The sequence below is a fragment of the Actinomadura sp. SCN-SB genome, assembly GCF_043906805.1.
In the GTDB taxonomy this organism is placed as follows: Bacteria; Actinomycetota; Actinomycetes; order Streptosporangiales; family Streptosporangiaceae; genus Spirillospora.
The window spans coordinates 1-114,945 of the sequence record NZ_JBIMPP010000020.1; the positions used below are offsets into that span (position 1 = coordinate 1).

The 114,945-nt window shown below is 72.9% G+C and carries 97 protein-coding genes and 1 pseudogene (1 of these 98 only partly in view); 32 read left to right on the forward strand and 66 right to left on the reverse strand.

Annotation, left to right across the window (positions count from 1 at the left end; translation table 11 throughout):
* The 6 genes from ACGWYJ_RS15475 to ACGWYJ_RS15500 all read right to left on the reverse strand — a co-directional run.
* On the reverse strand, nt 1–842 hold an 842-nt coding region (locus tag ACGWYJ_RS15475; RefSeq protein WP_395106662.1), incomplete at its 3' end, for an electron transfer flavoprotein subunit alpha/FixB family protein.
* A gap of 22 nt (nt 843–864) precedes the next feature.
* On the reverse strand, nt 865–1,644 hold the full coding sequence (locus tag ACGWYJ_RS15480) for an electron transfer flavoprotein subunit beta/FixA family protein (protein WP_395106663.1): 780 nt from the start codon (nt 1,642–1,644) through the stop codon (nt 865–867).
* 248 nt (nt 1,645–1,892) lie between these two features.
* Entirely contained in the window at nt 1,893–3,863 is a 1,971-nt protein-coding gene (locus ACGWYJ_RS15485; protein ID WP_395106664.1) for a serine/threonine-protein kinase, read from the reverse strand.
* 32 nt (nt 3,864–3,895) lie between these two features.
* Complete coding sequence (locus tag ACGWYJ_RS15490) at nt 3,896–4,750, reverse strand: serine/threonine-protein kinase (protein ID WP_395106665.1); 855 nt, start codon at nt 4,748–4,750, stop codon at nt 3,896–3,898.
* A gap of 57 nt (nt 4,751–4,807) precedes the next feature.
* Nucleotides 4,808–5,575, reverse strand: coding sequence for an SDR family NAD(P)-dependent oxidoreductase (locus ACGWYJ_RS15495; RefSeq protein WP_395106666.1), 768 nt, complete (start codon nt 5,573–5,575; stop codon nt 4,808–4,810).
* A 107-nt stretch (nt 5,576–5,682) separates the two neighbouring features.
* The gene (locus tag ACGWYJ_RS15500; RefSeq protein ID WP_395106667.1) at nt 5,683–6,462 is read right to left on the reverse strand and encodes an enoyl-CoA hydratase/isomerase family protein; all 780 of its coding nucleotides are present in this window, start codon (nt 6,460–6,462) and stop codon (nt 5,683–5,685) included.
* A 155-nt stretch (nt 6,463–6,617) separates the two neighbouring features.
* On the opposite strand from ACGWYJ_RS15500, the gene ACGWYJ_RS15505 reads away from it, so the two are divergent.
* From ACGWYJ_RS15505 to ACGWYJ_RS15520, 4 genes are all read left to right on the forward strand, one after another.
* Nucleotides 6,618–9,608 carry an SNF2-related protein gene (locus ACGWYJ_RS15505; protein ID WP_395106668.1) on the forward strand — a complete coding sequence of 997 codons (2,991 nt, stop codon included), beginning with the start codon at nt 6,618–6,620 and terminating at the stop codon, nt 9,606–9,608.
* A gap of 43 nt (nt 9,609–9,651) precedes the next feature.
* Nucleotides 9,652–10,470 (forward strand): SWIM zinc finger family protein, encoded by an 819-nt coding sequence (locus ACGWYJ_RS15510; RefSeq protein ID WP_395106669.1) that lies wholly within the window; start codon nt 9,652–9,654, stop codon nt 10,468–10,470.
* A gap of 127 nt (nt 10,471–10,597) precedes the next feature.
* Nucleotides 10,598–10,846, forward strand: coding sequence for a helix-turn-helix transcriptional regulator (locus tag ACGWYJ_RS15515; protein ID WP_395106670.1), 249 nt, complete (start codon nt 10,598–10,600; stop codon nt 10,844–10,846).
* A gap of 31 nt (nt 10,847–10,877) precedes the next feature.
* Nucleotides 10,878–11,456, forward strand: a complete 579-nt coding sequence (locus ACGWYJ_RS15520; protein ID WP_395106671.1) for a hypothetical protein — start codon at nt 10,878–10,880, stop codon at nt 11,454–11,456.
* A gap of 3 nt (nt 11,457–11,459) precedes the next feature.
* Here the strand turns inward: ACGWYJ_RS15520 and glgP are convergent, their stop codons facing one another.
* Both glgP and ACGWYJ_RS15530 read right to left on the reverse strand, forming a co-directional pair.
* Nucleotides 11,460–14,132, reverse strand: coding sequence for an alpha-glucan family phosphorylase (gene glgP, locus ACGWYJ_RS15525; RefSeq protein ID WP_395106672.1), 2,673 nt, complete (start codon nt 14,130–14,132; stop codon nt 11,460–11,462).
* Nucleotides 14,071–14,661 carry a hypothetical protein gene (locus ACGWYJ_RS15530; protein WP_395106673.1) on the reverse strand — a complete coding sequence of 197 codons (591 nt, stop codon included), beginning with the start codon at nt 14,659–14,661 and terminating at the stop codon, nt 14,071–14,073. Before ACGWYJ_RS15530 ends, glgP begins: the two co-directional genes overlap by 62 nt.
* A gap of 412 nt (nt 14,662–15,073) precedes the next feature.
* Between ACGWYJ_RS15530 and ACGWYJ_RS15535 the strand changes: the two genes are divergently transcribed.
* From ACGWYJ_RS15535 to ACGWYJ_RS15545, 3 genes are all read left to right on the forward strand, one after another.
* Nucleotides 15,074–17,101 carry an alpha-1,4-glucan--maltose-1-phosphate maltosyltransferase gene (locus tag ACGWYJ_RS15535; RefSeq protein ID WP_395106674.1) on the forward strand — a complete coding sequence of 676 codons (2,028 nt, stop codon included), beginning with the start codon at nt 15,074–15,076 and terminating at the stop codon, nt 17,099–17,101.
* A gap of 103 nt (nt 17,102–17,204) precedes the next feature.
* The gene (treS, locus tag ACGWYJ_RS15540) at nt 17,205–18,980 is read left to right on the forward strand and encodes a maltose alpha-D-glucosyltransferase (protein ID WP_395106754.1); all 1,776 of its coding nucleotides are present in this window, start codon (nt 17,205–17,207) and stop codon (nt 18,978–18,980) included.
* Between the two features lie 12 nt (nt 18,981–18,992).
* Complete coding sequence (locus ACGWYJ_RS15545; RefSeq protein ID WP_395106675.1) at nt 18,993–20,558, forward strand: phosphotransferase; 1,566 nt, start codon at nt 18,993–18,995, stop codon at nt 20,556–20,558.
* Between the two features lie 9 nt (nt 20,559–20,567).
* Here ACGWYJ_RS15545 and ACGWYJ_RS15550 read toward each other — a convergent pair whose 3' ends face one another.
* Nucleotides 20,568–21,335 carry a GntR family transcriptional regulator gene (locus ACGWYJ_RS15550; protein ID WP_395106676.1) on the reverse strand — a complete coding sequence of 256 codons (768 nt, stop codon included), beginning with the start codon at nt 21,333–21,335 and terminating at the stop codon, nt 20,568–20,570.
* Between the two features lie 202 nt (nt 21,336–21,537).
* Between ACGWYJ_RS15550 and ACGWYJ_RS15555 the strand changes: the two genes are divergently transcribed.
* Together ACGWYJ_RS15555 and glgB are read left to right on the forward strand one after the other, a co-directional pair.
* Complete coding sequence (locus ACGWYJ_RS15555; protein WP_395106677.1) at nt 21,538–21,756, forward strand: hypothetical protein; 219 nt, start codon at nt 21,538–21,540, stop codon at nt 21,754–21,756.
* A 213-nt stretch (nt 21,757–21,969) separates the two neighbouring features.
* On the forward strand, nt 21,970–24,228 hold the full coding sequence (gene glgB, locus ACGWYJ_RS15560) for a 1,4-alpha-glucan branching protein GlgB (protein ID WP_395106678.1): 2,259 nt from the start codon (nt 21,970–21,972) through the stop codon (nt 24,226–24,228).
* Here the strand turns inward: glgB and ACGWYJ_RS15565 are convergent.
* Complete coding sequence (locus ACGWYJ_RS15565; RefSeq protein WP_395106679.1) at nt 24,225–25,085, reverse strand: NUDIX domain-containing protein; 861 nt, start codon at nt 25,083–25,085, stop codon at nt 24,225–24,227. The genes glgB and ACGWYJ_RS15565 overlap by 4 nt on opposite strands.
* A 36-nt stretch (nt 25,086–25,121) precedes the next feature.
* Between ACGWYJ_RS15565 and sppA the strand changes: the two genes are divergently transcribed.
* Nucleotides 25,122–26,825 (forward strand): signal peptide peptidase SppA, encoded by a 1,704-nt coding sequence (sppA, locus tag ACGWYJ_RS15570; protein WP_395106680.1) that lies wholly within the window; start codon nt 25,122–25,124, stop codon nt 26,823–26,825.
* A 47-nt stretch (nt 26,826–26,872) separates the two neighbouring features.
* Nucleotides 26,873–27,310 (forward strand): flavin reductase family protein, encoded by a 438-nt coding sequence (locus ACGWYJ_RS15575; protein ID WP_395106681.1) that lies wholly within the window; start codon nt 26,873–26,875, stop codon nt 27,308–27,310.
* On the opposite strand, the gene hutI is transcribed toward ACGWYJ_RS15575, so the two are convergent.
* The 6 genes from hutI to hutH all read right to left on the reverse strand — a co-directional run bounded on the left by hutI (nt 27,297) and on the right by hutH (nt 35,278).
* Nucleotides 27,297–28,463 (reverse strand): imidazolonepropionase, encoded by a 1,167-nt coding sequence (gene hutI, locus ACGWYJ_RS15580; RefSeq protein ID WP_395106682.1) that lies wholly within the window; start codon nt 28,461–28,463, stop codon nt 27,297–27,299. The genes ACGWYJ_RS15575 and hutI overlap by 14 nt on opposite strands.
* Nucleotides 28,464–28,484: 21 nt before the next feature.
* Nucleotides 28,485–29,393 carry a hypothetical protein gene (locus ACGWYJ_RS15585; RefSeq protein WP_395106683.1) on the reverse strand — a complete coding sequence of 303 codons (909 nt, stop codon included), beginning with the start codon at nt 29,391–29,393 and terminating at the stop codon, nt 28,485–28,487.
* Between the two features lie 81 nt (nt 29,394–29,474).
* Nucleotides 29,475–30,854 (reverse strand): formimidoylglutamate deiminase, encoded by a 1,380-nt coding sequence (locus tag ACGWYJ_RS15590; RefSeq protein ID WP_395106684.1) that lies wholly within the window; start codon nt 30,852–30,854, stop codon nt 29,475–29,477.
* A 10-nt stretch (nt 30,855–30,864) separates the two neighbouring features.
* Nucleotides 30,865–32,067 carry an allantoate amidohydrolase gene (locus tag ACGWYJ_RS15595; protein ID WP_395106685.1) on the reverse strand — a complete coding sequence of 401 codons (1,203 nt, stop codon included), beginning with the start codon at nt 32,065–32,067 and terminating at the stop codon, nt 30,865–30,867.
* Nucleotides 32,064–33,722 (reverse strand): urocanate hydratase, encoded by a 1,659-nt coding sequence (gene hutU, locus ACGWYJ_RS15600; protein WP_395106686.1) that lies wholly within the window; start codon nt 33,720–33,722, stop codon nt 32,064–32,066. Before hutU ends, ACGWYJ_RS15595 begins: the two co-directional genes overlap by 4 nt.
* Before the next feature lie 11 nt (nt 33,723–33,733).
* Nucleotides 33,734–35,278: a histidine ammonia-lyase gene (gene hutH / locus ACGWYJ_RS15605; protein WP_395106687.1), complete on the reverse strand. Its 1,545-nt coding sequence runs from the start codon at nt 35,276–35,278 to the stop codon at nt 33,734–33,736.
* Nucleotides 35,279–35,369: 91 nt separating this feature from the next.
* Here hutH and ACGWYJ_RS15610 point away from each other — a divergent pair, with 91 nt between their 5' ends.
* Entirely contained in the window at nt 35,370–36,134 is a 765-nt protein-coding gene (locus tag ACGWYJ_RS15610) for an IclR family transcriptional regulator (RefSeq protein ID WP_395106688.1), read from the forward strand.
* On the opposite strand, the gene ACGWYJ_RS15615 is transcribed toward ACGWYJ_RS15610, so the two are convergent.
* The 5 genes and pseudogenes from ACGWYJ_RS15615 to ACGWYJ_RS15635 all read right to left on the reverse strand — a co-directional run.
* Nucleotides 36,128–37,081 carry a hypothetical protein gene (locus tag ACGWYJ_RS15615; RefSeq protein ID WP_395106689.1) on the reverse strand — a complete coding sequence of 318 codons (954 nt, stop codon included), beginning with the start codon at nt 37,079–37,081 and terminating at the stop codon, nt 36,128–36,130. The two genes, ACGWYJ_RS15610 and ACGWYJ_RS15615, sit on opposite strands and share 7 nt — an antisense overlap.
* A gap of 187 nt (nt 37,082–37,268) precedes the next feature.
* Nucleotides 37,269–38,177 (reverse strand): ABC transporter substrate-binding protein, encoded by a 909-nt coding sequence (locus tag ACGWYJ_RS15620; protein WP_395106690.1) that lies wholly within the window; start codon nt 38,175–38,177, stop codon nt 37,269–37,271.
* Between the two features lie 62 nt (nt 38,178–38,239).
* Nucleotides 38,240–38,935 carry an ABC transporter permease gene (locus ACGWYJ_RS15625; protein ID WP_395106691.1) on the reverse strand — a complete coding sequence of 232 codons (696 nt, stop codon included), beginning with the start codon at nt 38,933–38,935 and terminating at the stop codon, nt 38,240–38,242.
* A complete protein-coding gene (locus tag ACGWYJ_RS15630; protein ID WP_395106692.1) occupies nt 38,932–39,693 on the reverse strand; it encodes an ABC transporter permease in 762 nt (253 codons plus the stop codon). The genes ACGWYJ_RS15625 and ACGWYJ_RS15630 overlap by 4 nt, the downstream gene beginning before the upstream one ends.
* Before the next feature lie 26 nt (nt 39,694–39,719).
* A pseudogene (locus ACGWYJ_RS15635) lies at nt 39,720–40,562 on the reverse strand (ABC transporter ATP-binding protein); the annotation flags it as partial.
* A gap of 232 nt (nt 40,563–40,794) precedes the next feature.
* Here ACGWYJ_RS15635 and ACGWYJ_RS15640 point away from each other — a divergent pair.
* Nucleotides 40,795–42,255 carry an aromatic amino acid ammonia-lyase gene (locus tag ACGWYJ_RS15640; RefSeq protein WP_395106693.1) on the forward strand — a complete coding sequence of 487 codons (1,461 nt, stop codon included), beginning with the start codon at nt 40,795–40,797 and terminating at the stop codon, nt 42,253–42,255.
* On the opposite strand, the gene ACGWYJ_RS15645 is transcribed toward ACGWYJ_RS15640, so the two are convergent.
* From ACGWYJ_RS15645 to ACGWYJ_RS15655, 3 genes are all read right to left on the reverse strand, one after another.
* Nucleotides 42,252–43,223 (reverse strand): LacI family DNA-binding transcriptional regulator, encoded by a 972-nt coding sequence (locus ACGWYJ_RS15645; RefSeq protein WP_395106694.1) that lies wholly within the window; start codon nt 43,221–43,223, stop codon nt 42,252–42,254. The genes ACGWYJ_RS15640 and ACGWYJ_RS15645 overlap by 4 nt on opposite strands.
* Before the next feature lie 210 nt (nt 43,224–43,433).
* Nucleotides 43,434–44,408, reverse strand: coding sequence for a hypothetical protein (locus tag ACGWYJ_RS15650; RefSeq protein ID WP_395106695.1), 975 nt, complete (start codon nt 44,406–44,408; stop codon nt 43,434–43,436).
* Nucleotides 44,409–44,531: 123 nt separating this feature from the next.
* Entirely contained in the window at nt 44,532–45,671 is a 1,140-nt protein-coding gene (locus ACGWYJ_RS15655) for an acyltransferase family protein (RefSeq protein WP_395106696.1), read from the reverse strand.
* A gap of 182 nt (nt 45,672–45,853) precedes the next feature.
* Here ACGWYJ_RS15655 and ACGWYJ_RS15660 point away from each other — a divergent pair, with 182 nt between their 5' ends.
* A complete protein-coding gene (locus ACGWYJ_RS15660) occupies nt 45,854–46,618 on the forward strand; it encodes an SGNH/GDSL hydrolase family protein (protein WP_395106697.1) in 765 nt (254 codons plus the stop codon).
* 22 nt (nt 46,619–46,640) lie between these two features.
* Here ACGWYJ_RS15660 and egtD read toward each other — a convergent pair whose 3' ends face one another.
* Genes egtD through egtA form a run of 4 tightly spaced genes read right to left on the reverse strand, consistent with a single transcriptional unit; the run spans nt 46,641 to nt 50,963 of the window.
* On the reverse strand, nt 46,641–47,594 hold the full coding sequence (gene egtD / locus ACGWYJ_RS15665; protein ID WP_395106698.1) for an L-histidine N(alpha)-methyltransferase: 954 nt from the start codon (nt 47,592–47,594) through the stop codon (nt 46,641–46,643).
* 23 nt (nt 47,595–47,617) lie between these two features.
* Complete coding sequence (gene egtC / locus ACGWYJ_RS15670) at nt 47,618–48,418, reverse strand: ergothioneine biosynthesis protein EgtC (RefSeq protein WP_395106699.1); 801 nt, start codon at nt 48,416–48,418, stop codon at nt 47,618–47,620.
* Nucleotides 48,418–49,779 carry an ergothioneine biosynthesis protein EgtB gene (egtB, locus tag ACGWYJ_RS15675; protein ID WP_395106700.1) on the reverse strand — a complete coding sequence of 454 codons (1,362 nt, stop codon included), beginning with the start codon at nt 49,777–49,779 and terminating at the stop codon, nt 48,418–48,420. The genes egtC and egtB overlap by 1 nt, the downstream gene beginning before the upstream one ends.
* Entirely contained in the window at nt 49,776–50,963 is a 1,188-nt protein-coding gene (egtA, locus tag ACGWYJ_RS15680; protein WP_395106701.1) for an ergothioneine biosynthesis glutamate--cysteine ligase EgtA, read from the reverse strand. Before egtA ends, egtB begins: the two co-directional genes overlap by 4 nt.
* Before the next feature lie 314 nt (nt 50,964–51,277).
* On the opposite strand from egtA, the gene ACGWYJ_RS15685 reads away from it, so the two are divergent.
* Nucleotides 51,278–52,513 (forward strand): sigma factor-like helix-turn-helix DNA-binding protein, encoded by a 1,236-nt coding sequence (locus tag ACGWYJ_RS15685; protein WP_395106702.1) that lies wholly within the window; start codon nt 51,278–51,280, stop codon nt 52,511–52,513.
* A 43-nt stretch (nt 52,514–52,556) separates the two neighbouring features.
* Here the strand turns inward: ACGWYJ_RS15685 and ACGWYJ_RS15690 are convergent, their stop codons facing one another.
* A complete protein-coding gene (locus ACGWYJ_RS15690) occupies nt 52,557–52,850 on the reverse strand; it encodes a hypothetical protein (protein WP_285696134.1) in 294 nt (97 codons plus the stop codon).
* Between the two features lie 222 nt (nt 52,851–53,072).
* A complete protein-coding gene (locus ACGWYJ_RS15695) occupies nt 53,073–54,674 on the reverse strand; it encodes an MFS transporter (protein WP_395106703.1) in 1,602 nt (533 codons plus the stop codon).
* Between the two features lie 148 nt (nt 54,675–54,822).
* On the opposite strand from ACGWYJ_RS15695, the gene ACGWYJ_RS15700 reads away from it, so the two are divergent.
* Both ACGWYJ_RS15700 and ACGWYJ_RS15705 read left to right on the forward strand, forming a co-directional pair.
* Complete coding sequence (locus ACGWYJ_RS15700) at nt 54,823–55,476, forward strand: TetR family transcriptional regulator (protein WP_395106704.1); 654 nt, start codon at nt 54,823–54,825, stop codon at nt 55,474–55,476.
* Nucleotides 55,473–55,892 (forward strand): VOC family protein, encoded by a 420-nt coding sequence (locus tag ACGWYJ_RS15705; protein WP_395106705.1) that lies wholly within the window; start codon nt 55,473–55,475, stop codon nt 55,890–55,892. The genes ACGWYJ_RS15700 and ACGWYJ_RS15705 overlap by 4 nt, the downstream gene beginning before the upstream one ends.
* 19 nt (nt 55,893–55,911) lie before the next feature.
* Here ACGWYJ_RS15705 and ACGWYJ_RS15710 read toward each other — a convergent pair whose 3' ends face one another.
* From ACGWYJ_RS15710 to ACGWYJ_RS15735, 6 genes are all read right to left on the reverse strand, one after another.
* Entirely contained in the window at nt 55,912–56,496 is a 585-nt protein-coding gene (locus tag ACGWYJ_RS15710) for a Uma2 family endonuclease (RefSeq protein WP_395106706.1), read from the reverse strand.
* Between the two features lie 72 nt (nt 56,497–56,568).
* Nucleotides 56,569–57,735, reverse strand: coding sequence for a lipid-transfer protein (locus ACGWYJ_RS15715; RefSeq protein ID WP_395106707.1), 1,167 nt, complete (start codon nt 57,733–57,735; stop codon nt 56,569–56,571).
* On the reverse strand, nt 57,732–59,021 hold the full coding sequence (locus ACGWYJ_RS15720; protein WP_395106708.1) for an OB-fold domain-containing protein: 1,290 nt from the start codon (nt 59,019–59,021) through the stop codon (nt 57,732–57,734). The genes ACGWYJ_RS15715 and ACGWYJ_RS15720 overlap by 4 nt, the downstream gene beginning before the upstream one ends.
* Nucleotides 59,018–60,190: an acyl-CoA dehydrogenase family protein gene (locus ACGWYJ_RS15725; RefSeq protein WP_395106709.1), complete on the reverse strand. Its 1,173-nt coding sequence runs from the start codon at nt 60,188–60,190 to the stop codon at nt 59,018–59,020. The genes ACGWYJ_RS15720 and ACGWYJ_RS15725 overlap by 4 nt, the downstream gene beginning before the upstream one ends.
* A gap of 1 nt (nt 60,191) precedes the next feature.
* Nucleotides 60,192–61,289: an acyl-CoA dehydrogenase family protein gene (locus ACGWYJ_RS15730; protein WP_395106710.1), complete on the reverse strand. Its 1,098-nt coding sequence runs from the start codon at nt 61,287–61,289 to the stop codon at nt 60,192–60,194.
* Nucleotides 61,290–62,909: an AMP-binding protein gene (locus ACGWYJ_RS15735; protein WP_395106711.1), complete on the reverse strand. Its 1,620-nt coding sequence runs from the start codon at nt 62,907–62,909 to the stop codon at nt 61,290–61,292. It lies immediately after the preceding gene.
* 252 nt (nt 62,910–63,161) lie between these two features.
* Here ACGWYJ_RS15735 and ACGWYJ_RS15740 point away from each other — a divergent pair, with 252 nt between their 5' ends.
* The gene (locus ACGWYJ_RS15740; RefSeq protein WP_395106712.1) at nt 63,162–63,758 is read left to right on the forward strand and encodes a TetR family transcriptional regulator; all 597 of its coding nucleotides are present in this window, start codon (nt 63,162–63,164) and stop codon (nt 63,756–63,758) included.
* 168 nt (nt 63,759–63,926) lie between these two features.
* Nucleotides 63,927–64,163, forward strand: coding sequence for a DUF397 domain-containing protein (locus ACGWYJ_RS15745; RefSeq protein ID WP_395106713.1), 237 nt, complete (start codon nt 63,927–63,929; stop codon nt 64,161–64,163).
* 54 nt (nt 64,164–64,217) lie between these two features.
* Here the strand turns inward: ACGWYJ_RS15745 and alc are convergent, their stop codons facing one another.
* From alc to uraD, 8 genes are read right to left on the reverse strand one after another with little or no spacing between them, the layout of a single operon-like run.
* Nucleotides 64,218–65,255: an allantoicase gene (alc, locus tag ACGWYJ_RS15750; protein ID WP_395106714.1), complete on the reverse strand. Its 1,038-nt coding sequence runs from the start codon at nt 65,253–65,255 to the stop codon at nt 64,218–64,220.
* Complete coding sequence (gene allB, locus ACGWYJ_RS15755; RefSeq protein WP_395106715.1) at nt 65,252–66,583, reverse strand: allantoinase AllB; 1,332 nt, start codon at nt 66,581–66,583, stop codon at nt 65,252–65,254. Before allB ends, alc begins: the two co-directional genes overlap by 4 nt.
* The gene (gene pucD, locus ACGWYJ_RS15760) at nt 66,580–68,952 is read right to left on the reverse strand and encodes a xanthine dehydrogenase subunit D (RefSeq protein WP_395106716.1); all 2,373 of its coding nucleotides are present in this window, start codon (nt 68,950–68,952) and stop codon (nt 66,580–66,582) included. The genes allB and pucD overlap by 4 nt, the downstream gene beginning before the upstream one ends.
* Entirely contained in the window at nt 68,949–70,292 is a 1,344-nt protein-coding gene (locus ACGWYJ_RS15765) for an 8-oxoguanine deaminase (RefSeq protein ID WP_395106717.1), read from the reverse strand. The genes pucD and ACGWYJ_RS15765 overlap by 4 nt, the downstream gene beginning before the upstream one ends.
* Nucleotides 70,289–70,768 carry a (2Fe-2S)-binding protein gene (locus tag ACGWYJ_RS15770; protein WP_395106718.1) on the reverse strand — a complete coding sequence of 160 codons (480 nt, stop codon included), beginning with the start codon at nt 70,766–70,768 and terminating at the stop codon, nt 70,289–70,291. The genes ACGWYJ_RS15765 and ACGWYJ_RS15770 overlap by 4 nt, the downstream gene beginning before the upstream one ends.
* Nucleotides 70,768–71,637, reverse strand: a complete 870-nt coding sequence (locus tag ACGWYJ_RS15775) for an FAD binding domain-containing protein (protein ID WP_395106719.1) — start codon at nt 71,635–71,637, stop codon at nt 70,768–70,770. The genes ACGWYJ_RS15770 and ACGWYJ_RS15775 overlap by 1 nt, the downstream gene beginning before the upstream one ends.
* Nucleotides 71,638–71,650: 13 nt before the next feature.
* Complete coding sequence (gene pucL, locus ACGWYJ_RS15780) at nt 71,651–72,523, reverse strand: factor-independent urate hydroxylase (protein ID WP_395106720.1); 873 nt, start codon at nt 72,521–72,523, stop codon at nt 71,651–71,653.
* A gap of 5 nt (nt 72,524–72,528) precedes the next feature.
* Nucleotides 72,529–73,038: a 2-oxo-4-hydroxy-4-carboxy-5-ureidoimidazoline decarboxylase gene (gene uraD / locus ACGWYJ_RS15785; protein ID WP_395106721.1), complete on the reverse strand. Its 510-nt coding sequence runs from the start codon at nt 73,036–73,038 to the stop codon at nt 72,529–72,531.
* Nucleotides 73,039–73,164: 126 nt separating this feature from the next.
* On the opposite strand from uraD, the gene ACGWYJ_RS15790 reads away from it, so the two are divergent.
* Complete coding sequence (locus ACGWYJ_RS15790) at nt 73,165–74,661, forward strand: PucR family transcriptional regulator (RefSeq protein ID WP_395106722.1); 1,497 nt, start codon at nt 73,165–73,167, stop codon at nt 74,659–74,661.
* Nucleotides 74,662–74,809: 148 nt separating this feature from the next.
* Entirely contained in the window at nt 74,810–76,039 is a 1,230-nt protein-coding gene (locus tag ACGWYJ_RS15795; protein ID WP_395106723.1) for a lipase family protein, read from the forward strand.
* Between the two features lie 46 nt (nt 76,040–76,085).
* Here ACGWYJ_RS15795 and ACGWYJ_RS15800 read toward each other — a convergent pair whose 3' ends face one another.
* From ACGWYJ_RS15800 to ACGWYJ_RS15825, 6 genes are all read right to left on the reverse strand, one after another.
* A complete protein-coding gene (locus tag ACGWYJ_RS15800) occupies nt 76,086–76,880 on the reverse strand; it encodes an SDR family NAD(P)-dependent oxidoreductase (RefSeq protein ID WP_395106724.1) in 795 nt (264 codons plus the stop codon).
* Between the two features lie 66 nt (nt 76,881–76,946).
* On the reverse strand, nt 76,947–77,918 hold the full coding sequence (locus ACGWYJ_RS15805) for an NAD-dependent epimerase/dehydratase family protein (protein WP_395106725.1): 972 nt from the start codon (nt 77,916–77,918) through the stop codon (nt 76,947–76,949).
* Nucleotides 77,915–79,435, reverse strand: a complete 1,521-nt coding sequence (locus ACGWYJ_RS15810) for a class I adenylate-forming enzyme family protein (RefSeq protein ID WP_395106726.1) — start codon at nt 79,433–79,435, stop codon at nt 77,915–77,917. Before ACGWYJ_RS15810 ends, ACGWYJ_RS15805 begins: the two co-directional genes overlap by 4 nt.
* Nucleotides 79,436–79,442: 7 nt before the next feature.
* Entirely contained in the window at nt 79,443–80,597 is a 1,155-nt protein-coding gene (locus ACGWYJ_RS15815; RefSeq protein ID WP_395106727.1) for a cytochrome P450, read from the reverse strand.
* A complete protein-coding gene (locus ACGWYJ_RS15820) occupies nt 80,594–81,364 on the reverse strand; it encodes a glycosyltransferase family 2 protein (protein ID WP_395106728.1) in 771 nt (256 codons plus the stop codon). Before ACGWYJ_RS15820 ends, ACGWYJ_RS15815 begins: the two co-directional genes overlap by 4 nt.
* 11 nt (nt 81,365–81,375) lie before the next feature.
* Complete coding sequence (locus ACGWYJ_RS15825; RefSeq protein ID WP_395106729.1) at nt 81,376–82,377, reverse strand: 3-oxoacyl-ACP synthase III family protein; 1,002 nt, start codon at nt 82,375–82,377, stop codon at nt 81,376–81,378.
* A gap of 206 nt (nt 82,378–82,583) precedes the next feature.
* Between ACGWYJ_RS15825 and ACGWYJ_RS15830 the strand changes: the two genes are divergently transcribed.
* From ACGWYJ_RS15830 to ACGWYJ_RS15865, 8 genes are all read left to right on the forward strand, one after another.
* Nucleotides 82,584–83,801 carry a cytochrome P450 gene (locus ACGWYJ_RS15830; protein ID WP_395106730.1) on the forward strand — a complete coding sequence of 406 codons (1,218 nt, stop codon included), beginning with the start codon at nt 82,584–82,586 and terminating at the stop codon, nt 83,799–83,801.
* Between the two features lie 45 nt (nt 83,802–83,846).
* Nucleotides 83,847–85,007 (forward strand): steroid 3-ketoacyl-CoA thiolase, encoded by a 1,161-nt coding sequence (locus ACGWYJ_RS15835; RefSeq protein ID WP_395106731.1) that lies wholly within the window; start codon nt 83,847–83,849, stop codon nt 85,005–85,007.
* Between the two features lie 139 nt (nt 85,008–85,146).
* Nucleotides 85,147–86,094: an MBL fold metallo-hydrolase gene (locus ACGWYJ_RS15840; protein ID WP_395106732.1), complete on the forward strand. Its 948-nt coding sequence runs from the start codon at nt 85,147–85,149 to the stop codon at nt 86,092–86,094.
* A 181-nt stretch (nt 86,095–86,275) separates the two neighbouring features.
* Entirely contained in the window at nt 86,276–87,541 is a 1,266-nt protein-coding gene (locus ACGWYJ_RS15845) for a cytochrome P450 (RefSeq protein ID WP_395106733.1), read from the forward strand.
* A gap of 44 nt (nt 87,542–87,585) precedes the next feature.
* Entirely contained in the window at nt 87,586–88,872 is a 1,287-nt protein-coding gene (locus tag ACGWYJ_RS15850; protein WP_395106734.1) for a cytochrome P450, read from the forward strand.
* Between the two features lie 44 nt (nt 88,873–88,916).
* On the forward strand, nt 88,917–90,188 hold the full coding sequence (locus tag ACGWYJ_RS15855; protein WP_395106735.1) for a glycosyltransferase family 4 protein: 1,272 nt from the start codon (nt 88,917–88,919) through the stop codon (nt 90,186–90,188).
* A gap of 55 nt (nt 90,189–90,243) precedes the next feature.
* Nucleotides 90,244–91,008 (forward strand): class I SAM-dependent methyltransferase, encoded by a 765-nt coding sequence (locus ACGWYJ_RS15860; protein ID WP_395106755.1) that lies wholly within the window; start codon nt 90,244–90,246, stop codon nt 91,006–91,008.
* Complete coding sequence (locus tag ACGWYJ_RS15865; protein ID WP_395106736.1) at nt 90,998–92,104, forward strand: prenyltransferase; 1,107 nt, start codon at nt 90,998–91,000, stop codon at nt 92,102–92,104. Before ACGWYJ_RS15860 ends, ACGWYJ_RS15865 begins: the two co-directional genes overlap by 11 nt.
* Here the strand turns inward: ACGWYJ_RS15865 and ACGWYJ_RS15870 are convergent.
* On the reverse strand, nt 92,101–92,748 hold the full coding sequence (locus ACGWYJ_RS15870; protein ID WP_395106756.1) for a class I SAM-dependent methyltransferase: 648 nt from the start codon (nt 92,746–92,748) through the stop codon (nt 92,101–92,103). The genes ACGWYJ_RS15865 and ACGWYJ_RS15870 overlap by 4 nt on opposite strands.
* A gap of 331 nt (nt 92,749–93,079) precedes the next feature.
* Between ACGWYJ_RS15870 and ACGWYJ_RS15875 the strand changes: the two genes are divergently transcribed.
* The 3 genes from ACGWYJ_RS15875 to ACGWYJ_RS15885 all read left to right on the forward strand — a co-directional run bounded on the left by ACGWYJ_RS15875 (nt 93,080) and on the right by ACGWYJ_RS15885 (nt 95,866).
* Nucleotides 93,080–93,271 (forward strand): ferredoxin, encoded by a 192-nt coding sequence (locus ACGWYJ_RS15875; RefSeq protein WP_395106737.1) that lies wholly within the window; start codon nt 93,080–93,082, stop codon nt 93,269–93,271.
* 157 nt (nt 93,272–93,428) lie between these two features.
* Complete coding sequence (locus ACGWYJ_RS15880; RefSeq protein ID WP_395106738.1) at nt 93,429–95,438, forward strand: endonuclease/exonuclease/phosphatase family protein; 2,010 nt, start codon at nt 93,429–93,431, stop codon at nt 95,436–95,438.
* 281 nt (nt 95,439–95,719) lie between these two features.
* Complete coding sequence (locus tag ACGWYJ_RS15885) at nt 95,720–95,866, forward strand: hypothetical protein (protein WP_395106739.1); 147 nt, start codon at nt 95,720–95,722, stop codon at nt 95,864–95,866.
* A gap of 235 nt (nt 95,867–96,101) precedes the next feature.
* Here ACGWYJ_RS15885 and ACGWYJ_RS15890 read toward each other — a convergent pair whose 3' ends face one another.
* From ACGWYJ_RS15890 to ACGWYJ_RS15960, 15 genes are all read right to left on the reverse strand, one after another.
* Nucleotides 96,102–98,990, reverse strand: coding sequence for a hypothetical protein (locus ACGWYJ_RS15890; RefSeq protein ID WP_395106740.1), 2,889 nt, complete (start codon nt 98,988–98,990; stop codon nt 96,102–96,104).
* 130 nt (nt 98,991–99,120) lie between these two features.
* Nucleotides 99,121–99,750: a DUF1707 domain-containing protein gene (locus ACGWYJ_RS15895; RefSeq protein WP_395106741.1), complete on the reverse strand. Its 630-nt coding sequence runs from the start codon at nt 99,748–99,750 to the stop codon at nt 99,121–99,123.
* A gap of 821 nt (nt 99,751–100,571) precedes the next feature.
* Nucleotides 100,572–101,579 (reverse strand): sugar phosphate isomerase/epimerase family protein, encoded by a 1,008-nt coding sequence (locus tag ACGWYJ_RS15900; RefSeq protein WP_395106742.1) that lies wholly within the window; start codon nt 101,577–101,579, stop codon nt 100,572–100,574.
* Nucleotides 101,579–102,778: a Gfo/Idh/MocA family protein gene (locus ACGWYJ_RS15905; protein WP_395106743.1), complete on the reverse strand. Its 1,200-nt coding sequence runs from the start codon at nt 102,776–102,778 to the stop codon at nt 101,579–101,581. Before ACGWYJ_RS15905 ends, ACGWYJ_RS15900 begins: the two co-directional genes overlap by 1 nt.
* A 102-nt stretch (nt 102,779–102,880) precedes the next feature.
* The gene (locus tag ACGWYJ_RS15910; RefSeq protein WP_395106744.1) at nt 102,881–103,942 is read right to left on the reverse strand and encodes an ABC transporter substrate-binding protein; all 1,062 of its coding nucleotides are present in this window, start codon (nt 103,940–103,942) and stop codon (nt 102,881–102,883) included.
* Nucleotides 103,943–104,061: 119 nt separating this feature from the next.
* Nucleotides 104,062–105,132, reverse strand: a complete 1,071-nt coding sequence (locus ACGWYJ_RS15915; protein ID WP_395106745.1) for an ABC transporter permease — start codon at nt 105,130–105,132, stop codon at nt 104,062–104,064.
* Nucleotides 105,129–106,667, reverse strand: coding sequence for a sugar ABC transporter ATP-binding protein (locus tag ACGWYJ_RS15920; RefSeq protein ID WP_395106746.1), 1,539 nt, complete (start codon nt 106,665–106,667; stop codon nt 105,129–105,131). Before ACGWYJ_RS15920 ends, ACGWYJ_RS15915 begins: the two co-directional genes overlap by 4 nt.
* A 25-nt stretch (nt 106,668–106,692) precedes the next feature.
* Nucleotides 106,693–107,880, reverse strand: a complete 1,188-nt coding sequence (locus ACGWYJ_RS15925) for an ROK family protein (RefSeq protein ID WP_395106747.1) — start codon at nt 107,878–107,880, stop codon at nt 106,693–106,695.
* Between the two features lie 196 nt (nt 107,881–108,076).
* On the reverse strand, nt 108,077–108,685 hold the full coding sequence (locus tag ACGWYJ_RS15930) for an ATP/GTP-binding protein (protein WP_285696183.1): 609 nt from the start codon (nt 108,683–108,685) through the stop codon (nt 108,077–108,079).
* A complete protein-coding gene (locus ACGWYJ_RS15935; RefSeq protein ID WP_395106748.1) occupies nt 108,666–109,085 on the reverse strand; it encodes a DUF742 domain-containing protein in 420 nt (139 codons plus the stop codon). Before ACGWYJ_RS15935 ends, ACGWYJ_RS15930 begins: the two co-directional genes overlap by 20 nt.
* Nucleotide 109,086: 1 nt before the next feature.
* On the reverse strand, nt 109,087–109,533 hold the full coding sequence (locus ACGWYJ_RS15940) for a roadblock/LC7 domain-containing protein (protein WP_395106749.1): 447 nt from the start codon (nt 109,531–109,533) through the stop codon (nt 109,087–109,089).
* Nucleotides 109,530–112,133, reverse strand: coding sequence for a nitrate- and nitrite sensing domain-containing protein (locus ACGWYJ_RS15945; protein ID WP_395106750.1), 2,604 nt, complete (start codon nt 112,131–112,133; stop codon nt 109,530–109,532). The genes ACGWYJ_RS15940 and ACGWYJ_RS15945 overlap by 4 nt, the downstream gene beginning before the upstream one ends.
* A 155-nt stretch (nt 112,134–112,288) precedes the next feature.
* Nucleotides 112,289–112,927, reverse strand: coding sequence for an ATP/GTP-binding protein (locus ACGWYJ_RS15950; protein ID WP_395106751.1), 639 nt, complete (start codon nt 112,925–112,927; stop codon nt 112,289–112,291).
* 56 nt (nt 112,928–112,983) lie between these two features.
* On the reverse strand, nt 112,984–113,400 hold the full coding sequence (locus ACGWYJ_RS15955; protein ID WP_395106757.1) for a roadblock/LC7 domain-containing protein: 417 nt from the start codon (nt 113,398–113,400) through the stop codon (nt 112,984–112,986).
* Nucleotides 113,378–114,945, reverse strand: partial view of a nitrate- and nitrite sensing domain-containing protein gene (locus ACGWYJ_RS15960; RefSeq protein ID WP_395106752.1) — the 3' portion only. It continues 862 nt past the right edge of the window; 1,568 of the gene's 2,430 nt are visible here — the last part of the coding sequence; its start codon lies beyond the right edge, outside the window; the stop codon is at nt 113,378–113,380. The genes ACGWYJ_RS15955 and ACGWYJ_RS15960 overlap by 23 nt, the downstream gene beginning before the upstream one ends.

Consider the following 114,945-nt stretch of genomic DNA (forward strand, 5'->3'; position numbering starts at 1 on the left):
ATGGCGACGATCGTCTTGGAGGTCTGCATGCCGGCCCGGTGCTGGATCGCGCCGGAGATCCCGACCGCGATGTAGAGCTGCGGCGACACGGTCTTGCCCGTCTGGCCCACCTGGAACTGGTGCGGGTACCAGCCGGCGTCGGTCGCGGCGCGGGACGCGCCGACCGCGCCGCCGAGCGAGTCGGCCAGGGCCTCGATGATGGAGAAGTTCTCCGCGCCCCCGACCCCGCGGCCGCCGGAGACCACGATCGCGGCCTCGGTCAGGTCCGGGCGCTCGCCCTTCTCCTGCACGACCCGCTCCACGATCTTCGCGGCCCGGTCGGCGTCCGACAGCGCGACCGAGACCTGCTCCTCCGCGGGCGTCACCGGGTTGGCCTCGGGCGCCACCGAGTTCGGCCGCACCGCGATGATCGGCGTGCCGGTCGTCACCTTGGCGTGCGCGATGACGCCGCCGCCGAAGATGGAGTGCTCGGCGACGAAGCCCTCGGCGACGTCCACGACGTCGGTGAGCACGCCCGAGCCGGTCTTGACCGCGAGCCGCCCCGCGACCTCCTTGCCCTCCGGGGTGGCCGGCACGAGCACCGCGGCGGGGGACTTCTCGTTCACCAGCTTCGCCAGCAGCGTCGCCTTGGGCGCGACGACGTAGGAGGTCAGCTCCTCGTCCGCGGCCACGTACACCTTGGCGGCGCCGTGCTCGGCCAGCCTGTCCTTGGCGCCCTCGTAGCCGGGACCGACCCACACCGCCGCCGGCTCGCCCAGCCGGCCGGCCAGCGTCAGCAGCTCGAGGGTGACCTTCTTGACCTCACCGTCGACCTGGTCGACGAGCACGAGGATCTCAGCCATTGTCCGTGCTTCCCTTCCCCGCTCAGACGAACTTCTTCGACGCGAGGAACTCGGCGATCTTCACGCCGCCGTCGCCCTCGTCGGTGACGATCTGCCCCTGCTCGCGCGGCGGCGCCTCGGCGAAGTCGACCACCGCGGTCGCGGCCGCCGCCAGGCCGACCTGACCCGCGTCGATCCCCGCGTCGGCGACCGACAGCGTCTCGACCGGCTTCTTCTTGGCCGCCATGATCCCCTTGAAGGACGGGTAGCGCGGCTCGTTGATCTTCTCCACGACGCTGACCACCGCGGGCAGGCTCGCCTCGACGCGGTCGAAGCCGTAGTCGGTCTGCCGCTGGATCGTGACGGCGGTGCCGTCGATCTCGACCTTGTTGGCCAGCGACAACTGCGCGACGCCCAGCCGCTCGGCCAGCATCGCGGCCAGCACGCCGGTGCGCGCGTCGGTGGACTCCGAGCCCAGGATCACCAGGTCGAACCCGGTGCGGCCGAGCACCTGCTGGATGGCGTACGAGGTCTGCAGCGCGTCGGAGCCGCTCAGGGCGTCGTCGACGAGATGGACGGCCTTGTCGGCGCCCATCGCCAGTGCCTTGCGGATCGAGTCGGTCGCCTTGTCGGGGCCCATCGTGACGACGGTGACCTCGCCGCCGTGGGCCTCCTTGACGCGCAGCGCCTCCTCGATGGCGTACTCGTCGAGCTCGTTGATGACACCGTCCGCGGCGGCACGGTCGAGCGTGCTGTCGTCGGACTTGAGCCTGCGCGGGCTCTCGGTGTCGGGAACCTGCTTCACCAGGACGACGATGTTCATGGCCGGTGGCCGACCTCCCTGCACTCTTCGGGCCGCTTGGGGGAGCGGCGGAGGGGCGCCGCCCCGGGCGGGCCGACGCGGTACTGAGACGCGGTACTCAAGGCACCTTGGCCTCCACAGCCTGCCAAACACCCGCTCCCGCCGCCGTGACCGGGTCCCTGTTTCGGCCGTGCGGGCCAAATGTTACCCGGCGGTAGCCACCGGTCCAAACCACGCCCGGGGCACGAGCGGACCGGCGGGGGCGCGGTTCAGAAGCTCACGTACGGGATGAGGTCCCCGCCGAGCAGGTCGCGGATGTCGGACCGCAGCTCCTCCAGGTCCTGGCCCGCGCCGTCCAAGGGGGTGGTGTCGGGCGGCTGCTGCTGCGACAGCGCGACCAGCACCGCCGCGAAGATCCCGAGGACCAGGGCGGCGCCCGCCGCCGCGCCCCCGTTCGGCAGGACCGCCCCCCACACCCTGGCGAGCTGGCGGCGCGGCGCGCCACTGCCGGGCGCCAGGCACAGCAGCACGATCACCGCCATCGCCGAGTACGCGATCGCCCGCGAGGCCGACATGCCGGGGTCGGCGGCCATCAGCACCCCGAGCAGGACCAGCCCGGCCAGGCTCGCCAGCGACGCCAGCAGCAGCGTCATGAAGAACGCGCCGGGCAGGTGCAGCGGCGCCTTGAACGCCGCCGCCATCGCGTCCCCCGAACGCGGGCCGCGCCGGGTGCGCTTGCTCTCCATGCCCTTCGCGGCCTTGTCGCCCATCCGCAGCACCAGCGTGCCGATCACGGTGACGGCCACGGCCAGCAGCGGCGCTATGTTCGCGAAGCCCAGCAGCGCCACCAGGACGATGAACCCGAGCACGCGGAACCAGCCGTAGGGCTTGGAACTCGCCGCGTCACCGGGACGCTCACCCGGACGCTCGGCCGGGCGGTACTGGTCGGCGGGACGCGGCTGCGTTCCGCGCCCGTACGGGTCGTACGGCGCGGGTGCGGGCGCCGGTGCGGGCGCGGGCGCGGGGGGCGCCTGCTGCGGTGGCTGGTGCGGCTGCTGGTACGGGGCGTAGGCGCCTTGCTGCTGGTCGTACCAGCCCGTCCCGCTCTGGTACGGGCCGGGAGCCGGGGGCGGCACGGGAGGCGGCGCCGCCGGGGGCAGCAGGCCCTTGAAGTCCTTGGGCTGGGACGGCGCGGGCGCGGGGACGGGCGCGGGCGGCGGCGGGACGGGCGCCTCGGCCGCCGCGGCCGCCGGGTCGAGCCTGGTGCCGGAGGGATCGTCGTCGCGCGTCGGCACGTCCTGCGAGGACGACGGCGGCAGCGACAACGTCCGCGGAGGGTCCTGCGGTCGCGGCTCCGGCTGGGGCGTGAGCTGCGGGGACGTGCGGTCGGGCACCGTGAAGTGGTCGTCCACCCGGGTCGAGTCGGTGAGCGTCGCCTCGAAGTGGATCCTCCTGGTGAGCTGCACCAGGTTGACCGCGGTGGGCCGCTCGGCCGGGTTGCGGGCCATCGCCGAGCGCAGCACCGGCATCAGCGCCTCGGGCACCCCGTCCAGGTCCGGCGTGCCCGACATGATCTTGTAGAAGATGGACTCGAAGGTCCCCGACCCGAACGGCGGCCTGCCGGTGGCGGCGTAGGCGACCGTCCCCGCCCAGGCGTGCACGTCCGACGGCGCGCCCGCGTCCTCCCCGTCGATGATCTCCGGCGCCAGATAGCCGGGGGTGCCGATCACCATCCCGGTCGCGGTCAGCCGGGTCGCGTCCACGCCCTGCGCGATGCCGAAGTCGATGACGACCGGCTCGGTGTCCACCAGCATCACGTTGCCGGGCTTGAGGTCGCGGTGCACGATCCCGGCGCCGTGGATGGCCGACAGCGCCGAGGCCAGCCCCACCGCCAGCCGCTGCAGCGCGGACCCGTACATCGGGCCGCCCTCCTCGACGACCTCCTCCAGGGTGCGGCCCGGCACGTACTGCGTCACGATGTAGGGCCGGTCGGCGGTGACGTCGGCGTCGAGGATCTCGGCGACGTGCGGGCTGTGCACCCGGCGCATCGAGTCGACCTCGCGGGCGAGCCGGCGGCGCGCCGTGGCGTCGCCCGCGACGGCGGGCCGCAGCACCTTGATGGCCACCTTGCGGTCCTCGGGGTCGGCGCCGAGGTACACGACGCCCATCCCGCCCTCCCCAAGGGTCTCCAGGACGCGGTAGTGGCCTATACGGTCCTCGGACGTGACGGCTCCCTTCATCGTTTACGAAACCCTATCTTCGCCGGTACTGGTCACGCCGCCATCACTCCCCCGGATGACGTCGCCTCGCCCTCGGACCCTCCGCCCGGACGACCGCCCGGATCGCCGTCGGCCAGCGCGCCCGCGAACCAGCGGGCCGTGGGACGCCGGGACGGTTCGCGCCGCAACCCCAGCGGAAGCAGCGAGGCCAGCGGCTCGCCGATCCCGGCCAGGTCGGCGTCCCCACGCAGAATACGGAAGCAGACGCCGTGCAGGGAGCCCGTCCCGAACGGGGAGCGCCCGGTCGCGGCGTAGGCGATGGTGGCCGCCCACGAGAACACGTCGGAGGCGGGGGTGGCCTGCTCCCCCTCGATCAGCTCGGGGGCCAGGTAGGCCGGAGTGCCCGCCACGATGCCCGGCCGGGTGACCTGCTCGACCCCGGCCTCGTGCGCGATCCCGAAGTCGATCAGCGTCGGCCGGTCGCCGAGCACGATCACGTTCTTGGGGGCCACGTCGCGGTGCAGGACGCCCGCGTCGTGCACCGCCGCCAGCCCGAGCACCAGCCGCCGCGCCAGCCTGGACAGCCGGTCGCCCGTGTACGGGCCGTACTGCTCCACCAGCCCGCCCAGCGGCTGGCCCACCACGTACTCCATCACCACGTACGGGCGGGAGGCGTTCACCTCGCCGTCGAGGAGGCGCGCGACGTAGGGGCTGCGCACCCGGGACTGCACCGCCATCTCCCGGGCCAGCCTGCGCCGCCCGTCCGGATCGGCCTCGAACTGCGGAAGCAGCTCCTTGACGGCGACCTCACGTCCGGTGGGGTCCATCCCCAGGTGGACGACGGAGGTGGTGCCGCGGCCGATCTCGTCCAGCAGCCGATACCCGCCCAGGCGCCGATGGGTCCCCATACCACCTTTGACGCCGCCAAGGGGATTCGCGTTCTGGTCAGATCCCGGTGATATCGATCACCGGGAGCCGGCGGCCTGGTGCCACATCCGGCTCGCCGCCGCCCTGAGCAGCGGCCTGGGCAGCATCCGCAACGCCGGGAACGCCGCCTTGTACTGGGCGCCCGGCACGCACAGCGCGCGCCCGGCGGACACCGCGTCCAGCCCCGCCCGCGCGACGTCGGCGCGGCGCAGCCACATCAGGCCCGCCTCCGACTCCTCGTCGGTACGGGTGAAGCCGGGGCACAACGCCGTCACATGCACGCCCTTGCCCGCCACCTCGGCGTGCACGCTCTCGGAGAACGCCGCCACGTACGCCTTGGTCGCGCCGTAGGTGGCGCTGCCGGGCGAGGGGGCGAACGCGGCCATCGACGCCACGTTCAGCACGCCACCGCGTCCCCGCTCCACCATCGAGGGCAGCGCGGCGCGGGTGAGCCGCACCAGCGCGACCACGTTCAGCTCGATCTGGCGGAGCTGGTCGTCCAGCGCCGCCTCGGCGAACGCGCCGAACGCCCCGTACCCGGCGTTGTTGACCAGCAGCTCCACCGGGTCCTCGCGCAGCCGCCGCTCCACCTCGCCGCGTTCGACCGGGTCGGTGAGGTCGGCCGCGACCACCTCCACCGCGACCCCGTACCGCTCCACCAGCTCCCTGGCCAGCTCGTCCAGCCGGTCGGCCCGCCGGGCCACGATCACCAGGTCGGCGCCGCGGCCGGCCAGCGCCCGCGCGAAGCTCTCCCCGATGCCGCTGGAGGCGCCGGTGACCAGCGCGGTGCGGTACGCCTGTCGCATGGCGCGAGATGTTAGCGATTTCAACCACTCACCGGGGCAACGCCGTACGAATCACAGTGATCCGGTCGCGACCGGCGCGATCCCCGTGGTGGCGGTCTCCGGCGGGGTCAGCGGCCCGCGAACCTGGCCTTGCCCGGCCCTTCCTCGATGAAGCTGCGCATGCCGTTCTTCTGGTCCTCGGTGGAGAACAGGGCGGCGAACTGGGTGCGCTCGATCTCCAGGGCGGTGCCCAGATCGACCTCCCAGCCCGCGTCGATGGCCTGCTTGGCGGCGCGCAGCGCGATCGCGGGGCCGCCGACGAACCGGGCCGCCCACTCCCTCGCGGCGGCGTAGACCTCGGCGTCCGGCACCACCTTGTCGACCAGGCCGATCTCCAGGGCCTCGGACGCGGGCACGTGCCGTCCCGAGAAGACCAGGTCCTTCGCGCGGGCCGGGCCGATCAGCCGGGAGAGCCGCTGGGTGCCGCCCGCGCCCGGGATGATGCCGAGCTGGATCTCCGGCTGGCCCACCTTGGCGCCCTCGCCCGCCACCCGGAAGTCGGCGCACAGCGCGACCTCCAGGCCGCCGCCCAGCGCGTACCCGTTGACCGCGGCGATCACCGGCTTGGGGATCCCGGCCAGCGCCTTGGCGAAGTCCTGGAGCAGGCGGGAGTGCATGCCGGCCATCTCCGCGTACGACATTTCGGCCATCTCCTTGATGTCCGCGCCCGCCGCGAACACCTTCTCGCCGCCGTAGAGGATGACCGCGCTGACCTGGTCGTCCTGGGTGACCTCGCGGGACGCCTCGATCAGCTCGCGCTGCATCTGCGCGTTGAGGGCGTTCATCTTCGGCCGGTCAAGCCGGATCGTCCCGATCCCGTCCGCCACCTCGACCCGTACGAACTCCACGGCGCCCTCCACAAGTCCGCTCCGTACCCCTGCAGGCGACCACCGCTACAGGCAACCACCAGAGCCTAGCCTCCCCCTGCCCGCCGGAGGCTGTCAGACCCCACTGGTAGCTTCTGGAGCGGCCGTCTCAACAGTCCGTCCGGGGGACTCCTTTCATGCTCGTCGCGCACGCCACCTGGCATTACGGGGCGTTGTGCGTGTGGGCCGAACGCACCGGCCCCTACCGCCCCGGTGACGGATCCGAGCCGCTCCCGGCCCATCCGTTCGCGACGCGGGACTTCTCCGGCACGTCGTACGAGCCCCTTGTGAGAGGTGCGGCACGGGTCGAGCTGGCGATGACGCTCCCGACCGCGGGCGGCCGGCCGTGCCCGTCCGCCGAGCTCGGGTCACGGCCCGGCATGGGCGAGCCGGAGCTGCGCGAGTGGCGCGTGCCCGCGCTGGTCCTGGAGCCGTTCCCGGCGATGGCGCTGCTCCAGGCGGCCGAGGACGCGGGCGACGTGGTGCCCGGGTCGGACCTGCGGTTCCTGTGCCTGCTGGCGGACGAGGCCGTCCACCTCGCGGAGCGCGGGCGGGTGCTGCCGGCCCTGCTGCGCGAGGACGGCGATCTGGTCGCGCGCTGGCGCCCCGTCCTCGACGACGCGGCCCGGCTGCGGGAACTGGTGCGGGCCATGCCGTCCGCGTGCCGCGCCGCCGACGGGGGACGGCCCGCCGCCGACGTGCTGCGCGAGGCCCTGTGCGGGCTGGTCGACACGGTCGTGCGCGGCACCGTCCCGCACCCGCTGCTGCCGCCCAGGCGCGGCCGGGTCCCCGACCTGCTGCCGCTCGCCGAGCGCTGGGTGGAGGCCCTCACCGGCCCGTCCCCGGCGGTGGCGCGCGAGCCGGGCGACGATCCCGACGACCTGATCGCCGAGCTGGACGCCTGGGCCGCCGCCGCGCGCCGCCCCGGCGGCCCGCTGCGCGTCTGCTTCCGGCTGGCCGAGCCGGAGCCGGAGGAGGACGCCGAGACCTGGCGGGTCGAGTTCGCCCTCCAGGGCACCGAGGATCCGAGCCTGTACGTGCCGGCCGCGATGATGTGGGCCGGGGAGGCCGCCTCGGTCGCCGACGCCGAGGAGACCCTGCTCGCCGGGCTGGGCCGCGCGCTGCGCCTCTTCCCCGACCTCGGGCCGGCGCTGGACACACCGACCCCGTCCGAGCTGCGTCTCGACACCGCGGGCGCGTTCCGGTTCCTGCGGCAGGCGGCGCCGCTGCTGTCGGCCGCCGGGTTCGGCGTCCTGCTCCCCCAGTGGGCGGGCAAGGCCAGGCTCGGCATGAAGCTCACCACCCGCTCCCAGGACGGCGAGGGCTCCGGCGCCGCCGTCTCGTCGGGCTTCGACCTGAAGGGCATGGTCGACTTCCGCTGGGACCTGGCGATCGGCGACGACACCGTCGACGAGGCCGAACTGGAGGAGCTGGCCCGTCTCAAGACCCCGCTCGTGCGGCTGCGCGGCCGGTGGGTCGAGCTGGACGAGCGGCAGCTCCAGGCCGCGCTCGACTTCCTGCGCCGCCCGCGCCACGGCGCCATGACCGCCGCCGAGGCGATGCGCGCGGTGATCCACGCGGGCGACGAGGACCTTCCCCTCACCGAGGTGGACGCCGACGGCACCTTCGGGGACCTGCTCAGCGGCGAGTCCGACCGCCGCCTCGTCCCGATCCCGACCCCCTCGGGGGTGGAGGCGCGGCTGCGCCCGTACCAGGAGCGCGGCCTGGCCTGGCTGGCGTTCATGGACGGGCTCGGGCTGGGCGCGCTGCTGGCCGACGACATGGGGCTGGGCAAGACGCTCTCGGTCCTGTCGCTGCTCGTCCACGAGCGGCGGGACGGCGGCGAGCCCGGCCCGACGCTGGCGATCGTCCCGATGTCGCTCGTCGGGAACTGGCAGCGGGAGGCGGCGCGGTTCACGCCCAAGCTGCGCGTGTACGTCCACCACGGCACGGGCCGGCACCGCGACGACCGGCTGGTGGAGGCCGCCGGACGGGCCGACCTGGTCCTCACCACGTACGGGACGGCGGCGCGGGACGCCGAGTCCCTGGCCCGCGTCGGCTGGCGCCGGGTGGTGTGCGACGAGGCGCAGGCGCTCAAGAACAGCGGGACGCGGCAGGCCCGCGCCGTGCGGAGCATCCCGGCGCGGACGCGGATCGCGCTGACCGGGACGCCGGTGGAGAACCATCTCACCGAGCTGTGGTCGATCATGGAGTTCGCCAATCCGGGCCTGCTGGGGCCGCGGCGGGCGTTCCGCGAGCGGTTCGCCGTGCCGATCGAGCGGGAGGGCGACGAGCGGGCGGCGATGGCGCTGCGCCGGGCGACCGGGCCGTTCGTCCTGCGCCGCCTCAAGACCGATAGGTCGATCATCTCGGATCTGCCGGAGAAGCAGGAGATCAAGGTCTACTGCAACCTCACCACCGAGCAGGCGTCGCTCTACCAGGCGACGCTGGACGACATGCTCGCCCAGATCGCCGAGAGCGACGAGGGGCAGCGGCGCGGGCTGGTGCTGGCGACCATGGCCAAGCTCAAGCAGGTCTGCAACCACCCCGCCCACCTGCTGAAGGACGGGTCCCGGCTGCCCGGCCGCTCCGGCAAGCTGGAGCGGCTGGAGGAGATCTGCGCGGAGATCCTGGAGCAGGGCGAGAAGGCCCTGGTGTTCACGCAGTACGCGGAGTTCGGGACGATGCTGCGGCCCTACCTGGAGGCCCGGCTCGAACGCCCGGTGCTGTGGCTGCACGGCGGCACGTCGAGGGCCGAACGGGACGAGCTGGTGCGGCGCTTCCAGGAGGACGCCGAGCCGTCGATCTTCCTGCTGTCGCTGAAGGCGGCGGGCACCGGGCTGACGCTCACGGCCGCCAACCACGTGGTGCACGTCGACCGCTGGTGGAACCCCGCGGTCGAGGACCAGGCGACCGACCGCGCGTTCCGCATCGGGCAGACCCGCAACGTCCAGGTCCGCAAGTTCATCTGCGTCGGCACCATGGAGGAGCGGGTGGACGAGATGATCGAGCGCAAGAAGGCCCTCGCGGAGTCGATCGTCGGCACCGGCGAGGAGTGGCTCACCGAGCTGTCGGTCGCGGAACTGCGCGACGTGCTGCGGCTGTCGCCGGAGGCGGTGAGCCGATGACCCCGGGCGGATCCGGACGGCCGTCCCGCCGGGAGGCGCGCTGATGGACGGCTCCCTGTGGAGGCCGCCGATCGAGGCGGACGGCATCAAGGCGCGGACGCGGCGCGGCCCGATCGGCGCGCAATGGTGGTCGCGGCGGTTCATCGACCTGGTCGAGTCGTTCGCGGACGCGGGACGGATGGCGCGGGGACGCGCCTACGCCCGCAAGGGCCAGGTGATCGATCTGCGCGTCGAGCGGTACGAGGTGTCCGCCCGCGTGCAGGGCTCGGTCGAGGAGCCCTACGAGGTGACGCTGAACATCGAGGCGATCCCCGAGTCGGGGTGGCGCAGGGCCGAGGAGGAGCTGGCCTCGCGGGCGGTGTTCCGTGCCCGGCTGCTGGCGGGCGAGATGCCCCCGGAGATCGAGTGGGTGTTCGCCGAGCTGGGCCTGACGCTGTTCCCCGGCTCCGCGGAAGACCTCCACATGATGTGCAGCTGCCCCGACTGGGGCGACCCGTGCAAGCACGCCGCGGCCGTCCTGTACCTGCTGGCGGAGGCGTTCGACGACGACCCCTTCCTGATCCTGGCGTGGAACGGCCGCACCAAGGAACGGCTGCTGGCCGCGTTGCGGCGCAAGCCCGGCGCGGCGCCCGACCCGCTGGAGATGGAGCCCGAGCCGCTGACGGCCGCCGGTTTCTGGACGCCTCCGTCCGGCCTGGCGGGCCTGCGGAGCCGGCGTCCCGCCCCGCCCGTGCCGCCCGGCTTCGTCCTGCGCGTGGCCGCGCCTCCCCCGATCAAGGTGCGCCGCAGGCCGCTCGCGGACGTCCTCGCCCCCGCCTACGAGGCCCTCGCCGCCGAGCACCGTCCCGATCCGGAGGGCTGATCGGCGCGCGCTCGCCAGGGCCCGGCACCCTGTCATGATCCTGCGATCGCTCATCATGATGTTGCGATGGAATGTAGTACTTCTGCTATCTTCTACAGCAGTTGTACTCCAGAGAGGGGCGACGGCGGTGTCTACGGACAAGGAACTCGTCCACAACCGGATCGCCGTGCTGCGGGCCGAGCGGGGCGTGTCGCGGCGCCAGCTGGCCACCGCGCTCGGCGTCCACTACCAGACGGTGGGTTACCTGGAGCGCGGCGAGTACAGCCCGAGCCTGCACCTGGCGCTGCGGATCGCCGCCTACTTCGAGGTGCCGGTCGAGGTCGTCTTCTCGCTGACGCCCTTCCCTCGCCTCGGCGCGCCCGCGGAACGGGCGTGACATGGCGGCGGAGCACGGAGAGGAGCACGGAATGGAACCTCGCAACAAGCGCGAGGAGAGGCTGCTGAAGGCGTACGCGCAGGAGCCGCCCGCCCGCTACGCCGGCCGCGCCGGGCGGCGCCGCCTGGTGGCCGCGGGCGCCGGGCTGGTGGGGCTGCTGTGGGTGAACACGGCGGTGTCGTGGGTCCTGGCGCCCAGCACCGCCGCGATGGTCACCTGTTTCGTGATCCTCGCGATCCTGGGCACGGCCGGGGCCTGGGTCTGGTACGCGCTGGCGCTGAGCACCCGCGGCACGATCGGCCTGCCGGAACACCTGCTGGACGAACGGCAGGCCAAGGAGCGGCTGCGCGCCCACGCCGTGGCCCACAAGCTGACGCTGCTGCTGCTGTTCGTCGCCTACTTCGCCGTCACGCCGGCACTGCCGGCAGGCTCGCGGGAGGACGTCACGGATCTGGGCAGCGCCGCCCTGACGCTGCTGTTCTTCGCGCTCCTGGTCACGGTGTGGGCACTGCCGCTGCTGGCCGCCGCCTGGAGGCTGCCGGACCCGCCGCCCGCCGACGATGACGAGTACGGCGAGGACAGGGACGAGGAGCGGCCGGCCCGGGTGTAGCGCTCAGCGCAGGTCGCCGTTCGTCATGCCCACCGGGGCCGGGGGCACGGCCACCAGGCCCATTTCGGCGCGGCCCGGCAGCAGCGGGTGGCGGGGCAGGACGCGGACGCTGTAGCCGAACGCGCCACTGCGGTCCAGCGGAACCTCCCCCACGTAGCGGCGCCCGCCCCCGTCGACCGGCTCGCCGCCGGTGAGCTCCAGATAGGACGGTTCGATCAGGGAGTCGGACTCGTCCACCCGTCCGTACACCGCCTCCACCGTGACGTCCGACGGGTCGAGGTCGCCCAGCTCGACCACCACCCGCACCGACAGCCGGGCGCCGACGTGCGGGCTCTCGTCGCCGGCGGTCTCCACATGCTCGACCGCCACCGCGGGCCACGCCTTGGCGACCTTCTGCTTCCAGGCGGCCAGGGAGCGGGCGCCCTCGTACCCGCCGGCGGACATGGCCCGGGCGGACGCCGCGGCCGGCAGGTAGTACTTCTCCACGTAGTCGCGCAGCATCCGGGTGGCCAGCACCTTGGGGCCGAGAGTGGCGATGGTGTGCTCGACCATCTCCAGCCAACGGCGTGGCAACCCCGCCGAGTCGCGGTCGTAGAAGGTGACCGCGACATGGTCCTGGATCAGGTCGTACAGGGCGGCGGCCTCCAGCGCGTCCCTGCGGTCCGGGGCGGCCAGGCCGTCGGCCGACGGGATCGCCCAGCCGTTCTGCCCGTCGTACCACTCGTCCCACCAGCCGTCCCGGATGGACAGGTTGAGCGCGCCGTTCAGCGCGGCCTTCATGCCGGACGTGCCGGACGCCTCCAGGGGCCGCAGCGGGTTGTTCAGCCAGACGTCGCAGCCCTGCACCAGGACGCGGGCGAGGTCGATGTCGTAGTCGGGCAGGAACACGATGCGGTGCCGCACGTCCTCGCCGTCGGAGAACCGGACGATCTCCTGGATGAGCCGCTTGCCGCCCTCGTCCGCCGGGTGCGCCTTGCCCGCGATCACGATCTGCACGGGGCGCTCGGGGTCGAGCAGCAGCGCCCGCAGCCGGTCGGGGTCGCGCAGCATCAGCGTGAGCCGCTTGTAGGACGGGACGCGCCGGGCGAACCCGATCGTCAGCACGTCCGGGTCGAGGACGTCGTCGATCCAGGCCACCTCCGCCTCGCTCGCGCCGCGCGCCCGCCACGACTCACGCAGGCGCCGCCGCGTGTCGTGGACGAGCCGTTCCCGCAGCACGCGGCGGACCCGCCACACGTCGCCCGGCGGCACGGCGCGCACCGCGTCCCAGCCGCGGCCGGTCTCGACGACGGACGGCACCTCCCGGGCGGCCAGGTCGAACATCTCGCGCGCCACCCAGGTGCCCGCGTGCACGCCGTTGGTGATGGAGCCGATCGGCACCTCCCAGGTGTCGAAGCCGCCCCAGAGCCCGCCGAACATCTCCCGGCTGACCCGCCCGTGCAGCTCGCTGACGCCGTTCACCCGCTGCGCGAGCCGCATCCCCATGACGGCCATGTTGAACATGGTCCGGTCGCCGCCCGGGTAGGTCTCGGCGCCCAGCTCCAGGATCCGCTCGACCGGCACGTCCGAGCCGCCGGCCCCCCAGACCCCCCGGGCTCCGCCCGAAGGACCATCCGGCTCCTCGCCGGAGCCGCCGAAGTACCGCTGGATCAGCTCGCGCGGGAACCGGTCGATGCCGGCGGGGACGGGCGTGTGGGTGGTGAAGACCGTGCCCGCCCGCACGGCCTCCAGCGCCTCGTCGAAGGTCAGCCCGTGCTCCGACACCAGCTCGCGGATGCGCTCCAGGCCGAGGAACCCGGCGTGGCCCTCGTTGGTGTGGAACACCTCGGGCGCCGGATGGCCGGTGATCTCGCAGTACGCGCGGATGGCGCGGACACCGCCGATGCCCAGCAGCATCTCCTGGAGCAGCCGGTGGTCGCCGCCGCCCCCGTACAGCCGGTCGGTGATGTCGCGGGTGGCCTGGTCGTTCTCCTCCACGTCCGAGTCGAGCAGCAGTTGCGGGACACGGCCGACCTGGGCGAGCCACACCTGGGCGCGCAGGTCGCCGCCGCGTCCCGCGCCCGGAGGCATCCCGATGGTGATGTGGACGGGACGGCCGTCGGCGTGGCGCAGCAGCCGCAGCGGCAGCCCGTTGGGGTCGATCGCCGGGTAGTGCTCAAGCTGCCAGCCGTCCGGCGACAGCGACTGGGAGAAGTAGCCGTGCCGGTACAGCAGCCCCACGGCGATGATCGGCACGCCCATGTCGCCGGCGGTCTTGAGGTGGTCGCCGGCCAGGATGCCGAGGCCGCCGGAGTACTGCGGCAGCGCGGCGGCGATCCCGTACTCGGGCGAGAAGTAGGCGATGGACGAAGGCGGCGCGACGTCCGCGTCGCGCTCCGCCAGTCCCTGGTACCAGCGCGGCGCGGTCAGGTAGTCGTGCAGCTCCTCGGTGGCGTTCTGCAGGCGCCGCAGGAACCGCCGGTCCCGGGACAACGACGCGAGCCGTTCGGGCGAGATCTCGCCCAGCAGCCGCACCGGGTCGTGACCGACGGCCTCCCACAGCGCGGGGTCGACCGAGCGGAACAGGTCGAGGGTCTCGTGATGCCAGGACCAGCGCAGGTTGTGGATCAGTTCCTCAAGCCCGCGCAGCGGCTCCGGCAGAACGGTGCGGACGGTGAATCGTCGTATGGCCTTCACGTACCGTCACGCTAGACAACACAGGCCGCTGATCGCGAGCGGCGCGACGGTAGGGATCACCCGACCGCCGGGTCACTGTCCCCATCTCCGCCGATATCACCCGATGTGCTCCACCGCCGCGGCACCACCGCGGCCAGCGCCCCGGCGGCCACCACCAGCGCCCGGCGTCGAGCGACTGCGACAGCTCGACCACCACGAACCCGGCGGCGATCAGCGCGGGCGCGGCGACGGCCCGGCGGGTCGCCAGCACGCCGAGCAGCCCGCACGGCACCCACAGCCCGACGTTCATCACGTCCTCCATGCCGCGGGTGCCGAAGATCGCTATCGACCAGGCGATGTCGGCGACGGGGTCGCTCACGCAGGCGCCGAGCCGGGCGGCCGCCCCCGGGTCGGCGGACCTCGGCGACGTCACCGACACGACGAGCGCCACCCACACCGTGAGCGCGAGCGTCGGCCATGGCGCCCAGCCGGCGCGGCGCACCAGCGGGCGCCACGCCGCGAGCGCGAGGACCAGGCCGCCAGCACCCACAGGCCGCGCCCCCATATCGCCTCGACGGGCACGTAACCGGGCACGCCAGGAACGACGCGCCGCGTCCTCGCGGGGTTCGCGGGCCGCTGACCAGAGCCGGTCAGCAACTCCCCCGAAACCCCCCGGAAACCCACAAAACCAGGGGTGAGCGGTAGCCACCTCCCCCGTGGCGCAAAGTTCTCGCAACCTCCATGACGGTAGGCGCGCGATCCCGGGCATCACGTTTTGGAATCGACAACCGGGTAGGGGATGGCGCATGCAGGTCAGGTCCGGAACGTCCGCCAGCCGAACCGCGAAAGGAAGCTCTGGGCAGGCCCCTGACCGGCAGCGACCCGGGAGCGGGGACCGGCGCGCGCCCGGAACGCCGCCCACCGGGTCCGACCGGCCCGCCGCGCCGGAAGCGGCGCACGGCGTGAGACTCGGCCGCATTCCCATTCTCGATGTCGAGCCCCGGGTGGGCTGCGGCGACTGGCCCGCCAAGGCGGTCGTCGGGGAGACGTTCGACGTCAGCGCGACCGTCTTCCGCGAGGGCCACGAGATGTTCGGCGCCGAGGTCGTGCTGCGCGCCCCGGACGGGTCGGTCGGCCGGCCCGTGCGGATGCGGGAGGTCGCGCCCGGCCTGGACCGGTGGGCCGCGCCGGTCGCGGCGACCGAGCCCGGCCTGTGGCACTTCCGGGTCGAGGCGTGGGGCGACCCGATCGCGCACTGGCGGCACGACGCGGAGATCAAGGTGCCGCGCGGCCAGGACGTGGAGCTGATGCTGGCCGAGGGGTCGCTGCTGTTCGCCCGCGCCGCCGAGGGCCTGCCCGCCGTCCACCGGCCCACGTTCGCGCGGCTCGCGGAGACGCTGGCCGACGACACGGTCGCCGTGGCCGACCGCATGGACGCCGCCCGCCATCCCGACGTGCTCGACTTGGAGCGGCGCTACCCCCTGCGCGACCTGCTCACCACGACCGAGTGGCTGCCGCTGGTCGTCCACAGGGAACGGGCGCTGTACGGGTCGTGGTACGAGTTCTTCCCGCGTTCGGAGGGCGCGTCGTTCGACCCGATGGGGCGCCGAGGCCCGATGTCCGGAACGTTCCGCACCGCGATGAAACGGCTTCCCGCGATCGCCGGCATGGGTTTCGACGTGGTGTACCTGCCGCCGATCCACCCCATCGGCCGCACGTTCCGCAAGGGCCCGAACAACACGCTGGACGCCGGCCCGTACGACCCGGGGTCGCCGTGGGCGATCGGCTCCGAGGAGGGCGGGCACGACGCCGTCCATCCCGAGCTGGGGACGCTGGACGACTTCGACGCCTTCGTGTCCCACGCCGCCGACCTGGGCCTGGAGGTCGCGCTCGACCTCGCCCTCCAGTGCTCTCCCGACCATCCGTGGGTGCGGTCGCATCCCGAGTGGTTCACCACCCGCGCGGACGGGACGATCGCCTACGCCGAGAACCCGCCGAAGAAGTACCAGGACATCTACCCCCTGAACTTCGACAACGACCCGGAGGGCATCTACCGGGAGGTGCTGCGGATCGTCCGGCACTGGATGGACCACGGGGTGCGGATCTTCCGGGTGGACAACCCGCACACCAAGCCCGTCCGGTTCTGGGAGCGGCTGCTGGCGGAGGTCGCGGACACCGATCCCGACGTGCTGTTCCTGGCCGAGGCGTTCACCAGGCCCGCGATGATGCACACCCTCGCCAAGATCGGGTTCCACCAGTCCTACACGTACTTCACCTGGCGGAACTCTCGGGAGGAGCTGGAGGAGTACTTCCGTGAGCTGTCCGGGGACGCCGCCAAGTACATGCGGCCCAACTGCTTCGTCAACACCCCCGACATCCTCAACGAGTACCTGGTGCACGGGGGCCGCGCCGCGTTCGAGATCCGGGCGGTGCTGGCCGCGACGCTCTCCCCCACCTGGGGCGTGTACTCCGGGTACGAGCTGATCGAGAACGTCCCGCTGCGGCCGGGCGGCGAGGAGTACAGGGACTCGGAGAAGTACCAGTTCAGGCCGCGCGACTGGGAGACCGCCGAACGGGAGGGACGCAGCATCGCGCCGCTCATCACCCGGCTGAACGAGCTGCGCCGCGCGCACCCCGCCCTCCAGACGCTGCGCACCCTGCGGTTCCACTTCCCGGACCAGCCCGAGCTGATCGCCTTCTCCAAGGCCCACGGCCCGTACTCGCCCGGCGCCCCCGGTGATCCCGCCCCGCTGACCGGGCTCGACGACGTGGTGCTGACCGTGGTCAACCTCAACCCCCACCAGGTGCGCGAGGCGACCGTCCACCTCGACCTGCCCGCGCTCGGCCTGCCGGAGGACGCCCACGGCTTCGAGGTCGTGGACGAGCTGTCCGGCGAGACCTACCACTGGGGCCGGTCCAACTACGTGCGCCTCGACCCGCACGAGCGGCCGGCCCACATCCTCACGCTCCGCAGAGACGAAGAGGCATGAGTTGAACGACGCGAACCACCCCGTGCCCCCGGGGCCCGTGCCGGAAGAGGAGCCCATCACCGAGATCCCGCCGGACGTCGCCGGCGGCACGCCGTTCGAGCCCGTGCCGGACGCGTTCGACCCGGAGACGCCGCGCGACCCCCACTGGTTCAAGACCGCGGTGTTCTACGAGGTGTCGGTACGCGGCTTCGCCGACTCCAACAACGACGGCTACGGCGACCTGCGCGGGCTGATCTCCAAGCTGGACCACCTGCAGTGGCTGGGCGTCGACTGCCTGTGGCTGCTGCCGATCTACCAGTCGCCGCTGAAGGACGGCGGCTACGACATCGCCGACTACACCCGGATCCTGCCGGACTTCGGGGAGCTCGGCGACTTCGTCGAGCTGATCGAGGAGGCGCACGCCCGCGGCATCCGGGTGATCGCCGACCTGGTGATGAACCACACCAGCGACCAGCATCCCTGGTTCCAGGCGTCCCGCACCGATCCGGACGGCCCGTTCGGCGACTTCTACGCGTGGTCGGACGACGACGAGCGCTACCCCGAGGCGCGGATCATCTTCGTCGACACCGAGACCTCGAACTGGACCTACGACCCGGTGCGCGGCCAGTACTACTGGCACCGCTTCTTCTCCCACCAGCCCGACCTGAACTACGACAACCCCGCGGTTCAGGACGCGATGCTGGAGGTGCTGCGGTTCTGGCTGGACCTGGGCATCGACGGGTTCCGCCTGGACGCCGTCCCGTACCTGTACGAGCGGGAGGGCACCAACTGCGAGAACCTGCCCGAGACGCACGCGTACCTGAAGCGGGTCCGGGCGGAGGTGGACCGTCTCTACCCCGACCGGGTGCTGCTGGCGGAGGCGAACCAGTGGCCCGCGGACGTGGTGGAGTACTTCGGCGACCCCGGGGTGGGCGGCGACGAGTGCCACATGGCCTTCCACTTCCCGGTGATGCCGCGGATCTTCATGGCGGTGCGGCGCGAGCAGCGCTATCCCATCTCCGAGATCATGGCGCAGACGCCGAAGATCCCGGAGAACTGCCAGTGGGGCATCTTCCTGCGCAACCACGACGAGCTGACGCTGGAGATGGTCACCGACGAGGAACGCGACTACATGTACGCCGAGTACGCCAAGGATCCCCGGATGAAGGCCAACATCGGGATCAGGCGCCGGCTGGCACCGCTGCTCGACAACGACCGCAACCAGCTGGAGCTGTTCACCGCGCTGCTGCTGTCGCTGCCGGGCTCGCCCGTCCTGTACTACGGGGACGAGATCGGCATGGGCGACAACATCTGGCTGGGCGACCGGGACGCGGTGCGCACCCCGATGCAGTGGACCCCGGACCGCAACGCCGGATTCTCGCTGTGCGACCCGGCGCGGCTCTACCTGCCGGTCATCATGGACCCGATCTACGGCTACCAGGCCGTCAACGTGGAGGCGCAGCGCAACAACCCCGGCTCGCTGCTGCACTGGACCCGCAAGATGATCGAGATCCGGCAGCGGCATCCGGTGTTCGGCGTCGGCTCGTACGTGGAGCTGAGCGCGTCCAATCCCAGCGTGCTGGCGTTCGTCCGGGAGATCGGCGAGGGCGAGTCCAACCACTGGGGCGGCATGGACACCGTCCTGTGCGTGAACAACCTGTCGCGCTTCCCCCAGCCGGTGGAGCTGGATCTGCGCCGGTTCCAGGGGTCGGCGCCGATCGAGTGCATGGGCGGGGTGCGGTTCCCTCCGATCGGGGAACTGCCTTACCTGCTGACGCTGCCCGGGCACGGCTTCTACTGGTTCCTGCTCCCGCCGCCGCCCGGATCGGACGGGTCGCCCGACCCGCGCCGGGCTGCGGACACCGCCGGCGACGAGGCCGGGGGCCGACGAGGTGATTGAGGTGATAGCGCCATGGGCACGCTGGACCGGCCCCTGACGGAGCCGCTCGCCGACTGGCTGCCGCGGCAGCGCTGGTTCGCCGGCAAGGACCGGCCGATCGACGAGGTCACCGTCACCTCCGCCACCGAGCTGGCCACCGTCGACGAGCCGGGCGGGCCGGTGCTGGAGCACGTGGTGGCGGAGGTCCGCCAGGGCGATGTCACCGACCGCTACCAGCTCCTGATCGGGATCCGCACCGGCGACCTGCCGGAGCGGGTCCGGGCGGGCCAGATCTACGAGTCGCCCGAGGCGACGCACCTGTACGAGGCGGTCCACGATCCCGGCCTCACCCGCGTGCTGCTGGAGGGGATGGCGAACGAGGCCACGATCGGGCCGCTGCGGTTCCGCCGGGCGCCCGGCGCCGAGATCGACTCCGGCCTGACCGGAATCCCGGTGTCGGTCGAGCAGACCAACACCTCGGTGATCTTCGGGGAGTCCTATATCTGCAAGCTGTTCCGCAGGCTGTCGCCGGGGGTCGATCCGGACCTGGAGGTCAGCCTGGCGCTGACCGAGGCGGGCAGCACGCATGTCGCCCCGGTGCACGGCTGGATCGAGCTGGTGGAGGACGGCGCCGGTCACGAGCCGGTGACGCTGGCGCTGCTGTCGGAGTACCTGCGCACCGGCACCGACGGCTGGCAGCTCGCGATCACCAGCGTGCGGGACTGGCTGGCCTCTCCCGACACCGACGGGCAGGGCCGGTACCCGGGAGGCGGGCCGGACTCGGGCGTCGCCCCGGGACCCGCCGCCACTCGTGGGCCCGTCCCGGGACCTCCGGGGACGCGGCGGCCCAGCTTCGAGGAGGAGGCGGCCAAGGCCGAGGCCGCGGAGGAGCCCGAGCCGGAGCTGGACGCGGGCGCGGCCGGCGGCGACTTCGCGGCCGAGGCGGAACGGCTCGGCGCGGCCACCGCGGCGGTGCACCGCGACCTGGCGGTGGCGTTCGGCGTCACGATGGCGCCTCCCGAGGACGTCCGCGAGATGGTCGCCGCCATGCACCGGCAGCTCGCGGAGGTGTGCCGGACGGTGCCCGAGCTGGAACGGTACGCCGGGCCGATCGGCCGGGCCTTCGACGAGCTGGCCGAGTCCGCCGGGGAGGTGCCGCTGCAGCGCGTCCACGGCGACTACCACCTCGGGCAGGTCATGCGTACCGAGAAGGGCTGGGTGCTGCTGGACTTCGAGGGCGAGCCCGCCCGGCCGTACGATGAGCGCCGCGCCGTGGCCAACCCGCTGCGGGACGTGGCCGGGATGCTGCGCTCCTTCGAGTACGCGGCGCGTTTCCTGCCCGCCGCCGACGCCAGCCTGTCCCCCGAGACCGCGCACACGCTGGAGCTGCGCGCGCGGGCCTGGGCCGACCGCAACCGGGACGCGTTCTGCCGCGGCTACGCGGAGGCGGGCGGCGCCGATCCCGCGGCCAACACGGTCCTGGTCCGCGCGCTGGAGCTGGACAAGGCCGTGTACGAGATCCGCTACGAGGCGCAGAACCGGCCCTCCTGGCTGCCCGTCCCCCTGAGGTCGCTCGCACATCTCGCCCCGGAGGACTGACCCCCGCGGCTACAGGTCGATGGCGTAGTCGAGCAGCACGCGGTCGGCGGGGATCACGATGTCGCGGCACACCTCCATGACGCGCGGCCCCGACAGCATGCGGCGGGTGATGGTGAGCACGGGGACGCCGCCGGTCATCCGCAGCGTCTCGGCCTCTTCGGGAGTCGGCATCCGGGAGCCCACCGACTCCTCCACCCGGGTCGGCGGGTGGCCGAGGAACGCGAGCTGGGCCAGGGTGCCGCCGGGCCACGGCTCGTTCGCCGGATCGGCGACCGGGGTGCCGCCGACCACGTCCCAGGGCAGGTAGTTCACCGAGATCTGCTGCGGCTCGCCCCGCGCGTGGAACACGAAGCGGCGGCGCAGCACCTCGGTGCCCGGCGGCACCTCCAGCAGCGCGGCGACCTCGGCTCCGGCCCCGGTCCGGGTGAACTCGCGGTCCAGCCGGTACTCGTTCCAGGAGATCCGCTGGTCATGGGTGAAGGTGGTGGCGGGCACGGCCAGCGGCTTGGCGACGACGGCGCGGTACCGGTCCATCGCCACCCGCCTGACCGGGGGCGTCACCTTCACGATCGTCCCGCCGCCCCGGCGGGTCTCCACCAGCCCCTCCCCGCGCAGCAGGGCGATCGCCTGCCGCGCCACGATCTCCGACACGCCGTGCTCCGCGCACAGCTCCGACATCGTCGGAAGCCGGGCGCCCTGCGGGTAGCGGCCGTCCCGGATCTGGCCCCGGAGCAGCTCGGCAATACGCAGGTAGGCCGGACGGTCCGGCACCGGCATCACCTTCCCTCGTACCCGGCGCGCCGCGCCCCCGTCACGGCGCGTCGTCGGACCCGGGCCGCCGCTCCCAGGCCGGCTTCCCCTCCTTTCCGCTCTTCCGCTAACCCGAGGGGGACGGTCCGCTTACGGACAGCTTGACACCTCTTAGGCCGAGTAAGACTTTTGTATACAGAAGAACCTCCTCGAGGAAAGGACGACCTGGATGGGCGACTTCGAGGATCTGAAGGCGGCCATCGAGGCGGAGTTCCCCGGCTGGCTGGTGTGGCGCAGCGACGCCGGCCGCTGGTACGCCACCCGCAGCGGCGACCTCACCGACGCGCAACTCCAGGCGGGCCACGCGATGACGGTGGCGGCCGACGACGCGGCGGGGCTGCGCGATCTGCTGATCGATCAGGCGAGGCGGAACGGCGGTCACGGCTGAGGGAGAGGGGACGGCCTTGTACCCCCCGGGTGACGGGGGGCGTCCCCCGGAAGGGGGATGGGCCCGGTCCGTGGACGGGGGCGGACCGGGCCTTCGAGGTCGGGGGGCCGTGGCCCGTTCCTAGGTGAAAGTCGCCGATCCCGGGGCATTCCTAGGGGCGTACGCGCACGCTTGGGCATACGACGACCCCCGGAGCGAGGAGGCCATGGGCTCATGGCACGGGTGACACGTGAGGAGATCGAGAAGCTGGTCGGGGGCGAGCACCACGATCCGCACGGTGTCCTCGGCGCCCATCCGGAACGGGAGGGGGTCACCGTCCGCGCGTTGCGTCCCCTCGCCGAGCGCGTCGAGGTCGTGCTGCCCAACGGCGACCGCCACAAGCTGCGCCACTACCACGAGGGCGTCTTCGTCGGCACGCTGCCGCCGGAGGCGTCCCTTGCGGGGGATTCCTCCGACACCGCGCCGCTCGCCGTGCCCGACTACCGCCTCGCGGTGACCTACGGCGACGGTGACGAGCTCATCCAGGACGACCCGTACCGGCACCTGCCCACCCTCGGCGAGCTGGACCTGCACCTGATCAGCGAGGGACGGCACGAGGAGCTGTGGAAGGCGCTGGGGGCGCAGGTGCGCACCTATGCCTCCGCGTTCGGCGCGGTGACCGGCACCGGGTTCGCGGTGTGGGCGCCGAACGCGCGGGGCGTGCGCGTGGTGGGCGACTTCAACCACTGGGACGGACGGGCGCACCCGATGCGCTCGCTGGGCTCCACAGGCGTGTGGGAGCTGTTCATTCCCGGAGTCGACGACGGGGAGGTCTACAAGTACGAGGTGCTCGGCGCGGACGGGCAGTGGCGGCTCAAGGCCGACCCCATGGCTCGGGCCACCGAGGTGCCCCCGGCCACGGGCTCGAAGGTGTTCACGTCCCGGTACGAGTGGGCCGACGGCGGGTGGATGACCCGCCGCAAGGAACGCTCGTGGGTGAGCGAGCCGATGAGCGTGTACGAGGTGCACCTGGGCTCGTGGCGCGCGGGCCTGAGCTACCGGGACCTGGCCAAGGAACTCACCCAGTACGTGAGCGACATGGGCTTCACCCACGTGGAGCTGCTCCCCGTCGCGGAACACCCCTACGGGCCGTCGTGGGGGTATCAGGTGACGTCGTACTACGCGCCCACCTCGCGCTTCGGCGACCCCGACGACTTCCGGCACCTCGTGGACAGCCTGCACCAGGCCGGGATCGGTGTCATCGTCGACTGGGTGCCCGCGCACTTCCCCAAGGACGAGTGGGCGCTGGCGCGTTTCGACGGCACCCCGCTGTACGAGCACGAGGACCCGGCGCGCGGCGAGCACCCCGACTGGGGGACGCTGGTGTTCAACTTCGGCCGCGCGGAGGTCCGCAACTTCCTGGTGGCCAACGCCCTCTACTGGCTGGAGGAGTTCCACATCGACGGGCTGCGCGTCGATGCCGTGGCCTCGATGCTCTATCTGGACTACTCCCGCGAGGACGGCGAGTGGACGCCCAACATCTACGGCGGGCGGGAGAACCTGGAGGCCATCTCCTTCCTCCAGGAGATGAACGCCACCGCCTACAAGCGCAACCCCGGCATCATGACGATCGCCGAGGAGTCCACGGCCTGGCCCGGCGTGTCCCGTCCCACCCACCTGGGCGGGCTCGGCTTCGGCTTCAAATGGAACATGGGGTGGATGCACGACACGCTGGAGTACCTGCGGCACGACCCCGTCTTCCGCAGCTACCACCACGGCGAGATCACGTTCTCGCTGGTCTACGCCTTCTCCGAGAACTACGTGCTGCCGCTGTCCCATGACGAGGTGGTGCATCTCAAGGGGTCGCTGCTGGGCAAGATGCCCGGCGACACCTGGCAGAAGTTCGCGGGCCTGCGCGTCCTGCTCGCGTACATGTGGTCGCACCCGGGCAAGCAACTGCTGTTCATGGGGTCGGAGTTCGGGCAGGGCGCCGAGTGGGCCGAGGAGCGGTCGCTGGACTGGTGGCTGCTGCACGACGCCTCCGAAGGCGCCAACCATCTCGGCGTCCAGAGGCTCGTCCGCGACCTGAACCACCTCTACAAGTCCCAGCCCGCGCTGTACAGCATGGACACCGTCCCGGAGGGCTTCCGCTGGATCGACGCCAACGACGCCGCCGGCAACACCCTCACCTACCTGCGTTACGGCAGCACCGAGCCGGAGGTGATGCGGCAGCCGGTCGTGGCGTGCGTGGTGAACTTCTCCGGCGCGCCGCACGAGAACTACCGGGTGGGTCTCCCCCACTCCGGTCCCTGGCGCGAACTGCTCAACACCGACGCGTACGAATACGGCGGCAGTGGCGTAGGGAACCTGGGACGGGTCCAGGCGACCGACGAGCCGCAGCACGCGATGCCCGCGTCCGCTCTCATCCGCGTTCCGCCCCTCGGAGCCGTCTTCCTGGCCCCGGAGGCCCCAGAGGCCCCAGAGGCAGGCTAGAGACAGCTCAGCAGCCAGCGCGGCCCCACGACCGACGCCCCGGCGGCCTCGCTGCGCGCGCGAAGCTCGCGGTCCGCGGTGACGACCAGATAGTCGGCGTCCGGATCCCGCCGGCCGACCAGGTCGACGATCTGGTCGTCGCCGCTGCCCTGTGCGGCCACGACCCGTACCCCGTCCGAGGGCTCACCCGCGATGCTCCGGGCCTCGCCCTCCACCACCAGCACGATCTCGGGGAAGCAGCTGTCGTACGGGACGACGCCCGCGGGCAGGCCCGACACGCCTTCCTTCAGGGCGGCCAGGTCGTCGCGCAGGCGCGCGTTGGCGGCGGGCCTGTCCTTCCACCAGCCGTCCGCCCTGGCACCGACCACGTTCGCCGCGTCCACCACCAGCACCAGCCGCCTGAGCGACTTGCGCAACCGCGGCCAGGCCCGTTCGAAGGGCGGGAACAGGCGCTTGTCGGTGACCTTGTCCTCCGTCACCCACGCCGCCTTCCGCGTCTCCCTGGACGCGGGACGCACCTGTTCCAGTTCGGGGACACGGCCGACCACGGAGGCGAACTGCCAGCCGCCATGGTCCTCCACCAGGATGCCGTGCACTTCGACCCGCCGCGTGTCCAGCGTGCATTCCTCGGCGGTCTCGCGCAGCGCGCCCGACACCGGGTCCTCGTTGCTGTGGATGGCGCCGCCGAACATGCCCCACGTCCCGCCGCCGATGCCCCACCAGGCCCGTTGCTGGAGCAGCACCCAGACCTGGCCGTCGGGGTCACGGTGGTAGGCCATCAGCCCAGCCGCGCCGAACCGGCCCCAATGCGAGTGCCCGCGCTCGCATTGGGCCCAGCCGTCACCGTCGCCTCCCATGGGGAGACCCTAGCGGCCAGCGCATAAGGTGGGTCCATGGTCGATCCCGGCACAGTCGTCAGCATCATCCAGCAGGCACGCGAGCGGCGCACCGCGCCCCTGATCCTGGAGCTCGACCTGACCGACGGGATGGTGGAGGCGGCACCCGCCGACCCCCTGTCCGCGCTGATGTCGATACGCCGCAACCAGCTGCGGGACGTCCTGGACGGGCTGCGCCGGGCACGCGGCGACGACCGGGTGAAGGCTCTGGTGGTCAAGATCACCGGCGGGATCGGCCTGGCGGTGGTACAGGAGCTGCGCGAGGCCGTCCAGGCGGTACGGGACGCGGGCACGCTCACCGTCGCCTGGGCGGAGAGCTTCGGCGAGGCCGGGCGCGGCACCGTCCCCTACTACCTGGCGTCGGTGTTCGAACGGGTGTACGTCCAGCCGTCCGGTGACGTGGGCCTGATGGGCCTGGCGCTGGAGGAGCCGTTCTTCGCCGGGGCGCTGGAGAAGGCGGGCATCCAGCCCAGGTTCGCGCAGCGGCACGAGTACAAGACCGCGGCCAACACCTTCGTCGAGAAGGGTTACACGCCCGCGCACCGCGAGTCGTCCCAGCGCGTGGTCACCTCCGTCACCGAACAGGTCATCGACGGGATCGCCACCGGGCGCGGGCTGAGCCGGGAGCGGGTGCGGGAGCTGATGGACCGCGGCCCCCTGCTGGCGGACGAGGCCCTGGAGGCCGGGCTGGTCGACAGGCTCGGCTACCGCGACGAGGTCTACGCCGACGTGCGCGCCCAGGTCGGCGACGACGCCCAGCTTCGCTACCTCGCCCGCTACAACCGCGCCCACGGCCTCGCCAAGCGGCTGCCGCGGCCGGGCAAGAACGACGCCATCGCCCTGATCAACGGGCAGGGCCCGATCCGGCTCGGCCGCAGCGGGCGCGGCGGCCCCCTGCCCGGCCAGGGCACCGCGATGGGCTCGGACACCATCGGCGCCGCCCTGCGCGCCGCCGTCCGCGACGACCGGGTCAAGGCGATCGTGTTCCGGGTGAACAGCCCCGGCGGCTCCGCGGTGGCCTCCGACGCGATCTGGCGGGAGGTGGTGCTGGCGCGCAAGGCGGGCAAACCCGTGATCGTCTCGATGGGCAACGTGGCCGCGTCCGGCGGCTACTACGTGGCGATGGCCGCCGACACCATCGTCGCCCAGCCCGGCACCCTCACCGGGTCGATCGGGGTGGTGTTCGGCAAGCCCGTGATCAACGGGCTGCTGGACCGGGCCGGGATCGGGATGGGCAGCGTCGCCGAGGGCGAGCACTCCCGGCTGCTCAGCGTCACCAAGGACTTCAGCTCCTCGGAGTGGGAACGCGTCGACGCGCTGCTCGACCGGATCTACGACGACTTCACCGCCAAGGCCGCCGAGGGCCGCGGCCTGTCGAGGGAACGGATGGACGAGCTGGCCCGCGGCCGCGTCTGGACCGGCGCCGACGCCAAGGCCAACGGTCTCGTGGACGAGCTGGGCGGCCTCGACCTGGCGTTCGACCTGGCGCGCGAGCGCGCCAGGCTGCCCGAGGACGCCCCGATCCGCGCGTACCCGCAGGTGTCGCCGCTGGAGCGGCTGCGCCAGCCGGAGTCCAGCGAGGACCGCACCGCCGCCCGCGCCCGCTTCGACGCCTGGGGTTCGCTGGGCGGCCTGGCGGCGCGGCTGGGGCTGCCCGCGACCGGCCCGCTGACCCTGCCGGGCGCCTGGGAGATCCGCTGACGGCCCTCACCGGCTACACCGACGCGATCTCCTGCTTCGCGACCGGTGTGGCCGTCCTCACCGTCCGGGACGGGCGTGACGACATCGGCACGACCGTCACCTCGCTCATGTCGGTCTCCCTGGACCCGCCCATGATCGCGGTCGGGGTCGCGTCCGGTTCGTACCTGACCGAGGTGCTGACCGTCCAGGACCGCTGGGCCGTCACCGTGCTGAGCGCCGGGCAGCGCGCCCTGGCCGGGCGGTTCGCCGCCGAGGGCCGTCCCGGCGCCCGCATCCTCCTGGCCGCCGAGCCGCATCACCGCGGCCCGGAGTCGGACGCGCTGATCCCCGACCACGGCCTCACCGCCCTGGAGTGCGAGACCCGCGACCGCGTCGAGGCCGGCGACCACACGCTGTTCCTGGCGGAGGTGCTGTCGGCCGACTACGTGACCCGCGACGCGACGCCTCTCATCCGCGTCAACCGCCGCTACGTCACACCGTCCTAGCCCCCGCCTTCCAGACGGCGAACGTCTGCGGGACGCCGGGCCGGTAGGCGAGGTGGATGTGGGACGGGGCGTCCAGCACCTGCACGTCCGCGCGTGCGCCCACGTCCAGGTGGCCCACGTCGGTGCGGCGCAGGGCCGCCGCGCCTCCGGCCGTGGCGGACCAGACGGCCTCCGCCGGGGTCATGCGCATGTCCCGTACGGCGACCGCGATGCAGAAGGCCATGCTGGAGCTGTAGCAGGAGCCGGGGTTGCAGTCGGTGGCGAGGGCGACGGTCGCGCCCGCGTCCAGGAGGCGGCGGGCGTCGGGGTAGGGCTGGCGGGTGGAGAACTCGACCCCCGGCAGGAGGGTCGCGACGGTTCGCGAGCCCGCGAGAGCGTCGACGTCGTCATCGGTGAGGAACGTGCAGTGGTCGGCGGACGCCGCGTCCAGCTCCACGGCGAGCCGGACGCCCGGTCCGGCGTGGAGCTGGTTGGCGTGGAGGCGCGGCAGCAGGCCCGCGCCGACGCCCGCGCGCAGGATCTCGCGGGCCTGGTCGGCGTCGAACGCGCCTTTCTCGCAGAAGACGTCGATCCAGCGGGCGTGCGGGGCGCAGGCGGCCAGCATCTCGGTCGAGACCAGCCGCGCGTAGCCCTGCGGGTCGTCGCCGTACTCGGACGGGACGACGTGCGCGCCCAGGAACGTCACCTCGTCGGCGACCTCGGCCGCGATGCGCACGGCGCGCTCCTCCTGCGCGACCGACAGTCCGTAGCCGGACTTGCATTCCACGGTGGTGGTCCCCTGCCGGGCCATCTCGGCGACGAGGCGGCGCAGGTTGGCCCGCAGGTCGTCGTCGGTGGCGGCGCGGGTCCTGGCGACGGTGGTGCGGATGCCTCCCGCCGCGTACGGGCGGCCGCTCATCCGGGCGGCGAACTCCGCGGCGCGCTCGCCCGCGAACACCAGGTGGGCGTGCGAGTCCACGAACCCGGGCAGGACGGCCCGGCCCCCGGCGTCGTACGACTCGTCGGCGGCGGGCACCGCTGAGGAGGGCCCGACCCAGGCGATCACACCGCCGTCGATCACCAGTGCCGCGTCCGCGAGCAGCCCCAGCGGGCCCTCGCCCAGGCCGGGACGGTTGGTGACCAGCTCCCCGATGTTGATGATCGCGATGCTCACCCGTTCAGGGTCGCATGGAGGTCACCACGAGGGAGGAGGCGGAGGGCCTCCTTGGCCCGGCGGCGGGTACCCGTGCCCGGAAGGAGGGGGCGGCGGGTAAGGCGCGGGTGGCGGCGGCGCGCCCTGCGGCGCGGGCGGGTAGGCGGGCTGCGGCGGATACTGCGGCTGCGGCTGCGGCGGATAGGGAACGCCCGGCTGCGGCGGGTACGGCGCGCCGACCGGGGCCGGAGGCTGACCCGGCATGGGCTGGCCGGGCATGGGCGGATACGGCGGGCCCATCGGCGGCATGCCCGGACCGGGGGGCATGCCGGAACGCTTGCTTCCGCCCGACACCGCCTTGGCGATGGCACCGACGATCAGGAGCACGACCGCGATCCCACCGAACAGGACGAGGCGCCCGATGCCGCGGCCACGGCGGAACCCGGTCCCGCTGTCGGTGTCGGTGCCGGTGGCCGGCGGCGTGTAGGAGGACGACGGCGTCGGCGCCGCCGTCGTCGCCGAGGGGGAGGGAGCCGACCTCTGCAGCGACAGCAGCATGGCGTTGAGGGAGGTGGTCAGGTCCCCGGTCCGGCGCCCGGTCCGCTGGAACTCCGAGGCGGCCAGGGACAGGGACGACCGCGTGTAGCCGGAGGTCGGGCCCGCGTTGTAGTAGAGGTAGTCGATCGAGGGGTTGTACCCGATCACCAGCATGTCCGGCCGCGTGCGCCTGCTGGTGACCCACGAGCCGAAGGCGACCTGTGTGGCGGGCCGGCGCGCGGTGAGGATCCGTACGGGGCCGGGCAGCGCGTTGGCGACGCTGCGCACGACGGAGGTGCGCAGGACACCGGCCGAGTCGACCACCTCGGCGGGAGCCGCCGCGGTGGCCGGTGGGGCCGCCATCGCCCCGAGCATCGTGAACACCGCAGCGAGCAGCAGTAAACGCCGCATCATCAGGCACATCCCCGCTCAAGAGAGAATCCGGGCACAGCAGGTAACCACAGGCGGGGACGGCCGCGCCGGGAAACGAGCGGATCAGTGGCCGAGCGCCGCGATGGCGTCGCGCAGGGATCCGGCGACGTCGTCCACCAGCAGGTGCCGCCCGTCCCGGACGATCTCACGGCCCGATACGACGACAGAGCGCACATCGGCGGCCGTCGCCGCGAACACCGCCGTTTCAGCGGCGAGAGCAGGTCCAGGGCCGACGGTACGGACGGAGTCGAGCGCGACCGTGACCAGATCGGCGTAGGCGCCGGGTTCCAGCCGCCCCGCCTCGGGCCAGCCGAGGGCGTAGTGGCCGTTCCAGGTCGCGGCGGCGAGCAGTTCCCCGGCCGTCCAGTGGCCGCGCTCGCGGGTCCGCAGCCGCTCGTTCAGCTCGACCGCGCGGGCCTCCTCGAACAGGTCGATCATCGCGTGCTGGTCCGAGCCGAGGCAGATGGGGGATCCGGCGCGGGACAGCGCGCGAGCGGGGCCGATGCCGTCGGCGAGGTCCCGCTCGGTGGTGGGGCACATGCACACACCGGTCATGGTGGTGCCCAGCAGGCCGATGTCGTCGGAGGTGAGGTGGGTGGCGTGGACGGCCACGGTGCGGGCGCCCAGCGCTCCGCACTCGGCCAGGAGACGAGTGGGGGTGACGCCGTACGCCTCCTGGCACGCCTCGTTCTCCGCCGGTTGCTCGGACAGGTGGACGTGCAGCGGCGCTCGGCGCTCCTTGGCCCACCCGGCGACGGAGCGGATCTGCTCGGGCGGGACGGCCCGCACGGAATGGATCGCGGCGCCGACGCGGGCGTGCGACCGCCCGCCCTTGTCGGTGTGCTCGTACAGGCTGTCCACGCGGCGCGCCCAGTTGCCCACGCTGCCGTCGCCGAACCGCAGTTGCGGGCCCATGAGGGGCCGGTCGATGCCGCCCGTGAGGTAGCAGGTGTCGAGCAGGGTGATCCGGATGCCGGCGTCCGCCGCCGCGGCGATCAGCACCTCCCCCATGGCGTTGGGGTCGTCGTACGGGTCGCCGCCCGGCCTGTGGTGCAGGTAGTGGAACTCGCCCACGCAGCTGATCCCGGCGAGGGCCATCTCGGCGTAGACGGCCGTGGCGAGCGCGCGATAGGCGTCGGGGCCGATCCGGTCGGCGACCCTGTACATCTGGTCGCGCCACGTCCAGAAGGTGCCGGGCCCGCGCGGCGGACCGGATCCGCCCGGCCGGGCCGGCTCGGCCTGGACGCGGCCTCGGAGGGCGCGGTGGAAGGCGTGGGAGTGGGCGTCGGCCAGGCCGGGGAGGGTCAGACCACGGAGGACGGGGGTCCCCGGAGGGGCCGGCACGCCGCGGGTGACGCTGGTGAAGCGCTCGCCGTCGGCCTCGATGAGCACGTCGGCGGCCACCTCGTCCCCAAGCCAGGCGAACTCGGCGAACCACTGCATAGCGAATGTCCTACCCGGCGGCGACGTCGTCGAGCACGGCGGCGAGGGCCTCCACACCGGCCAGGCAGTCGTCCGGCTCGGCGTGCTCGGCGGGCGCGTGCGACACCCCGGTCGGGTTCCGGACGAACAGCATCGCGGTGGGCATCCGCGCGGCCAGGATCCCCGCGTCATGGCCAGCGCCCGTGGGCAGGACGGGCGCGCCGCCGAGGACCCCGGCGACCCGGTCACGGAGAGCGGTGTCGAACCCGACGACGGGGGTGTAGGACTCCTCGGCGAGGTCCACGGTGACCCCGTGCTCACGGGCGGCGCGGCGGGCCTCCTCCCGGACCTCCGCCACGGTCGCCCGCACGGACTCGTCGGCGGGGCCGCGGGCGTCCAGCCAGGCGGTGACGGCGGACGGGATGGCGTTCACCCCGTTCGGCACCACCTCGACCCGGCCGACCGTCGCCAGCGTCCCGTGGCGGACGGCGGCCCGGCGCGCGGCCTGCACCATCTCCGCGAAGGGGAGCATGGGGTCGCGGCGGTCGGCCAGAAGGGTCGTGCCCGCGTGGTTCCCCTCCCCCGCGAACCCGAACCGCCACCGGCCGTGCGGGACGATCGCGCTCGCCACCCCTACGGGCCGGTCCTCGCGCAGGGCGCGGCCCTGCTCGACGTGCAGTTCGATGAAGCAGCCGATCCGGGACAGCAGGCCGGGGTCCTCGCCGATGCGTTCCGGGTCCAAGCCGTTCGCGGCGAGCACGCTCGCGAGCGGGAGCCCGTCGCGGTCGCGCAGGCCACGGGCACGTTCGGGACCGATCGCACCGGTGAGGAGGCGCGACCCCAGGCACGCCACGCCGAACCTGGCCCCCTCCTCCTCGGCGAACGCCGCGACCCCGATGGGACGGCCCGGGCGCGCGCCGCGCTCGCGGAGCAGGTCGATCGCGGCGAACGCCGACACGATGCCGAGCGGCCCGTCGTACGCGCCGCCGCCCGGCACCGAGTCCAGATGGCTCCCGGTCAGGACCGCCGGGCCGCGCGCGCCCTCCGGGTACCACCAGGCGAACAGGTTGCCGTTCGCGTCGCCCTCCACGGCCAGGTCGCGGCGGAGCGCCTCGTCCCTGAACCAGTCCCGGCACTCCAGCTCGGCGGGGGTCCAGGCGAACCGGTGATAACCCCCGCTCTCGGCGTCCCGCCCGATGGGCAGCAACGCCTCCCACATCTCCGTGAAGCTCATGACTCCTGCATGGGGATCCGCACGCCGCGTTCGGCGGCGACCTCCCGGGCGCGCTCGTAGCCCGCGTCGGCGTGCCGCATCACGCCGGTGCCGGGGTCGTTGGTCAGGACGCGTTCGAGCTTCCGCGCGGCCAGCTCGGTGCCGTCCGCGACGCACACCTGACCGGCGTGGACGGACCGCCCGATGCCGACGCCGCCGCCGTGGTGGATCGACACCCATGTCGCGCCGGACGAGGTGTTGAGCAGGGCGTTCAGCAGCGGCCAGTCGGCGATCGCGTCCGAGCCGTCCGCCATCGCCTCGGTCTCCCGGTACGGGGACGCCACCGAGCCGGCGTCGAGATGGTCGCGGCCCAGCGCCAGCGGCGCGCTGATCTCGCCCCGCGCCACCAGGTCGTTGAACACGGCCCCGGCCTTGTCGCGCTCCCCGTACCCGAGCCAGCAGATCCGCGACGGCAGGCCCTGGAAGCGCACCCGCTCCCCCGCCATCCTGATCCACCGCGCCAGCGCCTCGTTCTCCGGGAACAGGTCGAGGATCGCCCGGTCGGTGCGGGCGATGTCGGCGGGGTCGCCGGACAGCGCCGCCCACCGGAACGGGCCCTTGCCCTCGCAGAACAGCGGCCGGATGTGCGCGGGCACGAACCCGGGGAACGCGAACGCCCGGTCGTAGCCCGCCAGCCGCGCCTCACCGCGGATCGAGTTGCCGTAGTCGAAGACCTCCGCGCCCCCGTCCAGGAACCCGACCATCGCCTCGACGTGGACGGCCATGGACGCGCGGGCCCTGGCGACGAAACCCTCCCGGTCCTTGTCGCGCTCGTCGGCCCAGTCCTCGAACGCGACGCCGCTCGGCAGGTACCGCAGCGGGTCGTGCGCGCTGGTCTGGTCGGTGACGATGTCGATCGGCGCGCCCCGGCGCAGCACCTCCGGGACGACGTCGGCGGCGTTGCCGAGCACGGCGATCGACAGCGCGCGCCTCTGCGCCTTCGCCTCCTCCGCCATCCGCAGGGCCTCGTCCAGCGAGCCGGCCCGCACATCGCAGTAGCGGTGCTCGACGCGCCGCTCGATCCGGGACGGGTCGCACTCCACGCAGATCGCGACGCCGCCGTTCATCGTCACGGCCAGCGGCTGCGCCCCGCCCATCCCGCCGAGCCCCGCGGTCAGCGTGATCGTCCCGGCGAGGGACCCGCCGAACCTCTTGCCCGCGACGGCGGCGAACGTCTCGTAGGTCCCCTGGAGGATGCCCTGCGTGCCGATGTAGATCCACGAACCCGCGGTCATCTGCCCGAACATGGTCAGCCCGAGCGCCTCCAGCCTGCGGAACTCCTCCCACGTCGCCCACTGCGGCACCAGGTTGGAGTTGGCCAGCAGCACCCGCGGCGCCCACTCGTGCGTGCGGAAGACCCCGACCGGCCTGCCGGACTGGACGAGCAGCGTCTCGTCCCCCTCCAGATCGGCCAGCGACCGGGCGATCGCGTCGAACGAGGCCCAGTCGCGGGCCGCCCTCCCCGAGCCCCCGTACACGATCAGCTCGTCGGGATGCTCGGCCACCTCGGGGTCGAGGTTGTTCATCAGCATGCGCAGGGCCGCCTCCTGCGGCCAGCCCTTGGCATGCGTCAGCGAGGTTCCGCGCGGCGCGCGCACGGGACGGGGACCGGACATGTGACGTCTCCTTAGGCGAGTCGGCCGGTGACGGATTCGGCTGCGGCCACCAGCGTCCCGTCCCGCACCAGCTCGGTCGCTGCGGCGATCTCTGGAGCCAGGTAGCGGTCGGGCCCGGGGCCGGGCACCCGCTCGCGCAGAGCGGCGACCACGGCGGCGGTGGCCGGTCCGGGACGCAGCGGGCGGCGCAGGTCGAGGGCGCGGGCGGCGGTGAGGATCTCGATCCCGACCACCTGGGCGAGCCCGTCCACCGCGCGGCGCAGCTTGCGGGCGGCGTTCCAGCCCATCGAGACGTGGTCCTCCTGCATCGCCGAGCTGGGGATCGAGTCGGCGGACGCGGGCACCGCCAGCCGCTTCAGCTCGGAGACCAGCGCCGCCTGGGTGTACTGGGCGATCATGTGCCCGGAGTCGACCCCCGGATCGTCGGCGAGGAACGCGGGCAGGCCGCCCGAGCGCGCCCGGTCGAGCATCCGGTCGGTGCGCCGCTCCGACATCGACGCCACGTCCGCGACCGGGATGGCCAGGAAGTCCAGCACGTAGGCGATGGGCGCGCCGTGGAAGTTGCCGTTGGACTCCACCCTCCCGTCCGGAAGCACCACCGGGTTGTCGACGGCGCTCGCCAGCTCCCGGGACGCCACCAGCTCGGCGTGCGCCAGCGTGTCGCGGGCCGCGCCGTTCACCTGGGGCGAGCAGCGCAGCGAGTAGGCGTCCTGCACCCGCGTGCAGTCGGGCCCGCGATGCGATTCCATGATCTCCGAGCCGGCCAGCAGCGCCCGCAGGTTGGCGGCCGACCTGCCCTGCCCCGGATGCGGTCGCAGCGCGTGCAGGTCCTCGGCGAACACCCGATCGGTCCCCAGCAGCGCCTCGACGGACATCGCGGCGGCCAGGTCGGCGGCGGTGAGCAGCCGGGACAGGTCGCGTATCGCCAGGACGAGCATGCCGAGCATCCCGTCGGTCCCGTTCAGCAGGGCGAGCCCCTCCTTGGCGCCCAGCGTGACCGGCTCGATCCCGGCCTCGGCCAGCGCGCTCGCGGCCGGCCGCAGCTCACCCGCCGCGTCCCTCACCTCGCCCTCGCCGATCAGCGCGAGCGCGACATGGGCGAGCGGGGCGAGGTCCCCCGAGCATCCCAGGCTGCCGTGCTCGTGCACGACCGGGGTGATGCCCGCGTTGAGCAGCGCCGCGAGCGTCCTCGCCGTCACCGGCTGGACGCCCGTGCGTCCCGTGGCCAGGGTCCGCAGCCGCAGCAGCATCAGCGCCCGCACGACCTCCCGCTCCACCTCCGGCCCCGACCCCGCCGCGTGCGACCGGACGATGTTCAGCTGGAGCCGCGCCCTCAGCTCGGGCGCGATATGCCGGGTCGCCAGGGCGCCGAACCCGGTCGACACCCCGTACACCGGCAGCGGGCGGGACGCCAGCTCCTCGATGTGCGCCCGCGCCTCCCCGATCAGCCTCACCGCCCGATCGGTCAGCACGACCTTCGCCCCGTCCCTGGCCACCGCCTCGACCTGCGCGAAGGCGAGCGGCTCGGGCCCCACCTCGACCATGCCGTCTTCCATACCCCCATTGCACAGGCCAGACGTGGGCGCGCGGGACCGGCCCCGACCGCATACCGTCTCGGATACGAGACCTGTGGGGGACACTGGGGCCATGAGCCAAGCCCCCGCCGCCCGCCGGGCGCTCGCCGTCCTGCGCCTGCTCGCGGCCTCGGCGGGCCCCCTCCCCGCCTCCGCGATCGCCCGCGACCTCGGCCTGCCGCGCTCCACCACCTACCACCTGCTCGCCGCCATGGCCGAGGACGGCTTCGTGGCCCACGTCCCGGAGGAACGCCGCTGGGGCCTGGGCGTCGCCGCGTTCGAGATCGGCTCGGCGTACCTGCGGCACGGCCCCCTGGAACGCCTGGCGCGGCCCCTGCTGCGCCGCCTGGTCGACAGGGTCGGCGAGATCGTCCAGCTCGGCGTCCTGCACGGCGCGGAGACCCTCTACCTGCTCAAGGAGCAACCGCCCCGGCACGTCACCCTCGTCACCGACGTCGGCGTCCGGATGCCCGCCCACCTCACCGCCAGCGGACGCTCGATGCTCGCGCACCTGCCACCGGCCCAGCTGCGCGCCCTGTTCCCCGGCCCGTTCGTCACCCGGACGGGCCACGGTCCCACGTCCCTGCGCGAACTACGCCGCGGCCTGCGAGAGGACGCCCGGCGCGGCTGGTCCATGGAGGACGGCTACATCACCGAGGGCCTGGCCAGCATCGCCGCCTGCGCCTTCGACCACAACGCCCATCCCACCGCCGCCATCACCCTCACCTTCCGGCGCGCCGACCACCCCGTAGAGACCTGGCCCGACCTGGCCGCCCCCGTCCAGGCCACGGCCGCCGCCCTCACCGCCCGCCTGACCGGACGGGCCCCGGCTCAGTGACGCAGCGCCGCCAGCACCGCGCGCACCCGGCCCCGCTCCTCCTCGGTCGGGTCCAGGGGACCGTGCCCCGGCGCGTCACCGGCGGCCACCGACATCCCCACGGACTCCGCCGCGCCCCTCAGCGCCCCGGCGAACTCCAGCAACTGCGCCGTCACGGGCGTGCCCGCGTCCAGCCCGCGGTGCCTGTCGAACTCCTCGCCCAGCATCCGCAGCCCCGCCAACCGGTCGACCGCCGGCAGGTCGATCGCCCGCCCGGCCCTGCTCAGCTGCTCGGAATGGCGGTCTTCCCAGTGCTCCCACGACCACCCGGGCCAGCCGGGGCCGCGCGCGTCCACGAGCCCGAGCGTCCAGGCGCCTCCGGCGCGGTGGTCCACGTCCAGATGCACCCCGCTGGACGGCAGGCACGGCCACACGCGGACCGGCCTCCACCGCTCGCAGTAGCGCATCAGCGAGTCGAGATCGTGCCCGAGGACCGCATGCGCCCCCTCGGCCACCATGTAGGCCCGCACGGTCGCGTCCTTCTCCACCGTGAGCAGGCACGGCGGCCGATCCTCCGAGGCCGGGGTCAGGTCACGGAACGCCCACGGCCGCATCCCGTCGTCATCGCCCAGCGCCCGCCGGATCTCGGGCAGCCCGCCGTACGCCCAGTCGATCCGCCAGCCCGCCCACATGCGCTCGATCACGTCCAGGACCGCCTGCCGGTACGCCACGGCCCCGAGGAACCGGGAGAACCACAGCAGCCGGCGTTCATCATGATCGATGAGGGCGGCGCCATCGCACTCGGTGTTGTACATCCACGTCCCGAACGGCCGCTGCCCCCTGGCGAACCGCGTCGCCGCCGTGGGTCCCGTCAACAGGTCGAGCTCAAGCGTGTAGCCACCGCACTGCGAGTAATACCGTTCCCAGAACCCACCGCTCTTGATTACGTAATGCGCCCGATGCCCCATACCGACCGAGTGTAAGGATCTGATCACACTCAGGCATGCTTTCTGGGAATCTCGTCGGCCGTCCTCGGCCACGCGCTACCGGGGTCGATACCGGGGATGAGGACGCGCCCTCACCCGGCCCCGTGACAGGGCGGATGAGGGCGCGAGGTGAGGACCCGAGATAAGGGCACGGCGAGGGCGCCGTGGGTCAGCCGGAGATGATGCCGTTCTTGGTGAGCCAGTCCTTGGCGACGGTCTCCGGGTCGGTCTTCTTCTCGGACATCTCCGTGTTCATCTCCAGGAGCCCGGCCGTGGTGAGCTTGGCCGACACCGCGTTCAGCGTCGCGCGGACGGTGTCGTTCACCTTGGACTTGTAGACCAGCGGCAGGACGTTCTGGGCGCCGAAGACGTTCTTGGTGTCCTGCAGGGCGACGAAGCCGTTCTTCTGGATGGCCGGGTCGGTGGAGAACAGGTCGGCCGCCTGCACCTGGTCCTTCTGCAGGTTGGACACGGTGATCGGGCCCGCGGTGTCCAGGGACTTGAACTGCTTGAACTTCAGCCCGTACACCTTCTCCAGGCCGACCAGGCCCTGCTGGCGGGTCTTGAACTCCGGCGGGCCGCCGACGATCAGCTCACCGGCGACGGACCTCAGGTCGTCGATCTTGGTGAGCTTGTACTTGTCGGCGGTCGCCTTGGTGACGACCAGCGAGTCCTTGTTCTCGGCCTGGGACGGGGTGAGCACCTCCAGCTCCGGCGGGAGCTTCTGCCTGAGGGCGGCGTCCACCTCCTGGGTGGTGCTGGCCGGGTTCTCCTGGTCGATGTGGGCCAGCAGCGCCCCGTTGTACTCGGGGAACACCTGGATGGCGCCGCTCTTGACCTGGTTGTAGTAGACCTCGCGGGACCCGATGCCGAACTTGCGGGTGACCTTGACGTCCTTGGCCTCCAGTGCCTGGGCGTAGATCTCGCCGAGCAGCCCGCTCTCGGGGAAGTCGGCGCCGCCGATGGTGATGGCCGAGCCGCCGCCGTCCCCGGCGAGGGGGTCGTCGCCGCCTCCGCACGCGCTCACCGCCAGCACGGCCGCGACCAGCACGGCGGCGCCGCGAATCATCCGGGACATCTGTGGTGTTCCTTCCTCCGGGGTACCGGACGCTTCGGGCGCCCGGCCGGGATGGTGCGAGTTCAGGACGCGGCCCACTGCCGTACTCCCGCCGACACCGCGTAGCGGTACAGGAGGGCGAACGCGGCCTGCGTGAGGACGGCCAGCGCGATCACGAGGATCGCGCCGCCCGCCATGCTGCCGTAGTCCCGCCGGGCGTAGCCGTCGACGATGTAGCGGCCGAGCCCGCCCAGCCCGACGGAGGCCGCGATCGTGGCGGTGGAGATGATCTGGATCAGGGCGGTGCGCAGGCCGAGCAGCACCAGCGGCATCGCGACGGGCAGCTCGACGCGCAGCAGCACCTGGCGGCCGGTCATGCCCATGCCCTCCGCCGCGTCCCGCAGGCCCGGCTCCACCTGCTGGACGCCCGCGTAGGTGTTGACCAGCACCGGCGGGACGGCCAGCGCGATCAGCGGGATGAGGATCGGGACCAGGTCGCCGGCGCTGGTGACGATCACCGCGAGGATCAGCAGTCCCAGGGTCGGCAGCGCGCGGGCCGCGTTCGCCGAGGACATCACCAGGAAGCCGGCCACCGCGGCGGGCCGGCCGCGGCGCAGGTGGCCGAGCACCAGGCCCAGCGGCAGCGCGATCAGCATGGTGATCGCGAACGCGAGCAGCGAGTACCACAGGTGCTCCAGGATCCGCGCGGGGATGCCGTCGGCGCCCGTCCACTGCCCGGACCGGCCGAACCAGCCCAGGGCCTCCCAGATCGCGTTCATGTCTTGGCCACCTCCCGCTCGGCGGCCCGCCGGGCCGGGCGGCCGCGGCGGCCGGTGCGATCGGCACGCCCGGCGCGCTGCCACGGGGTCAGCAGCCGCTGGACGAGCAGCAGGAGCAGGTCGGCCACCAGCGCCAGCGCGATGATCAGCGCGATGGCCACGATGACCGGGGTGGTGAAGCCGCCGCCGGGCCACTTCATCCCGGTGACCATGAGCTGGCCGAGCCCGCCGATGCCGATCAGGGCGCCCACGCTGACCAGGCTGATGTTGGCGACGGTGGCCACCCGCAGCCCGGCCATCACGACCGGGACGGCGATGGGCAGCTCGACCCGCACCAGCCGCCGCAGCGGGCCGAAGCCCATCGCCTCCGCGGACCGCCGCACGTGCTCGGGGACCGAGCGCAGGCCGTCCACCACGCTGGGGACCAGCACCGACAGCGTGTAGAGGGACAGCGGGACGATCACCGCGGGATAGGTGATCCCGGTGAACGCCACGAAGATCACGAAAAGGCCGATCGCCGGGATCGCGTACAGCACGCTGGTGGCCGCCAGCACCGGCGGGTAGAGCCGCCGGTAGCGCGCGCAGGCCAGGCCGACGGGCAGCGCGATCGCCAGGCCCAGCAGCACCGGGGTGAACGAGAGGATCAGGTGCTCACGCAGCGCCTCGGCGATCGGCCCGTCCAGGTTGCGGGAGACCCAGTCCCACCGGATCAGCGGCTCGTCGTCGGGGGCCGCCGCCACGGCCCGCCCGAGCGGCATCGGGATCACCGATCCGCCGCCGCGGCCGGCCGCGCCGCGCCCTCGGCGGAGCCCTTCGTGGTCTCCGCCGGGTCTTCCGTGACCCCCTCGGACGCGTCCGGGCCGGACGCGTCCAGGTCACGGAAGAAGCGCAGGCGCTTGATGCCGCGCTCGCCGCCGAGGAAGTCGCGGACGAAGTCGTCGGCGGGCTCGGCGAGCAGCTCGTCGGGGGTGGCGTACTGCGCGAGCCGGCCGCCGACGCCGAACACGGCGATGCGGTGGCCGAGCCTGACCGCCTCGTCGATGTCGTGGGTGACGAAGACGATCGTCTTCTCCAGCTCGCTTTGCAGGCGCAGCAGCTCCTCCTGGAGGCCGCCGCGCACGATCGGGTCGACGGCGCTGAACGGCTCGTCCATCAGCATGATCGGCGGGTCGGCGGCCAGCGCCCTGGCCACGCCGACGCGCTGCTGCTGGCCGCCCGACAGCTGCGCGGGGTAACGTCCGGCCAGGGCGGGGTCGAGGCCGACCCGCTCCATCAGCTCGCGCGAGCGCGCCCTGGCCTTCTTCTTGTCCCAGCCCAGCAGGTAGGGGACGGTGGCGATGTTGTCGAGGATGGTGCGGTGCGGGAACAGCCCGGCCTGCTGGATCACGTAGCCGATGCCGCGCCGCAGCGTCGGGGGGTCGCTGTCGCGCACGTCGCGGCCGTCGATGGCGACGGTGCCCTCGGTGGCCTCCACCATCCGGTTGATCATGCGCAGGGTGGTGGTCTTGCCGCAGCCGGACGGTCCCACGAGGACGGTGATCCGGCGCGAGGGGATCTCCAGGTCGAGCCCGTCCACCGCCACGGTCCCGTCGGGGTAACGCTTGGTCACGCCCGCAAAGGTGATCAAGGGGTTCACGTCCTCGTCGGGCGCCGGTGCAACGCCGTTCTTCTCCCGCCGACTGGCTCTTCCACTGCCATCTGGCACCGCCTACCGGGCGGAGATCGATCTCCGCCGCTCGACCAACAGTAGCCCCTGTGGCCGACAAACCGTACGCACCGCCAGGTCACCGGCCTGGAGCGACACAGAGGCACCATGCCCAGCTTAACTACCTGAATAATGAGAAAAGTAGCGTGAGGTCGTGCATAACAGCCGAATCGTTATCGATGGGACGGGCCTCACCTGTTACCAGGTGGCCCGCGCGGCCCGCGAGGACGTGACGATCGTCATGTCCCCGGAAGGGGTGGAACGGGCCCGCTCCGCCTGGAAGACCGTCCGCGAGGTGGCCGCCGAGCGGCCCGTGTACGGCCGCACCACGGGGGTCGGCGCCAACCGCGAGGCCGGCGTCGAGTGGGAGGACTCCGACGCGCACGGGCTGCGGCTGCTGCGCAGCCACGCGGCGGGCGCGGGACCGCTGGTGGCGCCGGAGATCGTCCGGGCGATGCTCACGGTCAGGCTGAACCAGATCGCGGCGGGCGGCTCCGGGGTGGACCCCGAGGTGCTGCGGGCCCTGACCGACGTGCTCAACCTGAACCTGCTGCCGCCCGTCCCGGTGTACGGGGCGATCGGCACCGGCGACCTCACCGCCCTGGCCTCCACCGCGCTGTGCCTGCTCGGCGAGCGGGACTGGCTGCCCGCCCCCGACGGTGCGCGGCCGCGCGGTCCCGGCTTCACCCTGCGGTCGGCGGACGCGCTGGCCTTCATCAGCTCCAACGCCGCCACCCTCGGGGAGGCGGCGCTGGCCGTGACCGACCTGCTGACGCTGCTGGACGCGTCCACGGTCGTGGCGGCCCTGTCGCTGCTGGCCGTGCGCGGATCGGAGGAGCCGTACGTCCCGGCGGTCCACGACGCCTGCCCGCACCCGGGCCAGCGGGAGGTGGCCGCCGCGATGCGGACGCTGCTCGCCTTCGACCAGCCCGCCCCGATGCGCATCCAGGACCCGTACGGCTACCGCGCGTTCCCGCAGGTCCACGGCCCGGCGCTGGAGTCGGCGCGGTACGCGGAGGCGGTGGTGGCCCGGGAGATCAACGCGGCGGCCGAGAACCCGCTGGTGGACGTGGCGGGCCGCGCGGTCTGGCACAACGGCAACTTCCACACCGCGTACGTGGGGCTGGCGCTGGACGCGTCCCGGGCGGCGCTGTTCCAGACGATGGCGCTGTCGGCGGCGCGGCTGGGCACGCTGGCCGAGCCGTCGTTCACGGGCCTCTACCCGTTCCAGGCGGCGACGGAGGCGTCCTCCGGGATCATGATCCTGGAGTATGTGGCGCATTCCGCGCTGGCCGACGTCCGCCGCCTGGCGACCCCGGCCGCGCTGGGCAGCGCGGTCCTGTCCCGGGGAGTGGAGGAGCACGCCGGTTTCTCCACTCAGTCGGCGCGCGCCACCACGGAGGCGCTTGGCGCGTACCGCATCGGCCTGGGATGCGAGCTGGTCGCGGCCGTCCGCGCACTGCGAATGCAGGGCCGCGCCCCCGCGGGCGGGCCGCTCAAGGCCGCCTACGATCTGGCCGCGGCGTCGCTGGACGAGCGGGTGGACGACCGTCCCCTCGACTCCGACATCGCCATCGCCGCCGACCATCTGCCCGCCCTCGCCCGGTTGCTCTAGCCTGCGCCGCCGACGCTCGACCGCCTGACCCTCAAGGACGGCTCGCGGACGACGCGGCGCTCATGGGGCCTGTCCTCGATGACGTCGACGACCATGCGGACGGCCGAGTCGACGATGCCGTCGATGTCCCAGTCGACGGTGGTGAGCGGCGGGGTCAGCAGCGCCGACATCGGGTGGTTGTCGTAGCCGCACACCGCGACGTCGCCGGGGACCTCCAGGCCCAGGGCGCGAGTGGCCGCGTACACGCCGTAGGCGATGGAGTCGGAGAAGCAGAAGACGGCCGAGGGACGCCCGGGGGCGCCCAGGATGCGCGTGGCGGTCTCGGCGGCCTCCCCCAGCGACTGGGGGGCCACGACGACGTCCACCACCAGGTCGAGCCGTTTCGCCTCGGCGTTCACGTGGACGTCGACGGGACGGTCCGGGGTGCCGGCCAGGGTCGGGGTCAGCACCGTGATGTGCCGGTGCCCGAGGGCGCGCAGGTGCTCCAGGGCGAGGGTGACGCCGCGCCGGTTGTCGAACACGACCTCGCCCTGCGACCGTCCGCCGTTCAGGGCGTCGCCGATCGAGACGACCGGCAGGGTCTCCGCCAGCTCGGCCCACAGCTCGGCGGACGGGTCGAGGGGCTGCACGATCAGCCCGTCCACCCGCTGGTCGCGGAGCTGGCGGGCGAGGGCGAGCTCGCGGGCGGGGTCGTTGAAGGCGTCCACGATCAGGGCGTAGCGGTCGCGGGCCAGCAGGGAGCGGCTGATGCCGACGGCCAGCGACTGCTGCCAGTAGTCCTCCAGCGAGCCGCACAGCAGGCCGACCATGCCGGTGCGGCCGCTGGCCAGCGCGCGGGCGATCGGGTGGGCCTCGTAGCCCAGTTCCTCGGCGGCGGCGCGCACCCGCGCCTGGGTGCCCTCGGAGGTGTGGATGCCCCGAAGCGCGTACGACACGGCCGCGGGCGACAGCCCTGTCGCCGCCGCCACTTCACGAATGGTCGCGCGCTTGCGCCGCCGTTCCGGCACCCTCTCACCCTAAATGCCGGGTACGACAGTCAGGAGATGCCAGGTGGGAGGGCGCGCCGCCCGATCCCCGCTCTGATGCAGGCGGCGCGCCCTGTAGTGATGACAGCGCTCACCCCGCCGTGGATGTCACACCTTCACGTACTTTTTGGCGATCCTGGGAATGTCCCGGGATCACATGCCTTCGCTCAGGACCCGGTCGCGCGTCTCCACGAAAGCGGCGGCCGGGTCGGGGCCCAGGTACTCCCATGGGAATCGCGTGGCACAGTCCCCGATGAGCTGGAATTCCTCCCTGGCCGCTGGCAGGTCCCCTGCCAGGGCGAAGGCGAACGCGAACGCGTTGTGCACTTCCGGCCAGCCGACCTGGGGACGGTATGCGGGGTGCCGGATGGAATGGTCCGCGGCGGCGCGCAGGTCGGCGCGCACCTCCTCCTGGGTGATGTACGCCTGCGCCTGTGCGGGTGGAAGGGACCGCCACACCTCCACATGGGCGTCCGCGACCAGGCGTCCCAGCGGGCTGCCCGGCGCGGCCTTGGACACCGAGGCACGCGCGAAGGCGAACATCTCCTCGTGGCTGCCGTACCACCGCTCGCACAGGTAGGTCTGCATCTCGGTGTGCGCGCGCAGATGCCCCGGGTGCAGTTCCACGACACGCTCGAACCGGCGGCGGGCCTCGTCCGGCTTCACCCGTCCGCCACGCGCGCACGCCAGAAGGAACGTCCACGCGGCCGTCTCTCCCGGGTCACGCGCCGCCACCTCACCCAGGCACGCCTCAGCCAGTTCCAGCCGTTCACTGAAACCGGGGAAACGATGCTCCTCTCCCTGGGCCGCGTACGCCTCGGACCGTGCCTCCCAGGCCCAGCTCAGCGCATGCGCTCCGCGTACCAGCAGCGGCAAGGTGGACCGTGGCTCGGCCCTGGTCCAGGTGCCGATCCAATCCTGGAGCCTCGGGACGCTCGCGCAGACCGACAGGTAGAAGGCGCGCTCGTCGGGATCGGTCACCGCCTGGAGGAAGTCACCGGCCCACCAGCGGTCCCGCAGCCGCAGCGCCTCGTACAGGTCGGCCGCCGCCGGATCATGGACGCACGGGTCGATCGTCGGTGCCGCCCCCGCCGCGGGGTCCGCCCTGCGCCGGCCGAAGAGCCCCATCGACCCGGCTCCCTCCCTGCCTGCCCCTTGCCCACAGCGCGCTCAGCGCGCCGCTCCCGATGCGTTCACCATGGCCCGACAAGGTAGGCCATTTTCCACACGAGGGGTAGTCGTCGCGCCACGCTAAGGGCGTACGAGCTCACCCTCGGAGGGCTCCGCGGAACGGGGCGATGGGACGGAAACGGTCTTCGCGGCCCTGTCCCGTACGGCGCCGCCCGCGTCCACCTCCCGTACTGCGGCCAGAGACGCGCGCAGCTTGGCGCGCATCCAGGACTGCCCCGGACGCTCGATCAGCCGGTACATCGCGTACGCCACCGCCAGCGAGACCGCGATGGCCAGCGCCAGCGCCGCCCACTTGTCCAGCGCCGGGTAGGCGTGCTTCAGCAAGGGCAGTGCGACCTGAGAGTGAGTCAGGTACAGCGGGTAGGTCAGCGCTCCCAGCACGGTCAGCCCGCGCCAGTTCAGCCACCGCAGCCGTCCGGTGGCCACCAGGATCATCACCACGAAGAGGAGGGTGACGGCGACCGCGACGACCTTGCCGTTGGCGGTGGTGAACGCGCGGCCGGTGCGCCACACGCCCCAGTGGACGGCGAGGATCCAGGAGACGCCGACGAACCCCCACAGCAGCAGGTTCGGGCCGAACCTGTACATCAGGTAGAGCGCCATGCCCGCGACGAAGTAGCAGCTCCAGGTGGGCATCAGCATGGTCTGGAGGAACCGGGACCCGGCCTCGTCGGCGAACACCGACCCGAGCGTCCAGCAGGCCATGAAGACGAGGCAGTTACGGTAGGTGACGCCGATCGCGGCCAGGACGCCGATCAGCACGTAGAAGTGCAGCTCGATCCACAGCGTCCAGAACACCGCGTCGACGTTGTCGAGCCCCAGGCCGCCCTGGAGCATGCTCAGGTTGGGCAGGACGAGGTCAGGGTCGCCCTTGCCGAGCCGGAACACCGCCCAGATCGCCAAGCCGAGCAGCACCGCGGCCCAGTAGGCGGGCATCAGCCGGGTCACCCGGGAGATCCCGAACTCGCCCGGACCGCGGCCCCACACGCTCATGAGGATCACGAACCCGCTGATCATGAAGAACAGGTCGACGCCCAGGTAGCCGTACCGGGTGACCTCGCCCAGGGCGGGGAACATCTCCAGCGACGGCTCCGGCCACGGCCCGCGGCCCTTGAACCCGGCGAGGTGGTAGACCACGACCCCCATCGCGGCCAGGAAGCGCAGCAGGTCGATCTCACGGAGGCGGTCGCGGCGTGTCACTCGCGGAACCCTGGCGCCACCGGGTTGCCCCAGGTGGTCGAGGGCGCGAGCGAACGGTGAACGCGAGGTGTCGGGAAGCGCGGGAGAGGAGGGGCGCGAGTTCGCGGACGGTGCGCGCGCGGCCACGGATTTCTTCTAAAATCTTCGGGTCACCATTTCCCCGGAAAGACGGTGGACCCCCCATGACCTCTCGCCGCGCCCGCCGCGGCGCGGCGATTCTCGCGCTGTGCCTGTCCTCCGCCCTCGCCACGGGCTGCGGGGCGTTCGGCGACGGTTCCGCGGCCCGGCAGCGGCCCAGCCCGGCGGTGGCGGCCACCCAGCCGGTCGTCGCGTCCTCCGCCCCCGTCGTGATGTTCCTCGGGGACAGCTACACGGTGGGCGAGCGGGGCCGGCGGCCGGAGGACACCTACGCCGCCGCCACGGCCCGGCTGCTGGGCTGGCAGCCGGTGCTGGGCGGGCGGGGCGGCACCGGGTTCGTCGCCGGGACGCGGATCCGGCAGTCGTTCGGGATGCTGTTCGAGGGCCAGCTCGGCTGGCGGCCCGCGCCCGACCTGCTGATCGTGTCGGGCGGCCACAACGACTGGCCGTACCCGCCCCGGCAGGTCGCCGCGGCGGCGGACGACGTGCTCGACCGGGCGCGCAAGCGGTGGCCCACCACCCGTATCGCCTTCGTCGGCCCGCTGTGGGGCAGCGGTTCGCCGCCGCGCGCCGCGCTCGCCATCCGGGACGCGCTGCGGCAGGTGGCGCAGCGGCACGGGGTGCCGTTCATCGACCCGATCGCGGAGCGCTGGATCACCGGCGACCGCCGCCGGAACGCCGGCAACGCCGTCCGCTACATCCGCCCCGACGGGATCCACCCCACCGACCAGGGCCACCGCTACATCGCCGCCCGGCTCGCCGCCGACCTGGAGCGGCTGGGCCTGGCACGTCCCACGGTGAAGAACTGACCGGCGCCCGGCGCCCGTGACGTCACGCCACGGGCCGGGCCAGGGAGAGCGAGAAGTCGCCCGCTCCGTCCGTCCAGAACCGGGACAGCTCCAGACCGGCGGCGGCCAGCTCGGACTCCAGCCGTTCCCTGCGGAACTTGGCGGAGATCTCGGTGCGCATCTCCTCCCCTTCCGCGAAGCGCACCTCCAGGTCGAGCCCGCGGACGTGGACGGTCTGGTCGCGGGTGGACCGCAGCCGCATCTCGATCCATTCCTCCTCCGCGTTCCAGAGCGCCACGTGCTCGAAGGCGGCGGGCACGAAGTCGGCGTCCAGCTCGCGATTGATCACGGCCAGGACGTTCCGGTTGAACTCGGCGGTGACCCCGGCCGCGTCGTCGTAGGCGGCGACCAGCCGCTTCTCGTCCTTCACCAGGTCGGCGCCCAGCAGCAGCGCGTCCTGCCCGGACATGGTGGCGCGCAGCGCGGCCAGGAAGCCGACGCGCTTGGCGGGCGGCATGTTGCCGATCGTCCCGCCGAGGAAGGCCACCAGGCGCCGCTCGCCGTCCGGCAGGAGGTGCAGGTGCTGCTCGTAGTCGGCGACGACGGCCCGCACGGTGAGACCGGGGTGGTCGGCGGCGATCCCGGCGGCGGCCTCCTCCAGGAAGTCGCCGCTGACGTCCACCGGGACGTACGTGCGCAGCGTGCCGCTCAGCGCGTCGAGCAGCAGCCTGGTCTTCTCGCCCGATCCGGCGCCGAGTTCCAGCAGGGTGCGGGCGCCGGTGGCCGCGGCGATCTCGGGGGCGCGGGCGGTGAGGATCTCGCGTTCCCTTCGGGTCGGGTAGTACTCGTCCAGCCGCGTGATCTCCTCGAAGAGCCCGCTGCCGCGCTCATCGTAGAACCACTTGGGCGGCAGCGCCTTCGGGGTGGAGGTCAGGCCGTCGCGCACGTCCGCGCGCAGCGCCTTGGCCAGGTCGTCGGACGTCAGGAACCGGTCCACGAAGTCTCCTCGGCGTCGGTCGGTCACAGCGGGGTGATCCGCACACCGGACATCAGGTCGGCGGTCACCAGCGAACGGTCCGGGACGGGCCGCCAGTCGGGGTCCTCGTCGAGCGGCTCCGAGGAGATCCACACCTCCCCGAACCGGCGCTCCCCACGGCCGGTGTGCGGGCGCTGCCGGACGAACAGGCAGTCGCCCCAGGTAGTGGCGGCCAGCGCGGCACCGTCGGCGGCGAGCAGGTTGTACCGGCCCGGCGCCAGGGCGGCGACGGTGCGGACGACCTCGGCCAGGGCGCCGCCGAGCGTCCCGCCCTCCCGCCACAGCCGCGCGGCCAGCGCGAACAGCAGCGCCGAGTCGACCGGCGCCCTGGCGTCGGGGACGTGGGCGAGGTCGCCGGCCAGTTCGCGCAGCTTGCCCTCGATTCCGGCGAACCCCTCGACCTTGCCGTTGTGGCTGAAGAGGCGGCCCGGTCCGGTGTCGTCGCCCTGGGCGCCATCGGGCCCCGCGCCGGTGCGGAACGGCTGTGCGCACGACTCGTCCACGGGGAAGCCGACGGTGGCGGAGCGGATCGCGGCGACCGCGCAGGTGGTCTCCATCACGTCGGCGATCTCGCGGAAGGACGGGTCCGCCCAGATCGGCCGGGCTCGCCGGAACCGCACCGCGCGGTCGCGGTGGTACCAGCCTGCGCCGAAGCCGTCGGCGTTGAGCAGGTTGCCCTGGGTCATGCGCGGGGCGTACGACTGGTGCTCCAGCGAGTACTCGCCCTCGAAGATGAGCGAGCCGAGCGTGCGGGACGGCCCGAGGTAGCCGAGATGGCGGCACATCAGGCGCCACCTTCCTCAGGGGCCGCCGTGCGCGCGCAGCGGAAACCGGCGAAGATCTGGCGCCGGATCGGGTAGTCCCAGTTGCGGAAGGTCCCGCGTACGGCCAGCGGGTGCGTCGCCCACGAGCCGCCGCGCAGCACCTTGTACTCGGGGCCGAAGAACACCTCCGAGTACTCCTTGTACGGGAAGGAACGGAATCCCGGGTAGCCGTGGAAGTCGGATGACGTCCACTCCCAGACGTCCCCGATCAGGCGGCGCACTCCATATGCGGACGCGCCGGATTCGTAGGCCCCTGCCTCGGCCGGCTTGAGCATGCGCTGCCCCAGGTTGGCGCGGCCTTCCTCGTACACATCGCCCCAGGGGTAGCGACGCGAACGGCCCGCGTACGGGTCCCAGCGCGCGGCCTTCTCCCATTCGGCCTCGGTGGGCAGCCGCTTGCCCGCCCAGCGGGCGTAGGCGTCGGCCTCGTACCAGCACACGTGCTGCACGGGCTCGTCCAGCGGGACGGGCTCGGTACGGCCGAAGCGGCGCCGCACCCACGTCCCGCCGTCGCGCGTCCAGAAGGCGGGCGAGCGCTTGCCGCCCTCGTTCCTCCACTGCCAGCCTTTGGGCGTCCAGTAGCGCGGCTCGTCGTAGCCCCCGGCCTCCATGAACGCGAGGTACTCGCCGTTGGTGACGGGTTCGACGTCGATGTAGTAGGCGGGCAGGTCGACGAAGTGGGCGGGGCGTTCGTTGTCATAGGCCCAGGGGTCGTCGGAGGTGCCCATCTCGAACCGCCCCGCTTCGATCAGCACCTCACCCGCGTGCCGAGGCGCGTTCGTGCCGAGCGTCGCAACAGGTGGGTCGAGCAGGGCAGGGGCGCCTCTGCGTAGCTGATGCGTGGCCAGCATCGTCTCGTCGTGCTGGTGCTCGTGCTGGACGACCATCCCGTACACGAACCCGCCCGAGGTGAGGGCGTTCCCCTGGTCGAACCGGACGGAGCCGAGCGAGTCCAGCACCTTCGACCGCACAGTGGAGATGTAGTCGCGTGCCTCCTTGGGCGGGAGCAGGGGAAGGGTGGGCCGTTCGGCGCGGGGGTGCTCGAACGCGTCGTACAGGTTGTCGATCTCCGGACGCATGGGCTCGATGCCCGCGGCGGCGCGCAGCAGCCACAGCTCCTCATAGTTCCCCACGTGCGCCAGGTCCCAGACCAGAGGGGACATGAGCGGGGAGACCTGAGCGGTCAGCTCGCCCTCGTCCAGGACACGGGTGGTGAGGCCCAGGCTGCGGTCGCGCACCGCGCCCAGCTCCTCGGCTATCAGTTCCTTCAGCGACTGCTCGTCCAGCGAGCCCGGCGCGCTCATCGCGCTCATCGCGGTCATCGGTGCATCTCCTCGTCGGCGGGGCAGCGGCCCCGTTCCACGTAGCGGCGCGCGTACTCGCCCACCAGCGGGACGAGCGCGTCGGCGCCCAGCCTGGGCAGCGCCTCCAGCGCGGCGGTGAAGCAGGCGCGGGCGGCCGCGGCCAGGGGCGGGTCGGTGAGGCCGCAGCGCGCCGCCTCGGCCCAGCGGCCCGCCACCGGCTCGGCCGCCTCCTCGGCCGCGGCGGCGGCGCGCGGGTCGTCCAGCAGGGCGGTGGCGACCACGACCGGGACGGGCCAGTACGGATCCGGCAGCGCGTCGATCATGCGCAGTTCCAGCCAGCCGCGCGGGCGCACCGGCGGGAACAGGGTGGACAGGTGGTATTCGAGGTCGGCCAGTCCCGGCTCGCCCTTGCCCACCCATTCCCCGAACGTCATCCCGGGGTCGGCCACCCAGTCCTCGCCGGACTCGGCGCGCAGCATCATCACGCGGGCGTCCATGGCGTAGCGCGTCCACGCCTCGGCCGGGTCGCCACCGCCGTTCCCCGGATCGTGGACGGGCAGCGTCCGGCGCGGGTCGAGCGCCGCCCAGACGGCCTGCCGGGTCGAGCGCAGCCCGGTGCGGCGGCCCGCGCGCAGCGGCGAGTTGGCGAACGCGGCGACGAGCACGGGGCCGAGCGCGTGCGCCAGCCGCCAGCGGCGGGCCGCGCCGGCAGGGTCTTCCCCGATGTCCAGGCACACCTGGACGGACGCCGTCGAGCACATCATCGCGATGCCCGCGTCGGCGAACCCGCTGGAGTCGAAGTAGCCGCGCATGCACGCGTACCGGGGATGCTCTGCCTGGAAGACGGGGGGCCGTACCGGGTCCACGCCGTGCCCGGCGAGGACGAGCCCGCCTTCGGCCAGTGCGCGGCGGGCGTGGTCGAGGTCGGCCGAAAGGGCCTCGTGCAGCGGGACGAGGCCGGGGTAGGGGGCGGAGCTGAGTTCCAGCTGGCCGCCCGGCTCGTAGGTGACCTTCGCGCCGTTGGGAAGGGGCCCGGCCGCGTCCATGAGGGCGCGGGTCCGGGACGGCGCGACGAGCGCGGCGGGATCGGCCGCGTCGAGCACGAGCCACTCGGTCTCGGCGCCGACCCGGCCCGGAGGGCCGTTCTTGAAGCAGACGCCGCGGATGTACCGGTAGACATCGTCCACCGTCAGTCGGGTCATGACCGTCCTCCTGTCTCGTGACCTCAGGCCCGATGACGAGACTCGAACAACGGGTTCGAGACCTTCCCTGGTGAACCGGATCAGCAATCAGACAATCGCCGTAAATCTTCTGAAACCCCTACGAACATGACCGAACCCGATCGCACCCTTACCCTTCGTGAGCATGGCGACGCACAGCGCCCACTGACTTCTCAGTAGTCGAGCGTGTGCACTACAGTCCCGTTCTCAACAGTGACTGGACGGTCCGTCCAACTGCCGGGCCGTCCGACCGCAGAGCTCCCGACCGGCTCCAAGGCCACCCCGGAGGAGGTCACATGCGCGGGGACCTGGAAGCCCTCTACGACGCGCATGCCCATCGCCTGTACGCCCACTGCTGGTCCCTTCTCGGTGACGAGGGCGCGGCCGACGCCGTCAGGGACGCCTTCGCCGAGGCGGCCCGCCACCGTCCCCAGGGCGAGACGGTGCTGTGGCTGCACGGGGTGTCGCGCTCGGTCTGCGCCAAGAGGGGCGCGTTCCAGAGGCAGAGGCGTCCGCTCTTCACCCGTGCGGGCGACGACCCGCTGATGCGCGCCGCCGCCGCCCTGCCCGCCGAGCACCGCGAGGCGCTGCTGCTGGCCGCGGGCGAGTGGCTGGACGTGCGCGACATCGCCCGCGTCTTCCGCATCTCGCCCGGCCGCGTGCGCGAGCTGCTGCACGCGGCGCGCACCGGGCTGGAACGCGGCGTGCTGGAAGCGCTCATGCGCGGCGGCGCCGGCACCACCTCCCCCTACCTCGACGTCATCGAGGCGTTCGAGAAGGGACGCCTGCCGCACCTGCTGGCCCGCCGCGCGCCCGGCCTGGCCCCGCGCGGCCTGCGCGAGATGGTCGTCGGCGATGCGACGAAGGTCACCCAGAGCCCGCTGGTCGTCATCGACCCGAACACACCGGACGCGCCCTTCGGTGACGGGCGCGAGGGACGCGACGAGGCGCGCCGGCGCCGCTGGGCCGCCGTCAGGGGCGCGGGCGCGGTGGCGGGCGTGGCCGCGTCCGTCGCCGCCGGGCTGATGATGACCTGGCCGTCCGCCGAGGGCGACGGCGTGAACGCGCTCGCGCCGACGCAGAACGACAGGCGCCCGGCGCCGGTGCCGGGCACGCCGTCCGGCACGCCCGACACGACGCCGGACACGACGCCCGACACGACCTCCCCGGAGCGCGGCGCCACGGGCGGCACGGGCACCGAGGCGCGCACGCCCGGCACTTCCGAGCCGAGCCCGACGACCCCGGAGCAGTCCCCCACCGTCCCGTCGTCCCGGACACCGCGGTCCTCCCCCGCCGGAGGCGAGAGCAGCGCCCCGTCCAGCGGCGTCACGTCGCCGGCGCCTTCGTCGACCCCCGGGGACGCCTCGCCCAGCGATCAGGCTGACGACAGGGACTCGGACGGAGACAGAGACGGAGACAACGGCAGGGGCGGCGGCAGGGACAGGGACGACCGCCGGCCCCGCACAGGTCTGGACGACCTGATCTCCGGAATCGTCGGGGCGGTCACCGACCCGCTGACGGGCGGCTCCTGAGTCCCGGCGCTCCCGGCCCCCGGTTCGGCGGCGGCCGGGAGCGCTAGTCGCTCGCCGTGGCGGCGTGGGCGCCCTCGATGCGGCCCATGACCAGCCGCGGATGGAAGTAGCTGATGGCGACCCGTTCGCTCGCGGTGACGCAGACGATGCGGTAGCCGTTGCGGCCGTCCTCGTCCGGGGTGCGGAAGTCCTCGGGGTCCAGCGCTCCGCGCCGTTCCATCTCCTTGAACCACCGGCCGAGGGCGTAGACGTCGGGGAACGTCTCCAGCCCCTTGCCCCGCCGTCCGAGGGTGTAGGTGACCTCGAACGTGCAGTCGTCCGGAGGGTAGGTCGTCATCAGATCATTCCTTCGCCGCGGCAGACGCCGCATGTCTGGCCTCGGTGGACGCCAGACCCGTTGCATCCCGGGCATGTCCGTGTGGGCGGCTTGCTGTGCTTGCCCATCCATCGCCTTCCTACGCGGTGCGTGCCCCGCTCGCGCGGCAGTCTAGGACGCCCCACATATCACTCGCAGGCACATCCGCCACTGGGCGGCCCCGCCGGAAGGCCGGACACGGGATCAGATCGCGGCCGTGCCCTCCACCGGGGAACTGCCCCGCCGGACGAGCAGCGCGGCCAGGATCGCGACCACCGCCACGACGCCCGCGACCATCAGCGACGACTGGAAGCCGTCCATGAAGGCCAGGTGGCTTCCGGTGGTGATGGCCTCGGCGGCGGGCGCGGGCGTCCCCGGCGGTACGGGCGCGACGCCCTGCGAGATCAGCCCCTCGGCGCTGCGGAGCCGCTCGGCGGCGGGTCCCGGCACCCCGGCGTCGGTCAGCCGCCCGTACAGGACGTCGCCGACGCGGGTGGACAGGATCGTGCCGAGGACGGACGTGCCCAGCACCCCGCCGACCTGCGCGGCGGTCTGCTGCAGCCCGCCCGCGACACCGGCCAGTCGCGGCGGGGCGTTGCCGACGATCGCCTCGGTCCCGGCGACCATGACGAACCCGAACGCGATCCCGACCAGCACGAACCACGGCCACAACTGGACGTAGGGCGCGTCCACCCCGATCCGGGACAGGCCGAACATGGCGGTGGCCGTGAACGCCATGCCCAGGGCCAGCGGGACGCGCGGGCCGAGTCGTCCGGTGAGGGCGCCCGCGAGCGGCGAGGCGACGATGAACACGGCGGTCATCGGCAGCAGGCGGACGCCCGCGTCCACCGGGCTCATCCCGTGGACCTGCTGCAGGTAGAGGGTGATGAAGAAGATCGTCCCGAACATCGCGAAGAAGCCGAGCATGATCAACCCGGTGGCGGCCGACAGTGACACCGACCGGAACAGGCCCAGCGGCAGCAGCGGATGGGCGGCGCGCCGCTCGTTCAGGACGAACAGCGTCATCAGCACGGCGGCCACGCCGAACGACACCAGCGGCACGGCCTGGCCGAAGCCGTCCTCGCCGGCCCGGATCAGGCCCCAGACCAGCGCGAACAGGGCGCCGCTCAGCAGCGCGACACCGGGCAGGTCGAACGACCCGGTCGCGCCCTCGTCCCTGGACTCGCGGATCACCCACAGGCCGACGAGCAGGGCCACCAGGCCGAGCGGGGCGTTGAGGTAGAACACCGACTCCCAGCTGACGTTCTCCACCAGGAGACCGGCCACGATCGGGCCGCCCGCGATGGAGACGCCGACGGTGGCGCCCCAGACGCCGATGGCGGTGTTGAGCCGTTCCGGGGGGAAGGTGTTGCGCAGGATCGCCAGGCTCGCCGGCTGCAGGAGCGCCCCCGCGAAACCCTGCACGACCCGCCAGAAGATCACCAGGCCGAGCCCGCCGGACAGCCCGATGGCCACCGAGGCGATGGCGAAGCCGACCACCCCGGCCAGGAAGGTGCGGCGCCGGCCGAACCGGTCGGCGATCTTGCCCGCGGGGATCAGCGTGACCGCGATGGTCAGCAGGTAGGCGTTGGTCACCCACTGGAGCCCGGACAGGTCGGCGCCGAGATCGCGGGCGATGGAGGGGTTGGCGATCGCCACGACGGTGGCGTCCAGCCCGACCATCATCACGCCCAGCGCCACGGCGACCAGGGTCAGCCAGGGGTGGCCGTGGCCGGATCGGACCGGACGGCCTCCCGGCTCCGCCCCGGCCTTGCCAGGCCGTGCGGCGGTCGAGATTTGCGACATTGAACGTCCTCCACTGGACGGGTTCACGGAAGACCTCAAAATGTCATAGCATGACAGTTGTCGTCAAACGACGAGAGTCATCGGGAGACATGATTCATCTCACGACGGAATCGCCGGCCCGCCGTCCGCCGGGCGTTACACTTCGCCCATGAGCGCGACCGAGACCCACCCCGCGGGACGGCGCGAACGCAAGAAGCAGCGCACCAGGGAGGCCCTGATCGACGCCGCCTTCAGGCTGTTCTCCGAAAAGGGCTTCGACGCCACCACCGTCGAGGAGATCGCCGACGCGGTGGACGTCTCGTCACGGACCTTCTTCCGCTACTTCGCGTCCAAGGAGGACGTCGCCCTCACCTTCCAGGAGGAGCAGTACGAGGCCCTCCTGAAGGTGTTCGTCGACCGGCCTGCCGACGAGCCGCTGCTGACGGCGGTGCGGCGCAGCGTCGTCGGCATCGCCCGCGCGTGCGAGCGCGGCGAGCTCGGCTTCGACCCCGGCCGCTTCGAGTGCATGATGACGCTGACCTCCCAGAGCACCGCGCTGCTCGCCGGCAGCCTGGAGCACGCGCAGAAGAAGCAGTGGATCCTCACCCAGGCCGTGGCCGAGCGGATGGGCACCGACCCGGAGACCGACCTGCGTCCCCACGTGGTGGCCGCGACGGTCCTCGCGACCTTCCGCGCCGCCGCCGACGCCCTCAGCAACGGCCGGATGCCCTACACCACGCTGTCCGAGGCCATCGACGCCGCGTTCGCCATCCTGGAGGAGGGCATGAACATCCCGCACGGCGGCGCGGAGGCCGGGTCATGACCGCGCTCCCCCGCTTCCACCTCGCCGTGCCCGTCGACGACCTGGACGCCGCCCGCCACTTCTACGGCACGGTGCTCGGCCTGGAACAGGGCCGCAGCGCCGACACCTGGGTCGACTGGAACCTGCACGGCCACCAGTTCGTCACCCACCTGGCGCCATCCCGTCCCGGCGGCGTCCACAACCCGGTCGACGGCCACGACGTCCCCGTGCCGCACTTCGGCCTGATCCTGACGATCCCCGAGTTCCACGCCCTCGCCGACCGCCTCCGCGCCGCCGGCGTCCCCTTCGTCATCGAACCCTACGTACGGTTCGAGGGCCTCCCGGGCGAACAGTGGACCATGTTCCTCCACGACCCCGCGGGCAACGCACTGGAATTCAAGGCCTTCGCCGACGACTCCCAAATCTTCGCCACCTGACCCCGGCCCTAGGCCGAAATCAACGCTCGTGGACGCCCTTGAGCCCGAAGTCCATGCCGAAGGGCGATGTGACGACGATCCGGTCATGGTGCACACCGGTCGCGATGTAGTGCCCGGTGGCATCGTCGAGCTCGTAGGTATAGACCGCGAACGCCGGTGCCGTCTGGTCGGTCTCCACCCGCCAGTAATGCCGGATGCCCGCCTCCGCGTACAGCCGTGGGTGCACCCGCCGGTCCTTGCGCTTGGTGGACGGTGACACCACCTCGGCGGCGAGGGCGACCAGGTCGGCAGGGATGGGACGTTCATAGGGATCGTGCTGGGCGGAGTACACGACGATGTCGGGCGCGATCTCGACCGGTTCTCTCTCGTCATCGTCGAGGAGAACGTCCACGTCGGTATCGACCTGCCAGCCGGCCGGGGTCGCGTCCTCGATCCGGGTCGCCAGGCGCCGCGCGATGCGCTGGTGGATCGGGCGGGGGCGTGGGGACACGACGAGTTCTCCGTGGATGAGGCTGACGCGCACAGGGAGGTCTTCAGGGAGCGCCTCATAGTCTGCCCGAGTCCAGGTGTCGCCGGACGGCAATGGGAGAGTCAGCGCAGGCATGGCTCGTGGCGCCTCCGGTCGAGAACTGTGCAGGTACTTAGCAAGGGTACCTGTGAAGCCCTTCCTGTCCGGTTAGTTGGCGGTGGTGAGGATGAGGCCGCTGGTGGGGACGCCGGTGCCTGCCGTGACGAGGACGTTCTCCACGGACGGGACCTGGTTGGCGGCGGTGCCGCGGAGCTGGCGGACGGCCTCGGCTATGCCGTTCATGCCGTGGATGTACGCCTCGCCGAGCTGGCCGCCGTTGGGGTTGACGGGGAGGCGGCCGCCGAGTTCTATGCCGCCGTCCTTGATGAAGTCGGGGGCCTCGCCGCGCCCGCAGAAGCCCAGTTCTTCGAGCTGGATCAGGACGAACGGGGTGAAGTGGTCGTAGAGGATGGCGGTCTGGACGTCGGCGGGAGTGAGCCCCGAGCGGGCCCAGAGGGCGGTTCCGACGGTGCCCATCGCGGGGAGCGTGGCCAGGTCGCCGGTGTAGTAGCCGAACATCATCATCTGGTCCGGGCCGGTGCCCTGGGCGGCGGCGGCGATCACGGCGGGCGGGTTGGGCAGGTCGCGGGCGCGGTCGGCGGAGGTGACGACCAGCGCCACGCCACCGTCCGATTCCTGGCAGCAGTCGAGGAGGTGGAGGGGGTCCACGATCCAGCGGGACGCCTGGTGCTCCTCCAGGGTGATCGGGCGGCCGTGGAACCACGCCTGGGGGTTGGTGGCGGCGTGGCGGCGCATGGCCACGGCGACGCGGCCGAAGTCCTCGCTGGTGGCGCCGTACTCGTGCATGTAGCGGCGGGCCTGCATGGCGACCCAGGCGGCGGGCGTCGCGAAGCCGAACGGCAGGTGCCAGGAGAACTCCAGGCCCGTCGAGTCGGCGCGCCCGGAGGCCGTGGCCTGGCCGAAGCGGTGGCCGCTGCGCTCGTTGAACGCCCGGTAGCAGACGACCACGTCGGCCTGCCCGGTGGCCACGGCCATCGCGGCGTGGGCGACGGTGCCGCAGGCGGCGCCGCCGCCGTAGTCGACCCGGGAGAAGAAGCGGAGCGCGGGGATCCCCAGCTCCCGCTGGACGGCGATCTCGGCGTTGGCGTCACCGGTGAAGGTGACCAGGCCGTCCACGTCGGCGGGGCCGAGACCGGCGTCGTGGAGGGCGGACAGGCACGCCTCGGCGGCCAGCCGTAGTTCCGAGCGGCCCGAGTCCTTGGAGAACTCGGTGGCGCCGATTCCGGCGATCGCCGCCTTGCCGGAGAGGGTCACTCCTGCTCCCTGAGCTTGACGGTGGCGGTCACGTGGTCGCCGATGGACACCGTGCCGCGCACGCGGAGGGTCGTCGGGTCCGTGCGTTCGGTGTAGAGGCGGAGGGTGTCGCCCGCGTAGGCGGGGGCGCCCAGGCGGACGTCGACGCGTTCCAGCGTGGCGTCCGGGACGGTCGCCAGTGCCGCCCGCTGGACCAGGCCCATGGTGGTGAGGATGTTGATGAAGATGTCCTTGGTCCCCTGGGCACGGGCCTTCGCGGTGTCGTGGTGGACGGGCGTGAAGTCACGGGTCGCCAGGGCCGTGGAGATGACGAAGGTGGGGGTCAGCTCGATCTCCAGGACGGGGGTCCCCGGGTCGGGGGCGGGTTCGGGAGGTGTTCCCGCCGGGACCCATTGGGGCAGGGTGAGGGTGTCGTCCATCCGCTCGAAGGTCAGCTCGACCGGCATGCCGATCTTCACGTTCTCGGGCGGGCAGCGGTTGATGTCGCCCACGACGCGGACGCCCTCGTCGAGCTCGACCACGGCCACGACATACGGGGGCGTGCGGCCGGGGACGGGCGGATGGTGGTGGACGACGTAGCTGTGCACCTCGCCGCGCCCGGAGGCGACGGTGTACTCCCGGTTGGGCGAGTGGCAGGACGGGCACATCGGGCCGGGCGGGTGCCGCAGCCGCCCGCAGTCGCCGCAGCGCTGGATGCGCAGCTCGCCGGACGCGACGCCGTCCCAGAAGAAGGCCGAGTCGGGGCTGATGACGGGCTGGAGGGGGTACTTGCCACCCTTGGGCGCGCCGCCCTTGCGTGGGCCCGGACGGAACTTCAGGACGCGGAACAGCATCTCGGCGACCCGTTCGTCCCGCTCGTCGTACCAGGTCTGGAACCAGGTGACGAAGTAGCCCTCGCCCATCGCGGTCTTCTTCGGGCCGGTGATGCCGTCGAAGCGCATGGTTGAGCGCAGGCGCTCGCCGTGCCGCAGGTAGCGGTCGTAGGTCTGCTCGCAGTTGGTGGCGACGACCCCCGAGTAGCCGGACTCGTCCAGCAGACGCAGGATCCCGTCACCGATGGAGCTGGACTTGGGCGCGTTCAGGCCGTGCATGGACCACACCTGGATCATCGCCGGTGGCGCCAGGCCGCCGGAGTGCCAGGCGGGGGAGGCGTCGCCGAGCGCCTGCGTCCAGTTGCGGATCATCGGCTCGTTGACCGGGTCGGGGCAGGGCGGCGCGGGGCGTTCCCCGGCCGCGGCCAGCTCGGCGGCCAGGGCGGTCAGCCGCTCGTGGACGTCCCCCGTCACCGCGGCGCCCTCGGCAGGCCCAGACCGATCATGGCGATCAGCTCGCGCTGGATCTCGTTGACGCCGCCGCCGAAGGTGAGGACCACCGCGCCCTTGGCGCCGCGGTCGTTGCGCTCCATGAGGTCGGCGGTGGCGGGGTCGCCGGGATCGCCGTGGCGGGCCAGCACGTCGCCGACGATCCGGCCGACCTCCTGCATCCGCTCCGAGCCGTAGATCTTGGTGGCGGAGGCGTCCGGCGCGCCCAGCCAGCCCAGGTCCTGGTTGGCGGCGACCTGCCAGTTGAGCAGCTCGTTGACGCGCAGGTGGGCGCGGACCCGGGCGAGGGCGCGGCGGACCGCGGGCTCGTTGATCAGCGGCTCGCCGTCGCGGCCCCGGGCGGTACGGGCCCAGCGCTCGAACCGGTCGTAGGTGTGGCCGATGTTCCCGGCGGGACCCAGCGTGACCCGTTCGTGGTTGAGCTGGTTGACGATCAGGTCCCAGCCCTTGTTCTCCTCGCCGATCAGCATGTCGGCGGGCACCCGCACGTCCTGGAAGTAGGTGGCGTTGGTGTGGTGGCGGCCGTCCATGGTGCGGATCGGCGTCCAGGAGAAGCCCGGGTCGCGGCAGTCGACGATGAGCATCGAGATGCCCTTGTGCTTCTTGGCGCCGGGATCGGTACGGGCGGCCAGCCAGATGTAGTCCGCGTAGTGGGCCCCCGAGGTGAAGATCTTCTGGCCGTTGACGACGTAGTGGTCGCCGTCCCGGACGGCGGTGGTGCGCAGCGAGGCCAGGTCGGTCCCGGCGCCGGGCTCGCTGTAGCCGATCGCGAAGTGGCACTCCCCCGCCAGGATCCGCGGCAGGAAGAACTCCTTGTGCGCGTCCGAGCCGTACTGCAGGATCGTCGGCGCCACCGAGTTCAGCGTGATGATCGGGTACGGCACCTCGGCGCGCGCGATCTCGTTGGCGAAGATCTGCTGCTCGACCGGGCCGTAGCCGCGCCCGCCGTACTCCTTGGGCAGGGCGACGCCGAGCATCCCGTCGGCGCCCAGCCGTTTGCAGTGCTCCATGTACGCGGTGCCGAACGGGTCGTTCGCGATCGCGGCGCGCTGCTCGTCGTCGAGGCAGCCGCGGAAGTACTCGCGCAGCTCGGCGCGCAGCCTCTTCTGCTCGTCGGTCAAATCGATGAACACCTCACGCCTCCTGCGCGATGAGCGTGCCCAGGGTGTCGAGCTGCTCCTCGGCGCCGCCGAGGAGGTACCCGACCTGCTTGCCCCAGGCGAAGTAGCGGTGCAGCGGGTAGGTGACGTCCAGCCCGATCCCTCCGTGCAGGTGCTGGCAGGTGTAGAGGGCCTCCACCACCGGTTCGCACGCGTTGTACGCGGCGACCGCCAGCACCTCGTCGGTGTCGGGGGCCTGCGTGGCCAGCCGCCAGGCGCCCGCCCAGACGGCCACGTCCAGGGCGCGCTTGGCGATGTAGACGTCGCCGACCTGCATGGTCACGGCCTGGAACTGGGCCAGCGCCCGCCCGAACTGCTCGCGGGTCTTGACGTGCTCGGTGGTGAGGTTCAGCGCGCCCTCGATCACCCCGGACGCCAGCGCGACCGCTCCCGCGACCGCCGAGCGGCGGAAGGTGCGCCAGGCGGCGCCGTCCGCGGCCCCGCCGAGCAGCGCGTCCGGTCCGGCCCGCACGCCGGACAGCTCGATGCGCGACAGCGGCTCGGTGGTGGACGAGGGCTGCGGCGCCAGGGTCACCTGGGACGGCTCGACCAGGAAGATCCCAATGTCCGCGCCCTCGACGCGGGCCGGGACGAGGATCCACGACGCCTCCTCCGCGTACGGGACGAACGCCCTGACCCCGTCCAGCAGGAAACCGTCACCGTCGCGCCTGGCGATCGTGGCCACCGGGCCGGCCTCGCGGTAGGCGCCGGTCAGCACGGCCTCTCCCTCGTTCAGCGGCGCCAGCAGCGCCCGCTGCTCCTTGGTGCCGTGCGCCGCGATGGGGACGGCGGCCAGCGCGAGCGACGCGTACGCGGGGACGGGCGCGACATGCGCGCCGATCTCGCGCAGCACCACGGTCAGCTCCACCGCGCCCAGGCCCGCGCCGCCCGCCTCCTCCGGCAGGACCGCGCCGAGCAGCCCGGCCTGGGCCAGCGCCTTCCAGGTCGCCGCGTCGTACGGGGCGCCCGTCTTCTCGTACGCCTCCAGCCGTTCCCTGGACGCCTCACGTCCCAGCACGTCGGCGGCGAGCCCGCGCAGCTCCTGCTGGGTCTCGTCGAGGTTGAAGTCCACTCATCCACTTCCTTCCAGGAGGTGCAGCCGGCCCCGGCGTTCGAACTCGGCGCGGATCAGGTCGCGGTCGTCGTCGGTCATCCGGCGGTAGGCCAGGGCGCGGCCCGGACGCCACCACACGGGATCGCTCGTGCGCCAGCCGTCCGCGGCCAGGGCGCGTTTGAGGATCTTGTTGGAGGCGGTGGCGGGCAGCTCGGCCGCGACCCGCACGTAACGGGGCGTCCACTTGGGGCTCAGCCCGGAGCGTCCCCGCAGGCGGGCGGCGAAGTCGCCGGGGTCGAAGGAGTCGGTGACCAGGGCCAGCATGACCTGGTCGCCGGAGGCCGCGTCCGGCACGCCGTAGACGGCGAGCCGCCGGACGCCGGGCAGGTCCGCCAAGGCCCTCTCGACCTGCGCGGCGCCGAAGTTCTCGCCGTCCACCCTGAGCCGGTCGGAGGTGCGGCCGGCGAAGAACACGTAGCCGTTCTCGTCGGCGTAGGCCAGGTCGCCGCTCCAGAACATGCCGTCGCGGACCCGGTCGGGGGCGTCGTCCTTGTAGTAGCCGTCGAACAGGCCCATGCCCTCGGTGTTGACCAGTTCCCCGATGGCCTCGTCCCCGTTGAGCAGCCGTCCGGCCGCGTCGAGGCGGGCGGGCGGGCACTCGCGGCCGGTCGCGGGGTCCAGCACCTTGATCCCGCCGCCGAGCCGGCCGAGCGCGCCGGGCGGGCCCGACGGGTCGGGGCTCAGCGAGATCGCCGTCTCCGAGGAGCCGTAGCCGTCGATGACGTGGCAGCCGAACCTCCGGCCGAACGCCTCCTGCTCGGACGGCGCCGCCTCGTTCCCGAACGCGATCCTGAGCGGGTTGTCCCGGTCGTCGGCCGCCTCCGGCGTGGCCAGGACGTACGACAGGGCCTTGCCCACGTAGTGCAGGTAGGTGCAGCCGTGTGCGCGCACGTCCTGGAGCAGCCCGGACGCCGAGAAGCGCTCACGCAGCACCAGTTCGGCGCCTGCGGCCAGCGCGGGCGCGAACGCGGCCATGATGGCGCCGGAGTGGAACAGCGGCATCGGGCAGTAGACGGCGTCGTCCGGGGTCAGGAGGGCGGACAGGTGCTCGCCCGGGACGGTGACCTTGCGGTGCGTGACGCGTACGGCCCGGGGGCGTCCGGACGTGCCCGAGGTGAAGATCAGCATGAGGGTGGTGGCGCCGTCGGGCTCCGGCGCGTCCAGGACGGCGGCGGGCGGCAGTTCCTTGCGGTAGGTCTCGGATCCGATGTCCAGGACGGGGAGGGGCGCGCACGCGGCGGCGTGCTCCGCGTACCGCCGCTGTGTGACGATCAGGTCGCAATCCGCGAGGGCGGCGTCCTCGGCCACGCCGGCGGGGCCGCGCGTGGGGTTGAGCGCCACCAGCACCGCGCCGGACAGCGCGGCGCCGCCCAACAGGAACACCATTTCAGGGACGTTGTCGAGGAGGACCCCCACATGCGGGGGACGGCCCGGCGCGCGCAGGGCCCCGAGCCGCCGCGCCCGGTCCCCGCATTCGGCGACCGTCTCGCGCCACGTCCACGACCTGCCGCCGGAGGCGTCGCGGAGTCCGGGACGGCCGTCGTCCGCGCGGGCGCGGAGCATCGCCGCCACCGTCATCGCGTCCACCTCCGCAGTGCCGCACGGGTACCACCGGACGGCGCAAAACTAGAACAGATTCTAGTCTCTGTCCAGAGCCGCGACCGGCGGCGGGCGCGCACCGGTTCGTCGGGCATGTCAGGGTTGACCGACCTCGTGAGGTCGGTCTCGCCCGGCACCGTAACCGGCCGATCAGATAACACGTTCTCTTCCGCGCGCTAGGCTGGATCGCCGGCGCGCGCGGCGCGCGCCCGCACGGAAGGGACGTCGACAGTGACCGCAGACCCCACGGCGACCGAGCAGGGAGTGCGCTCGCGCAGCCAGCACCAGCGCCGCAAGCGCATCGTGCAGGCCGCCGCGGCGCTGGCCTCCCGGGGCGGGGTCGAGGCGATGCAGATGCGCACGGTGGCCGAACGCGCGGGGGTCGCGCTGGGCACGCTGTACCGCTACTTCCCGTCCAAGATGGACCTGGTCGTGGCCGTGGTCAGCGAGGAGCTCGACCTGCTGGAGGGCAGCATCGAGCGGCGTCCGCCACGCGCCGAGGGCCCGCCGCGGCGGGCCGTGGAGGTGCTGATGCGGGCCAGCCGGGGGCTGATGCGCGAGCCCGAGCTGGCCGAGGCGCTGATCCGCTCGTTGCTGCTGTCGGACGTCAAGACCGGCTTCGGCGACCGGATGACCGGCATGCTGCTGCGGGCCGCCGCCGGGACGGACGCGACCGTGCCCGAGGGCGACCCGCGGCGGGTGACGGCCCGCGCGCTGTCCAGCGTCTGGACCATGGAGATGATCGAGATGCTGCGCGGCCACACCACCATGGAGGAGACCCAGGCCCGGCTGGAGATCATCGCCGACCGCCTCCTCACCGAATTCTGACCGGCTTCTGGTCGGGGGCCGGGTTACCGTGGCCATGGGGGTCTCGTTCGCATCGTGTCCCTTTCGCGCGTGGACGGTACCCCTTCTTCACCGCAGCGGCGTCCGGCGTTCGCCCGCCCCGCTAGCCTGGCGCCGGACCATCCACGGACGAGAGAACAAGGGTGCGCAGTGAGCGAACAGCAGCCCGTGCTCAGCGACGGTGTGATCATCGAGTTCATCGATGGCAAGGACGTGCCCGTGCAGCACAAGGACTTCGGTGAGCGGGCGGTCGTGATGCGCGACGCCAAGAACCCCGACGGGCCGATCCTGTACTTCACCGAGGCCGAGTGGGACGCCTTCGTCGCCGGGGTCAAGGACGGCGAGTTCGACGACCTGCTGGAGGACGAGCCGGCCGGGGACTCCTGACACCGGCGGCTCCTGACAGAGGGTGCGGACGGGCCGGAAACCCGGCCTGTCCGGTCAGGTCAGGTCGTCCCAGCGGGCCGCCAGCAGGCGCTCGCCCCCGGCGGAGAGGTCGCCGAACAGCCGCAGCCTGGCCAGGCCCCCGTCCGGGTGAATATCGACCCGCACATGCGTGACCTCCGGCGGGACAGTGGCGGTGTCGAGCCGGAAGCGGTGCCGCCCGTCCGGCTGGACGCGGGTGCGGCCCAGCAGCTCGTGCCAGGCCCCCGGGTCCTCCAGGTCGCCGGAGCGCGCGTCGATCCCGGACAGCGACACCTGGGCCGGCGCGTTGAACCTCAGATTGCTGGTGTCGATCTCGGCGAGCCGGACGATCCCGGGCGCCGCCAGCCGCACGATCGCCCAGTCGTTGCCCGGTCCGCGCCGCCGCGCCGTCTCCCAGCCCTCCGACTGGTCGCGGGCCGTCCCGGGGAACAGCATGTTGGCCGGGGACGAGTAGAACTCGTCCGAGCAGCTCAGCACCCGCGCGCCGTTCTCCAGGGCCGCCAGGTCGACGGTCAGGCCGGTCAGCAGCCTGGGGTCCGGGACGGCCTCGCCGTGGACGCGCAGGCGGGCGACGCCCCCGTCGGGGAAGATGTTCAGCCGCACGTGGGTGAAGCGGCGCGGCACGTCGACGGGGAAGGAGTGCTCCGTGTCCCCCTTCAGCGGGCTTCTCGGGACGATCTCCGTCCAGGAGGCGCCGGCGACCTCCGCCGCCGAGGGGTGACCGGGGACCGCGCACGCCTCCACCGAGGCGTGCGGCGGGTAGTTGCCCTTGAACCAGGCCGTGTCGACGACCACGCCGTGGATCACGCCGGGCAGCCCGAGCCGGACGATCGCCCAGTCGTGTCCCAGCTCGCCGTCCTCGCCGGGACGGCGCCGGGCGGTCTCCCAGCCGTCGTACTCCTGGCCCTTGGCTCCGAACGTCCCCGGGCTGAACCGTGGCGCCCACGGGTTGAGCAGGTTCTCCTTCGCCGCGAACGACTCGTCGCTGGCGGAGATCACCGACCCGCCGAGGGTCCGCAGGGCCAGGTCGGGCAGCGAGGCGAAGCCGGTCACCCGGCCTCCAGCAGCACACCGCGCGGCGTGCCGTCCAGGTCCACGACCTGGCCGCGTAGCCAGGTCGCCTGGACCGAGCCGCCGAGCGTGCGTCCCGCGTACGGGGTGACGGGGTTGCGGTGCCGCAGCCGCGACGGGTCCACCGTGAAGGACGCGCCGTCGTCGAAGGCCACCAGGTCGGCGTCCACGCCGACCGCGATGCGTCCCTTGCGGGCGGACAGCCCGGCCAGGGCGGCGGGGCTCTCCGCCATCCAGCGCACGACGTCGCCCAGCCCGAACCCGCGCTCGCGCGCCGCCGTCCAGACGGCGGGCAGCCCGATCTGGAGGGACGAGACGCCGCCCCAGGCGGTCGCGAAGTCGCCGTGCTTGAGTTCCGGGGTGCAGGGCGAATGGTCGCTGACGACGCAGGAGATGACGCCGTCGGCGAGGCCGCGCCAGAGCTTCTCGCGATTGCGCGCGTCCCGGATGGGAGGGCAGCACTTGAACGCGGTCGCGGTCGGGCCGGGCACGTCGTCCGCCGACAGGGTCAGGTAGTGCGGGCAGGTCTCGGCGCTGATCTGCAATCCGCGCGCCCGCGCCTCGGCCAGCGGTTCCAGGCAGTCGGCGGCCGACAGGTGGAGGATGTGCGCGCGCACGCCGGTCTCCTCCACCAGCCGGATCACCCGCTCGACGGCGCGGCGCTCGGCGTCCGGCGGCCGGGAGGCCAGGAACGCGAAGTAGCCGCCGTCGCGCGGGTCGGCCAGTGCGGCCGGGTCCTCGGCGTGGACCACGACGAGGCCGCCGAACACGGCGACCGCCGCGAACGCCTCCCGCAGGCCCGCCTCGTCCAGCGGCGGGAACTCCGGGACACCCGAATCCGACATGAAGCACTTGAATCCGGCGACCCCGGCCTCGTGGAGGGCGCACAGCGACGGCGCGTTCCCCGGGATCGCGCCGCCCCAGAACGCCACGTCCACCCGGACCTGGTCGCGTGCCGCGTCCCGCTTCGCCCACAGCGCCTCCGGCGTGGTGGTCGGCGGCGTGGAGTTGAGCGGCATGTCGACCAGCGTGGTCACGCCTCCCGCGGCGGCGGCCCTGGTCGCAGTGGCGAAGCCCTCCCATTCGGTACGGCCCGGCTCGTTGATGTGGACGTGCGTGTCGACCAGGCCGGGCAGCAGCGCCGTCGCCCCCAGGTCGATCTCGGTGTCGGCGGCGAGCCGGGCGCCGTGGTCCGCGACGGCCGCGATCCGCCCGTCCCGGACCGCCACCGCGGCGGGCCGCACACCTTCGGGCAGCACCGCCCGCGACGAGCGGATCACCAGGTCGTGGACGTTCATGCGCTCGCTCATGGCGCGCCGCCGAACACGATGTGCTCGGGCCGCACCGGGATGCGCGTGAGGGGCCGGCCCGTGGCGTCCCGGATGGCCGCCACGATCGCCGGGGCGGACGAGATCGTCGGCGGCTCGCCCGCGCCGCGCAGCCCGTAGGGGGCGTTCGGATCCGGATATTCCAGGATGTCGAGCCGCATCGGAGGCATGTCGAGGATCGTGGGGATCAGATAGTCGGTGAACGAGGGGTTCTGGATCTTCCCGCCCGACACCACGATCTCCTCCATCAGCGCCAGCCCGAGCCCCTGGGCCGAACCACCGTGGATCTGCCCCTCCAGGGCCTGCCGATTCATGATCTTGCCCACGTCCTGGACGGCGGCCAGCTCCACCACCTTGACCAGGCCGAGGTCGGTGTCCACGTCCACGACGGCGCGGTGCACGCACAACGCGAGCTGGACATGGCTGGCGCCCTGCCCGGTGGCCTCGTCCATCGCCGCGGTCGGCTTGTGGTGGAACTCGCGGGTCTCCTCGATGGTCCCGTCGACGGTCGCCGCGCCGAGGATCTCCTCGATGGACGCGACGACGCCCGCGCTCCGCGACACGATCTTGCCGCCGGCGAGTTCGAGATCGCGGTGCCCGAGGCGACGCGCGGCCAGGTCGAGCAGCCGCGCCCGCACCGCCTCGCACGCCGCCTTCACCGCGCCGCCGGTCATGTACGACTGGCGCGAGGCCGAGCTGGACCCCGCGTCCCCCGCCCGGAGATCGGCCGGCTGCACGGTGACCTTCTCCACGCCCAGTTCGGTACGGGCGATCTGCTCCTGGAGCGTGACCAGGCCCTGGCCGACCTCGGCCGCCGCGGTGTGCACCAGCACGGCCGGCTCACCGCCGATCACCTCCAGCCGGACCCTGGCGGTGGAGAAGTCGTCGAAGCCCTCCGAGAAGCAGATGTTCTTGATCCCGATGCCGTAGCCGACGCCGCGCCGCACGCCCTCGCCGTGCGTGGTCTGGGACGCGCCGCCCGGCAGGTTCCGCAGGTCGACATTGCTTCTGGGGGCGGACCCCCAGACCCCCAGGGCTTCGCCCGAAGGGCGGTCGGAGGTGTCCAGCGGCGGCGGCATCGGGACGCGCCCCACCCGGTCGAGCATCGCGGCCATGGGCGCCGGGGAGTCGATGACCTGGCCGTTGGCCAGCGCCGAGCCCTGCGAGACGGCGTTGCGGCGGCGCACCTCCAGCGGGCCGAGCCCGCAGGCCGCCGCCACCCTGTCCATCATCGACTCGTAGGCGAAGCACGCCTGGACGGCGCCGAACCCGCGCATCGCGCCGCACGGCGGGTTGTTGGTGTAGACGCCGTACGCGTCGATCCGGAGGTTGGGGATCTCGTACGGGCCGACGCCGAGCGAGGCCGCGTTGCCGACCACGGCCGCGGTCGAGGACGTGTACGCGCCGCCGTCCAGGATGATCTCCACGTCGGCGTACAGCAGCCGCCCGTCCTCGGCGGCGCCGTACTCGTACCGCATCAGCGCGGGATGGCGGTGGACGTGCCCGTGGAACGACTCGCGCCGGTCGTAGGACATCTTGACCGGCCTGCCGGTGCGCAACGCCAGCATGGCGGCGTGGATCTGCATCGACAGGTCCTCGCGCCCGCCGAACGCGCCGCCGACCCCGGCCAGCGTCATCCTGATCTTGTCCTCGGGCAGGCCCAGGCACGGGGCGATCTGCTCCAGGTCGCCGTGCAGCCACTGGGTCGAGACGAACAGGTCGACCCCGCCGTCCTCCGCCGGGACGGCCAGACCCGACTCGGGTCCGAGGAACGCCTGGTCCTGGATGCCGACCTCGTACTCGCCGCGCACCACGACCGGGGCGCCCGCCCTCACGGCGTCCACGTCGCCGACGCGGACGGGCTGGTGCCGCGCGACGCCCCCGAGCGGCTGCACCTTGTGACCCTCCGGGTCGGCGAGGACCGCCCGCGGATCGACGATCGGGGTCCGCACGTCCCAGTCGATGGCGATCCGGCCCGCGGCGCGGCGCGCGATCTCGGGATGGTCGGCGGCGACGAGCGCGATCGGCTCGCCCTGGTACCGCACCTCACCGGCGGCCAGGACGGGCTGGTCGGGTTCGGCGCCGAGCCCGTACAGCGGGCGGCCCGGCACGTCCTCGTGGGTCAGGACGGCGTACACCCCGGGCGTGGCGAGCGCCGGGCCGATGTCGATGGACCGGATCGTGGCGCGCGGGTGCGGGCTGCGCAGCGTGGTGCCCCACAGCATCCCGTCCATCCACAGATCCGAGGCGTAGGCGAACTCACCGGAGACCTTCAGGGTGCCGTCGGGGCGCCGCGGGCTCTCCCCCACGCCACCGCGGGTCCGGGGCATCACATCGCTCTGGGTGCTCATCGCGCCGCCAGCTCCATGAGACGGCGGTGGGCGGCGGCGCCGCGGCGTCCCGCCTCGTCCTGGGGGACGGTGACCAGCGTGTCGTCCTCCACCACGGTCCGGCCGCCGACCAGGAGCCGGTCGAGCGGGGGCGTCTTGCCGAACGCGAACGCGACCACGGGATCGTCGATCGCGTCGTAGAAGCCGCCGAGCCGCCACAGCGCGATGTCGGCCAGCTTGCCGGGCTCCAGCGAGCCGATCTCGTCGTCGCGTCCGAGGCAGCGGGCGCCGCCGAGGGTCGCGATCTCCAGCGCCTCGCGGGCGGTCAGCGCGGCCGGCCCGTACCGGGCGCGTTGCAGGTACATGGCCTGCCGGATCTCCCCGGCCAGCGGCACCATCTCGGCGGACGCCGACCCGTCCACGCCCAGCCCGACCGGCGCGCCCGCCTCCAGCAGGTGCGCGATGCGCGCGATGCCCGCGCCCAGCCGCGCGTTGGAGCTGGGGCAGTGCGCGACGCCGGTACGGGTCTCGGCGAGCCGCTTGACGTCGGCGTCGTGCAGGTGGACGCAGTGCGCGAGCCACACGTCCTCGCCGAGCCACCCGAGTTCGTCCAGGTACTCGACGGGGGTCATGTTGAACTGCTCGCGGGTGTGCTCCTCCTCGTCCAGGGTCTCGGCGAGGTGGGTGTGCAGGCGGACGCCCTTCTCGCGCGCCAGCCGCGCCGACTCGGTGAGCAGTTCGCGGCTGACCGAGAACGGCGAGCACGGCGCCACCGCGACGCGCAGCATCGAGCCGGGCGCGGGGTCGTGGTGGCGGGCGATGGCGTCCTCGGTCTCGGCCAGGATCGTGTCCAGGTCCTCGACGACCTCGTCGGGCGGCAGCCCGCCCTCGCTGCGGCCCCGGTCCATCGAGCCCCGGCACGGGTGGAAGCGGACGCCCAGCTCGGCCGCCGCCTCGATCTCGGCCGCGAACAGGTCGCCGCGTCCCTTCGGGAACACGTAGTGGTGGTCGGTGGAGGTGGTGCAGCCCGACTTGGCCAGCCAGCCGAGTCCCGCGCTCGCCGCGCCCCGCACGACCTCGGCGTCCATCTTCGACCAGGGCTCGTACAGCGTGGTGAGCCAGTCGAACAGGGTGCTGCCGGTGGCCAGGCCCTGGCTCGCCCACTGGTACAGGTGGTGGTGGGTGTTGACGAGGCCGGGCGTGGCCAGGCAACCGGAGGCGTCGATCCGTTCCCCGTCCCGCGCCGGGGCCGGGCCGGGGCCGACCGCGGTGATCCGGTCGTCCTCGACGACGATGTGCCCGCCCGGGTGCTCCTCCCCCGAGACGGTCACCACATGGGCGTTCTCGATGATCGTCTTCATGCTCCGCCCCCGTCCCGGCGACGCGCGGCGGCCAGGCGCACCGCGTCCAGGATCTTCTCGTAGCCGGTGCAGCGGCACAGGTTCCCGGCGAGGGCCTCGCGGATCTCCGCGTCCCCCGGGTCCGGGACGCGGTCGAGCAGCGCGTGCGACTGGACGATCAGGCCCGGGGTGCAGAACCCGCACTGCACCGCGCCCGCCTCCACGAACGCCTGCTGGACGGGGTCGAGCCGGTCGCCGTCCGCGAGCCCCTCGACGGTGCGGACGTCGCGGCCCTCGGCCTGGCCCGCCGCCACCAGGCACGCGCACGCGGTGACGCCGTCGAGGTAGACCGTGCAAGAGCCGCATTCACCCTGCTCGCAGGCGTTCTTGGAACCCGGCAGTCCCATCCGCTCGCGCAGCACGTACAGCAGGCTCTCCCCCTCCCAGACATCGTCGACGGTCTCCTTCGAGCCGTTGACGGTGAACGTGACACGCATCAAGAAGCCTTCCTCCCGGTCGTGTACTCGTCCCATGCCCAGGCGAGGGTGCGGCGCGCCATCACGGCCAGGGCGTGCTCGCGGTAGCCAGCGGTCCCCCGGACGTCGTCGATGGGGTCGGCGGCCTCCTTCACCAGCTCGCCGAAGCGTTCGGCGGTCGAGGGCGGGATCGGGGCGCCGCCGTCCCAGTCCAGCTCGGCGGACAGGAACTCCTCGGCGGCGACGGCGCGGCGCGGCGTCGGGGCGGCCGAGCCGACGCCCGTCCGCGCCCGGCGCTCGCCCGGACGCAGCGCGATCGCGAACGAGCACACCGCGATCACCATCGCGTTCCTGGTGCCGATCTTGGAGAAGTACTGCGGGCCGGTGGCGGGGGCCGTCCAGAACGCGCGGATCAGCTCGTCCGGCTCCAGCGCGTTCCGCTTCACCCCGGTGAAGAACGCGGAGGCGGGGATCATCCGGACGCCGCGCTCGGCCGACTCCACCTCGATCTCCGCGTCCCCGGCCAGCAGCGGCGGGTGCGCGTCCCCCGCGGGCGAGGCCGCGCCCAGGTTGCCGCCGACCGTGCCGCGGTTGCGGATCTGCGGGGAACCGACCGTGCGGGACGCCTGCGCCAGCCCCGGCAGCCGGTCGCCCAGCTCCGCGACCAGGCGGGCGTAGGTGACCCCCGCGCCGATCCGCAGACGGCCGTCCGCGGTGCCGTGCTCGGCCAGTTCCCGGATCCCCGTCAGGTCGAGGAGCGCGCCGGGACGGCGCTGATCGAAGTTGAGCTCCACCATCACGTCGGTGCCGCCCTGGAGGGGCAGCGCGTCGGGCCGGGCGGCCTTGGCGGCCAGCGCGTCCTCCCAGGTCAGGGGGCGCAGGAAGTCCATCTCGTCATCCTCCCTACGCCCAGGCCGCCGGGGCGGGCGGCGCGCCGTCGTCCAGGACCGTGCCCTCGATCAGCCCGTACGGGCGGTCGGCCGCGAAGTACACCTCGTTGTCGTTGTCCATCCCGAACGGGGTCAGATCGACCAGGAAATGGTGCTTGTTGGGCATCGCCAGCCGGATCTCGCAGATCCCGGGCTGGGTTTCGAGCACGCGCCGTCCCATCCGGTAGAGGGTCTGCTGGAGGGAGAGGCTGTGCGTCCCGGCGAAGGTCTCCAGCAGGGATGCCCGCGCGGCCTGGAAGGAGGCCGCGAAGTCGGCCCGCGTCTCCCGGTGCCGCCACCGCGCGGTGACCGCCGTCGCCAGGACGCGATCACGGGTCGGCTGGAGCGTGGTGAACTCGTCCTGAAGGAACCCGTGGAACTCGCTGCCCGTCGAGTTGAGCACGACCAGGTCCTTCAGCCCGGACACCACCGACTCGGGCCCGCCCGTCCCGTCGCTGTGGACCAGCGCCGTGCGGACCTCCGTCCCGGACCGGACGAACGAGTGCCCGCTCTCGCCCGGGATCCGCGACCAGGCGTACTCCTCCACCTCCACCCGGGCATGGAAGATCGTCGGGTGGGCGTCCACGAAATGCCGCGCCAGGAGGAGGGCGAACTCCTCGATCTCCCCGATGCCGTGCTTCGCGGCGAACGCGTACACGGTGTTCTTCTGCGAATCGGTCGGCAGCACCGCCGCGTTGTCGCCCGTCAGATGGACCTCGTCCATGTCCCCGGAGAGCGACACCCCCACGTTCAGATCCTTGAGGTGATGGGTGGCGCCGTCCCTGGTCACGCGGACGACCCTGGTCTCCGCCTTCCCGTACCGGTTGGGCCCGAGCACGATCGCCATCCGGCTCAGCCCTCCGTTTCCCGTCCCAGCAGCTTGACCAGCCGCAACTGCACGATCTTCCCCAGTTCTCCGCGTACGATCCTGCGTTCCGCCTCGGGCGGGTTGCCGAGCCGCCGCTCCAGCGCGGCGAGCATGTCGGCGGCGCCGAGCCCCGTGGCGCAGATCAGGAACACGTGGCCGAAGCGCTCCTCGTACCGCCGGTTGCCCTCGGCGAGCGCCGTCCTGACCCGCTCCTCCGCCGCGTCCATCCCGGACTGCTCGCGCCGGGACCAGGACGCCTCGCGTCCCCTGCCCTCCGGCCGCTCGCCGATCCGCGGATGCGCGCGCAGGGCCTCCTCGATGTCCGCCCAGTCCAGCCCGTCCAACGCCGCGGCGGCGGCGTCGCGCAGCGCGGGAAGGCCCTCGTACGGCCTCCCGCCCGCGACCGCCGCCGCCCAGCGCCGCGACGCGCAACAGGCCAGCAGCGAGTCCTCGGCCGCCGCCGCCGGCAACGCGTTGAGCTCGTCCAGGGTCACCGAACCCCTCCTCCGCCTCGTGCCAGCAGTACACACAGGCCACCGCGCGCCGGTGAAGCCACAAGACCTCCGAACCGCGCACCCCCGGTCCGGCGGGTTTTCGTAGCTTGGTCCAATAGGAGGACCATGAAGCTGCGCGCGCTGCTCGACATGCCCGAACTGGGGCTGCGGGCGATCACGGGTGAGGACGCGCTGGACCGCGAGATCCGGTGGGTCGTCACCACCGACCTGCGCGACCCCAGCCGCTACCTCAGCGGGCGCGAGCTGGTCCTGACCGGGCTGGTGTGGTGGAAGGAGCCCGCCGACTCGGAGGTGTTCGTGCGGGCGCTGGCCGCGTCGGGCGTGTCCGGCCTGGCCGCCTGGGACGTCGAGCGCGGCCGCATCCCTCCCGATCTGGTGGACGCCTGCCGGCGGCACCGGATCCCGCTGTTCCAGGTCCCCGAGCACGTCGCGTTCGCCACGGTCACCGAGCAGGTGGTGCGGCGGCTGTCCACGGCGCGGGCCGCCGACCTCGGCGCCGTCCTGGACCGGCACCGCCGTCTGGTCGCCGGTCTCACCAAGGGCACCGGGCTGGACCCGGTGCTGGAACTGCTGGGCCGTGACCTGGGCATGCGGTGCTGGGTCCTGACGCCGTCCGGCCGCCTGGTCGCGGGACCGGAACGCCTGGACGCCGATCCACCCGGTCTCGCCCGCGCCTTCCTCGCCGCGCCCCGGCTCCCCCACGTGCTGGGCTCGCCGCCCCTCACCCTCCTCCCGGTCGCCCCGGAGACCACGTCGCGGGTCGCCGACTGGTTCATCGCCTGCGAGGGCGACTGGAACGAATGGCCCGCCGAGCGCCGCGCCCTCACCGACGAGCTGGCCGCGATCGCCGCGCTGGAACGGGCCCGGCTGGACGACCGCCTCAGCACCGAGGGCCGCCTCGCGCAGGAGCTGATCCGTCTCGTGGCCTCGGGGACCGAGGAGGTCCAGTCCCATCTGAGGCTCACCGGCGCCGACCTCGCCGCGCCGTTCACCGCGGTCGTGGCGACGGCCGGGGGCGGGCTGCGCCCCGGCGAGCTGCGCACCGTGCTCGCGGAGATCCTTCCCGGCCGGCCCCTGCTGGGGCTGCTCGGTGACGAGGCGATCGCGCTCGTCCAGGCCGGGACCGACCTGGCCGGGTCGCTCCGCGAGTCGCTGTCGGCGCTGGCCCCGGGCCTCACGGAGCTGGCCGTCGGGGTGAGCGACCGGGTCCGCGCGGGCGAGCTGCGCGGCGCCGTGGACGAGGCCCGCTACGCCCGCCGCCTGGCCGCGGCCCGGAACGACCCGGTGTGCGTCGTCGGGCACGACGAGCTGGGCACGCACCTCATCCTGCTCGCCAGCGTCCCGGACGACGTGCGGCACATGTTCACCGAGCGCCTGCTCGACCCGCTTCGCGCGTACGACGAGGTCCACAGGGCCGATCTGATCCGGACCCTGGAGGCGTTCCTCCAGCACGACGGCTCGTGGACGCGCTGCGCGGAGCATCTCCACCTGCACGTCAACTCGGTCCGCTACCGCATCCAGCGCATCGAGGCCCTGACCGGCCACGACCTGTCCCGCCTTGAGGACCGCGTCGACTTCTTCCTGGCCCTCCGCCTCCGCTGACCACCGAGCGTGCTCCCCTGAGCGCGGACGGGCATCCGGAGCGCTGAAACTATCGGCGGGGGTCATAGGCGGGGGCCGGGGGCGGGCGGACGATCACGGCGACGACGCCCCGTCCGGGGCGTGCCCCTCCCCGTGAAGTGAGGCTCCCATGAGACCAGTGCGAAAGGGCGGGCGGCTGCTAGCCGCGTTGCTGAGCACACTGCTGGCGACGGTGTTAATGGCGGTGCTCGTGCCCGCCTCCGCGGAGGCGGCGGCTCCTCCCCGGCCGCAGAGCGATCCGTTCTACCGGCCGCCGTCCCCGCTTCCGGCGGGCAGGCCGGGCGACGTGATCCGGAGCGAGGCGGTGACCGCGTGGGTCCTGCCGCTGGTTCCGATGAACGCCCGTGCATGGCGTGTCATGTACCTGTCGACCGACGCCAAGGGACGGCCCAACGCGGTCACGGGGACGGTCCTCGTCCCGCGGAAGGCATGGAACGGCCCAGGGAAACGGCCACTGGTCGGCTATGCGATCGGGACGCACGGGCTCGGCGACCATTGCGCCCCTTCGTACGGGCTGCGCATCGGGCTGGACTACGAGTCGGTGTTCATCAACGCCATGCTGGCCAGGGGCTGGGCCGTGGTGGTGTCGGACTACGAGCAGCTCGGCACACCCGGCGTCCACACGTACATGGTGGGCCGCTCGCAAGGGCACGCCGTTCTCGACTCGCTCCGTGCGGCGACGCGCCTGGACGCCGCCGGGCTGCCGGGTGACTCCCCGATGGGCGTGTCCGGCTACTCCCAGGGCGGCACGTCGGCGGGATGGGCCGCGCAGCTCAAGGACGAGTACGCGCCCGAGCTGCCCATCAAGGGCGTGGCGGCGGGTGGTGTGGCCGCGGACCTCTCGGAGGTCGCCGAGCACCTGGACGGCAGCCTGTTCTTCATCCTGCTTGGCGCGGCGGCGGTGGGCTTCGACTCGGCCTACCCGGAGCTGCCGTTCACCGAGCATCTCAACGCCGCGGGCAGAGCGCTGATGGAGGACGCCCAGGACGACTGCATCGTGGACGCCCTCACCAAGGCGCACTTCAAGCGGATGTCCGACTATCTCAACGTGGACCTGCTGAACACCCCGGAGTGGCAGGAGAAGCTCCGCGCGAACCGCCTGGGCGGCGGCGCGTCACCGTCCATGCCGGTGTTCCAGTACCACGCGATCTACGACGAGATGGTGGACGCCTCCCAGGCGAGGACGCTGCGCAGGGAGTGGTGCGGCGCGGGCACGACGCTGCGCTGGCACGAATACCTGCTGCCTGAGCACGCCCTCGCGGCCTTGGGAGCGGCCGGCGATGTCCAGAGCTGGCTCGCCGACCGCTTCGCCGGCGAGCGCGAGGCCGGCAACTGCTGATCGGGCCGATCGCCGCTCAGGCGCGGCGCCGGTGTCGGCTCCACTGTCATGGGAGGATGCCGTCGATGTAGCCGCCGTCGGCCCGTACGGCGGCCCCGGTGGTGGCCGAGGCGTACTCGGAGCTGAGGTAGACGACCATGTTGGCGATCTCGTCGGGCTCGATGAGGCGCCTCAGCAGCGAGTGCGGGCGGTGCTCGGCGATGAACCGCCGCTGGGCATCCTCCCAAGGCAGGTCGTGGCCCACCATGTCGGCGACGAACTGCTCCACGCCGCCGGTGTGCGTGGGCCCGGCCATGACGGTGTTCACCGTGACCCCGGTGCCCGCCGCCGCCTTGGCGTAGCCCCGCGACACGGCCAGCAGCGCGGTCTTGGTCATCCCGTAGTGCACCATCTCCTCGGGGATCATCACGGCCGAGTCGCTGGCGATGAACTGGACGCGTCCCCAGCCCCGCTGCATCATCCCGGGCAGGTACTGGCGCGTCAGCCGGACCCCCGACAACACGTTGATCTCGAAGAAGCGGCGCCACTCGGCGTCGTCGATCTCCAGCACCGGCCGCGGGCCGAAGATCCCCAGATTGTTGACCAGGATGTCGACGGCGGGGAACCGTTCGAGCACGGTGTGCGCGCCCGCGGCGGTGCCGAGATCGGCGGCGACGCCGTCGAGGTCGGCGTCCGGCAGCTCCTCGCGCAGCTCCTTGAGCGTCCCGGCGACGCTCTGGTCCGACCGGCCGTTGATCACGGTACGGGCGCCCGCGCGGGCGAGCCCGGCCGCGATGGCGCGCCCGATCCCCTGGGTCGATCCGCTGACGAGGGCGGTCCTCCCGCTGAGTCCGATGTCCATGCAACTGTCCCTTCCCTGGCGTCGTTCACGAATCACATGATCGCCACCAGGCACGCGTGCCGCCCGTTACCAGGTGGAGGCGCCCTTGAAGGTGGTCTCCGCCGGGGTGTAGCCGAGGATGGTCGTGGCGGCGGTGAGGTCGAGGGTCCGTTCGACCGCCAGGTGGCTGATCGCGTAGCGGGTGAGCCGGGGTGGTTCAGGGCGGCGTGTCAGCAGGTAGGCGCCCTCCATGGCCGCGGCGAGCGGACGAGCGGCGGACGCGGGCAGGTAGAGCGGTCGGGCCTTGACGCCGCGTTCGGCGAGGAGCGCCCGTAACGCGGTGTCGATGGTCACCGGCTCGGCGTCGGCGATGTTGAAGATGCCCGTCCCCACCGGGCCCATGGCCGCGCGCAGGCATGCCTGGACGAGGTTGTCGATGGAGGTCAGGCTCACCCGCTGACGTCCGTTCCCCACGGCGGGCAGGATCGGCCCGCGTACGGACGACAGGAGGCGGGGCAGCAGTGTGGTGTCCCCAGGGCCGTACACCGCGTGCGGGCGGAGGATCACCGCCTCACGCTTCGCCGGGCCGCGCCAGAGCGCCCGTCCATACCCGCGCATGACCGACAGCACGGCGCGCTCGGCCGCCGCCTTCGACGCCCCATAGGCATTGAGGTAGCGAGGTGCGGGCGCCTGGTCCTCCCTGGCCATGACCGTCGGGCTGTACGGGTCGTACACGCTGGCCGTGCTCACATGCACGAACCGGCCCTTGGGGAAGGACGCGAGGACGTGCTTCGTACCGGCGAGGTTGGTGGCGAAGAGGGTGGAGGCCGGGCCCCAGTCGGTGACGCTGCCCGCGCAATGGATGACGGCGTCGACCACTGGAGCGTCCCGCAGCGGGCCTTGGGTCAGGTCCCACGAGCGGTAGGGCGCACCGGCGACGTGTTCCGGTTCGACCTGGGGACGGCGGCCATAGGCGAACGGCTCGATCCCTTGGCCGACGAGGGCCCTGCATACGGCGCCGCCCACGAATCCCGAGGCGCCCGTCACGGCGATCCTCATGACGTACCACGTACCAGGTCGCGCAGCCGGTCGCGGTCGAGCTTGCGGGATCGCCCGGAACGGGGCAGCTCGGTGAGGACGACGATGCGGTCCGGTAGCGCGTCGTGGTCGATGAGGTCCGGGAGGCGCCGCCGGAGCCGTTCGGGGTCGGCGTCGCCGACGATGGCCAAGACCACCTCTTCGTCGCCGGTCTCCGGATCGGGCACGCCGACGATGGCGGCCTCCGTGACACCGTCGACCGCCGCGATGGCGGGCTCGTACAACCCTGGGTACAGGTTGAACTTGCCCCGGATCAGCATGTCCTTCTTGCGTCCGGTCAGGATGAGGCGGCCATCGGCGTCGAAGCGGGCGAGGTCGCCTGTGGGCAACTCGGTCATGGGGGCGTCGCCCAGGTAGCCGCGGCACAGATTGGGCCCGGACAGGTACAGCTCACCGTCGTCAGGTGCGATGCGCGCCTTGACCAGAGGTGTGCCGAGGAGGTCGCCACCGGCCCAGGACTCGGTGTGGGCCAGCTTCTCTTGGGCGGAGGCGATCGCCACGGGGAGGATTTCGGTCATCGCGTAGACGGAGAGAACCTTGGCTGAGGGGGCTGCGGACAGGGCACGGCGCAGGATCGCCGGAGGGGCCGGGGCCGCGCCCAGAAGAACGTAGCGCAGGGCCGCGGGCAGCGTGGGACGGACCTCCAGGATCTCGGCCAGGTGGACCGGAACGCAGAAGGTATGGGTGGCGCCTCGTTCCTCTAGCAGGCGAGCGAAATCCGCTGGAGAGCAGGAAAGAGGAGGCATCGACCAGCGCGCGCCCGAGATGAGGGTGGGCAGCCCGAGCATGAGCTGGTCGGTGTGGACGACGTCCCCCGGCCCCAGCGGAAGCCGTTCACGGAACAGGTCCAACGCGGCGGCCAAGGACGACTGGGTGTGCACCACCGCACGCGGGTGCTCGGTGGTGCCGGACGTGAAGATGACGGCGGCCTCAGCGTCGGGGTCACCGGAGCCGGATTCGGCGGCTTCGGCCCGCCCACTCACCAGTTTCGTGAACGGCAGCGCGCCGCGCGGCACCCCAGGCAACCACCGCCCAACGTAGATATGGCGCAGCTTGCCCTGGCCCGGGACTTCCAGCGAACCTAGCTCGGGCAGCAACAGACCGTGGCGTCGCGCGTAGGCGCGCACCGGCCTCAGGCGGCTTCCCGCATAGAGAACGGCTTCGGCCGCAGACCACCGAGGACGCGCCAAGCGAAGCCGCGCCGTGAACATCTCGGGCCCCGCGCCGGGGTCGGCGAACACCACGGCCCCGCCTGCGGCCACCACGCCCAAGGCCAGCACGACCGCCTCAGGTGATGGACGCACGGAGAACAGCACCCGGTCTCCCGGACTCAGCCCGGCGTCGACCAGGGCACGGCGTACAGAGAGCACCTGGCGCTGTAGCTCGCCGTAGCTCAGCTCCGTCCCGTCCCCGGCGACCAGCGCGACGGCCTCGGGCGTCGCGGCGGCCTGGTCCAGCAACCTTCCGACCAGCGTCATGCCTTTCTCACCCCTTTCTCACCATCAGCCGCGCATAGCTCGGGATCAGGACGCGGCGGGACGGGGAGCGGCGCACCACCTTCAGCGGCGCGGCCGCGAGGACGGTACGGGCGATCGCGCGGGTCTCGGCCATGGCCAGCGGGTGGCCGATGCAGAAATGCGGGCCCGCCCCGAACCACAATCGGCGCAGCTCGGGCGGGTGCGGCGACGCGTCGGCATCGAACGGGCCGTACGCGCGGCAGCAGTTGTGCGTGGCGATCACGACGCGGTCGCCGGGCCCGACCCGCACGCCGCCGATCGCGGCGGGGCGGTGCACGCTCCGCAACATGACCGGCGTGGGCGTGGTCACCCGCATGGCCTCGTCGATCACACGGTCCAGGACTCCCGGGGCCAGGAGCGCGGCGTCCAGCCGTCCCGCGTCGTGCAGGAGCGCGATCAGGCGGGGGACGAACGTGGCGACGGTCTCGGTGCCGGTGAGGAAGAACGCGCCGGCGGCCCCGCGCGCCTCGGCCTCCGACAGGCCGAGGGCGCGCATCCGCCCCATCACCGTGGTCTCGTCGCCGGACGCGTACGCCTTGGCGGCGATGTCGCCCAGCGGGCCGAGGACGGAGCGGGCCTTCTCCACCTGGGAGTCCGACAGCCGGCGGGTGCGCAGGGTCACCATGGACACGATCCGCTCGCCCTGCTGGAACAGCCGCCGCCAGTCGTCCTCGGAACGGGTCTCCAGCCCGATGACCTCGCAGATCACGGCGCCGGCCATGACCCGTACGGTGTCCACCAGGTCGGCGACGGCACCGCGCGCCAGCCGGTCGGCCAGGCGCGCCAAGGGTTCGTCCAGCACGCGAGCGCACAGCGCCTCGGTGTAGGAGGGCGTGAACAGCTCCGAGAGGCGGCGCCGCAGCGCGCGGTGCGCCTCCCCCTCCATGTTCAGGAGCACGGACGGCCCGAGTACGGGCGTCCAGAGGTCGCCTGGAGAGCCGGGCCCGTCCTTACGGAACGTCTCGCCGTCCATAAGGACCTCGCGGGCGATCGCGGCCTCGTTCACCACGACCCCGACACCGCGCACCCGTACGACAGGGCCTAAGCGGGCCAGCCCTCGCATCAGCGGGTACGCGAACGGATGCGCGGACAGGTAGAGCCGCCGCTCCCAGTCGGTGCTCACCGCACGTCCCCTATGCGGATGTCCACGATCTCGGGTGTGTAGCGGTGGTCGGCGTACCAGCCGAGCGTCCCGATGAGGCCGTAGGCGCGCAGCCGCCGCACCGACCCGTAGACCACCATGTCCTTGCGGAGCCCGTACGCGCGTGTCAGGCGGCGCACCTGGTTGACCAGCGCGCGGTCCTCGTGGACCTCCTCGATGCGGGTACGCGGGAAGCCGCCCGCGCGTTCGTACAGCGAAGCGGTGATGGCCACGTTGCAGCCCGGCATCATCACGTACGGGCCGAGCGAGAGCGGGTCCCGGTTGCCGGGGCGGAACCGGCCGAACAGCGCGGCGATCCCGATCACGGCGGGCAGCAGGCGCCGCTCCCACAGCTTGAGCCGGAACTCGTCGGTGCGGGGGCGCAGCGGCCCGCTGACCATGTCGAGCCCGTCGCCGAACGCCCGCTTCACGGCGGCGATCCAGCCGGGGTCCGGGAGGCAGTCGGCGTCGGTGCGGGCGAGGTGCGGGGCCCCACCGGCGATGGCGTGCCGGAAGCCGGTGTCGGCGGCGGCGCCCGTCCCCTTCTGCGGCTCCGTGATGATCCGTACGGGAAAGGGAGCGGCGAAGGAGCGCACCACCTCGGCGGTGCGGTCGGCGCTGCCGTTGTCGACCACGACCAGGGTGAAGTCCGTGTCGGTCTGCTCGGCGAGGCGCCGCAGCGTGGCGCCGATCGAGCGCTCCTCGTCGTACGCGGGGATCACGACCCACAGCTTCATCACGGCCTTCATCCCGGCCTCCATCACAACTCCGCCAGCAGGACGCCGAGGCTGACACCGCCCGCCAGCCCGATGAACGCCACCAGGTCGCCCGGCCCGCACCGTCCGGTCCGGAGTGCGATGTCGAGTTGCAGCGGCAGGGACGCGGACGCCAGGTTGCCGTGCTCGGGCAGCGTGACGACGAGCCGGTCCGCGGGGATGCCGAGGACCGACCGCAGCACCTCCAGGTACGGCATCGTCACCTGGTGGACGCCGATGAACGCGAAGTCGTCCCATGCCAGCCCGGTCTTCTCCAGCGCGGTCAGGAACAGCTCGGGACCGGCCGCGAGAAAGACGTCCTTGAGCCGCCGCCCGTCGCCGCTGAAGTAGCCGAACTCCGGGTCGCGGGGGTGCATCGATCCTCCGCCCGGCAGCGTGCCGACGTCCCAGGCGGCGGAGACGGCGGTGAAGTCCCGGTAGAAGATGCCGCCGTCCGGCGCGGCCTCGACCAGCATCGCGGCGCCGCCGTCGGAGAGCGTGTAGCCGGCGAAGGCCTCCACGAACCGGGCGCGGTCGGCGACCTTCCAGCGGATGGCGCGGGACGGGCTCTCCCCCGTGCACACCAGCACCCGCTCGTGCTGCCCGGTGCGGATGAGCGCGTCCGCCAGTTGCAGGCCGTTCAGGAAGCCGTTGCAGGCGTTCTTGACGTCGAAGACCGGGCAGGACGCGCCGAGCTTGGCCGCGACGATGTGGGCGGTGGCCGGTTCGACCAGGTCCTGCGAGGCCGACGCGAAGATCAGCAGGTCGAGCCGGTCCGGGCCGTGGCCGCCGTCGGCCAGCACCCGGCGGGCGGCGGCGACGGCCAGGTCGGACGCCTGCTCGTCGTCGGCCATGACATGCCGGGTCACGATGCCGGTCATCCGCTGGACGATGGTCGGGTAGGGCCGGTAGCCGTCGCTCTCGGCCGCGATCCTGGCCTCCACCTCGGCGCTGGTGAGGGTGCGCTCGGGCAGGTGGGAGGCGACTCCCGCGATGCGTGCTCTCACTGGTCCGGGCCCCCGTTCCTCGATGGCATGGCACCAGCCTCAGCGGTCACCGCCGCCGCCGACCAGGGAGACCCTACGGAACCCGGGATAGGCACTTCACCTCGGACCCGGATGAGTACCGACACTCACGACTCTGAGCGGTATGCCCTATCGAGCCCGGACGATCCGGGCGGAAGACTCTCCCTGTGATCGGAACGGGGACTGTGATGAGAACGGGGACCGGTGCCGCCGCGGCCCGGCATGAGGCCAGGCTGCTGTGGAGCGGGAACAAGGGGCTGTTCGCCCTGCTGGAGGCCGCCAGGCACACCGGGCCCATAACGCGCGTGCCCAAGCTGGGATGGGTGGTGACCGACCCGCTGCTGGCACGGCAGGTCCTCAACGACCATGCGCGGTTCAGGATGGTGGGCGAGGGCGGGGTCGGCCACATGTGGGGCCAACTGTTCGGGGACGAGATGGCGGGCTTTTTCGGAGGCGCCCGCCATACGGAGGTGCGCACCAAGGCCCGCGACCTCTTCACCGAGGACAGCGCCCGCCGCCTGGTACAGCGCTCCCAGGGCTCGTACTACACCGCCCTGGCCAGGCGGCTGGCGGCAGGCGAGACGGTGGACGTGGCCGACGCGACCCGTGTGCTGGCAGGACGCCTGGTCTGCGACCTCCTGGGGCTGCCCGCCGATGAGCCGGACGACACGTACCGGAAGGTCTTCGCCGCAGGGGAACGCCTTGCCGCGCTCGCGATGGGCACCACCGCGTCCACGGAACTCGCCCCGAAAACCCTGGCCCGAGCGAGGGCCATTGTGGACGAGATCACCGCCGGGGTGGACGACGCCTACCGCACGGCCGGTTCCGACACCATCCTCGGTCGTTGCAGGGAAATGGGCCTGGGACTGCCCTTGGCGCGCGGGCTGGCCACGCTGCTGGCCATCGCGGGCACGGAAACCGGGTCGTCCGGCACGTCCCGTACGGTGGCGCTTCTGCACGACACAAGGCAGCAAGGTGCGCTTCTGGCCGACCCAAGCCTGATGGAGAACGCGGTGCGGGAAGGCTTGCGCGTCTCCACGCCCGCCCCTGTCATCGGACGCCATGTCTCGCGCGACGCCACGGTCGGAGGGCGGCGGCTACGGGCGGGCGACCGGGTCCTGCTGCTCACCTATCTCGCCACCACGAGCGTCGGCGCGTTCGACATCAGGCGCGACTACGTACCCGAGACCCGGCAGTTGTGGTTCGGCGGCGGGCGTCACCTGTGCCTGGGCGCCGCGGTGGCCCGGACGCAGGTCACCCGGATGCTGGAGACGCTGCTCTCCCAGGGGCGCCCGTACCGGATCGTGTCGCGCCGCGCCGCCACGCGGGTCCTGGTCCCGGCCTACGCGAGCCTGCGCGTCACGCTGGCGCCGCACGGAGGGGGCCGCCCTTCCGCGCGAAAATAGAACCGGTTACAGTCGTGGGCGAATCTCGTTCTACAAGGAGAGCCCATGGGCAGGCCCGTGATCGTGGAGGCGGTACGCACGCCGATCGGCAAGCGCAACGGCTGGCTCGCCGGCCTCAAGGCGCAGGCCGTCCTGGCGCACGCGTACACGGCGCTGCTGGACCGCGCCGGCCTGGACGGCGGCGAGGTCGAGCAGGTCTTCGCCGGCTGCGTCACGCAGGCGGGCGAGCAGGGCGGGCACGTGGGACGGTACGCGTGGCTGTACGCGGGGCTGCCATGGCAGACCGGCGTCACGACGATCGACGCGCAGTGCGGGTCGGCGCAGCAGGCCGTGCACCTGGCCGCGTCGCAGGTCGCGGCCGGAGCCGTGGACGTGGCGATCGGCGCGGGCGTCGAGGTGATGAGCCGGTCGCCGCTCGGCAGCAACGTGCTGCCCGCCAACCCGCGTCCCGACGACTGGTCGCTCGACATGCCCAACCAGTTCGAGGCCGCGGAGCGGATCGCCGCCCGGCGCGGCATCACGCGCGCCGACCTGGACGCGTTCGGGGCGCGCTCGCAGCGGCTGGCCGCCAAGGCGTGGGCGGACGGTCGGTTCGACCGGGAGGTCGCGCCGATCGAGGCCCCGGTGCTGGACGGCGAGGGCGATCCCACTGGCGAGACCCGCACCGTCACCCGCGACCAAGGTCTGCGCGACACCACCGTGGAGGGCCTGGCCAAGCTCAAGCCGGTGCTGGGCGAGGGCGGCCTGCACACGGCGGGCACGTCCTCGCAGATCTCCGACGGCGCGTCCGCCGTCCTGGTCATGGACGAGGACAAGGCGCGCGCGCTCGGCCTGCGCCCCCGCGCCAGGATCAGGGCGCAGGCGCTGGTCGGAGCGGAACCGTACTACCACCTGGACGGGCCGGTGCAGTCGACCGAACGCGTGCTGGGCCGTGCGGGCATGGCGATGGCGGACATCGACATCACCGAGATCAACGAGGCGTTCGCCTCCGTGGTGCTGTCGTGGGCGTCCGTCCACAAGCCCGACCTGGACCGGGTGAACGTCAACGGCGGCGCGATCGCCCTGGGGCATCCGGTCGGGGCGACCGGCGCCCGGCTGGTCACCACCGCGCTGCACGAGCTGGAACGCCGCGACGCCGCCACCGCACTGGTCACCATGTGCTGCGGCGGCGCGCTGTCCACCGCCACCATCCTCGAACGGATCTGATCGCGTGCCATCACTACCGGCGGAGCCACCCGAAGCGACCCCTCCCTTTCCGAGCGGTACGGAGGGTCGTCCCCCGACGCAGGAAAGGCCGGGCCCGGCGGGGCCGGAGGATCTGGGCGGGGGTGTGTGGAGCGTTCCCGTGCCGATCCCGGGCAACCCGCTCGCCTACACGCTCGTGTACGCGCTGGAGAGCCCGCGCGGGCCGGTGCTGGTCGACGCGGGCTGGGAGCACGAGGACGCCTGGTCGGCCCTCAAGAACGGGCTCGGCTCGTTCGGCATCGACATCGCCGACGTCTACGGCGTCGTCGTCACCCACTTCCATCCCGACCACGCGGGTCTGGCCGGACGGGTCCGCGAGGCGTCCGGCGCCTGGGTGGCCATGCACGCCGACGACGCCGCGATCATCCGGACGTTCCGCGAGGTGCTCGGCAAGGACGTCGACCGCTCCTGGGAGAGGGAGAACCTGCGCAGGGCCGGCGCGGACGAGCGCGAGCTGGCAGAGCACAGCGGCCGGGACGGCGTCGATCCGCCCGCGCTCCCCGACCGCGAGCTCGCCGACGGGGAACTCGTGGACCTTCCGGGCCGGCGGCTGCGCGCGATCTGGACGCCCGGCCACAGCCCCGGCCACATCTGCCTGAACCTGGAGGACGCCGACCGGATCTTCACAGGCGACCACGTCCTGCCGCGCATCACCCCGCACATCGGGCTCTATCCGTACGACACCCCGGACGTGGACCCGCTCGGCGTCTTCATGGGCTCGCTGCGGCGCATCGCGGCGCTGGACGTCGGCGAGGTGCTGCCCGCCCACCAGTACCGCTTCAACGGTCTCGCGGACCGCGCCCGGGACATCATCCGCCACCACGAGGAACGCCTGGACGAGGTCGCCGCCCTGCTCTCCGCCGAGCCCCGCACGCTCTGGGAGCTGGCCGCCGGGATGACGTGGCGCGGCGCCTGGGACGAGATGTCCATCACATCGCGCCGCATGGCCGCGGGCGAGGCCGCGGCCCATCTCCGCGCCCTGGAGCGGCGCGGCGTCGCACGCCGCGAGGGCGACGACGACCCGCTGCGCTTCGTCCGCGCGCGCTGACGGGCGCCCCTCAGCCTCCCTCGGCCTTCTTCGGCCTCCTTCCCGGGGTCTTGATGAGACTCGCGTCTCATGTTAGAACCTGTTCTAGGTCACGACCAAGCAAGCGCTCAGTTTCGCTCCGGCGCGATCCCCTCGACGACCACCCCGCCGCCCCGCGGCCACCCCGGCACGAAGGAGCTCCATGGCCTCGCAGATCGGCACCGGGCTCGGCACCGTCCCCGGCATCGACGTCATCGACCCCGGCGTCTACGAGCGCGGGGGCGTCCCGCACGAGGCGTTCGCCTGGCTTCGCGAGCACGACCCCGTCCACTGGCATCCCGACCCCAACGAGGGCGTCCCCGGCTTCTGGGCGGTGACCAGGCACGAGGACGTCATCCACGTGTCCCGCCACCCGGAACTGTTCTCCTCGCACGCCAGGACCGCGATGTTCGAGGAGTTCACCGACGAGGACCTCGCCCTGTACGGGATGATGATGCTCTTCCAGGACCCGCCGGACCACACCCGGCTGCGGGCCATGGTCAACAAGGGCTTCACCCCGCGCATGATCGGGCGGCTCGAAGACCACATCCGGGAGATCTGCCACGAGCTGATCGACGCCGCCGCGCCCCTGGGGTCCTGCGACTTCGTGGAGCGCTTCGCGGCGCCGCTCCCCCTCTACACGATCTGCGAGCTGCTGGGCGCGCCGCTGGAGGAACGGGAGAAGATCTTCCGCTGGTCGAACACGCTGGTGGCGTTCAACGACCCCGAGTTCATCGGCGACCGGTCGGAGTCGGCGGCGTGCGCCGCCGAGTTCTTCGCCTGGGCGGGCGAGCTGGCCCGCGAGCGCTCCGCCACCCCGCGCGACGACATCGTGACCAGGCTGCTCCAGCCGGGGCCGGACGGCACCCGGCTCAGCGAGGAGGAGTTCCAGCTCTTCGTCCTCATGCTGGCCATCGCCGGGAACGAGACCACCAGGACGGCCACCGCCGGAGGGATGCGGGCCTTCTTCGAGCACCCCGACCAGTGGGAGCGGCTGAAGGCCGACCGGAGCCTGCTGCCCACGGCGGTGGAGGAGATCGTCCGGTGGGTCAGCCCGATCAACCAGTTCCGCCGCACCGCCATGCGGGACACCGAGCTGAACGGCAAGCGGATCAAGGCGGGCGACAAGGTCGTGCTGTTCTACGCCTCGGCCAACCACGACGAGCGCGTGTTCGGCGATCCGTTCACCTTCGACGTGGGCCGCGACCCCAACCCGCACCTCGGGTTCGGCGGCGGAGGGCCGCACTTCTGCCTGGGGACGCATCTGGCGCGGATGAACCTGCGCATCGTCTTCGAGACGATCCTGGACCGGATGCCCGACATCCGCCCGGCCGGCGAGCCCCGCCGGCTGCGCTCCAACTTCGTCAACGGCTTCAAGGAAATGCGGGTCGAGTTCACTCCCACTCCTCGCGTCCGGAAGGGAGACTGAAACAGGTTCTTGCCCGCTCCACCCCCGATGAGGAGTCCGCGGCGATGACGAACATCCACCAGACCGGCGTCCCCCACCCCACGATCCCCGGCATCGAACTGGTCGATCCCGACGTCTACGAGCGCGGCGGCGTCCCCCACGACCAGCTCGCCCTCCTGCGCGAGCGGGCGCCCGTGTACCGGCACCACGGCGACCCGTCCCGGGGCAACCCCCCGTTCTGGGCCGTGACCCGGCACGAGGACGTCGTGCACGTCTCCCGGCACCCCGAGCTGTTCTCGTCCTACGAGCGGCTGGCGCTGTTCGACGAGCCCGAGCCCGATCACCTGGAACTGCAACGGCTGATGATGCTCAACCAGGATCCGCCCGAGCACTCCAAGAAGCGGAGCATCGTCAACCGCGGCTTCACCCCGCGCGCCATCGGGGCGCTGGAGGAGCACATCCGCGGCATCTGCCGCGAGCTGGTGGGCGAGGTCGCGGCGCGGCTGAGGGCGGGCGGCGAGGCGGACTTCGTCACCGACATCGCCGCCCCGCTCCCGCTGTACGTGATCTGCGAGCTGCTGGGCGCGCCGCCCGAGGACCGGGAGAAGATCTTCCACTGGTCCAACACGCTGATCGGCCGCGAGGACCCCGAGTTCCAGACCTCCGCCGAGGAGGGCGAGCGGGCGGCCGCCGAGCTGTACGCCTACGCCGAGGAGCTGGCGGCCGAGCGGCGCGCCGAGCCCCGCGACGACATCGTGACCAGGCTGCTCCAGCCGGACGCCGAGGGCAACGAGCTGACCGGCAACGAGTTCGAGCTGTTCGTGATGCTGCTGTCGGTGGCGGGCAACGAGACCACCCGCAACGCCGCGTCCGGCGGGATGCTCGCCCTGTTCGAGCACCCGGACCAGTGGGAGCGGCTGCGCGCCGACCCGTCCCTGGTCCGCACCGCCGCCGACGAGATCGTCCGGTGGGTGACGCCGGTCAACCTGTTCCGCCGCACCGCCACCCAGGACGTCGAGCTGGGCGGGCAGAGGATCGCCGCGGGGGACAAGGTCGTGGTGTTCTACGCCTCGGCCAACCGGGACGAGCGGGTCTTCGAGGACCCGTTCACCTTCGACGTGGGCCGCGACCCCAACCCGCACCTCGGGTTCGGCGGCGGGGGGCCGCATTTCTGCCTGGGCGCGCACCTTGCCCGGCTGGAGCTCAGTGTGCTCTTCGAAACACTTTTGGACACCATGCCCAATATCCAACTCTCCGGTAACGTCCGGAGGCTAAGGTCTAGTTTCATCAACGGCATCAAGGGGATGCCGGTGCGGCTGCGACCGGACTCCCCTGCCGGCCGGCCCGGCTGACCGGCCGGCCTACGGACAGGAGTGGTGCGTGAGCAGGGACTGGCGTGGCTGAGGCGGGACGACCACTGCGCGTCGCCCTGCTCTCGTACCGGAGCAAGCCGCACTGCGGCGGCCAGGGTGTCTACCTGCGCCATCTGAGCCGCGAGCTGGTCGACCTCGGGCACACCGTCGAGGTGCTGTCCGGGCAGCCCTACCCGGAGCTGGACCGCGACGAGATCACGCTGACGAAGGTCCCGAGCCTGGACCTGTACCGGGACGAGGATCCCTTCCGCAACCCGGCGCTGCACGAGTTCCGCGACTGGATCGACGTCCTGGAGTACGCGCACATGCGCACCGGCGGCTTCCCCGAGCCGCTGACCTTCAGCCTGCGGGTCCTGCGCGAGCTGCGGCGCCGCCGGGGCGAGTTCGACGTGGCGCACGACAACCAGGTGCTGGGCCTGGGCAACCTCGGCATCCCCCGGCTGGGCCTGCCGCTGGTCACCAGCATCCACCACCCGATCAGCGTGGACCGGCGCATCGACATCGAGGCCGCCCGCGGGTTCCGGCAGAAGCTGGGCAAGGTCCGCTGGTACGGGTTCGTGTCCATGCAGTCCCAGGTGGCGCGGCGGATCGGGCCGGTGCTGACGGTCTCGGAGTCCTCCAAGGTCGACATCGTCAAGGACTTCAAGGTGGACCCGCGCGACATCGAGATCCTGCCGCTGGGCGTGGACACCCGGATCTTCCATCCGCGCGGTGACCGCACGCCCGGCCGGATCGTGGCCATGGCCAGCGCGGACGCCCCCATCAAGGGGGTGGACGTGCTGCTGCGCGCGGTCGCCAAGGTCGCCACCGAGCGGGACGTGCACGTGGTCGTGGTGAGCCGGCCGCGCAAGGACGGGCCGACCGAGCGGCTGGTGCGCGAGCTGGCGCTCGGCGACCGGGTGCGGTTCGTCAGCGGCATCAGCGACGACGAGCTGGGCGAGCTGCTGGCCACCGCGGAGATCGCCGTCGTCCCGTCCCGGTACGAGGGGTTCTCGCTGCCCGCCGTCGAGCACATGGCGTCCGGCACCCCGCTGGTCGCCAGCCGCGCCGGGGCGCTGCCCGAGGTCGTCGGCGAGGCGGGCGCGCTGGTCCGGCCCGGAGACGTGGAGGAGCTGGCCGCGACCCTGCGCCGCCTGCACGACGACCCGGCCGAGCGGGCCCGGCTGAGCGAGGCGGGGCTGGCGCGCGTCCAGCAGCGGTTCGCGTGGCCCGCCGTGGCGCGCGCCACCGTCGAGCACTACCGCGCCGCGATCGAACAGCAGCGCTACCGGCGGCTCGCCGCCGGTGGGAGCTGACTCCCCGCGGAGGCCGGCGGCGCCCGGCGGCGTCCCCGTACGGAAGGAGAGCACCCTGCTGACCGTGGATTTCCAGCGGTTCGGCGTGACCCCCGGTGAGCGCGTCCTGGACATGGGATGCGGCGCGGGACGGCACGCCTTCGAGCTGTACCGCAGGGGCGCGCACGTGGTCGCCTTCGACCTGGACGCCGACGAGCTGGCCGGGGTGGAGAAGATGTTCGCCGCCATGCGCGCCGAGGGCGAGGCGCCCGAGGAGGCCACCGCCGAGACCGTGCGGGGCGACGCGCTGGACCTGCCGTTCCCCGACGACCACTTCGACAAGATCATCGCGTCCGAGGTGCTGGAGCACATCCCGGACGACATGCGCGCCATGCGGGAGCTGATGCGGGTGCTGCGGCCCGGCGGCCGGCTGGCGGTCACCGTGCCGAGCTGGCTGCCCGAGCGGGTGTGCTGGGCGCTGTCGGAGGACTACCACACCGCGCCCGGCGGGCATGTCCGGATCTACACCCGCGCCGAGCTGGAGGCCAAGCTCAAGGCCACCGGCTTCCGGGTGAACGGCCACCACCACGCCCACGGGCTGCACGCCCCGTACTGGTGGATCAAGTGCGCGGTGGGGGTGAACAACGACGACCACCCGGCCGCGAAGGCGTACCACAGGCTGCTGGTGTGGGACATCATGAAGCGGCCGCTGGCCACCCGGCTGGCCGAGCGCGCGCTCAACCCGCTGATCGGCAAGAGCGTCGTGGTGTACTTCACCAAGCCGGAGGCCGTGGAGGACTCCCGCGCCCGCGGGGGCAAGGAGTCCGCGGATGCGGTCTGAGACCGCCCTTCCGGCGGTGCCCGGCGTGGTCGGCCCCGGCGACGTCCTCGCGACCGCGCGCAGCATCGCCGCGCAGCAGGAGCAGTCGGGGGCGATCCCGTGGTTCAGCCCGACCGCGGGCGTCCCGGGCCATGTGGACGCCTGGAACCATGTCGAGGCCGCGATGGCGCTCACCGTGGCGGGCCTCAGCGAGCCCGCCCGCCGCGCCTACGAGTGGCTGCGCTCCACGCAGAGGCCGGACGGGTCGTGGCCCGCCAAGTGGGTGCTGGGCGAGGTCACCGAACCGGGCGGCGAGTCCAACCACGCCGCCTACGTGGCCGTCGGGGTCTGGCACGAATGGCTGATGACCGGGGACGCGGCGTTCGTACGGCGGATGTGGCCCACGGTCAGGCGCGCCATCGACTTCGTGCTCGGCCTCCAGACCGGGCGCGGCGAGATCCTGTGGATCCGGCACGAGGACGGCACCGCGGGCGACCACGCGCTGCTGACCGGCTGCTCGTCGATCTACCAGTCGCTGCGCTGCGCGGTCGCGCTGGCCGAGGAGCTGGGCGAGCCGGAGCCCGACTGGGAGCTGGCCGCCGACCAGCTCGGCCATGTGGTCGCCGCCCACCCGGAGGCGTTCGCCGACAAGAGCCGCTGGTCGATGGACTGGTACTACCCGATCCTGTCCGGGCCGGTGCGCGGCGAGGCGGCCCAGCGCCGCATCGCCGAGGGCTGGGACACCTTCGTCGTCCCCGGCCTGGGCTGCCGCTGCGTCAACGACCAGCCGTGGGTCACCGCGGCGGAGAGCTGCGAGCTGGTCATGGCGCTGGACGCGGCCGGGCTGCGCGACCGGGCCGTGGAGCTGTTCCGCACGATGCAGCATCTGCGGCACGAGGACGGCTCGTACTGGACGGGCTGGCAGTTCGAGAACCGCAGGCACTTCCCCGGCGACCGCTCCACCTACACGGCCGCCGCGGTCGTGCTGGCCGCCGACGCGCTCGCGGGGACCTCGCCCGGCTCGCGCATCTTCAAGGAGATCGCGGGCCGTCCGCTGGGCCCCTCCGCCGCCGCCGACCCCACGGCGTGCGGCTGCGCCCTCGTCCAGGTCCCCTAGCCGACGGGCGCGTCGCTGACACGTTCCAGAACGCGCAGGGAACCTTCCACATGGCGGTCCGCGAAGGCGCCGCCGGCCAGGGCGCGCTGATAGACGTGGTACGGGGCCTGGCCGCCGTCCGCCGGGTCAGGGAACACGTCGTGGATGACCAGGGCGCCGCCGACCGTCACCCAGGGCGCCCACTGCTCGTAGTCCGCCTGCGCCAGGTCCTCGGCGTGGCCGCCGTCGATGAACAGCAGCGTCAGCGGGGTCCGCCAGAACGCCGCGACGGTGCGCGAGGTGCCCACGATCGCGACGACGTGGTCCTCCACGCCCGCGCCCGCGATGGTCTTGCGGAACGTGGGGAGCGTGTCCATGCGGCCGGTGAGCGGGTCCACCAGGGACGGGTCGTGGTGCTCCCAGCCGGCCTGGTTCTCCTCCGAGCCGTGGTGGTGGTCGACGGTGACGACGGTCGTCCCGGTCGCCTTCGCGGCGGCGCCCAGATAGATCGCGGACTTGCCGCAGTAGCTGCCGATCTCCAGCAGGGGTCCCGCCGTGCCCGGCCGCGAGGCGTACTCGAACGCGGTCCGGTACAGGGCCATGCCCTCGGCGTCGGGCATGAACCCCTTGGCGGCGCGGGCGGCGCGCAGCAGGTCGCTCGGCATGGGGGGCACGTCCGGCCGGGCTGGTGCCGGGACGGGCGGGGCCGCCGTCCCCGTCCGGCCGGACGCCGTGCTGTCGGTCATCGGTCTCCTCCGAGGGACAACGTGATAGCCGGGCACTTTATCCCTTTGATCCGAATGTCCCCGGACCGGGGCGGGTCGAGTCGCCGCCGGGCCGGTCCGTCGCGATCATTTCGGTGAGACCCGGGCGGCCTCCCCGCGAGCCCGGCCTTGCCTCCGGGCGCACCCGGCCGCGACCGCCCGGAACGGCCGCGCCATAATGGAACGCGTTCTATTCCGTAACCTCATCCGCGGCGGAACGGAGACGGAGCCGATGAAGGTAAGCGTCGACCCGATGGTCTGCGAGGCCAACGGGGTCTGCGTCGGGGTCGCCCCCGAGATCTTCGATCTCAACGACGAGGACGAGCTCACCATCGTGCGGCCGGAGGTCCCGGACGACCAGGCCGACCTGGTGCGGCACGCGGTGCGGTCCTGCCCCAAGGCCGCGCTGAGCCTGGACGAGTAGACGAGCGCGGCCCCGGCGGGGCCGCGCTCCCGCGCGATCTCGCGCGTCCTCGCATGCGTTCGCTCACAGCGGTGCCGCCACGGGAGACGTACCCCGGCCGGTATGCCATCCTTCTCCTGTTCGCTGGGCCGCAATCGCAGTCGTTCATGGAGCAGGGGTGGCGTACCGAGGTGAGCCGGGCGCCGGCCGGCGCCGGCTCCGCGTCGTTCCGTCCACGCGGAGGTCGCGGGCTCTGGCCGCCGGGGCGCTGGTCGCCGTGCCCGCCGTCGCCGTGCCGCTGCTGTGGGGGCCGGTGCGCCATGATCCGCGTCCGGCCGGGGCGTCCGCGCCCGCGCCGTCCCCGAGCGGGGCGGCGCCGTCCACGGCCGCCACGACCCTCCCCGGAGGGGTCGAGCGCCGCATCAGGGACGTGCAGGGCGCCGGGCACGTCTCGCCGCTGAAGGGCAAGGCCGTCGCGCGGGTCCCCGGCATCGTGACCGCGGTGACCGACAACGGCTTCTGGATGCAGGACCCGCGGCCCGACCGCGACGCCGCCACCTCGGAAGGCGTGTTCGTCTTCACCCGTACCCGTCCGGGCGTGGCCCCGGGGCACGCGGTGCGCGTGGACGGGCGCGTCAGCGAGTTCCGCACCGGCGGCGCGCGCTCCCCCGGGCTCGGGCGCACGGAGATCGACGCCACCCGTACCGTGGTGGAGGCGCGGGGCGTGCCGCTGCCCGCGCCGGTCATGCTCGGCCCCGGAGGGCGCAGGCCGCCCGCGTCCGTCGTGGACGGCGACCATCCGCCCGGCGGCCCGGCCGGGAACGTCGAGTCCGGCGGCCGGTTCGCGCCCGAGCGGGACGCGATCGACTTCTACGAGTCCCTCGAAGGCATGCGCGTCGCGGTCCGGGACGCCGTCGCGGTCGGCCCGTCCAAGGACGGGGAGATCCCCGTGCTCGCGGCCGGCGGCGCGGGCGCGGGCCCGCGCACCGCGCGCGGCGGGCTCCTCGAACGCGACGGCGACCCCAACCCCGAGCGGATCCTGCTCGACGACGCGCTCGCGGCGCTGCCCTCGGTGAACGTCGGCGACCGGCTGCCCGGCTCCGCCGAGGGCGTGCTCGACTACGCTAACGGCGCGTTCAGGCTGCTGCCCACCACCGTTCCCCGGCGCGCCGACGGCGGGCAGGAGCGCGAGACCACCCGTCCCGCCGGTCCGGACGAGCTGGCCGTCGCCACCGTCGACCTGCGCGGCCTCAGCCCGGAATCGCCCCACGCCCGGTACGAGGCGCTGGCCGCCGACCTGGTGGACGGGCTCAGGTCCCCCGACCTGGTGACGGTCACCGGGCTGCGCGACAACAGCGGCGCCGAGGACGACGGCACCGTGGCCGCCGACCAGACCGTGGCGGAGCTGATCACGGCGATCAGCGCGGCGGGCGGCGCTCCGTACGACTGGCGCTCCATCCCGCCGCGCGACAACGCCGACGGCGGCGAGCGCGGCGCCAACGACCATGTCGGCTTCCTGTTCCGCAGGGACCGCGGACTGGCCTTCGTCGACCGGCCCGCCACCGCGGACCTGGGCGAGGAGCAACCCGGCCGGCCCGCCGCGCCGGTACGGGCGCTGGCGGACGGCCTGGGCGGCGTCCGGCTGAACCTGTCGCCGGGGCGGATCGCCCCGCAGGACGCGGTCTGGAGCCGCGCGCCCAAACCGGTGGCCGCCGAACTGACCTGGCGGGGAACGCCGCTCATCGTCATCGCCGGCCGGTGGTACCCCGTCACCGCCGACGACCAGCCCCTGTTCGGCCGCTACCAGCCGCCGAGCCGTCCCACCGGCTGGCGGCGGGCGGCGCAGGCACGGGTGGTCGCCCGGTTCGTCCGCTCGGTGCGCGCCGTGGACCCGGACGCGGGCATCATCGTGGCCGGCGACCTCAACGAGCCGGAGTCGGCGCCGCCCGTCAAGGAACTGCTGAAGGGCACCGGCCTGCGCGACCTGACCGCGGGACTGCCGGAGAAGGACCGCTACACCGCGATCTCCGGAGGCAACGCCCAGGCCCTCGACCACATCCTGCTGAGCCCGTCCCTGGCCGCCCGCCGCCACGAGCTCGACATCGTGCACCGCAACAGCGAGTTCGCCGACCGCGCCGGCGAGCGCGACCCGTCCGTGGTCCGCATCGGGGCGTCGCCCGCCCGGTAGAGGCTGGGGTGACCGGCGAGCGCTGCCCAAGAGCCGCCGGCCACCCGAGCGACACCAGCATTATCGCCCGATGTACCGGATCCGCTACATGCCGATGGCCGCTTACGGGCACCTTCGCGGACGGTATTCGGGACAGGTCCCAGCCGGGGCATCGGACCGTACCGAACGGATCCCGTGTTTCAGCGCTCCCTCTCAGGGCACCGTGCGTCCGTCATGACCCCCCTTGCGAGGAGTGAACCCATATGGCGGCCAGATACCGGCCTGGAATCGGCATCGTTGGGGTGATCTACATAATCATCGGCGTCTTCGTCGCCTGGGACCGCGGCTACCTCGGCGCGGACCTGCTGCGCCGCGTGGCCGGCGCGCTGCTCGCCATCTTCCTGTGGTTCCTCGTACTGCTCGGCGTGGACCTGACCATCAGCACCTGACCATCACCGCCCGGCCGCCGATACCGCGCTCCCAGCGGCGTACCCCTCACGCACCCCCTGCCCTACCCCAGCGTGAGGGGTACGTCTCGTCCGGGCCACAGAGCCCGCGGCGGGCGTGGACCGGATCCGCCCACACGGTTACTTTCCGGGCATGGCGAAGAAGGATTGCAGTTGCGGTCATGGCGGAAGCTGCTCGTGCCCCAAGGGTTGCGCCTGCGGCTGCAACGGCTAGGGCCTACGGGACGGGCGTGCGCCACAGCATCGGCGTCTCACCGCGATGGTCGCCGCTGACGCCCGTCCCGACGACCTCGCCGCCCACCTGGGTGAGGGCGGTCAGCCGCTGGTGACCGGGGCCGTCGAGCCCGGCGCCGTGCGACGGGACGCGCCGCCAGTCCGCCGCGTCGGCGGTGGCGGGCAGGTCGCCCGCCCACGTCCACAGGACGACGTCCTCGCGGCCCGGCGCGCCGGACGTGGCGGCCAGCAGGAAGCCCTTCGCGGTGGACGTCACGGCCGTCGGCGTGGTCGTCGCGTCCATGCCCGGCGGGAAGCCGGTGACCCACGTGCGCCCGCCGTCGGCCGACCGCGCGACGAACCCGGTGTCGCGCGCCGCCGCGCCCGGCGACGCCGCCATCTTGCCCGAGCCGAGCGCCACCAGTGATCCACCGCGCGCGGCGACCTGGAAGAAGGAGCCCGACACGAGGCCCGGCGGAAGCGCGGGGGACGCGACGGCGCTCCACGTGCGGCCGTCCGCCGAGGTCCAGACGGCGGGGCGTTCGGTGGGCGGCCGCACGCCCGCGCGGCCACGCTCGGGGACCGGGGTGAGCCGCCCGCCGACCGCGACGTACCCGGTGGACGCGACCGTCACGTCCCGCATCGAGCCGGAGCCGGCGAGAGCGTCCCTGCTCGTGGCGGCGCCGCGCGTCCACCGCCGGAGGTCGGTGGAATGCCAGGCCGCCGGCGACCTCCCCGCGACGCCGACCACGACATGGCCACCGGGTCCCGAGACCACGCCCGAGGTCGCCGTGGCCCCGGGCAGGGTGACGGCGGACCAGCTCGTGCCGTCCCGCGAGGTCGTGACGAACGGCGCCGACGTCCGGGTGAGCGGCGCGTCCACGCGGCCGACCGCCAGCCAGCCGCCCGGTCCCGCCGCGACGTCGGTGAGGCGGCGCCGGATCTGCCCCGGCCCGCCCGCGCGCGCCGCCTTCGGATCGGTCACTCGAACGCGGCTCCAGGCGGACCCCCCGCCGGTGCTCCACAGGGCCGCGTCGCCGCCGCTGCTGCCCGCGACCACGAGCCGTCCGCCCGGCCCTTGGACGATCGCGTTCAGCGTGCGTTCCGGACGTACGGCGCCGGGCACCTTGGTGAGGTCCACGGGCGTCACGGGACCGGGCGTGGCCGCCGCGAGCGCGAGGAAGCCGTTGGCGTCGCGGGCCCCGCTGAGCACCGCGCCGCCTCCTTGAAGCACCGCGAGCCCGGTCACCTCCACACCGGGACCGGACGTGCCGGGCGGTCCCACCTCCGAGCCGGGACGCCACGTACGCCCGTCCGCGCTCAGCAGGACCGTGCCCTTGCCTCCGGGGCCGCGCACCAGCGCCGCCAGCCCGCCGAGCGTCCCGGACAGCCGCTCCACGCCCCGGTACCCGGGAACGCTGAGCCTCGCGACCGGCGCCCAGGACGCGCCGTCCCGCGACCCGAACAGCACGCCGTAGAGGGTCGTCTTCCGCTTCTTCTTGTCCTTCTTGGAACCGGTCGTGCTCCTGCCCTCACGCCTGAGGTAGAAGCCGCCCGGCCCGGCGACCAGTCCGCGCACGGGCCCGTACGAACCCTGCGCCTGCGGCACGGTCACCGGCGCCCAGGTACGGCCGCCGTCCGCCGACCGCCACAGGCCCTCACCGCGCACGGCCGTGGTGACCTTGCGCGCCTTGCGCTTGCCCTTGGCCTTCACCGTCCTGGTCACGGTGCGGGTGACCGTCCCGTGCGCGACGAGCGTGTCCCCGGACGCGGCCACAGCGCCGAGCGCGCTCACGCCGGGCACGTTCAGCCGGTCGTTGCGCTGCCACGCGCGCCCGTCGGGTGAGGTCCACACCACGCCCCTGCTGTCGGCGCCGAACGTCCCGCCCGGCGAGTGCACGCCGACCGCCACGAAGCCGCTCGCGGTACGGACGAGCCCGTTCACGCGGTCGTTCGGGCCGAACGGCGCCGCCTCCGTCTCCCTCGTCCACGAGCGGACGTCCACGGCCGTCCACAGGGCGACCTTGCCGGGCCGCGCGGTGTCGCCGATCGCCGCCCACGCCCCGTCGCCGCCCGCCACCAGGCGCGGACGGTCACCCGGCGGAGGCGCGTCCCCGTCCGGCGTCCGCACGGTCGCCAGCCGCCAGCCGCGGCCTCCGTCACCGGACACCAGGAACTGGGCGCGCTCACGCTCCCCCGTCCCGTCCCCGGCCGTCTCCGTGCCGGTGGCGACGACGGTGGACCCGTGCGCGGTCACGTTCGCGAGCCTCTGGACGAGCCCGTCCGCCGCGGCCGGATCGGCCGTGAACCGGTCCTCCGCGGAGACCGCCGCCGCGACCGCCGACCGCGGGCCCGCCTCCTCCCCCCGATCCGACAGCGCGTACGCGACCGCCCCTGCGGCCACCACCAGCACGGCCATGACCGCGACGACCGTGTGGCTGGGCCGCCGCAGCCCCGTCTCATGCCTCTTCGCCGGCGCGCTCTCCCGCGCGGGCGCCTCGACGGCCGCTGCCTTACGCTCGGGCGCCGCCGCGTCCTTCTCAGGCGCCGCCACGTCCTCCTTGTCGGGGGCCGCCGCGGTCTTTCGTTCGGCCGCCGCGTCGACCACCGCACGCGGCGGAGGCTCGGTGCCGGCCCGGTCCTCGGGCACGTTCCCATCGACCCACGGGACGCCCGCCTGCCGCCAAGCCTCGAAGGAGCGCTGCCAGGGAGAGGGCGCCTTCGCGGCACGTTTCTTCGCGCCGGCGCGCTCCGTGAGGGCCTCGTCCGCCCGGAACGCCAGGCGCTTCCGGATCAGCCGGGAGGCGCGGGGACCGGAGAGGTCGTCCCAGGAGGGAGGTTCCGTGCCAGCCACGAGCCGGCCGCCGTCCTGCTCCGGGGTCCTTGCCGTCACGCCCGCTCCTTCGACCGTCGGACCAACGCCATCGCGCGATGGCGCACACCATCCAACCGCGCCGGAACCACACGTGTGCGGACAACCGAGCGATCAGCGGTGAAAGGGTTGCGGGAGCGTTTATATCGCCTCAGGGCGTCCGGAGATGATCTATTACCTCAATCACCCCTTTATAGGCGAACCCCTGGACCTGGACCAGCGGCGCGCCCGGCGACGGGGGGCTGTGGATCTCGCTGGAGACGCCGAGGCCGCCGACCTCCACCCGGGTCCCGGGCGGCACGACGATCCGCGTGTCCGACTTGTAGGACAGCACCCGCAGCGAGATCACCGGCCCGGCCGGCTCGGCCGAGCGCAGGTCGAGCAGGCAGTCGCTCTTGTACGCGGCGAGGGTGTACCGCTCGGGCACCCGCCAGCGCCCGGACCGCCGCAGCACGCTCTTCCACGCCGGCTGGAACCGCCCGGCCGGGCGTGCGCGCACGGCCGCCTCCGGCCGCGCGGGCGACATCGAACGGGAGGCGGGCAGGTCGGCCGACAGCCGGTCGAGCTCGGCGTAGGTACGGGCGGCGAGCACCAGGTCGATGCGCTCGTCCAGTTCCCCGTCGTCCAGGCGTCCCTCGGCGTAGGCCGTGTGCAGGCGGACGAGCACCTCGTCCCGGTCCCGGTCGGAGGCCCGGCCGGACGGTTCGGCGGGCACTGGGACGGGCTCTTTGGCGGGTTCCGCGTCCACGGGGTCGTTCCGTTCGCCGGTGAGGGGTGTCATGCGGGCTCCCTCCTCTGGAAGGCGGGTCGCCCCCGAGCCTGATGCCTCCCGCCGGTGGAGGGTCAAGCCGGAGATCGTAGCGAGGACTCGCGATGTATCTTAACCCGCCCGCCTTGTCATTTCGAGACAACACACCGCATCCCCCGCCACATCCCCTGAAACTCCACCAAGCCCGACAGAACGGCCCAGCCCGAGTCCCCACGAGGGGTGGGGACTCGGGCTGGAGGCGTGGCGGGCCGGTCCGGGCGGAGGGCCGGTCCGGCGGCCGGGGCCGCGAGACCGGGAAGGCGGCGGGTCGCCCGCCGCCTTCCCGTGGTCTCGCCCCCCGGCGTCCGTGCTGCCCGGCGCACCGCTCCTGCGGGTGCGGAGCCCTCGGACCGTGGAACCTCGTGGCCCCGTCGGTGCCGCGGTGTGGGTCCGCGCCTCGTGCCGTGCCCGCAGACCCTGGCCTGCGGCCATGGGCCGCATCGCGGGCCCCCGCGCCGCGTGCTGTCGCGTGCCGGCGCGCGGAGCGCCAAGGCGGGCGGGCCGCCGCATCCCCCAATCCGGCAGGCCCGCCGCACAAGACGGCACGGCCCGGGATGGGCGCCGGCGTACCGCGGAGAACCCCGCGAACCCCGCGGCCACGGACACCGCATCCCTCGGACCGTGCGCAACACAGCATGCACCGCCCCGATCAACAGCGGATCAACGCCGGATCAATGGGTTCCGGGGGCGGTCAGACGACCACCCGGTCACTGTACGCCGTGTCACACTCCCGCGCCACCACCGGTTCCGGTGCCAAGGCGGCTCCGGCGGTGGCGCTCCGCTCCGGCGGCCGGTCAGTCCTTCGCGAACGCGGCGTCGAAGGACGTCTCCGGTAGCTCGATCGCGGCCAGGGCGCGGACGAACTCCAAGGACTGGGGCGCGCCCTGCAGGCGGTCCATGCCGGCGTCCTCCCACTCGACGGAGATCGGGCCGTCATAGCCGATCGCGTTCAGGGCACGGAAGCAGTCCTCCCACGGCACGTCTCCGCGGCCGGTGGAGATGAAGTCCCAGCCGCGCCGCATGTCGCCCCAAGGCAAGTGGGACGACAGCCGGCCGCGGCGGCCATCGCTGGTGCGGACCTTGGTGTCCTTGCAATCGACGTGGTAGATCCGGTCCTTGAAGTCCAGGAGGAAGTTGACCGGGTCCAGTTGCTGCCAGACGAAGTGCGACGGGTCCCAGTTGAGGCCGAACGCGGGCCGGTGCCCGATGGCCTCCAGGGTGCGCACCGTCGTCCAGTAGTCGTAGGCGATCTCGCTGGGGTGCACCTCGTGCGCGAAGCGGACGCCGACCTCGTCGAACACGTCCAGGATCGGGTTCCAGCGGTCGGCGAAGTCGGCGTAGCCGCGCTCGATCATCGCGGGCGGCACCGGCGGGAACATCGCGACGGTGTGCCAGATGGACGAGCCGGTGAACCCCACGACCGTCTTCACGCCGAGCTCGGCCGCGGCGCGCGCGGTGTCCTTCATCTCCTCGGCGGCACGGCGGCGCACGCCCTCGGGGTCACCGTCGCCCCAGATGTGCGGGGGAAGGATCGCCTCGTGCCGCTCGTCGATCGGGTGGTCGCAGACGGCCTGCCCGACCAGATGGTTGGAGATCGCCCACACCTTCAGGCCGTGCTCGGCCAGAATCTCCAGCTTCCGCGGGACGTAGGAGTCGTCGGCCAGCGCCTTGCCGACCTCGAAGTGGTCGCCCCAGCAGGCGATCTCCAGCCCGTCGTAGCCCCAGCCGGCCGCGAGCCGGCACACCTCCTCGAACGGCAGGTCGGCCCACTGGCCGGTGAACAGGGTGACAGGTCGGGCCATCACGCGCTCCCTTCGGTGTCGTTCCGGGGACGGACCCCCTGGTCCCCGGCGCCGCCCCCGTCGTCGGGGACGGCGGTCCAGTGGCCTTCGTTCCCGGCGCTCGCCTCCACCGCGTCCAGTACCCGCTGGACGCGCAGCCCGTCGGCGAACGACGGGCTCGGATCGGTGCCCTCGGCGATGGCCGTGAGCAGGTCGGCGAGCTGGTGGGTGAAGGTGTGCTCGTACCCGAGCAGGTGGCCGGGCGGCCACCACGCGCCCGCGTACGGATGGTCGGGCTCGGTGACCAGGATCCGGCGGAACCCGGACGTCGCGGACGGCTCGGTGTGGTCGTGGAACCACAGCTCGTTCAGCGCCTCCAGGTCGAAGGCCAGGCTGCCGTCCGAGCCGTTGACCTCCAGCCGCAGCGCGTTCTTGCGGCCGGCGGCGAACCGGGTCGCCTCGAACGAGGCCAGCGCGCCGCCGGAGGTGCGGGCGAGGAACAGCGCGGCGTCGTCCACCGTGACCTCGCCGGTGCCGGTGCCGTCCGCGAGGGGACGCTCCCGGACGAACGTCTCGGTCAGCGCCGACACGCCGGTGATGGTCTGCCCGGTGACGAACTGGGCGGCGTCGATGATGTGCGCGCCGAGGTCGCCGAGCGAGCCCGAGCCCGCCCGTTCCCGTTCCAGCCGCCACGCCATCGGGGCCGCGGGGTCGCTCAGCCAGTCCTGCAGGTACTGGGCGCGGACGTGCCGGATCGTGCCGAGCCGCCCCTCCTCGACCAGCCGGCGGGCCAGCGTGAGCGCCGGGACCCGCCGGTAGTTGAAGCCGACCATCGAGCGCACCCCGCGGGCCCGCGCCCGCTCGGCCGCCGCCACCATCGCCTCGGCCTCGGCGACGGTGTTGGCCAGCGGCTTCTCGCACAGGACGTGCTTGCCGGCCTCCAGCGCCGCCACCGCGATCTCGGCGTGGCTGTCGCCCGGCGTGCAGATGTCGACGAGCTGGACGTCGTCGCGGTGGATCAGCTCCTTCCAGTCGGTCTCCACCGCGGCCCAGCCCAGGTCCCGCGCCGCCGCGGCGGTCCGCTCCGCGGAGCGTCCGGCCAGCGCGGCCGGCACGGGGGTCAGCGGCGGTCGGAAGAACGGCCCCACGCTCCGCCATCCCTGGGAGTGGGCGCGCCCCATGAACGCGTACCCCACCATCCCGACGCCGATGCTCGTCATGTGCGTCCCCTCTCGGTCACGGGGCCCCTCCGGTGGTCGGAAGGAGCCCCACAGGCTCACGGCCGCTCGGCGGCCGGGTCACGGCGCGCCGCACGGCCCGGCTCACGACTCGAAGCCGAGCGGCAGGTACCGGTCGACGTTCTGCTTGGTGATCGTCTCCGAGGCGAGCGTGATCGACTGCGGCACCTGCTGCTCCACGAGGTCGGCCATGCCCTTTCCCTGCGCGATCAGCCGGGCGATCCGGATCGCGGAGGAGGCCATGGACGGACTGTAGGTGACGGTGGCCTCCAGCACGCTGTTGCCGCCCTTGATCTCCCGCATGGCGTTGGCCGAGCCGGCGCCGCCGACCATGAAGAACTCGTTGCGGCCCGCCTGCTTGATGGCGGCGAGCACGCCCACGCCCTGGTCGTCGTCCTGGTTCCACATCGCGTCGATCTTCTTGTGCGCCTGGAGCAGGTTGGTGGCGACCTGGTTGCCGGACTCCACCGTGAACTTGGCGTCCTGCTTGGCGGTGACGCTGAAGCCGTACGTCTTCAGCGCGTCGGCGAAGCCGCGGCTGCGGTCCTGGGTGAGCGGCAGCGTGGCGATGCCCTGGATCTCCACGATCACCGGGTTGGTGACGCCCTTCTGCTTGAGCTTGCCGCCGATGTAGTGGCCGGCCGCGACGCCCATGCCGTAGTTGTCGCCGCCGATCCAGGTCCGGTACGAGAGCTTGTCGGGGAGGATCCGGTCCAGGTTGACCACCGGGATCCCGGCGTCGCTGGCCTTGCGCGCCACCTGGTTGAGCTGCTCGCCGTCGTTGGGCAGCAGCACCAGCACGTTCACCTTGGCCGAGATCAGCGACTCCACGGCGGAGATCTGCTGGTTGATGTCGTTGGTGGGCTCGACGGGACGGAACGTCACGTCCGAGTACCGCTTGGCGGTGGCCTCGGCGTTCTTGGTGATGGCCGCGATCCAGCCGTGGTCGGCGGCGGGCGCGGAGAACCCGATGGTCACCTTCTTGCCGGGCTTGTCGTTGTCGCCGGCGTTGTTCCCGACCTGCGCGGCCGGGGCGGTCGGCTCCTCGGGCTCGTTGCTGGTGCAGGCGGCGGCGAGGCCGCCGGCCGCGACGACGGCGCCGCCGAACAGCAGGTTGCGGCGGCTCGGCCTGGTGGTGTCGCTCATGGCTGCTCCTGATCGGGGTGGGGGGTGAGATGGGACGTCGGGAGCCGGACGAACGGACGGGGGGCTGTCGAAGGCGGGCTTGGTGGAGGGGGACGGTTGATAGGAGGACCGCGCGCGGGTCAGGTCGGGCTGCGCAGGCCGCGGCGCTGCAGCAGGACGGCGACCACGATGATCAGGCCCTTGGCGATCAGCTGGTCGCTGGTGTCCAGCCCGTTGAGGATGAACAGGTTGGTGATGAGGGTGAACACCAGCACGCCCAGGATCGAGCCGACCAGCGTGCCGCGCCCGCCGGTGAGCAGCGTGCCGCCGATGATCACCGCGGCGATCGCGTCCAGCTCGTACAGGTCGCCGTGGGTGCTGGAGCCGGTGGTGGTGCGGGCCATGATGATGATCGCGGCGATGCCGCAGCACAGCCCGGACAGCGCGTACAGGGCGAGGGTCTGGCGGCGGACGTTGATGCCGGCGAGCCGGGCCGCCTCGGGGTTGCCGCCGACCGCGAACGTGCGGCGGCCGAAGGTGGTGCGGTTGAGCAGCAGCCAGCCCGCCACCGCCACCGCCGCGAAGAGGAACACCACCAGGGGGATCCCCAGCGCCCGGGTGGTCGACAGCGACTCGATGGCGTCGTTCTCCGGCCGGATCAGCTGGGTCTTGCGGTCCGACATGCGCTGCGCGAGGCCCCGCGCGGCCACCAGCATCGCCAGGGTGGCGATGAACGGCACCAGCCGCCCGTAGGCGATCAGGATCCCGTTGACCAGCCCGGCGCCGGTGCCGACCAGGATCGCGCACAGCGCCATCACGGCGGGCCCGTAGGACTGGGTCGCCAGCGTGGTCGCCCACACCGACGCCAGCGCCATCAGCGCGCCCACCGACAGGTCGATCCCGCCACCGATGATCACGAAGGTCATGCCGACCGTGATGACGCCGATGGTGGAGGCCAGCACCAGGATGCCGACGATGTTGTCGGAGGTGGCGAAGTTGTCGGGCTTGGTGATCAGGCCGACCACCGCCAGCAGCACCAGCGCCGCGACCAGCCCCAGATGCCGGAACTCGCCGGGCCCCGCGGGAGCGCCGTTGCCGTTGCCGGCCTTCGGCGACCTCCACGGCAGCCGCCCCAGCGGCCCGCCGCCGCCCTTCTCCGAGGAGGAGCCGCTCAGCACGTCCTCCTTGGGTCCCACACCGGCCTCGGTCACAGGGCCCTCCCTTCCATGATCATGTTGAGCACGCGGTGCTCGTCCAGCTCGACGGCGTCGTCGCTGTGGATGACACGGCCCTCGCGGATCACCAGGATCCGGTCGGCCAGGCCCAGGACCTCGGGCACCTCGCTGGAGACCAGCAGCACCGCCACGCCCCGGTCGGCCAGCCCGCGGATCACCGCGTACAGCTCCGCCCTGGCGCCCACGTCGACGCCCCGCGTGGGCTCGTCCAGGACGAGCAGCCGCAGGCCGCCGGCGCCCGCCAGCCACCGGGCCAGCACCACCTTCTGCTGGTTGCCGCCCGACAGGGTCGCCACCTGGCGCGTGGGGTCGGGCGGCCGGATGTCCAGCGCCTCGATCTGCTCGCGGACGTCGGCCAGCTCGCGCCGCCGGTCCAGCCAGCCGAGCTTCGCGTAACCGGGCAGCCCGGCCAGCGTGATGTTGCCCGCGACCGACTCGTACATCAGCAGCGCCTGGCTCTTGCGCTCCTCGGGCGCCATGCCCATGCCGCTCCGGACGGCCGCGCCGGTGTCGCCGGGGCGCATCGGGCGGCCGTCCAGCAGCACCCTGCCGCCGGTGGCCCTGCGGGTGCCGTAGATGGTCTCCAGGATCTCCGAGCGGCCCGCCCCGACCAGTCCCGCGAGCCCGACGATCTCGCCCGCGCGGACGGAGAACGACACGTCCTCGAACGAGCCCGCCAGCGTCAGCCCCTCGACCCGCAGCACCTCGGGACGCTCGCCGTCCTCCGGGGGGTCGGAGCGCGGCGGGAAGGCGTACTCGACGTCCCGCCCGGTCATCAGGGAGACGATCCGGCCGGTGGAGGTGGTGCGGGCGGGCAGGCCGTGCGCCACGGCGCGGCCGTCCTTGAGCACGGTGACCCGGTCGCCGATCTCGCGGATCTCCTCCAGCCGGTGCGAGATGTAGACGACCGCGACCCCGGCCGAGGTCAGCTCGCGAATGATCCGGAACAGGTTGGCGACCTCGTCGTGCGCCAGCGCCGCCGACGGCTCGTCCATGATGATCAGCCGCGCGTCGTGGGAGAGCGCCCGCGCCATGCTCACCACCTGGCGGCCCGCCGCGGGCAGCCGGCCCACCTCGCGGCGCGGCGGGATCTCGCCGTGGCCGAGCCGGGCGAGCAGGTCGCGGGCGGCGCGCTCGGCCTCGGCGCGGCGGGTGAAGCCGAACCGGGCGCGCTCGTGCCCGAGGAAGATGTTGTCGGCCACCGACAGGCCGTCCACCAGGTCGAGCTCCTGGTAGATGGTGGCGATGCCGGCGCGCATGGCCGCGGTGGGGTCGGCCGGCGCGAACGGCTCGCCGCCCAGGGTGATCTCACCCGAGTCCGGCCGGTGCGCCCCGGCCAGCACCTTGATCAGGGTCGATTTGCCGGCGCCGTTCTGGCCGAGCAGGCAGTGCACCTCGCCGGCCCGGACCTCCAGGTCGACGCCGTCGAGGGCGCGCACGCCGGGGAACCGTTTGGTGATGCCGCGCATGAGCAGCAGCGGCTCTTGGTCGGTGTCCTTCGCAAGGCCCACGTGGGTCTCCTAGAGAGGGGTGGGATCAGGAGGCGGCGAAGACGTGGTCGCTGATGAGGCGGGCGGCGCCGATCACTCCGGCGGTCCCGGGCAGTTCGGACAGGACGATGGGAAGGTTGCCGGTCGCCAGCGGCAGCGAGCGGCGGTAGACGACACCGCGGATCTCGGCGAGCAGGGTGTGCCCGAGCCCCGCCACACCGCCCGCGATGATGACGAGCCCGGGGTTGAAGAAGCTGACCAGCCCGGCGAGCACCTGGCCGACGTGCCGGCCGCCCTCGCGGACCAGCCGGACGGCGACCGGGTCGCCCGCGGCGGCGGCGTCCGCCACGTCCCGGGCGGTGATCTCGCCGTTCGCCTCCAGGACCGCGGCCAGCCGCTCGGACCGGCCCGCGCGCGCCTCGGCGGTGGCGTCCCTGGCCAGCGCGGCGCCCCCGAAGTACGCCTCCAGGCAGCCCGCGTTGCCGCAGGCGCACACCGGGCCGTCGTCGTCGACGCGGATGTGGCCGATGTCCCCGGCGCTGCCGGAGACGCCCCTGTAGATGGCCCCGTCGACGACGATGCCGCAGCCGATGCCCGTGCCGATCTTGACCAGCAGGAAGTCGTCCACCGACCGGGCGAGCCCGGCGTGCAGCTCGCCGAGCGCCATGATGTTGACGTCGTTGTCCACCAGCACGGGACAGCCCAGCTCCTGGCTGATCGCCTCCCGCACGGGGAAGCGGTCCCAGCCCGGCATGATCGGCGGCGCGACCGGCATCCCGTCCCGGAAGCTCACCGGTCCCGGAACGCCGATCCCGGTGCCGTGCACCTGCGGGATCAGTCCCTCGTCCCGCAGCTTGCCGAGGAGGTCGAGGGCCCGGTCCAGCACGACGGTCGCGCCCTCACGGACCGCGCACTCCTCGCTGACATGGCCGAGGACCTCCAGCTCGCCGTTGGTCACCGCCACGTCGATCGAGGTGGCCCCGATGTCGAAGGCGACGAACCGCAGTCCGGGCGAGAGCCGCACGATGCCCGACCGCCGCCCTCCCCTGGACGCCGCCAGCCCGGCGGTCTCCACGAGGCCGAGCGCCACCAGCCGGTCCAGCTCGACGGCGAGCTTGGAGCGGGAGAGCCGCACCACGTCCCCGAGCTCGGCACGCGATCTCGGGCCTTCGTCGCGCAACAGCCGCAGCAGGCGTGCCTGATGCACGTTCTCCGGCCGGGCCGTCATGCGCATCACGCCGTCCTTCCCGCCGAACGGGTCACCGTGCGCAGAAGGTACCTCGACTTTCGCCGTCCTGAGAAGACCTTTCCATCAGATCGCGACAACTTTCTCCTGAGCCAAGACAAAGTCGCGCAAGGAAAAACCCCCGGACAGGTCCGGGGGTCTCGCCCGTGCGGCCGCCGCGTCCGCTGAGCGCGCCGACACGCGCCTAGTACGTGAGGGCTCCGCGCCCGGTGCTCATGGTCCTCATGATGTGCTCGACGAGCGTGATGAGGACCTGCTTGGCCGACTCCCTCTCACGGACGTCGCAGTTGATGACCGGGATGTCGGGGGTCAGGTCCAGGGCGTCCCTGACCTGGTCGGCGGTGTGCATGCCCGAGCCCGGGAACTGGTTGACGCCGATGATGAACGGGACGCCGCGGCGCTCGAAGTAGTCGACCGAGGCGAAGCAGTCGGCCAGGCGGCGGGTGTCGACGAGGACGACCGCGCCCAGCGCCCCCTTGGCCAGCTCGTCCCACATGAACCAGAACCGGTCCTGCCCCGGCGTGCCGAAGACGAACAGCACCAGGCCGTTCGGCAGCGTGATGCGGCCGAAGTCCATCGCCACGGTGGTGGTCGTCTTGCCGGCGACGGCGGAGGTGTCGTCGACGCCGATGCTCCTTTCGGTGAGCGCCTCCTCGGTGCGCAGGGGGCGGATCTCGCTCACCGCGCTCACCAGGGTGGACTTGCCGACGCCGAAGCCACCGGCGACCAGGATCTTGACGGTCAGCGCGGATTCGCCGGCCGTCGCGGCCGGGTCAGAGCGCACGGATTCCATCGATCACTTCCTTGAGTACGCGCTCGCTGGGGAACTGCGCGACCGGCGCGGGGCGGCGGACGCGGACCAGCTCACGGTCGAGCAGATCGCCGAGCAGCACCCGGACGACGCCCAGGGCGAGTTCCAGTTCCGACGCTATCTCGACAACCGACAGGGGGGTGCGGCAAAGCTCCAAGATCATCTCATGTTCGGGCGCCGGGACCCAGCCGCGTGCCGCGGGACCCACGCCCTCCGGATCGTCCGGCGGCTCCTCCTCCGTGGTGATCAGCGCCACCAGGTCCAGCACCTCGGCGTCGTAGTCGGTGCGCCCGCCGGTGAGGGCGTAGGGACGCACGACCGGACCGGCCGCGTCGTCGTACCACGCGGAGTCGCCGTGCCCTCGGGGCGGTGTCGCGGGCACCTCAGGCGCCGCCCCGCTCGGCCGCGGCCATCCGCGGGTGCGCCGAAAGGTGCTTGCCGACCCTGGTCACCAGCATCGCCATCTCGTAGGCGATGACCCCGAGGTCGGCGTCGGCGTCGGCGAGCACGGCCAGGCAGGCGCCCTCCCCGGCCGCGGTGACGAACAGGAACGCCGACTCCATCTCCACGATCACCTGGCGCACCGGGCCGCCGCCGAACGACTCGCCGGCACCGCGCGCCAGGCTCTGGAAGCTGGCGGCCACCGCCGACAGGTGGTCGGACTGCTCGCGCGCCAGGCCGCGGGACGCGGCGATGCGCAGCCCGTCGCTGGACAGCACCGCGGCGTTCTGCACCTGGGCGACCCGCTCGACCATGGTGTCCAGCAGCCAGTTCAGCTCGCCGGTCGCCGCCATGATCGCTTCAGCCTCCGGCTGCCGCGCTTCGGTCATGGGTTGTCGTCCTCCTCGGCTAGGGACGGTCCGGCGTCCGCCTGTCCTGATTCACTACGTCCGCGCTGCCAGCCGCGCTGCATGGAGGACATGAGCGCCTTCATCTCCTCCGGGCTGCGCGGGCCGCTGCCGGGCGGTCCCGCGCTCGCGTCGTCGGCGTGGCCCGTTCCGCCGGCGCCACCGGTACCGGCGGTGCCACCGCTGTCGCGCCCCTCGGGTCGCGGGTCCGGCACGGGGTGTTCGCCGGACGGAGGCGCCGCGCGTCCCGACGCCGCGAGGTCGGCGTCCACCTTCTCCCGCAACTGCGGCGCCAGATGGGTCTGCTTGCGGCGGCGCGGCAGCTCCCCCGTCGTCAGGGGAGGCGGGGGCGGGGCCTGCTCACGCTCGGCGCGAACCGGCTCGGGCACGTCGCGGTCTCCCGTGTCCCCCGGGCGGCTCTCGGACGGCTCGGGAACGGACGGCTGGGGTGCGAGCCTGGAAGCGGGCGGCTCGGGACTGGGCGGCTGGGCCACCAGCCGTACCGGCCCGGTCTGGTTCGGCGGGCCGCCGGCGAGTCCGCGCGCGCCCGCGCGCTCGGGCACGGCGGCCATCTGCCCGGTCGTCCGCCGCGCCGGGCTCTCCTGCTCCGGTACGTCGGTGAGCAGCGACGCGGGGATCAGCGCGATCGCGGTCGTCCCCCCGTACGGCGACTGCCGCAGCGTGACGGTGATGCCGTGGCGGCGGGCGAGCCGCGCGACCACGAACAGGCCGAGCCGCGCGCTGTCGGCCGGGTCGAACTCGGGCGGGTCGGCCAGGCGCTCGTTGGCGGCGGCCAGGTCCGTCTCGGGCATCCCGAGGCCGCGGTCCTCCACCTCGATGACCAGCCCGCTGGCCACCGCGTGCCCGCTGACCTTCACCGGCGACCGGGGCGGCGAGAACGTCGTGGCGTTCTCCACGATCTCGGCGAGCAGATGGATGACGTCGGCCACCGCCGAGCCCACCAGCGCCTTCCTCGGCAACGGCTGGACGCGGACGCGCGCGTAGTCCTCGACCTCGGCCACCGCGCCGCGCACCACGTCCACCACCGGGACCGGATGCCGCCAGCCGCGCCCGGCGGACTTGCCCGCCAGGATGACCAGGCCCTCGGCATGCCGCCGCATGCGGGTGGCCAGGTGGTCGAGCCGGAACAGGTCCGACAGCTCGGCCGGGTCCTCGGTGCGGCGCTCCATGGCGTCCAGCAGGCTGAGCTGGCGGTGCAGCAACGCCTGGTTGCGGCGGGCCAGGTTCACGAAGACCTCGCTGATGCCGTTACGCGTCTCCAGCTCGCGCGCGGCGGCGACCAGCACGGCGTCGCGGGCCTTGGCGAACGACTCGGAGATCCGCCGGATCTCCTGGATCCGGTAGTCGTGGTCCGGGACGTCGCCGCCCTCCAGCATCTCCGGGTCGATCGTGCCGCCCGCGCGGGCCCGCTCGGCGACCGCGGGGAGCGTCTTGGTGGTGAAGGCGCCGACGCCGTCCGCCAGCGTCCGGGACTCGCGCAGCAGCCGCCGCGACACCCGCACCGCGATGACGGACGAGACGACGACCGCGGCCAGGCCGAGGCCGCCGGACAGGGCCAGCCGCTGCACCACGGTGAAGGCGATGCCCTCGGCCTCCTCGGTGAGCGCGTCCAGGGCGTCGTTCTCGAACTGGAACAGGCGCTCGGTCACGATGTTGATCGAGGTACGCCAGGCAGCGGCGTCCACCTGAGGCGCGGCCTGCGCGGCCTGCGCGCCCGCCCCGCCCCTCACCTGGCCGGGAACGCCGGCGTCACGGTCGCGGCGCGGCTCGGCGGGGTCGGCGCCGCGCACCACCAGGTCCTCCAGGCGGCGCAGCACGACCGACTCCGGGGACGCGAAGAGCCGTTCCAGCCGTTCCCGCCCGGACGCCGGCAGGCCGGCCGCGTTGTCGGCGAACATCATCCGCTGCGCGCCCACGAGCTGCGCGAACTGCGCGCGCTCCGCCGCGGTGAACCGTCCGCCCGGCGCGGCCCCGGCGAACAGCGCGTCCTCGCGGGCCAGGAACTCGCGGGCGCGGGCCAGCGCGACCAGGGCGGTGCCCTGCCGCGCGATCGCCCGGTCGGCGGGCGCGACCGTACCGTAGATGGCGAACGCCGAGTCGATCAGTCCCGAGTAGTCCCCCAGCACCCGCAGGCGGTCCGAGCTGCGCGCGTCCACGTCCCTGCGGATCTGTTCCAGGCTCTTGAGCCGGGCGACGAACGCGTCGATGCGCTCCACCACGGGCCGCTCGATCGCGCCGCGCAGCCTGCGGTCCCGGCTGTGCCGCTCGACGTCCGCGCGCGCCCGGTCGGTGGCGCGCCGCTGGGTGGCCAGCGCCGCGACCTCCGCGGGTCCGCCGCCGCCGAGCCTGCCGAGCGACAGCCTGCGCTCCTTCTGCAGCCCGTCGATCAGCCGTTGGGTGGGCAGCAGCGACTTCTCCTGGAACTGGTTGCTCTGCTGGAGCTGCCGCGCGTCGCCGTAGGTCAGGTTGGTGGCGAACGCCCACAGCACCGCGAGGGAGAGCAGCGGCACCAGGATCAGCACGACGATCCAGGTACGGATCGAGGCGGAGCGCCGGTTCATCACGGCCGATAAACCCTGCGTCCGCCTGGGGCCTTGAGCTGCCGGAGGCACGACATGCCGGGGGGAACCTCTCGATATGTAGGTGTAAAGGGGGGACTGCCGGAGCCTACTACGGAGCGGCTTCCCGGCCTATGTCAACGGGCGGAACGCGCCGCTCAACGGGCCTCGCCCACGGCGCCGCCGGCCCCGGGATGTCCCGGATCCGCCCAGGCCAGCACGTGTTCCACGAGCCGGATCAGCACCTGCTTGGCCGACTCCTTGCTGCGGACGTCGCAGAGCACCACCGGGATCCCCGGGTCGAGGTCCAGCGCGATCGCGATGTCCTGCGCGCGGTGCGTGCGGACGCCGTCGAAACAGTTCACCGCCACCACGAACGGCGTCCCGCGCTGCTCGAAGTAGTCGATGGACGGGAAGCTGTCACGCAGCCGCCGGGTGTCCGCCAGCACCACCGCGCCCAGCGCGCCATAGGCGAGCTCGTCCCACATGAACCAGAAGCGCTCCTGGCCCGGGGTGCCGAAGAGGTAGAGCACCAGCCGCTCGGTGAGGGTGATGCGGCCGAAGTCCATCGCCACGGTGGTGGTGGACTTGCGGTCCACGCCCGCGACGTCGTCCACGCCGACGCCGCGGTCGGTCAGCTCCTCCTCGGTGACCAGCGGCCGGATCTCGCTGATCGACCCGACCATGGTCGTCTTGCCGGCGCCGAACCCGCCGGCGACCAGGATCTTGGTGGTGACCAAGGGGCCCGAGGGGTCGGTGCCCTGCCGGGCCCACTGGTCAGCGCCGGCCGACACCATGGCGCACCGCCGCGGGCGGCCCCACGCGGGGGCCTGACTCGCCGAGGCCGGACATCTCAGCCGCCGTCGAAGCCGGTGCCGGCGAACCGGGGGCTGGCCTGCAGATGCTGTCCCACCCGCTTCACCAGGACGGCCATCTCGTAGGCGATCAGGCCGGCGTCGGCGTCCGCGCTGGCCAGCACCGCCAGGCAGGTGCCGTTGCCCGCGGCGGTGACGAACAGCAGCATGGTGTCCATCTCGATGATGGTCTGCCGCACGTTGCCGCCGCCGAAGTGCCGCCCGGCGCCGCGGGCCAGGCTCTGCACCCCGGCCGCCAGCGCGGACAGGTGCTCGGCGTCCTCCCGGCCCAGCTCCTGCGAGGCGGCGACGGCCAGCCCGTCACGCGAGAGGATCACCGCCTGCCGGACCGTCGGTACGCGCCCGGCGAAGTCGTTGAGCAGCCAGTTCAGTTCACCGGTCGCGGTGTTGTGCATCATCAGGTCTCTCCTCTTCCCCCGAATCCCCCGGATCCGACGCTCGTCCGCGCCGCCATCCTTGCTGTATCGACGCCATCATCGAACGGGCCTCCTCGGGCGACCGGACCATCCGCCCGGCCGGTCCGGGTCCGCCCGCCGGCGGTGGCGGCGTCCGGTCCCTTCCTCTCAGTTGCGGGGCCAGGCTCTGCCGGCGCCGCCGCCGGGGCAGCCCGGCATAGGTCTCCTCCGGCTCGGCCGCGGGCCCGTTCACCCGGTCCTCCCGCGGGGGAGGCGGGTCCGTTCCCGATCCGGTGTCGTCATCCGACCAAGGATTGCCCGTCGGCGCGTGGCCCGCAGGCAGAACGCCGCTTTCCTGTGCGTTCCAACCAAATCGGCGTAGTTTTCCCGCCGGTTCGGGAGCGGTCGCGGGGGCCGGCCCGAGCGCGCGTGCGGGCGCGGGGCCGGGCGGGCCGGCGACGTCCAGCGCCCAGGACCCGTCGCCGTCCATCAGCCCGGCCGGGACCATCAGCTCGTGCGGCAGCAGCACGATCGCGGTGGTGCCGCCGTACGGCGAGGGGCGCAGCGAGACGCGGACGCCGTGCCGGTGGGCCAGGCGGGCCACCACGGCCAGGCCGAGCCGGTCGGTGTCGGCCAGGTCCGGCTCGGGCGGCGCGGCCAGCCGGTCGTTGATCGCCTCCAGCTCGGCCGGGGGCATGCCGAGCCCGCGGTCCTCGATCTCGATCGCGAAGCCGCCGCCGACCCGGTCGGCCATCACGCGGATCCCGGTGTTCGGCGGCGAGAACACCGCGGCGTTCTCCAGCAGCTCGGCCAGCAGATGGGTCAGGTCCGCCACGGCGGCGCCCACGACGCCGTCGCGCGACGGCGCCAGCACCGACACCCGTTCGTCGTCCTCGATGCCCGCGACGGCGTCGCGCAGCACCTTGGCCACCGGGGCGGGGTCGCGGCGCGGCCGCGGCGGCACGGAACCGGACAGAATGATCAAACTTTCCGCGTGCCGCCGCATCCGCGCGGTCAGGCGGTCCAGCTTGCGCAGCTCGTCCCGTTCCCCGGGCTCGACGCGCGCCTCCAGGTCGCGCAGCATGGCGAGCTGGCGGTGCAGCAGCGACTGGTTGCGGCGGGCGACGTCCAGCAGGATCCGGCGCACGCCCGCGCGGGAGGACACCTGCCCGTCCGACGCGGCCAGCGCGCCGCGCCACACGGCGTCCAGCTCTTCCGCGACCTCCTGGATCTCTCTGGTACGAGCCGGAGGCGGCGCGTCCGGCTCGGGTTCAAGGCCGGTGCCGGGACCGGCGGGCTCGCCGCTCACCAGCCGGTCCAGCACGGCGGGCAGCCTGCGCCGGGCCAGGTCGCGCGCGGAGCCGCGCAACGCGGCCAGCTCGCGGTTCAGAGCGCGCACGGTGTGGATCGCGAGCACGACCGAGGCACCGACGGCGAGCAGGCCGAGACCGCCCACGAGCCCGAGACGGATCCAGAGCGCGTTGCCACGAGCGTCCCGTTCCTCGGCGAGCTCCCGCGACGCCTGCCGGTGGCGCGACATGAGCG

Coding starts and splice junctions, on each gene's coding strand:
- ACGWYJ_RS15775 (WP_395106719.1), bottom strand. CDS start 71,637: ATGGACTTCCTGCGCCCCCTGACCTGGGAGGACGCGCTGGCCGCCAAG.
- ACGWYJ_RS15630 (WP_395106692.1), bottom strand. CDS start 39,693: ATGCCGCTCGGGCGGGCCGTGGCGGCGGCCCCCGACGACGAGCCGCTG.
- ACGWYJ_RS15650 (WP_395106695.1), bottom strand. CDS start 44,408: ATGGGGCTCTTCGGCCGGCGCAGGGCGGACCCCGCGGCGGGGGCGGCA.
- ACGWYJ_RS15625 (WP_395106691.1), bottom strand. CDS start 38,935: ATGAACGCGATCTGGGAGGCCCTGGGCTGGTTCGGCCGGTCCGGGCAG.
- ACGWYJ_RS15955 (WP_395106757.1), bottom strand. CDS start 113,400: ATGCACAACACCGCGACCGGTGAACTGAACTGGCTGCTCAACGACTTC.
- ACGWYJ_RS15925 (WP_395106747.1), bottom strand. CDS start 107,880: ATGCGCATGACGGCCCGGCCGGAGAACGTGCATCAGGCACGCCTGCTG.
- ACGWYJ_RS15830 (WP_395106730.1), top strand. CDS start 82,584: ATGAGAACGGGGACCGGTGCCGCCGCGGCCCGGCATGAGGCCAGGCTG.
- ACGWYJ_RS15545 (WP_395106675.1), top strand. CDS start 18,993: ATGGGCACGCTGGACCGGCCCCTGACGGAGCCGCTCGCCGACTGGCTG.
- ACGWYJ_RS15610 (WP_395106688.1), top strand. CDS start 35,370: ATGAGCCAAGCCCCCGCCGCCCGCCGGGCGCTCGCCGTCCTGCGCCTG.
- ACGWYJ_RS15865 (WP_395106736.1), top strand. CDS start 90,998: ATGCGGTCTGAGACCGCCCTTCCGGCGGTGCCCGGCGTGGTCGGCCCC.
- ACGWYJ_RS15700 (WP_395106704.1), top strand. CDS start 54,823: ATGAGCGCGACCGAGACCCACCCCGCGGGACGGCGCGAACGCAAGAAG.
- ACGWYJ_RS15685 (WP_395106702.1), top strand. CDS start 51,278: ATGCGCGGGGACCTGGAAGCCCTCTACGACGCGCATGCCCATCGCCTG.
- ACGWYJ_RS15485 (WP_395106664.1), bottom strand. CDS start 3,863: ATGAAGGGAGCCGTCACGTCCGAGGACCGTATAGGCCACTACCGCGTC.
- ACGWYJ_RS15590 (WP_395106684.1), bottom strand. CDS start 30,854: ATGCAGTGGTTCGCCGAGTTCGCCTGGCTTGGGGACGAGGTGGCCGCC.
- hutH (WP_395106687.1), bottom strand. CDS start 35,278: ATGGAAGACGGCATGGTCGAGGTGGGGCCCGAGCCGCTCGCCTTCGCG.
- ACGWYJ_RS15945 (WP_395106750.1), bottom strand. CDS start 112,133: ATGAACCGGCGCTCCGCCTCGATCCGTACCTGGATCGTCGTGCTGATC.
- ACGWYJ_RS15810 (WP_395106726.1), bottom strand. CDS start 79,435: ATGACGCTGGTCGGAAGGTTGCTGGACCAGGCCGCCGCGACGCCCGAG.
- ACGWYJ_RS15805 (WP_395106725.1), bottom strand. CDS start 77,918: ATGAGGATCGCCGTGACGGGCGCCTCGGGATTCGTGGGCGGCGCCGTA.
- ACGWYJ_RS15695 (WP_395106703.1), bottom strand. CDS start 54,674: ATGTCGCAAATCTCGACCGCCGCACGGCCTGGCAAGGCCGGGGCGGAG.
- ACGWYJ_RS15910 (WP_395106744.1), bottom strand. CDS start 103,942: ATGAGCGACACCACCAGGCCGAGCCGCCGCAACCTGCTGTTCGGCGGC.
- ACGWYJ_RS15550 (WP_395106676.1), bottom strand. CDS start 21,335: ATGCCGGTGCCGGACCGTCCGGCCTACCTGCGTATTGCCGAGCTGCTC.
- ACGWYJ_RS15660 (WP_395106697.1), top strand. CDS start 45,854: ATGACCTCTCGCCGCGCCCGCCGCGGCGCGGCGATTCTCGCGCTGTGC.
- ACGWYJ_RS15870 (WP_395106756.1), bottom strand. CDS start 92,748: ATGCCGAGCGACCTGCTGCGCGCCGCCCGCGCCGCCAAGGGGTTCATG.
- ACGWYJ_RS15795 (WP_395106723.1), top strand. CDS start 74,810: ATGAGACCAGTGCGAAAGGGCGGGCGGCTGCTAGCCGCGTTGCTGAGC.
- ACGWYJ_RS15495 (WP_395106666.1), bottom strand. CDS start 5,575: ATGCGACAGGCGTACCGCACCGCGCTGGTCACCGGCGCCTCCAGCGGC.
- ACGWYJ_RS15690 (WP_285696134.1), bottom strand. CDS start 52,850: ATGACGACCTACCCTCCGGACGACTGCACGTTCGAGGTCACCTACACC.
- ACGWYJ_RS15930 (WP_285696183.1), bottom strand. CDS start 108,685: ATGGAATCCGTGCGCTCTGACCCGGCCGCGACGGCCGGCGAATCCGCG.
- ACGWYJ_RS15835 (WP_395106731.1), top strand. CDS start 83,847: ATGGGCAGGCCCGTGATCGTGGAGGCGGTACGCACGCCGATCGGCAAG.
- ACGWYJ_RS15555 (WP_395106677.1), top strand. CDS start 21,538: ATGGGCGACTTCGAGGATCTGAAGGCGGCCATCGAGGCGGAGTTCCCC.
- hutU (WP_395106686.1), bottom strand. CDS start 33,722: ATGTCCGGTCCCCGTCCCGTGCGCGCGCCGCGCGGAACCTCGCTGACG.
- ACGWYJ_RS15510 (WP_395106669.1), top strand. CDS start 9,652: ATGGACGGCTCCCTGTGGAGGCCGCCGATCGAGGCGGACGGCATCAAG.
- ACGWYJ_RS15905 (WP_395106743.1), bottom strand. CDS start 102,778: ATGACGAGCATCGGCGTCGGGATGGTGGGGTACGCGTTCATGGGGCGC.
- egtC (WP_395106699.1), bottom strand. CDS start 48,418: ATGTGCCGCCATCTCGGCTACCTCGGGCCGTCCCGCACGCTCGGCTCG.
- ACGWYJ_RS15620 (WP_395106690.1), bottom strand. CDS start 38,177: ATGTCCCGGATGATTCGCGGCGCCGCCGTGCTGGTCGCGGCCGTGCTG.
- ACGWYJ_RS15900 (WP_395106742.1), bottom strand. CDS start 101,579: ATGGCCCGACCTGTCACCCTGTTCACCGGCCAGTGGGCCGACCTGCCG.
- ACGWYJ_RS15950 (WP_395106751.1), bottom strand. CDS start 112,927: ATGGTGTCGGCCGGCGCTGACCAGTGGGCCCGGCAGGGCACCGACCCC.
- ACGWYJ_RS15820 (WP_395106728.1), bottom strand. CDS start 81,364: ATGAAGGCCGTGATGAAGCTGTGGGTCGTGATCCCCGCGTACGACGAG.
- egtA (WP_395106701.1), bottom strand. CDS start 50,963: ATGACCCGACTGACGGTGGACGATGTCTACCGGTACATCCGCGGCGTC.
- ACGWYJ_RS15800 (WP_395106724.1), bottom strand. CDS start 76,880: ATGGACATCGGACTCAGCGGGAGGACCGCCCTCGTCAGCGGATCGACC.
- glgB (WP_395106678.1), top strand. CDS start 21,970: ATGGCACGGGTGACACGTGAGGAGATCGAGAAGCTGGTCGGGGGCGAG.
- ACGWYJ_RS15710 (WP_395106706.1), bottom strand. CDS start 56,496: ATGCCTGCGCTGACTCTCCCATTGCCGTCCGGCGACACCTGGACTCGG.
- ACGWYJ_RS15705 (WP_395106705.1), top strand. CDS start 55,473: ATGACCGCGCTCCCCCGCTTCCACCTCGCCGTGCCCGTCGACGACCTG.
- ACGWYJ_RS15520 (WP_395106671.1), top strand. CDS start 10,878: ATGGAACCTCGCAACAAGCGCGAGGAGAGGCTGCTGAAGGCGTACGCG.
- ACGWYJ_RS15490 (WP_395106665.1), bottom strand. CDS start 4,750: ATGGGGACCCATCGGCGCCTGGGCGGGTATCGGCTGCTGGACGAGATC.
- ACGWYJ_RS15615 (WP_395106689.1), bottom strand. CDS start 37,081: ATGGGGCATCGGGCGCATTACGTAATCAAGAGCGGTGGGTTCTGGGAA.
- ACGWYJ_RS15595 (WP_395106685.1), bottom strand. CDS start 32,067: ATGAGCTTCACGGAGATGTGGGAGGCGTTGCTGCCCATCGGGCGGGAC.
- allB (WP_395106715.1), bottom strand. CDS start 66,583: ATGAGCGAGCGCATGAACGTCCACGACCTGGTGATCCGCTCGTCGCGG.
- pucL (WP_395106720.1), bottom strand. CDS start 72,523: ATGGCGATCGTGCTCGGGCCCAACCGGTACGGGAAGGCGGAGACCAGG.
- ACGWYJ_RS15765 (WP_395106717.1), bottom strand. CDS start 70,292: ATGAAGACGATCATCGAGAACGCCCATGTGGTGACCGTCTCGGGGGAG.
- ACGWYJ_RS15735 (WP_395106711.1), bottom strand. CDS start 62,909: ATGACGGTGGCGGCGATGCTCCGCGCCCGCGCGGACGACGGCCGTCCC.
- ACGWYJ_RS15940 (WP_395106749.1), bottom strand. CDS start 109,533: ATGACCGAAGCGCGGCAGCCGGAGGCTGAAGCGATCATGGCGGCGACC.
- pucD (WP_395106716.1), bottom strand. CDS start 68,952: ATGAGCACCCAGAGCGATGTGATGCCCCGGACCCGCGGTGGCGTGGGG.
- ACGWYJ_RS15895 (WP_395106741.1), bottom strand. CDS start 99,750: ATGACACCCCTCACCGGCGAACGGAACGACCCCGTGGACGCGGAACCC.
- ACGWYJ_RS15770 (WP_395106718.1), bottom strand. CDS start 70,768: ATGCGTGTCACGTTCACCGTCAACGGCTCGAAGGAGACCGTCGACGAT.
- ACGWYJ_RS15790 (WP_395106722.1), top strand. CDS start 73,165: ATGAAGCTGCGCGCGCTGCTCGACATGCCCGAACTGGGGCTGCGGGCG.
- ACGWYJ_RS15845 (WP_395106733.1), top strand. CDS start 86,276: ATGGCCTCGCAGATCGGCACCGGGCTCGGCACCGTCCCCGGCATCGAC.
- ACGWYJ_RS15480 (WP_395106663.1), bottom strand. CDS start 1,644: ATGAACATCGTCGTCCTGGTGAAGCAGGTTCCCGACACCGAGAGCCCG.
- egtB (WP_395106700.1), bottom strand. CDS start 49,779: ATGACCGCGATGAGCGCGATGAGCGCGCCGGGCTCGCTGGACGAGCAG.
- ACGWYJ_RS15505 (WP_395106668.1), top strand. CDS start 6,618: ATGCTCGTCGCGCACGCCACCTGGCATTACGGGGCGTTGTGCGTGTGG.
- sppA (WP_395106680.1), top strand. CDS start 25,122: ATGGTCGATCCCGGCACAGTCGTCAGCATCATCCAGCAGGCACGCGAG.
- ACGWYJ_RS15585 (WP_395106683.1), bottom strand. CDS start 29,393: ATGATGCGGCGTTTACTGCTGCTCGCTGCGGTGTTCACGATGCTCGGG.
- ACGWYJ_RS15875 (WP_395106737.1), top strand. CDS start 93,080: ATGAAGGTAAGCGTCGACCCGATGGTCTGCGAGGCCAACGGGGTCTGC.
- ACGWYJ_RS15850 (WP_395106734.1), top strand. CDS start 87,586: ATGACGAACATCCACCAGACCGGCGTCCCCCACCCCACGATCCCCGGC.
- ACGWYJ_RS15565 (WP_395106679.1), bottom strand. CDS start 25,085: ATGGGAGGCGACGGTGACGGCTGGGCCCAATGCGAGCGCGGGCACTCG.